This window comes from Cerasicoccus frondis (genome assembly GCA_031296915.1).
Taxonomy (GTDB): domain Bacteria; phylum Verrucomicrobiota; class Verrucomicrobiia; order Opitutales; family Cerasicoccaceae; genus Cerasicoccus; species Cerasicoccus frondis.
Genome location: JAVDPC010000010.1, coordinates 1 through 115,343 on the forward strand (window position 1 = coordinate 1; position 115,343 = coordinate 115,343).

At 52.9% G+C, this 115,343-nt stretch carries 80 protein-coding genes, 1 tRNA gene and 1 pseudogene (1 of these 82 running past the window's edge); 19 read left to right on the forward strand and 63 right to left on the reverse strand.

Translation table 11 applies throughout. From position 1 onward, the window contains the following. Positions 1-74: 74 nt before the first annotated feature. From RBB63_RS09905 to RBB63_RS10045, 29 genes are all read right to left on the reverse strand, one after another. Positions 75-866: a hypothetical protein gene (locus RBB63_RS09905; protein WP_309383680.1), complete on the reverse strand. Its 792-nt coding sequence runs from the start codon at positions 864-866 to the stop codon at positions 75-77. Positions 867-1,030: 164 nt separating this feature from the next. Then, positions 1,031-1,519, reverse strand: a complete 489-nt coding sequence (locus RBB63_RS09910) for a hypothetical protein (RefSeq protein ID WP_309383682.1) — start codon at positions 1,517-1,519, stop codon at positions 1,031-1,033. 32 nt (positions 1,520-1,551) lie between these two features. Then, positions 1,552-4,701: an efflux RND transporter permease subunit gene (locus RBB63_RS09915; RefSeq protein ID WP_309383684.1), complete on the reverse strand. Its 3,150-nt coding sequence runs from the start codon at positions 4,699-4,701 to the stop codon at positions 1,552-1,554. Continuing rightward, positions 4,694-5,860, reverse strand: coding sequence for an efflux RND transporter periplasmic adaptor subunit (locus RBB63_RS09920; protein ID WP_309383685.1), 1,167 nt, complete (start codon positions 5,858-5,860; stop codon positions 4,694-4,696). The genes RBB63_RS09915 and RBB63_RS09920 overlap by 8 nt, the downstream gene beginning before the upstream one ends. Before the next feature lie 34 nt (positions 5,861-5,894). Continuing rightward, positions 5,895-7,214, reverse strand: coding sequence for a TolC family protein (locus tag RBB63_RS09925; protein WP_309383687.1), 1,320 nt, complete (start codon positions 7,212-7,214; stop codon positions 5,895-5,897). Between the two features lie 85 nt (positions 7,215-7,299). After that, a complete protein-coding gene (locus RBB63_RS09930; RefSeq protein ID WP_309383689.1) occupies positions 7,300-7,719 on the reverse strand; it encodes a hypothetical protein in 420 nt (139 codons plus the stop codon). 848 nt (positions 7,720-8,567) lie between these two features. Further along, the gene (locus RBB63_RS09935) at positions 8,568-9,548 is read right to left on the reverse strand and encodes an imm11 family protein (RefSeq protein WP_309383691.1); all 981 of its coding nucleotides are present in this window, start codon (positions 9,546-9,548) and stop codon (positions 8,568-8,570) included. Next, positions 9,545-10,540 (reverse strand): RHS repeat-associated core domain-containing protein, encoded by a 996-nt coding sequence (locus RBB63_RS09940; RefSeq protein WP_309383694.1) that lies wholly within the window; start codon positions 10,538-10,540, stop codon positions 9,545-9,547. The genes RBB63_RS09935 and RBB63_RS09940 overlap by 4 nt, the downstream gene beginning before the upstream one ends. A gap of 346 nt (positions 10,541-10,886) precedes the next feature. Further along, complete coding sequence (locus RBB63_RS09945) at positions 10,887-11,438, reverse strand: hypothetical protein (protein ID WP_309383696.1); 552 nt, start codon at positions 11,436-11,438, stop codon at positions 10,887-10,889. Between the two features lie 74 nt (positions 11,439-11,512). Beyond that, a complete protein-coding gene (locus RBB63_RS09950) occupies positions 11,513-11,947 on the reverse strand; it encodes a hypothetical protein (protein ID WP_309383698.1) in 435 nt (144 codons plus the stop codon). A 10-nt stretch (positions 11,948-11,957) separates the two neighbouring features. After that, a complete protein-coding gene (locus RBB63_RS09955; RefSeq protein WP_309383700.1) occupies positions 11,958-13,001 on the reverse strand; it encodes an RHS repeat-associated core domain-containing protein in 1,044 nt (347 codons plus the stop codon). Positions 13,002-13,354: 353 nt separating this feature from the next. Further along, entirely contained in the window at positions 13,355-13,942 is a 588-nt protein-coding gene (locus tag RBB63_RS09960; protein WP_309383702.1) for a hypothetical protein, read from the reverse strand. A gap of 1 nt (position 13,943) precedes the next feature. Further along, on the reverse strand, positions 13,944-24,485 hold the full coding sequence (locus RBB63_RS09965) for an RHS repeat-associated core domain-containing protein (protein WP_309383704.1): 10,542 nt from the start codon (positions 24,483-24,485) through the stop codon (positions 13,944-13,946). A 109-nt stretch (positions 24,486-24,594) separates the two neighbouring features. Then, positions 24,595-25,476 carry a hypothetical protein gene (locus RBB63_RS09970; protein WP_309383706.1) on the reverse strand — a complete coding sequence of 294 codons (882 nt, stop codon included), beginning with the start codon at positions 25,474-25,476 and terminating at the stop codon, positions 24,595-24,597. After that, positions 25,477-25,905 (reverse strand): hypothetical protein, encoded by a 429-nt coding sequence (locus RBB63_RS09975; RefSeq protein ID WP_309383707.1) that lies wholly within the window; start codon positions 25,903-25,905, stop codon positions 25,477-25,479. A gap of 78 nt (positions 25,906-25,983) precedes the next feature. After that, positions 25,984-26,853, reverse strand: coding sequence for a hypothetical protein (locus RBB63_RS09980; RefSeq protein ID WP_309383709.1), 870 nt, complete (start codon positions 26,851-26,853; stop codon positions 25,984-25,986). Between the two features lie 43 nt (positions 26,854-26,896). After that, complete coding sequence (locus tag RBB63_RS09985; protein WP_309383711.1) at positions 26,897-27,583, reverse strand: hypothetical protein; 687 nt, start codon at positions 27,581-27,583, stop codon at positions 26,897-26,899. A gap of 995 nt (positions 27,584-28,578) precedes the next feature. After that, entirely contained in the window at positions 28,579-29,094 is a 516-nt protein-coding gene (locus RBB63_RS09990; RefSeq protein ID WP_309383713.1) for a hypothetical protein, read from the reverse strand. A 31-nt stretch (positions 29,095-29,125) separates the two neighbouring features. Continuing rightward, positions 29,126-29,602, reverse strand: coding sequence for a hypothetical protein (locus tag RBB63_RS09995; RefSeq protein ID WP_309383715.1), 477 nt, complete (start codon positions 29,600-29,602; stop codon positions 29,126-29,128). A gap of 349 nt (positions 29,603-29,951) precedes the next feature. Next, complete coding sequence (locus tag RBB63_RS10000; protein WP_309383717.1) at positions 29,952-30,419, reverse strand: hypothetical protein; 468 nt, start codon at positions 30,417-30,419, stop codon at positions 29,952-29,954. 18 nt (positions 30,420-30,437) lie between these two features. Then, positions 30,438-31,196 (reverse strand): hypothetical protein, encoded by a 759-nt coding sequence (locus RBB63_RS10005; RefSeq protein WP_309383719.1) that lies wholly within the window; start codon positions 31,194-31,196, stop codon positions 30,438-30,440. After that, a complete protein-coding gene (locus RBB63_RS10010) occupies positions 31,193-31,330 on the reverse strand; it encodes a hypothetical protein (RefSeq protein WP_309383721.1) in 138 nt (45 codons plus the stop codon). Before RBB63_RS10010 ends, RBB63_RS10005 begins: the two co-directional genes overlap by 4 nt. Before the next feature lie 26 nt (positions 31,331-31,356). Beyond that, positions 31,357-32,925 carry an AAA family ATPase gene (locus RBB63_RS10015; RefSeq protein ID WP_309383723.1) on the reverse strand — a complete coding sequence of 523 codons (1,569 nt, stop codon included), beginning with the start codon at positions 32,923-32,925 and terminating at the stop codon, positions 31,357-31,359. 107 nt (positions 32,926-33,032) lie between these two features. Beyond that, on the reverse strand, positions 33,033-34,328 hold the full coding sequence (locus RBB63_RS10020; RefSeq protein WP_309383725.1) for a DUF5131 family protein: 1,296 nt from the start codon (positions 34,326-34,328) through the stop codon (positions 33,033-33,035). Further along, on the reverse strand, positions 34,288-34,905 hold the full coding sequence (locus RBB63_RS10025) for a hypothetical protein (RefSeq protein ID WP_309383727.1): 618 nt from the start codon (positions 34,903-34,905) through the stop codon (positions 34,288-34,290). The genes RBB63_RS10020 and RBB63_RS10025 overlap by 41 nt, the downstream gene beginning before the upstream one ends. 235 nt (positions 34,906-35,140) lie before the next feature. Next, entirely contained in the window at positions 35,141-36,199 is a 1,059-nt protein-coding gene (locus tag RBB63_RS10030; protein ID WP_309383729.1) for a hypothetical protein, read from the reverse strand. Positions 36,200-36,448: 249 nt separating this feature from the next. Beyond that, positions 36,449-37,123 carry a lysozyme inhibitor LprI family protein gene (locus RBB63_RS10035; protein WP_309383731.1) on the reverse strand — a complete coding sequence of 225 codons (675 nt, stop codon included), beginning with the start codon at positions 37,121-37,123 and terminating at the stop codon, positions 36,449-36,451. Positions 37,124-37,145: 22 nt separating this feature from the next. Beyond that, the gene (locus RBB63_RS10040) at positions 37,146-37,547 is read right to left on the reverse strand and encodes a hypothetical protein (RefSeq protein WP_309383733.1); all 402 of its coding nucleotides are present in this window, start codon (positions 37,545-37,547) and stop codon (positions 37,146-37,148) included. A 35-nt stretch (positions 37,548-37,582) separates the two neighbouring features. Beyond that, positions 37,583-38,782, reverse strand: coding sequence for an SEL1-like repeat protein (locus RBB63_RS10045; protein WP_309383735.1), 1,200 nt, complete (start codon positions 38,780-38,782; stop codon positions 37,583-37,585). Between the two features lie 80 nt (positions 38,783-38,862). On the opposite strand from RBB63_RS10045, the gene RBB63_RS23650 reads away from it, so the two are divergent. After that, positions 38,863-39,135 carry a helix-turn-helix domain-containing protein gene (locus RBB63_RS23650; protein ID WP_425503895.1) on the forward strand — a complete coding sequence of 91 codons (273 nt, stop codon included), beginning with the start codon at positions 38,863-38,865 and terminating at the stop codon, positions 39,133-39,135. 751 nt (positions 39,136-39,886) lie between these two features. On the opposite strand, the gene RBB63_RS10050 is transcribed toward RBB63_RS23650, so the two are convergent. From RBB63_RS10050 to RBB63_RS10075, 6 genes are all read right to left on the reverse strand, one after another. Beyond that, positions 39,887-40,033 carry a hypothetical protein gene (locus tag RBB63_RS10050; protein ID WP_309383737.1) on the reverse strand — a complete coding sequence of 49 codons (147 nt, stop codon included), beginning with the start codon at positions 40,031-40,033 and terminating at the stop codon, positions 39,887-39,889. A 314-nt stretch (positions 40,034-40,347) separates the two neighbouring features. After that, entirely contained in the window at positions 40,348-42,585 is a 2,238-nt protein-coding gene (locus tag RBB63_RS10055) for a prolyl oligopeptidase family serine peptidase (protein WP_309383739.1), read from the reverse strand. Between the two features lie 136 nt (positions 42,586-42,721). Next, a complete protein-coding gene (locus tag RBB63_RS10060) occupies positions 42,722-46,507 on the reverse strand; it encodes a hypothetical protein (RefSeq protein ID WP_309383741.1) in 3,786 nt (1,261 codons plus the stop codon). Positions 46,508-46,943: 436 nt separating this feature from the next. After that, positions 46,944-49,121: a glycoside hydrolase family 52 protein gene (locus RBB63_RS10065; RefSeq protein WP_309383743.1), complete on the reverse strand. Its 2,178-nt coding sequence runs from the start codon at positions 49,119-49,121 to the stop codon at positions 46,944-46,946. 130 nt (positions 49,122-49,251) lie between these two features. Continuing rightward, positions 49,252-51,276: a GH92 family glycosyl hydrolase gene (locus RBB63_RS10070; protein WP_309383744.1), complete on the reverse strand. Its 2,025-nt coding sequence runs from the start codon at positions 51,274-51,276 to the stop codon at positions 49,252-49,254. A 54-nt stretch (positions 51,277-51,330) separates the two neighbouring features. Next, a complete protein-coding gene (locus RBB63_RS10075; protein WP_309383746.1) occupies positions 51,331-54,648 on the reverse strand; it encodes a sugar-binding protein in 3,318 nt (1,105 codons plus the stop codon). 878 nt (positions 54,649-55,526) lie between these two features. On the opposite strand from RBB63_RS10075, the gene RBB63_RS10080 reads away from it, so the two are divergent. Continuing rightward, positions 55,527-55,931 carry a hypothetical protein gene (locus tag RBB63_RS10080; protein ID WP_309383749.1) on the forward strand — a complete coding sequence of 135 codons (405 nt, stop codon included), beginning with the start codon at positions 55,527-55,529 and terminating at the stop codon, positions 55,929-55,931. On the opposite strand, the gene RBB63_RS10085 is transcribed toward RBB63_RS10080, so the two are convergent. The 5 genes from RBB63_RS10085 to RBB63_RS10105 form a co-directional block, all read right to left on the reverse strand. Beyond that, positions 55,891-56,592: a hypothetical protein gene (locus RBB63_RS10085; protein WP_309383751.1), complete on the reverse strand. Its 702-nt coding sequence runs from the start codon at positions 56,590-56,592 to the stop codon at positions 55,891-55,893. The genes RBB63_RS10080 and RBB63_RS10085 overlap by 41 nt on opposite strands. A gap of 257 nt (positions 56,593-56,849) precedes the next feature. After that, a complete protein-coding gene (locus RBB63_RS10090) occupies positions 56,850-57,542 on the reverse strand; it encodes a PEP-CTERM sorting domain-containing protein (RefSeq protein WP_309383753.1) in 693 nt (230 codons plus the stop codon). 78 nt (positions 57,543-57,620) lie between these two features. Beyond that, positions 57,621-60,818, reverse strand: coding sequence for a GH39 family glycosyl hydrolase (locus RBB63_RS10095; RefSeq protein WP_309383756.1), 3,198 nt, complete (start codon positions 60,816-60,818; stop codon positions 57,621-57,623). A 195-nt stretch (positions 60,819-61,013) separates the two neighbouring features. Continuing rightward, positions 61,014-62,012, reverse strand: a complete 999-nt coding sequence (locus RBB63_RS10100) for a GntR family transcriptional regulator (RefSeq protein WP_309383758.1) — start codon at positions 62,010-62,012, stop codon at positions 61,014-61,016. A gap of 181 nt (positions 62,013-62,193) precedes the next feature. Beyond that, a complete protein-coding gene (locus RBB63_RS10105; protein ID WP_309383760.1) occupies positions 62,194-66,108 on the reverse strand; it encodes a hypothetical protein in 3,915 nt (1,304 codons plus the stop codon). Positions 66,109-66,685: 577 nt separating this feature from the next. Here RBB63_RS10105 and RBB63_RS10110 point away from each other — a divergent pair. Continuing rightward, complete coding sequence (locus RBB63_RS10110) at positions 66,686-68,941, forward strand: alpha-L-rhamnosidase-related protein (RefSeq protein WP_309383762.1); 2,256 nt, start codon at positions 66,686-66,688, stop codon at positions 68,939-68,941. An 18-nt stretch (positions 68,942-68,959) separates the two neighbouring features. Further along, positions 68,960-70,391, forward strand: a pseudogene (locus tag RBB63_RS10120) (arabinose isomerase). 89 nt (positions 70,392-70,480) lie between these two features. Here RBB63_RS10120 and RBB63_RS10125 read toward each other — a convergent pair. The 5 genes from RBB63_RS10125 to RBB63_RS10145 all read right to left on the reverse strand — a co-directional run bounded on the left by RBB63_RS10125 (position 70,481) and on the right by RBB63_RS10145 (position 76,954). Then, positions 70,481-73,075, reverse strand: a complete 2,595-nt coding sequence (locus RBB63_RS10125) for a PA14 domain-containing protein (protein WP_309383766.1) — start codon at positions 73,073-73,075, stop codon at positions 70,481-70,483. A gap of 993 nt (positions 73,076-74,068) precedes the next feature. Further along, positions 74,069-74,737, reverse strand: a complete 669-nt coding sequence (locus RBB63_RS10130; RefSeq protein ID WP_309383768.1) for a DUF932 domain-containing protein — start codon at positions 74,735-74,737, stop codon at positions 74,069-74,071. A gap of 493 nt (positions 74,738-75,230) precedes the next feature. After that, entirely contained in the window at positions 75,231-75,458 is a 228-nt protein-coding gene (locus RBB63_RS10135) for a hypothetical protein (protein WP_309383770.1), read from the reverse strand. A 216-nt stretch (positions 75,459-75,674) separates the two neighbouring features. Then, on the reverse strand, positions 75,675-76,496 hold the full coding sequence (locus RBB63_RS10140) for a RecB family exonuclease (protein WP_309383772.1): 822 nt from the start codon (positions 76,494-76,496) through the stop codon (positions 75,675-75,677). After that, on the reverse strand, positions 76,493-76,954 hold the full coding sequence (locus RBB63_RS10145; RefSeq protein WP_309383773.1) for a hypothetical protein: 462 nt from the start codon (positions 76,952-76,954) through the stop codon (positions 76,493-76,495). Before RBB63_RS10145 ends, RBB63_RS10140 begins: the two co-directional genes overlap by 4 nt. Before the next feature lie 318 nt (positions 76,955-77,272). Between RBB63_RS10145 and RBB63_RS10150 the strand changes: the two genes are divergently transcribed. After that, positions 77,273-77,689: a helix-turn-helix domain-containing protein gene (locus RBB63_RS10150; RefSeq protein WP_309383775.1), complete on the forward strand. Its 417-nt coding sequence runs from the start codon at positions 77,273-77,275 to the stop codon at positions 77,687-77,689. A gap of 1 nt (position 77,690) precedes the next feature. Here RBB63_RS10150 and RBB63_RS10155 read toward each other — a convergent pair whose 3' ends face one another. From RBB63_RS10155 to corA, 4 genes are all read right to left on the reverse strand, one after another. Beyond that, a complete protein-coding gene (locus RBB63_RS10155; protein WP_309383777.1) occupies positions 77,691-78,983 on the reverse strand; it encodes a hypothetical protein in 1,293 nt (430 codons plus the stop codon). Positions 78,984-79,158: 175 nt separating this feature from the next. Further along, a tRNA-Gly gene (locus tag RBB63_RS10160) sits at positions 79,159-79,233 on the reverse strand. Positions 79,234-79,437: 204 nt separating this feature from the next. Continuing rightward, positions 79,438-80,316: a transporter substrate-binding domain-containing protein gene (locus tag RBB63_RS10165; protein ID WP_309383779.1), complete on the reverse strand. Its 879-nt coding sequence runs from the start codon at positions 80,314-80,316 to the stop codon at positions 79,438-79,440. A gap of 64 nt (positions 80,317-80,380) precedes the next feature. After that, the gene (gene corA / locus RBB63_RS10170; RefSeq protein ID WP_309383781.1) at positions 80,381-81,505 is read right to left on the reverse strand and encodes a magnesium/cobalt transporter CorA; all 1,125 of its coding nucleotides are present in this window, start codon (positions 81,503-81,505) and stop codon (positions 80,381-80,383) included. A gap of 427 nt (positions 81,506-81,932) precedes the next feature. Between corA and RBB63_RS10175 the strand changes: the two genes are divergently transcribed. From RBB63_RS10175 to RBB63_RS10185, 3 genes are all read left to right on the forward strand, one after another. Continuing rightward, entirely contained in the window at positions 81,933-82,382 is a 450-nt protein-coding gene (locus tag RBB63_RS10175) for a hypothetical protein (RefSeq protein ID WP_309383783.1), read from the forward strand. A 175-nt stretch (positions 82,383-82,557) separates the two neighbouring features. After that, the gene (locus tag RBB63_RS10180; protein ID WP_309383785.1) at positions 82,558-82,887 is read left to right on the forward strand and encodes a hypothetical protein; all 330 of its coding nucleotides are present in this window, start codon (positions 82,558-82,560) and stop codon (positions 82,885-82,887) included. Between the two features lie 170 nt (positions 82,888-83,057). Next, complete coding sequence (locus RBB63_RS10185; protein ID WP_309383787.1) at positions 83,058-83,432, forward strand: hypothetical protein; 375 nt, start codon at positions 83,058-83,060, stop codon at positions 83,430-83,432. Positions 83,433-83,502: 70 nt separating this feature from the next. Here the strand turns inward: RBB63_RS10185 and RBB63_RS10190 are convergent, their stop codons facing one another. Next, positions 83,503-83,862 carry a hypothetical protein gene (locus tag RBB63_RS10190; protein ID WP_309383790.1) on the reverse strand — a complete coding sequence of 120 codons (360 nt, stop codon included), beginning with the start codon at positions 83,860-83,862 and terminating at the stop codon, positions 83,503-83,505. A gap of 147 nt (positions 83,863-84,009) precedes the next feature. On the opposite strand from RBB63_RS10190, the gene RBB63_RS10195 reads away from it, so the two are divergent. From RBB63_RS10195 to RBB63_RS10215, 5 genes are all read left to right on the forward strand, one after another. Next, complete coding sequence (locus RBB63_RS10195) at positions 84,010-85,413, forward strand: phage terminase large subunit family protein (RefSeq protein ID WP_309383796.1); 1,404 nt, start codon at positions 84,010-84,012, stop codon at positions 85,411-85,413. A gap of 125 nt (positions 85,414-85,538) precedes the next feature. After that, positions 85,539-86,717, forward strand: a complete 1,179-nt coding sequence (locus tag RBB63_RS10200) for a phage portal protein family protein (protein WP_309383799.1) — start codon at positions 85,539-85,541, stop codon at positions 86,715-86,717. Between the two features lie 81 nt (positions 86,718-86,798). After that, positions 86,799-87,686: a phage protease gene (locus RBB63_RS10205; RefSeq protein WP_309383801.1), complete on the forward strand. Its 888-nt coding sequence runs from the start codon at positions 86,799-86,801 to the stop codon at positions 87,684-87,686. A 62-nt stretch (positions 87,687-87,748) separates the two neighbouring features. Continuing rightward, on the forward strand, positions 87,749-88,285 hold the full coding sequence (locus RBB63_RS10210; protein WP_309383803.1) for a capsid cement protein: 537 nt from the start codon (positions 87,749-87,751) through the stop codon (positions 88,283-88,285). Positions 88,286-88,330: 45 nt separating this feature from the next. Continuing rightward, on the forward strand, positions 88,331-89,254 hold the full coding sequence (locus RBB63_RS10215) for a hypothetical protein (RefSeq protein WP_309383805.1): 924 nt from the start codon (positions 88,331-88,333) through the stop codon (positions 89,252-89,254). Between the two features lie 381 nt (positions 89,255-89,635). Here the strand turns inward: RBB63_RS10215 and menH are convergent, their stop codons facing one another. From menH to RBB63_RS10240, 5 genes are all read right to left on the reverse strand, one after another. Then, a complete protein-coding gene (gene menH, locus RBB63_RS10220; RefSeq protein ID WP_309383807.1) occupies positions 89,636-90,460 on the reverse strand; it encodes a 2-succinyl-6-hydroxy-2,4-cyclohexadiene-1-carboxylate synthase in 825 nt (274 codons plus the stop codon). Between the two features lie 12 nt (positions 90,461-90,472). After that, positions 90,473-90,940: a peptidylprolyl isomerase gene (locus RBB63_RS10225; protein WP_309383809.1), complete on the reverse strand. Its 468-nt coding sequence runs from the start codon at positions 90,938-90,940 to the stop codon at positions 90,473-90,475. Between the two features lie 201 nt (positions 90,941-91,141). Beyond that, a complete protein-coding gene (locus RBB63_RS10230) occupies positions 91,142-91,792 on the reverse strand; it encodes a 3'-5' exonuclease (protein WP_309383811.1) in 651 nt (216 codons plus the stop codon). 32 nt (positions 91,793-91,824) lie between these two features. Beyond that, positions 91,825-92,811 (reverse strand): MBL fold metallo-hydrolase, encoded by a 987-nt coding sequence (locus RBB63_RS10235; protein WP_309383813.1) that lies wholly within the window; start codon positions 92,809-92,811, stop codon positions 91,825-91,827. Positions 92,812-93,001: 190 nt separating this feature from the next. Next, entirely contained in the window at positions 93,002-93,850 is an 849-nt protein-coding gene (locus RBB63_RS10240; RefSeq protein WP_309383815.1) for a glucosamine inositolphosphorylceramide transferase family protein, read from the reverse strand. A gap of 146 nt (positions 93,851-93,996) precedes the next feature. On the opposite strand from RBB63_RS10240, the gene hemF reads away from it, so the two are divergent. The 4 genes from hemF (at position 93,997) to RBB63_RS10260 (ending at position 97,851) form a co-directional block, all read left to right on the forward strand. Further along, the gene (hemF, locus tag RBB63_RS10245) at positions 93,997-94,935 is read left to right on the forward strand and encodes an oxygen-dependent coproporphyrinogen oxidase (RefSeq protein ID WP_309383817.1); all 939 of its coding nucleotides are present in this window, start codon (positions 93,997-93,999) and stop codon (positions 94,933-94,935) included. A 323-nt stretch (positions 94,936-95,258) separates the two neighbouring features. Beyond that, a complete protein-coding gene (gene hemE / locus RBB63_RS10250) occupies positions 95,259-96,293 on the forward strand; it encodes a uroporphyrinogen decarboxylase (protein WP_309383819.1) in 1,035 nt (344 codons plus the stop codon). A 39-nt stretch (positions 96,294-96,332) separates the two neighbouring features. Then, on the forward strand, positions 96,333-96,755 hold the full coding sequence (locus RBB63_RS10255; RefSeq protein WP_309383821.1) for a hypothetical protein: 423 nt from the start codon (positions 96,333-96,335) through the stop codon (positions 96,753-96,755). A 91-nt stretch (positions 96,756-96,846) separates the two neighbouring features. Further along, positions 96,847-97,851 carry a LacI family DNA-binding transcriptional regulator gene (locus RBB63_RS10260; RefSeq protein ID WP_309383823.1) on the forward strand — a complete coding sequence of 335 codons (1,005 nt, stop codon included), beginning with the start codon at positions 96,847-96,849 and terminating at the stop codon, positions 97,849-97,851. Between the two features lie 37 nt (positions 97,852-97,888). On the opposite strand, the gene RBB63_RS10265 is transcribed toward RBB63_RS10260, so the two are convergent. From RBB63_RS10265 to RBB63_RS10280, 4 genes are all read right to left on the reverse strand, one after another. Continuing rightward, complete coding sequence (locus RBB63_RS10265) at positions 97,889-98,491, reverse strand: polysaccharide deacetylase family protein (protein WP_309383825.1); 603 nt, start codon at positions 98,489-98,491, stop codon at positions 97,889-97,891. A 109-nt stretch (positions 98,492-98,600) separates the two neighbouring features. Further along, on the reverse strand, positions 98,601-99,782 hold the full coding sequence (locus tag RBB63_RS10270; protein ID WP_309383827.1) for a hypothetical protein: 1,182 nt from the start codon (positions 99,780-99,782) through the stop codon (positions 98,601-98,603). 87 nt (positions 99,783-99,869) lie between these two features. After that, positions 99,870-100,514 carry a hypothetical protein gene (locus tag RBB63_RS10275; RefSeq protein WP_309383829.1) on the reverse strand — a complete coding sequence of 215 codons (645 nt, stop codon included), beginning with the start codon at positions 100,512-100,514 and terminating at the stop codon, positions 99,870-99,872. Positions 100,515-100,597: 83 nt separating this feature from the next. Beyond that, positions 100,598-104,176 (reverse strand): hypothetical protein, encoded by a 3,579-nt coding sequence (locus tag RBB63_RS10280; protein ID WP_309383831.1) that lies wholly within the window; start codon positions 104,174-104,176, stop codon positions 100,598-100,600. Between the two features lie 546 nt (positions 104,177-104,722). Here RBB63_RS10280 and RBB63_RS10285 point away from each other — a divergent pair. Next, complete coding sequence (locus tag RBB63_RS10285; protein ID WP_309383833.1) at positions 104,723-106,327, forward strand: MFS transporter; 1,605 nt, start codon at positions 104,723-104,725, stop codon at positions 106,325-106,327. A gap of 304 nt (positions 106,328-106,631) precedes the next feature. On the opposite strand, the gene RBB63_RS10290 is transcribed toward RBB63_RS10285, so the two are convergent. From RBB63_RS10290 to RBB63_RS10300, 3 genes are all read right to left on the reverse strand, one after another. Continuing rightward, a complete protein-coding gene (locus tag RBB63_RS10290; RefSeq protein WP_309383835.1) occupies positions 106,632-107,849 on the reverse strand; it encodes a PEP-CTERM sorting domain-containing protein in 1,218 nt (405 codons plus the stop codon). Positions 107,850-108,017: 168 nt separating this feature from the next. After that, the gene (locus RBB63_RS10295; RefSeq protein WP_309383837.1) at positions 108,018-109,088 is read right to left on the reverse strand and encodes a LacI family DNA-binding transcriptional regulator; all 1,071 of its coding nucleotides are present in this window, start codon (positions 109,086-109,088) and stop codon (positions 108,018-108,020) included. Positions 109,089-109,242: 154 nt separating this feature from the next. Continuing rightward, the gene (locus RBB63_RS10300) at positions 109,243-110,274 is read right to left on the reverse strand and encodes a hypothetical protein (RefSeq protein WP_309383841.1); all 1,032 of its coding nucleotides are present in this window, start codon (positions 110,272-110,274) and stop codon (positions 109,243-109,245) included. A gap of 351 nt (positions 110,275-110,625) precedes the next feature. Between RBB63_RS10300 and RBB63_RS10305 the strand changes: the two genes are divergently transcribed. Continuing rightward, on the forward strand, positions 110,626-113,286 hold the full coding sequence (locus RBB63_RS10305) for a glycoside hydrolase family 5 protein (protein ID WP_309383843.1): 2,661 nt from the start codon (positions 110,626-110,628) through the stop codon (positions 113,284-113,286). Between the two features lie 622 nt (positions 113,287-113,908). On the opposite strand, the gene RBB63_RS10310 is transcribed toward RBB63_RS10305, so the two are convergent. After that, a protein-coding gene (locus tag RBB63_RS10310; protein WP_309383845.1) for a glycoside hydrolase family 5 protein crosses the window boundary here: on the reverse strand, positions 113,909-115,343 show its 3' portion. It continues 761 nt past the right edge of the window; 1,435 of the gene's 2,196 nt are visible here — the last part of the coding sequence; the start codon falls outside the window, past its right edge — the gene reads right to left on this strand; the stop codon is at positions 113,909-113,911.

Sequence of the window (115,343 nt, forward strand, 5' to 3'; positions counted from 1 at the left end):
TTCATCCAGCGGGTTGACGGAGAGGCAATACCAAGCCCGGTAGGGACACCGGGCTCCACCTTTTCGAACAGAACCTAAAGCGTTTCCAGCAACGCCTGACAATCCAGTCGCTGATCCCGCAAAGTAGCCAATGGCTGCAAGGCGCGTTGATTCGTAGCTGGCAGCCAGCGCGCCAGAAATTCCAGACGCGGCGTAACCTTCGCGCCCAAGTCCTTCTTGTATTGCTGGATCGATTGCCCGAGATTCCAAAAACGGTAGCCGCTCTGCTGCAGCGTCGCGCCCAAGGCCGCCAATTGCACTTTGCCCAGATTGCGACTGTTCGGCGCGCGGCGATCCAGAAAGCCCGTTAGGCTCGTGTAAACTGCCCCGCACACATAGCCCAATTCACCGCCAATCAGCCGCTGGTCCTCCCCTCGCCACAGCTCCACCGCCATGGCCTGGCAGCCAAGCATCCGCGTCTGCGCGAGCTTTTGCATGAGCCGGGCATAGCGCGGCGTAAGCCATGCGCCGTCGCCATAAGCCCGGCGAATGCCCGCGCTGACGCGATTCGGATTTGCCGAAAAGCGCAAGTGCAGCCCTTGCTTCGCCAGCTCCCCCCGCCTCACCATGCGGGCCACCTTGCGATCGATCTTCAGCTCGGGCCACTCGAGCATCGAGTATTGCTGATGCAGTTGCGCAATGAGCAGCGTAGGCCCCTGGCGCAGTGGGCAGCTGATCGTCAAAAAGCCCGCGCGCGCTAGGCGCGCAAACAACTCGGGCGACCAGTCATTCGTCCAAAAAGACTCCAGCTCCAGATTCGGATAAATCGCCGATTGCAGCACCGGCGCCTCAAGGTATTCCGGCAGTATTTGATAAACGTTGGACACGGTTTCGACGAAGCCTTGGAGTTTCGGGAATCGTCATCAAGTAAGACGCCTCGGCGCGCTCAATCAAGCTATGAATTTCGAGCCCGACAGCCGCACACAACAAGTCATTCTAGAATCGGTAGGCAATGCGGCGCCGAACGGGATGAGCCAACGAGCAATCCCACTCAGTGCCCGCAGATGCACGCGTATTCTTTATATTCGCAGGTCGGGCATTGCGAGAGGTTGATGTTGATGCGCTCCGTGGCCGTCTTGCTCTTGGCGTCGGGCTTCACCCGCAGAATCAGCGGAACGTTGGCGCCGTCGGGCAAAGGTTCGGTCGAAACATAGACTCCGTCTGCATACTCAAAGCTCATGCGCGTTGGTTTGCTGCGGTCGCCGCCGATTGCGGACACCGTGGCGCCTTCGTGAGCCATCGGCTTGTCCGCCTCATCGAGAAACGTCACGCGCACCTTGCGGTCATCCTGCATGAACAACTCAAAATGCGGTTCGGTCGCATGGATGACTTTGCCGCCATTCGGACCAGCCTTGGGCGCCTCGGCAGCGTGTCCATGGTGATCATGCCCCGAGTGATCATGGTCGTGGTCATGCTGAGCATTAACGGCGAGTGCGCCGCCCAAAGCGAGCGCAAGGATGAGGATTTTTTGTTTCATCATAAGTTAGTTTTTATCTGGTTTAATTATTGATTTCACTCACTGGCTCGTGACTCACACCGAATGGATTTTGCCGCAGCTTTTTCATAGAAAGCGTAGAAAATCGATGGCGTGATCAACAGGCCCAGCGCAGTCGAAGTCGCGAGCCCGCCGAGGATCACAATCGCGATTGGGTTAAGGATTTCCTTCCCCGGATCATCCGCCGCCAGCACGAGTGGCAGCAACGCAAGTCCGGCTGAAATCGCAGTCATCAGGATCGGCAGCAAACGCTCCTCGGCGCCGCGCATGGCCAATTCCCGTGAGAAGGGCATGCCCTCCTGCCGCATCAGGTGCAAGTAATGCGCGAGCAGCATGATGTTATTGCGCGCCGCAATGCCGCTCACGGCAATGAAGCCCACCAAAGTCGCGATGCTGATGTTGTTCAAGGTCACGGCGGTAAACAAAATGCCGCCCACGAGCGATACCGGCACGATGCTAAAGACGAGTAATACAAACGCAAAACTCCGAAAGTAACTGTAGAGCAACACGCCGATCACGAGCACCACCAAGAGCGACGAAAACAGAATCGTCCGCTTGGCTTCGGCCTGCGCCTGGTATTCCCCTTCAAACGAGAGAGAATAACCGCTGGGCAGTTCCACCTGCTCACTTACTTTGCGTTGCAAAGTTTCCACCAATTGATTCAGGTCGCTGCTCGTTGGGTTGATCGACACCACGAAGCGCCGCAGCGTATTCTCCCGCAGGATGGTGTTGGGCCCCGTCGCATAACGCAGGTTCGCCACGTAACTCAGCGGGATGCGTTGCCCGCTTTGCGTGTCAATGTACATGCGCTCCAATCGCTCGGGAGACTCGCGCCATTCAATCGGCAAGCGCACGACCAGATCGAACACCTGCTGACCGGAGTAAACTTCCGCCACGGCCTCGCCACCGATAATCGCCGATAGTTGTTGATTGAGCGCGCCGGGTGTCACGCCATAAGCCAGCGCGCGTTGACGGTCCACCTCGATGCGCAATTGCGGGATGGGCGCTTGTTGCTCAATGCGCGCCTCTTCCAGGCCAGGGATACCGCGCGCGATTTCGGCTACTTCCAAGCCGAGCGCCCTCAGCTCTTTCAAGTCGGGCCCATACAGCTTGATTGCAATCTTCGCGGAAACTCCACTCAGCATGTGCCCAATGCGGTCGGCCAACGGCGTACTCATCGCGCTAAACGTGCCGGGGATGCTGCGCATGACGGCGCGCATTTCATCCATAACCTCCGCCCTCGGTCGTTCAAAGTTTTCCATGAACTCGATGTCGAACTCCACCGTGGAAACCGGCACGACGTGGTCGCCATTTTCGGCCCGCCCCACGCGATAGCCCACCGTGCGAATCTCCGGAATCTGCATCAAGAGCTCAGTCGCAACATCCGCAATTTCCGTGGTCTGTTTCAGCGACGTGCCCGGCGACATCGTTGTGGCAATCAACGCGGTTGGCTCGCGAAACGCCGGCAAAAAGTTGCCCGTCATCCGACTCAACGAGAACACCGCAACGGCAATCAGCACACATGTCCCGGCAATCACCAACAACGGCTGCGCCAAAGCAAAACGAAGCGCCGTCGCGCGGAATAGCCCTTTCACCGCACGCTCAATAAGCGTGCCTTCGAGACCACCCTGCCCCGCTTTCGGATTCAGCAAAAACGAACTCAACACCGGTATCACCGTGAGTGAAACCAGAAACGAAGCCGCCATGCTGACAATGGTGGCGATGGCGATCGGTTGAAACAACCGCCCCTCCAATCCCGTCAACGCCATCAACGGCAGGAATACGAGGATGATCAAAATCGTCGCGTAAAAGATCGACGAACGCACCTCCGCCGACGCGCGGGCGATGACTTCCAGCTTCGGCAATGGCGTCGCTTTTCCCGCATTTTCACGCAGACGACGGAAGACGTTTTCCACGTCGACAATCGCGTCGTCCACCACCATGCCGATGGCCACCGCGAGGCCGCCAAGCGTCATCGAATTCACGGACAGTCCCATCCAGTCAAACACCAGCACCGTAATGCCAAGCGAGAGCGGAATCGCCGTCAACGTGATCAACGTGATGCGCAGATTCAGCAGAAACAGCAACAACACCACGGCCACCATGATGGCCCCGTCGCGCAACGCTTCTTCGAGATTGTGAATCGACAGGTTGATAAAATCCGATTGCCGATAAGCAGTCACCAGCTCCACGCCATCGGGCAGCGTTTCCTGCATTTGCGCAATGGCGGTCTCCAACTCCTTGGTCAGGTTCAGCGTGCTGAAGCCAGGCGCTTTGGTCACGCTGAGAATCACACCACGGCGGCTCAGTTCCCCGCCTTCAATATCACGGCTGGCCACGCCGGCGTCACCCCGCATCGGTTGCACATCCCACACCACGGTCGCCACATCGCGCAAGCGAATCGGCCGGTCACCCTCATGGCTCACAACGGTATTGGCGATCTCGTCAAGGTCAGTCGTCATGGCGAGATTGCGCACCATGATTTCCTCGGGGCGCTCGGTTAAAAAGCCGCCCGTCGTATTGCTCACGGCGTCCGCAGCGGCGGCGCGTATCTGCTCGTAACTCACGCCCATGGCCAGCATGCGGTCAGGGCTGGGCTGCACCTGTATCTGCGCAACGCCGCCGCCCATGGCTAATACTTCGGCCACGCCCGGGATCGCCTGTAGGCGACGCGCCACGGTCCAGTCTGCCAACGTGCGCAAGTCGCGCGGCGCCATTTCGTCGGACGTGTCGACTACGCCAACGAGCATGATGTTGCCCATCAGCGAAGCGACCGGCGTCATGTAAGGCGTAACGCCATCGGGCAACTGCTCCTGCACGTTGGCCAGGCGCTCCTGCACAAACTGACGCGCACGATAAATGTCCGTGCCCCACTCAAACTCCACAAACGCCAGCGACAGCCCCACGTCGTTCACCGTGCGCAAACGCGTCACCTGGTTCACGCCCATCAGCGCATTTTCCAGCGGAATCGTCACCAGCGTCTCGACTTCTTCGGGTGAGTAGCCCGGCGCCTCAGTCAGGATCGTCACCGTGGGCTTCGTTAAATCCGGCAAGACCTCCACGGGCAGTTCCAATGTAGTGCGCCAGGCAAAGACCAACACCACAATGGCGGCCACGAGGATGAATACCCGCTGGCCCAGGGAAAAACGTATCAGCCGATCAAGCATCTTTCGCCTCCGACTTCGCTCGCTTTGCATTCCAAAGTAACTGCGCGAAAATCAATGCCAACAGCGTCATAACGCCTGCATAAATCATGAGCGGCAGCGATGGCTTGCCCCCCGGCTGCGCATTGGGGTCGATGCCCGCAGCCCGCAGCGCAGCCTCTTCTTTTTCACGCTGCTTTGCCGCTCGCTGCTCAGGCGTCAATTCGGAGCCGTCCTCATTGTGCTCGTGCCCATGCGCGGCGTCGAGCGCCTCCTTGAGCGACATGCCCGAACCAGAGCCCGCGAAACTCAGCCCATAAGAGCCGTTGGTCACGACTTCATCGCCCGGAAAAAGTCCGCTCAGCACCTCCACCCGCTGCTCATTTTCCTCGCCCAACACCACAGGCGAGCGGATGAACGCATTGGGCAGATCGAAGTCTTTGACAAACACATAGCGATTGCTCGGGTCTCCCTGCACCGCACTGCGCGGCGCCGTGAGGACGAACTCCCGACTCCCGGTGACGATTGAGAACTCCGCGCGCAAGCCCGGGCGCAACAACCCGTCGACATTCTCCACCACAAAGATGCCTTCCACCGTCCCCGCCTTGCGATCTGCGCTGACGCCAAAACGCTCCAGCTTCGCCTCGATCCACTGGTCGCCCAACGCCGGGATGTGGATGCGCGCCGTAGCGCCCACCTTCACCTCTGAAGCCTCCTGCTCAGGGATCTGCGCCACTGCCCAGAATCGCGATTGATCGGAAATATCCATCAACTCCTGCGAAGGCTCCACTGGCTCCCCCAACCGCACATGTGAAGAGACCACCAGCCCCGATTGCGGCGCAAAAAGCTTCACAGTCGGCGGCGGGTCCCCAAGCTGTCGGCTTTCCACTATGGCGACGAGCTGGTCTTTCTCGACCACGTCACCCTCGAAGGCGTTCAGCTCGAGCACCCGCCCCGCAATGCGTGACGACACCACCGAGCGGTTCTCCGGAATTTCCTCGATGCGCCCAATGGCAAAGATCGTCGTTTCAAAAGTCTCCTCGTCCGCGACAACGGTTTCAATCCGCAAGTTTTTCACTCCTGATTCATCCAGGATCACGGTGTTATCCGCGCGACTCTGCGCATGCAGACTTGGCGCCAGCGCCAGTGCGCAGAGAATAATTTCTTGGTAATAAAATTTCATCGTTTTCCTTCTTTGGAAGCCCACAAGCTTTGCATTACAAAGCTTCATCGAACGCCTCCTTTGTATCGGTCACATTAGCCGGAAGATTCTCTCCGGTCTCGTAACGCCACTGCGTTAATATGCCTTGCCGCTCGGCCTCAAGCATTGCGAAATCCACACGCAGTTCGAGCAGTCGCTCCTGCGCGCGAAAGACGGACGTTAAGTCCACTTGCCCCAGCGCGTAAGCGTCCTCCAATTGACTCAAATTGCCGGTCGCCTGATTCATGATGGCGCTTTCGTAGTCTTCGATTTGTTCTTCGACTTCAGAGTATTCATCACGCAACTCCGCAGCTTCGTTCAACAAGCGAAAAGACAGCGCGCCCGCCTCGGCTTGCAATTGACGCTCACGCGCGCGGCGGCTGATCACTTCCCCGCGGTTTTGGTTATGGAGCGGCAGCGGAATGCTCAGGCCGATGCCCAAAAACTGCTCCTTCTCTCCGCCAATGTAGAGGTTGTTTGTCGCAGGATCCTCCAGCGCATTATTGCCCAACCCCTGCTCGTAGAATATCTCCACCGCAATGTCCGCCCAACGTTCCGCCTGAGCCAACGCCGTATGCTCCGTGGCAATGTCCGCCAACTGCATACGCAATTGATAAGCCGGGTGATCCGCCAGATCGCTTTGCTGAAATGCCGGCAGCACGTGCGGCATATCCGTCGATTGCGTATCGACGTCCAACGCCTGTCCAAGCTGGAGCCCCAACTGCTCGCGCAGGTGCACCAGTTGCCCGGTCCGCTCACGCTCTAGTCGCAGCACTTTCTGGTTCAGCGCAGCTTGAGCGACTTTTGCCTGCCCGAGATCCAACGATGACGCTTCGGCGCGGTCGATTTTCTTTTGCAGGAAGTCAGCAAACTTCTGGTTGAGTGCAATCTGCTCACGATACAACGCCAGCTCAGCGTCGATCAGCGTGATGGAGTCGAAAATTTGCTCAACGACATAGGCGACCTTGCGCTCGGCGTCACGAATTTCCAACTCAGCCAATTGCACTTCCAGCGAAGCAATGTTGCGCAGGCGACGCAGCCGGTCTGTCACCGGAAATCGCTGCTCCAGTCCAATGGACCACGCATATTCCCCCTCGTTGCTGAACGCAAAGTCGGACGCCCCGGTCAGGTTCAGCGATGGGTTGCTTAGCGAACCAGCGTCTATCGTCCGCGCCTGAGCCTGATCAACGCTATAACGCGCAGCCTGCAAACCGCGGTTTCCATAGACCGCGCGCTGAACAGCGCTTTCGCGGTTAAAGATAAGGGGAGGAGATGCTTGGGCGTGAAGGGTCGCCGCACACGCAACGGCAAAAATTAAGAAAGTGTAGTTAAACATAAGCCTGAAAGGTTTTCGTCAAACGCCCGCCATCGCAGGACGCATAAACAACCGACAATGTCGGCGTGAAACCAATCAGGCTGATTTATAGATGAAGCACCGTCGTGGGGACGGATACGTGAATACGTGGACTCGCTCCCGGCGGCCCGCGCGTCGGGCAATGCGCCACTTCCACTGCGCTGGGCAATGGCAAGAGTTCGCTCCAATGCACGGCGTCACTCAGGATCGCTCCTGACGCCATCGCCTTGGCCTGGTCGACGCTGAAGTCCAGGTCGAGTCCATCGATTTGCAGGTCTACGCAGGAGGTCTCCGTCTGCGCCCGGCAACAAGGCTCACCTTGCTCACAAGTGGACAACGGCTCGGCATGTTCGCCATTTTCAGCCTCCACTGGCGCATGAAGCGCGCCACCGGCATGCAGGCACAACAACACCGATCCATTCGCCGCCGACAAACAAACGACTGCGGCGAGCAGCAAATAAAACCATGCTGTTAAACGTTGCCTCACACCTTCACAAGATGCCCATCCCCGCCACCATTTCAAGCGAAATTTCCCACCGCGCCCCCTCACTCCCATCGCAACTGCGATGGGAGCGTAACGAAGATCATGCCCAGAAATGCCTTACAGACACTCACCCTGAGGCAATTCAAGCTCTTTGAAACAGATAGTTCGAAACGTAGAATTCAGGCATCCACGCTCATCCTATTTAGATTCTACGTTTGCGCCACTTCGCCTACGCGCCTTTGGCGTGTCGCGGCAGGCCTCCCCTTGGCCAAGGCAACGCTGATTGAATTAACCACGAAGCACACAGAGCCCACCAACGTTCAACATTCTCAAGCCTTTCCCTCAACTTCCAAGCACCGCGCACCTGCTTCGTGCTCTTCGTGTCCTTCGTGGTTAAATCCCACGCCTCGCTGGCCACCGCCGAAAAAGCCTTATGCCTCTTTTTCAAAAAGCCTACTCGGTTGTTTCCCAAAAGCCTTATGCTATGTTGTCGAAAAGCCTTATGCTATGTTACTCTAACAACCGCTCGGTTGTTGCCCCAACACAGCACCGGTTGTTGTTCTAACATAGCCTCGGTTGTTTTGCTAGCACAGCGTAAGGCTTTTCGGCGACCCATTGGCGGCACTCCGAAAGCAAAGCCCCACCCAACTCCGCGTCAATTCCTCGGCGAGACATTGGTAAATGAGTGGGTCAAAAGAGGCGTGAGTAGCTTACCATTGAATCGGGCGATCGCTAGGATGGGATACATCGACAGCGATCAATATTTAGAATCTACGTTCAATCCCATCGACCTCCATTGACCCCATCGACCTCCATCGACCTCCATTGGGAATCCTTCATTTTCGCTTTTCCTAAATTAAAACTACTTCTTTAGCGTCTGCATCGTTAATTGAGCCATAACGTTTTATCACATGAATCTGACCGAACCATGAAAGAGCATCGAACCAAGACCCCAACTTGCTAACTAATGCATCTACGGAAGGAGCACTAATAAACATCCTCAATTCGGACTCCACAAAATCTTTCCCCTCATATTTACCATAAAACATGTCACTCAAAGATTCGACCTTAAGCAACGCGTCTAGCTCATCTTCAAGTCTAGAAAACTGATTTAACTCAGCCTTATTCGGCGTTTTTCCTTTCAGCGGAAAGATAATCGCCAAAGTATTCTTTTTGTAGTTCGTGCCACGCAAGACTTCATCACGAAAAGATTCAGCTCTCCAATCTACCCCTTCGGCTAAAGGCCAAACTTTTTTAAATTTAAATCCATTCAAACCCAATGAGTTTACCGCAGAAACAAATTCACCAGTAACGAAAAGCATCATTGGCATCTCATAAATTCTAAAAATAGATGCATTTTTAAGTTCATCTTTTTTAAAAGAAAAATAAGCGATATCTACAGCAGTAGTTGGTGGGTTACACCAAAACTCGCACCTCGAATGTTCCAAATCCAAGGCATCTCGCACATTCGTAACATTATAAAGGAAGTATTCTCCTCCTGCACTATCCAACTCAAGCATTTCACCGTTTGGAGCCAAAAAAGAATCTAGCGCTTCAGTTGCCCTTTTGCTAAAAACAGGCAATACCATATCTAAGCATGGAAAGTCATTGAAAGGAACTACTCGACCAATGACTTTAGGTTTTTTCCACAAATGAGATAAAAGCGGAACCTTCCACACTCTCTGTTCTTCAGATGCCTCGTAACCAGGCGTAAGATCTTCATCGAGATCATCACGGCCCAGAACTGATTCATATTCCGGAAGGGCAAACCCTTCAAACAACGGATGATCCGTTCTCTTTTCTAGTTCATATATTTCATTGGGAATACTCATTGAAATTCTCCCTTTTCGATTCTCTTCCAAATACTATTTAGCGCTGCCTCTGCCTGCTTTTTCGTCTTAACCCCCCTGAATGCTTGCCCCAAAGCCAAAAAGAACTTATCAGAGTGAGTTCCAGCATGGCCAGCCCCTGCCCAGAAACCATTGATCGCATTATCCCGCATGTTCGAGCCTAAATATACGTCAAATTTCTTTTGAGCTGTCCGAATCGCCTTCTGAACTTCAGCAGATCGCTTTGAGAAGTTGTTAGTTGGAACAATGTGTCCAGCTTGCCAACCTTCTCCTGCAGGTCGAGCGTAACCAGCCTCCTCTAAACTCTTTCGAAGTATTCTAGAATGCTTCCCTGTTGTCTTTGCGGTTCGCTGTCCAAATCTCAGTCCGGGCACATAGATCATTCCACGCGCCTTGCCGCCCCGATTTATAATGGGGTCCACTATCGGCCTAGGAGTAAAGGCCTTTCGTGCTGCGGCGCCCCATCTCCCGCTCATCGCACGGTAGCTCATCTTGCCGACTTTGTAGGTGGCTGCCGCTCCGATGCCAACGCCCGGCGCCATGAAGGTTGCGCGGATGGCGGCGTCGGCGTAGTTGCCCCTCAGGGTGGAAATCACCACATTGAGGCCGTCAGCCACGTTCCCAATCACCGGGACCATGCCAACGTAATCCAAAACATTTTGGAGCTGATCCAAGCCGCTCATTTTCGGCTGCATCCACTCTGGCTCCTTGTGCCAATCGTTGAGCTGCTTAGTCCAGCTGTCCATGAAGCCGGCGCTGCCGAAATCCGGTCCCTGCCACAGGCCCGACATCTGCAAGTCGAAGGTCTGGCGGTTGATGCGGCCGTCGTAGTCGATGCCATTGATCGGGTCGCCGCCGGCGTAGCTGTATAAGTCAGGCGTAGCGGCGTGGCCCAGCGGGTCAGGCGACAGGAAACGGCCCGACTGCGGATCGTAGAAACGCGCGCCCATGGCGAAGTAGCCCGATCCGTGCAAAAAAACGAATCAAAGAACTATCGAAGCCTGACTTCGGGACTGAGGAAAATGGTCGTCAGTCACATAGCAAACTTAGTCGCCCACTCTAGCCCGCTAAAGCACGCCACGTAGGCTCCAACGAGTATCGACGCCGAGGTTCGTAAGTAATTCCACTGGATGGGGAGCGACAGTGTGGCGAAGCGTTCGGAGATAGGCCTTAGGTTGCAGTGCGCGTCCTCTTGGGCTAAGAAGCTGAGTTCGCGTTCAAATATTGGCGCTCCGCATGCAAAGGTTCTGCCATTTGTAATTTCTAGTAATTAAAAACTTCCCCATATCATACTCAAACATTCCGATACGTGATTACTCATCACATGCCATTTAATTTCAAATCGAACCCTCTAAATTTAGCTTCTAAAACCATGTTCCCTAAAAGCTGTGACACATATAGCATGGGCGGATACGACACTTCTCGAGCCAGACACAATGCCCCCATGAAATCAGAATCTTTCAATGCCAAGCTCTCAAAACCCATAACGTAATCCGTTCCATGGATATATGATATATTAGATTTAGAGAAATCAATTCCATCAATTTCAAAGAGAGTATTTAAAACTCTGTAATCATCGATCGCACCGTCAACGCCAACAACTAAGGCTTTGAGAAGCTGAATCTGTCCATCAGTATAATCAACCAACAGCTCGGCCAATCTTTTCGAGATCAAGGGAACAAGCGCTGAATTGGCAAGATCGTCCAATGTAAGCAATTTTGAAATAGAAACATCAAAATCAAACCGTAAGGGAGCAATACTCTCTAAAGCGACTGCTGCCTTTAATTCATGAGGCTCTAATGAGTTTTGATCATTGTACAATCCGATACAATCCTCTGGAAATTTATCAGATATTTCCCAAATGTATGTCATCACTTATAGTTATTGGGCGCCTGGGCGTGAGGGTTCTGCCGTTTCTGATTGCTAGAGGATGGCTCGGACTTCGCTCAGCTAGGAATACGATCTAAGCCTTCACCATCAACCAATAAAGAGGTAAGGTCTTTTGAAATCCAAACAGCATCCTCGGCATCTAAATCACCAAAGCCAGATTTATATATGCCAAATCCCTTTTCACCTTGCATGTAGATGAGCGCTTGCCCTCCCTCATTATCTCCGATCGCTAAGCTCGTAGGGATGTATTTATAGACATCATAAGCTTCTATCATTTCAATAATTCGAAGCGGTCCCCAAATGCGAATGTGAAACTGCCCATCTACGCCAATTTCAACATCGGTCACATCATTTACCAACTCTAGGTATTCTTCAGGTATAATTATCGATGAATACTCCTTTAAGTCATTAATAGAGCCTACACTTGCTGGCTCTTCACTTTGGCCGAGAGAGCACCTTGGATTAAGTTTACTCAAAATTCTAGATTTCATTCTAATGCTTCTAGAGTTTTATTTTTTGATATGGAACGCCAATTTTATCCAACATCTTGTATTGTTGTTCCAAAACCTGCTGAATAACATCGTTACCATAGCCTGCAGCCCGAAAATCGTCTACAATATAACCAAGCTCCTCTTGTAAGCTCGAACTCCATTTTCCTTGGCCAGCAGCAACACGTGCATCTCTTCGGGCTCTTTGAAGATTGGTAATCACGGTGTGAGGATGACCAATCCCTGTTTCCAAAGTAACAGACGGAGCTAATCCTGGGTCATAGTTGTAGTCTTTTAAGTTTTGTTTAGCCCACTCTTGTTGCAATCCATGGTGCGACTGGTACAGCCCTCCATTCGGCCCTCTCCCCTTAGGGCTGGGCATCGAGCTCTTATGTGTTTTGTTGAATACAAGAGGAATCTGTGCTTTAAACCCGGCTCCTCCTCCAAATCTCACTCCTGGCACATTGATCATTCCGCGCGCCTTACCTGTGCGCATTGCGGCGCTAAACTGGTCAGCCATGGGCGTGAAAGCCTTGCGAGCTGTGCCTAGCCCGCTCAGCGCGCGATAGCCCATCTTGCCGAGCTTGTAGGTGGCCGCAGCTCCAATGCCAACGCCCGGCGCCATGAAGGCTGCGCGGATGGCGGCGTCGGCGTAGTTGCCCCTCAGGGTGGAAATCACCACATTGAGGCCATCAGCCACGTTCCCAATCACCGGGACCATGCCAACGTAATCCAAAACATTTTGGAGCTGATCCAAGCCGCTCATTTTCGGCTGCATCCACTCTGGCTCCTTGCGCCAATCGTTGAGCTGCTTAGTCCAGCTGTCCATGAAGCCGACGCTGCCGAAATCCGGTCCCTGCCACAGGCCCGACATCTGCAAGTCGAAGGTCTGGCGGTTGATGCGTCCGTCGTAGTCGATGCCGTTGATCGGGTCGCCGCCGGCGTAGCTGTATAAGTCAGGCGTGGCGGCGTGGCCCAGCGGGTCAGGCGACAGGAAACGGCCCGACTGCGGATCGTAGAAACGCGCGCCCATGGCGAAGTAGCCCGATCCGTGCAAAAAACGAACAAGGAACTATCGAAGCCTGACTTCGGGACTGAGGAAAATGGTCGTCAGTCACATAGCAAACTTAGTCGCCCACTCTAGCCCGCTAAAGCACGCCACGTAGGCTCCAACGAGTATAGACGCCGAGCTTCGCAGATAAAGCTACTTGCTGGGAACGACCGTGTAGCGGGGCGTTCGGAGATAAACCTTATGCTGCAATGCGTTTCCTATTGGGCTAAGGAGCTGAGTTCGCGTTCAAATATTGGCGCCAGGCACGCAAGGGTTCTGCCGTTTGTGATACGCCTAGAAGTATAATGATTAAAAACAGACAGCAACATTGCTCCGCAATCGATAAATGAGATCTACACTTACTCACCTTTGGCGGATATTCCTCTAACCTTCTTTAGCTCCTCATGGATGTCATATTCAGTTTTTGCTAATTCATTGTGCTTTTCATGGAAAAAAGAATCAAGCGACTCCCAAATACCCGAAGGCTTTTTCTGTCCCTTTAGAAAAAGCTTCAGGCTCCCATTCCGATACATAAATAAACCGAAGCTCTCATCAAAGGAAGCAATCCCTCCTCCAATCATGACCCCATCATCAAAGCCAACATACTCTCCAACCCAATAGGTATTTGCAGTAACGAGATCATGCCCATCCGAACGCTCCTGATGCGAATATGTCCCGTATAACTTCAGAGAAAAAAACTTCAGCCCATTGTAGAATCTCAAAATCCTCAAATACGAATCTGGAATATTGCCAGAAACCAAATCCAACCCCTGCTTAGAGGGTGGCCTCCTCAGAAAAATTGAATAGTAGTCAGTTCCAAATTCTGGATTGGGAAATAAACCCATCCCCTCCTCAAGGACAACAACTTCATTTTGAAACTCCGAAAGAACACTTTTTAAATATCCTAAAGACTCCGGTACATTCTCAATTGCTTCAAAATTATTCATATCACTTCTTTTTGGGCCATGGTGCCCGAGTTAATAGTGGCCCTGTTGTTTTGTTCCTCCAATTTCTACTATGTGCAGCAAAATGCTCGGCAGGAGTCAAAAATCTAATATTATCTGCAACTCCTGCAAGTTCTGGATGAGCCGAAACACTATTTATATGATGCCCATGAAATCCCTTCACCTTACCAGTGCTTATAAGTTCTTTTATCTGTGCTGGAGTCCAATTTCTGGTTAATTTGTCTGGAGCGTATTTCGCCAGCAAGGCTTCTTGTCTCCACGCTTCTGCTACAGCTTCAGATCGAATTTTAGCGAGCTCAGGATTGTTCTTCTGCCACTGAATGTAGTCTATTGATTCATCCCAAATACCTCCACCACGGATCTCGACTTTCTTTGCGGTTCGCTGTCCAAATCTCAGTCCGGGCACATAGATCATTCCACGCGCCTTGCCGCCCCGATTTATAATGGGGTCCACTATCGGCCTAGGAGTAAAGGCCTTTCGTGCTGCGGCGCCCCATCTCCCGCTCATCGCACGGTAGCTCATCTTGCCGACTTTGTAGGTGGCTGCCGCTCCGATGCCAACGCCCGGCGCCATGAAGGTTGCGCGGATGGCGGCGTCGGCGTAGTTGCCCCTCAGGGTGGAAATCACCACATTGAGGCCGTCAGCCACGTTCCCAATCACCGGGATCATGCCAACGTAGTCCAAAACATTTTGGAGCTGATCCAAACCGCTCATCTTCGGCTGCATCCACTCTGGCTCCTTGTGCCAATCGTTGAGCTGCTTAGTCCAGCTATCCATGAAGCTGGCGCTGCCGAAATCCGGCCCCTGCCACAGGCCCGACATCTGCAAGTCGAAGGTCTGGCGGTTGATGCGTCCGTCGTAGTCGATGCCGTTGATCGGGTCTCCGCCGGCGTAGCTGTATAAGTCAGGCGTGGCGGCGTGGCCCAGCGGGTCAGGCGACAGGAAACGACCCGACTGCGGATCGTAGAAACGCGCGCCCATGGCGAAGTAGCCGTTGCCCATCGGGGCGCGCCCCTGCCAGTGGAGCGACTCCGCGAATGTCGGCGAGTCCAGCACATAGCCGCCAGCAGACACCTCACCCACCGGACCATAGCCCAGCAGCGAACTCGTTCGCCAGCTCAAGGAATCGTCGGACGCCAACGCCGTGCCCGACGTATTGACATGCGCCACCACGTTGCCAAACCAGTCGTCGATCAGTGGAGTCACCTCGCCACTGCTCGCATCGATCACGGCGACGCGGCCACCGACGCCAGCCGCCAGGCCATAGCCGCTATCGAGGTCGTTGCCATTGAGCAACCAAACTGCTTCATCTGGCTGTGCGCCACTGGTTCGAGTTACGCCAATTGCCAGGAATTCTACTGCCGGATCATACGTCGTCGTGACGTTTGTCATGCTGTAAATGGGCTCCGCAGAGGGGTCGATGACGACTTCCATAATGCAGCGCCCTAAGCCGTCGTAAGTGTAGTAGCCGCTCTTACCGCCAGAGCTCCAGGAATTCATGCGCCCGGTGGCGTCCCACGTGAAGCTCTCGACATCAGCGCCAGTCGTCCTGCTCATCACCCGCCCCTGCTCGTCATAAACGATCGAGGACTCATCGACAGAGTTGTTAACGGTCAACGGCCAGGCGGCGGTTTCAACGACGTTGTCATTCCAAACCGACTCACCCCGCGCTTTCAGGTAATAGGTGTCGCCGCCACTGGCAGTGAGGCCAAACTGCAAGGGATAGCTCCACGAGCCGTCGCCCCGCGCCGGGTAAGGCGACACCACGCCGACTTCGCTGTAGTTCGTTCCGTCCGAAGACAACAACAGCGTGAAGTCCCCCGGGCCAGTTGATGAACCCTCCACCTGATAAGCTTGTGGGCTGGCGAGCGTCTCACCCGTCACACGGGCAAAGCCGTTTAAGCCGCCACTCGACACCTCGCTCAGGATGCTTCCATTGGCATACGACTGGCTGGTGCGCACGCCCAAGCCATCGGCGTCAAAGCCATACTGAAGCGTCACGTGCGCCTTCGACGCTGCATCGGGGCGATATCGCTCCGACAAGAGGCGACGCGTATCCGCATCGTAGGCATACTCGCGGTTCTCGGTTAAATTCGCCCAAGTCAAGCCGCCGCCTGAGCCGCGCGAGACGTTATAGTTCAGCAGCTTCGAGTCTGGCGAATAGCCATTACCGCTCACCGACTCCTGCAACACTGGCGACCCCGCGTAGTGCGTTGTCCGCTGGAGGAGTCGTCCCCGTGCGTCATAGTCGTCGAGCGAAAGTTGCGTCAAGGTGTTGCCGCCGACGCTCAGCTCTTCCGTCAGCGGAAGCCCTTTGTCGTCGTAAGTGTAGTCCACTTGCGCCGATCCAAAGCTAACCCCAGCAAGTTTATTGTCAGCACGATAGGTAAAGCTGGAAAGCGGGTTGGAAACACCGGAAGACAGATCGACCAAGCCAGTCCGACGCCCCGCAAAGTCCCACTCCTGCTGCAAATGGCTGATGGGGGTGCTACTGGCTAAGAAAACGCCTCCGTTCACGATACCTAATTCCACCTTCTCTTCAACTTGCTGCCCGTAGCCATCATAGGCCATGGACACCCGGGAAGGTTTCGAGCCGCCAGGCGACGCTTCACGCACCACTTCGGTCATCCGGTCCAACAAATCATAAGCATAGGTAAGGCTAACGTCCGGGTAGGATGAGGAAACTGCGTCCGAGGTCATGGTTAGCAGTCGGTATTTTTCGTCATATACCGAAGTGTGCGTCACATTCGAGCCGTCGGCGGTTTCGGTCATTTCCTCCAGCATCCCCTTGAAGTCACCTACAGAATAATAGCTGAATTGCTTGGCATTCGTTACCGGGCCGCTGGCGCCGTCCTGGAGCAATTCCCAGTCAAGGCGATTAGCCGAGTCGTAGTTCGCCGACCAGATGAGGTCTCCCGGCATTTGACGCTTAATCAAGTTGCCCCCGGCATCATAATCAAACGTCGTCGTGGAACCATCGGGGCGCGTTTCAGACGCTAACCGATTGCGACTGTCGTAGGTAAACCGCGTCTCCTTTTGGGCCACCGTTCCGTACTCGTCACGCGCGGAGGTCAGGTTACCCGCCTTGTCGTATACGTTGATCGTAAACGTGCCGTCGCTGTTTTTCGAGAGCACGGGATTGCCCAAGGTATCAGTATAAACTTTGACAGAGAGGTCTTGTCCACTGCCACGGGTTGTCTCGACCCAAGCATGATCCGCCGAGTAGCTTTGCTCCACGATGGACTGAGTTACGCTGCCATCCTTCGTAATGCTCGAAATTGGCCGGCCGAGGTAATCTTGCTTTTGCTCAACGGTAATCGAACCCGTAATCTCACGCTCCACATACTCCTGTGTGAGCGAATCATATTCATATTCAAAGGTCGTTGTTTGCTGGGACGACACCAGATTGCCGCCCAGGCTGTAATCCGGCGGCCCAGTAATGCTTACCGGACGCCCTAAACCATCGTAGGCGGAAATGGCTTCAAAGTAATCCACGTTCGCCACTTCACCTGAATCGACATAGCTTCTTGTTTTGATGGCGTTCCCGCGTGCATCGCTCCAAGTGATCACTTTCCCGAGCCGCTCGGTAGTGGAGGAGAAATGCTCGACGGTCACACTCAGCGCCAAGTCATTGTAGGAATAGAGCTCATAGCTGCCATTCTGGTAGTTCGTTTGCTTGGGGCGACCATCCTGATAGTAGACAGTGGAAACTGATTGACCGTCCGGCGCTGTTTCCAGAGTCGGCAAGCCCAGTGAATTGTAGACGACAGACGAACGGCCGCCCAATTCATTGTCCACCTCAGTGGGCTGCCCGCCTGGCTCGTAGGCGACCATCTCAACTTCCGCACCATCCGCATAGACAGTATTGAGCAAACGCCCAATGGCGTCATACTCCATAGTGGTTTCATTACCCAGCGGATCAATGACCTTGGTCAAATTGCCAAAGTGGTCATATTCGTAGTAGGTAATGGCCTGCCCCAGGAAGTCATCCTGCCCTGACACCGGCTGCAGACCGGAGCCATCGTCGAGCGCTTCGGCCCGCCAAACGATTTCTGCAATCAAGCGACCATCGCCGTCATAATCGCGGAACACGAAGTCATCAATGTCTTCACGTGGACCGTCCACCCAGACGACTTCACCGTTGGCGTTGTAATACTGATATTGTCCCAATGCGACAGAGCTATCAGGCGACAGGCGCTCTTCCATCGTAGGACGCCCCATCATATCATAGCGATACTTCGTTACACGCCCTGCAGGGTCGGTCGCTTCATAAAGCTCGCCCTTGGCGTTGTGCTTGAATTCCGAAACCAGGTAGTCGCTACCCGCAACCCACTGCTTTTGAGACTCGAGGAAACCGCGAGCGCTATTGAAGAACATCGTCTCGGAGCGATCCACCGCAGCATTGGCCTGTCCTTCGAAAACAACACGCTTCGTCAAGCCATGGGCCTCATTCACCGAATCGTCCTCGTAGCCGTATAAAAAGCTGGTAGTGGAAATCCGGTAACTGCTGCTCGGCTGTGAATCGTCTGCTGTCGCGGGCGCTGGCACCGCGTATTCATGAACCGCATTCGGCAGATACGCGTATTCGCGCAGGTCGGTCAGCTCACCGACATCCGATATGTCGCGATAGAGCGTGGCTAAATCCTCACCACCCGACTCTAGTGGAAACTCATAGTAGGTGACTTGATTATAATTGTCGCTGGCTTGCCCCGGCGCCGGAGCAATGCTCTTCAACAAGAGATTTCGGGTATTGTAGAAATACTGGGTCACGGCAGTGAGGTCGCCCGACACGCCATTGATTTCGCCCGTATCGGTTGCCGTCGCAACATTCCCATTGGCATCATAAGTGAAGCTGGTCACCAGCCCGCGCTTATCCCGGATGGACTTCACACTGCGTTGATATTCGCCCGCAGCGTAATCCCCGTTCACGTCCGGTTCACACCAAGTGAATGAAACAACGTGGTCGATGTCGGCGTTATCAACCGTGAAGCCTACGGCCAGCGGATCAGCAATGTAGTGCATGAGCCCATCTTTGTGGACATAGGTTGTCCGGTACGGGTTTGCAGGATCACGCGTCAAATCATCAACGTAGGTGACCTCGTATTCGACCGCATTGGCGTCGGTAACGGTGTCGTAGGTAAAGCTGTTTACGGGCTGCAACTGCAGATCAGCCCCGACCGTGCTGTACTGCTTCGTGACACGGCGGTATTTGGGATCCGAGTAATCAACATCCGGCCCAGTGTCGTCGTCATCTTCATCACCCGGATCATAAAGATCGTCGTACTCATTCATCAGCACCCGTCCATCGGGGCGAATCACTTTCGTTAGCAGGTGAGTCGAAGTCGGTTCAATGCTCAGGCCTCTATCGACAGGGCCGTAATCGAAGTAGCGGTCGTCGACGACAATGTCTTGGATAAAATAGGGCTGTGCATAAACATGCTCATGATACAGCCAAGTTGAATTATCATCCGGTGATAGAGTGAAGATCGCCCCGGCACGAGTTTTAGCACTGCTATAGACATCCCCATAGTGTCCATGATTATAACTTCCTCCCGCACTGGCAGGTATGTTGTCTCCATAGTGCAACTCGTTATCGGTATCGAATATGATGCCAGCCTGAGTAACATCACCCGCCAACTGAACATCGAATTCGACCACTCCCGGTGTTGTTGGAACAATCGGGTTCAGAAACTCCAGCGATACCCAAGCCTGAGTATTTGCTGATAGAGTTACTGATTTTGCATCATCTCCCACATTGCAATATCCATCCAGTTCTTTTGGCCAAAGCTCCTCCACATGGTAGCTACCAATGGAATACACATATCGATATGAATTATCTCTGTATAGCGTGGCAATGCTACCTGGATCAAATAAGAGCTCAATTGACTCACCAACGCCCAATCCTTCTGGCCAATACCGCATGTTGCTGACCCGCATCCCGCTTTGATCGCCAACACAGGCAAAATTGATATGCGTTAGCTCGCTGATTTTGTAGAGGTTATTAATATTATCGAGTGCGAACGTAAAATGACGCGTTTCGATATCCGTATACTCGTATTCGTAGCTAATCTCCGAAGCATCCGGACGCGTGACTGAAATTAAGTCCCCCTCGTCGCTGTATTCATAACTGACCTCTCGCCCATCATTGGAACGAACTCGCGTGATTTGGCCGGAGGCCGAGTAGCTGAACGTCAAGAAATTGCCGTTGGAACTAATTATTTGATCGAGATGTCCATAACCAACTGAGGCAGCATCTGACTCATGGTAAGTAAACATCAAGCTGTTGCCAAAGGCGTCCGTCCAAGTTTCGAGCAAGGGATAATTCCAACTGATCTCATCGTCTCCATCGCCAATGCTGAAATCCTCGAATCTAGTTTCATAGATAGCAATAGAGCCATCGGCGCGCTTCAGCGTGTAGCGCTCGCGCGACTCAGTGTCCTCCGTAATGGTCTCGACGCTCAGTTCATTCAGGTAAGGATTCCGCGTCGAACCAATGCTGCCTCCATTGTAATTACTGAGATTCGGATTATCATCGATAGTTGGCCGCCAGAGAACAGGCGATGCGGTGTAATCCTTACGGTAAGCCAGTGTTGATCCATCGAGTTCTGCAATGTAGACCAGCTCATTGCTTTCATCCTGATCGAGCGTGTTCGGGTCGTCCTCCTGCTCCGGAATGCTGATGAAAGGCGTAAAGGCCATCTTCCAGCCAAAACCAAACAAGCCCGGCGCTTCGTTACGGCTTGAGTAATTGCGACGTAGTTGAAGCGACAAGGGTCCCTCCAGCGTTAAATCGACTTCATCCACATAAAGCTCGCCCGTTGTAATGCTGACCGGATCTCCTAGAAAACTATTACTTTGATAGGCGTTAATGAACGAAGACGTCGCCGTATCGAACAAACCCGCCGATACAATGTTGTTCCAGGTATTTTCATAGGTACCTATTGTCGGCGCGCTCAAACCAAGGAATGAGGTTGCGCTTTCCAGATAGTTCACCGACGGTGAACTGAACCAGTTTGTACCAGCATCGATTGAGCTAAAGATAGAACGGGAATTCCACAGGCTCATATTACTACTGACCATGCTAGAGGCGCCACTGGTAAGTGATCCAGCACTGGAACTCAAGCGGTAGCCACTACTCTGCCACCCTAACTGCAGATTATTAAAGTTCGAACTACTGAAAGCGTTCGACTGAAATGCCGTCCCTGCGCCACCATTAGCTTGGTTGGCGATTAAGGCTGAAAAGTTTAATAAACTGCCATCCGCATCTGCGAAGACAAGTAGCCCTCCCATACCATCATAAGCAGGCTCCAATGGGTTTTCTAAGCTCTTAATATTATCTGGTGTGAGATATACATACCCTTCCGCATTTCCTCGAATTACTTTAAGAGAACTCCACATACTACCCGCGTTGTTCTTTAAAGCTGTGTAATTTGTATCGCTATCCTCGGGAAAATTTGAGTCCGAGAAACTATAGAAACCGTCATGATATACTAAAGCCAATGGCTCCTCTAAGCTATCAGGATCTCCATACTGCTCTTGCTCCGATAGATTAGCGGTTCGCAACAATTTTACGGTAGATATCGCATGTCGTTGATCAAAAAAGTCATTGATAACCTGATGTTCATGCGAGCTTGCAGCAGCACCCCAAACAAATAGAAAATCCAGGATTGCGTCGGCTGTTGTTTCAGAGGGAAAAGGAAATATAGAACCATTAAATTCAGTACCGTTAAAAAATGGTCTAGATGCTGAAAAAGGCATATCTACTCCAGGATAGCGCCAGTCATTTCCAGTGTCAGATTCTGGAGTGAATTTCGCAACGCCAACTGCCGCAATGTTCATGCGAACATTGTAAAGATCTGAAATAATTTGCGCATCCCTCATGGTCCGCTCATAGTAGGACATCCCCAAAAGGTATGTAATGTTACCAGCAACCTCCAACTCTGTGGGTTCTTCTTCAGCGAGTTCCATGCGCCAAAAATCGCGGGCGTGAATATCTAGCATTGCTCTGGTCACTCGATCGCGCATGATACAGATAGCGCCGATTGCATCCCGGACAAGTGTCCGCTCTTCTAAGAATATATTCGCGGAATCATATATATACTGAACTTTTGCCTTAATACTATCTGGGCCCTCCACCGCGACAGGAGCTCTAAGGTATTGCTTACCTCGAAAATCATCACTTGCGCCAAAACCACCGGTGCTGATTTCATCATCCAGTACGGAATCAAAGGACGCCAAGTAAATCTCTACCGCATCATTTCTGTTTGGACCGTAATCATAATACACGAATAGACGGCGATTATAGATCTCGCACATGTAGATAGGGCGATCATCACCTCCGACCAAACTACTGCTAATTTCAGTGCCTGATTTTGTGGCCGAAACCTTAACCGTAATAAATCGATCACTATCGCTTCGATAGTCACGAGCGAGATTAACATCTATTGGTGTATCAACGTTATCCTTGTTTCCTATGGCGAATGGACGTGGAAAATCCTCCCAAACCTCATAGCGATTGCGACGGTTAACTACAGTCATCCCCATGTCGTCTATACTCAGTCCATGTGGCTTTAGATACTCTTCAACAAACCGATAGAAGAGGTTTCCAGCCGTATCGTCACCATCTGCACCGATATACTGATTTATCTCAGGATCATTCCGCAGATAGGCCTCAACCCATTCCCGGCCTGAGCGGTAACCCTCGGGCATAAACTGATAAAGATCAAAGCCCTGCTCGATAACCGTATCCTTAATCCAGGGGAACAAATGACGCCAAACACTTGCTTCCTCGTCATAGTAGGCGACCCACGGATAAGCCAAATCTTGAATCACGGACACTCCATCACCGGCCCCCATTTTCTCATCGCCAACAGTCAGCCCCCAAAGCTTCAACTGCAGCATTCTACTCGCCTGATCTGTTGTAAAGCGCATGGCGCCATCTTCCGCTTCGACATAGGCTGCGATATGGCCACTGCGACGTAGGAGATACACCAGCAAGGCACACTGTTCATAGGGAGATCCTTGCTTTTCCAAATAGGCTCCCAAGGCGCCCCTATGGATTGCCTCTGAATGCAAATAAGCTTCCTCCGATTCTCCAAACCGAAAGTAATCAGTGAGCTCGATTTCATTCTGCACGTAAGCCGCCATCGCCAACGGGTCGCCATCCAACGCCTCAACCAATGCATCAAGCTCGGTATGGCGCATTAGCTCAGGACTTTCTCCATCTTGATCAGCGAACAAATCCCCGTCGACATCAGTCCAACTTAAATCCAGCAGATCGTTAGCATCGGTGGTAAGGGCATTGATATTCAACTCGCCTTGCGCTCCGGTTATCCGCTGATCGGGCCCAAGATAGCTATCCGGTGCACGACCATAGACCGGCTTCAACTGGCAATCGAAAATCAAGTCCGCCTCATCATCGGCCGCCTGCGTGACAACAGCCGAGAGCACATTCTCGCCAACAACTAAATGTGGATCCACTGCTGCGTGAATCCAACTCGTTACTTTAGACGAGGGGTAGTAGAGCGATAGGCTGCGATCTGTCACTGTGGCAGTTGCCGGCGCATCACTGGCAGCACCAGCTTGATTAAAGCGAGCAATTTCTTGTCCATTCAAATAGACAATAATTCCATCATCAGCCCGAAGCTCCAGCCATAGGTCCCTGACTTGCTCAAGCTGCGACTCAGTCAGGTTAAACGAACGACGAAAGCAATAGACGCCGTCCATGTTCGACTCCGTCACCGTCGTAACGACATCGGCATGTCCATAGCCTAGAGGCGCTTCACCACTACTCCATGGGCTATCAAAGCCAGCCACCTGCCAATCGTCGTCATCATCATCGGGAACGGGTAATTTATCACTGTATTGCCACTGGTCTTCGGTGGTTCCTGCATCACCGTCTGAAAAAGCGAGCCAGGGAGCATTCTCCACTTCAAAGAAATTCTCTGCCTTCACCGAAGCAAGCAACTTCGCATTAAAGGACATATCGGCGGCGCTCACACTTTGGAGATGCGACTCCACGGCGAGGTAATTGTATCCATCGACCAAATCGGAAGACTCCAGAGTGATCTCAATCCATTCTGGCTCAGTAGCTGGATCCGAACCGCTCGTGGCAACCGTGGTCTCGTCAATGGCGCCCGCAGGCAGTCTATCGCGGTAAATTTCCTCTCCATTTAAATATACGCATAATCCTTCATCGTAGCGCAGCCATAGAGAAGCTGCCTCGACCAATTCAGGCGAGTGAACTGAGAACTGCTTACGCAAATAGGTCGTCACCACGCCTGTAGCGGTTTCCGTCGTCTCATCGCCATCTCCAAAGCCAAAATCTGCGGCGCCAGCCTCCCAGTCCGAGTCATCGTAGGTAACCGTATTCCATTCCACATCGGGCAATGAACCGTCATCCCAATACTGCCACGTGGCGCTGTCTTCAATAACTTCAATTGAGCTTTGCTGATAAGGGATTTGAGCAAAAGCCATAGTGGCGCCGCCAAGCATTCCCAATAAAGTGTATACTACTCTACGCATCGGATATAGGTTTTGTCGTATTAAAAGGTATAAAATATTTTACTTCGCTTTAGAGAGTTCGTTATCAGCTTCTCCAAGCAGAGACGGAAATAAATGCTATGCCTGATCGCTAGTTGAGAGATACGCTATCGATCACGATAGCCAAGGCGCCGACCGTTGCATCAAACGGATCTGCATCGATCGAGTTCGCAACGGTGTCATTATCATGATCGCCAGAGGACGATAAAGCGCTCGGGTCCACGCCGTCGGGCAAGTCAGTGCCATCCAGCGGATTTGATCCGAACCAATACTCTACGAGATTAGTGACGCCATCGCCATCGTCGTCAGCGCCACCGTTCTTGGCAAGCGTGGCAAAGTAATATTGCTCCCACCAGTCCGGCAAACCATCGGCATCTTCATCCAGCGTTGTCCACGTTCGTAAACTCCATGAGAATAAGCTCTTCGCCTGCCCCACCAACACAATACCCAGGTTGTCATCGCTCGAATTTGTTTCCCAAGGGTAAACCATTATGAGAGGATCGGCGCCGACCAAGGCGCTCGGTGCGCTCAAAGGAAGCGGCGTGATGCCATCTGCGGCGTAGATCCAACCAGCTGCATCGGGATCAAAACCGATTTCAGCAAATTTTTCATAATAAAGATGCGCAACATTTTTCAATTGCCCGAGGTTGACCACCGCAAAATTGTCGCCGGCAGTTGGGTTACTTAGCCAAGGAAGCACTAGGCTATCGATGTCCACGCCTGCGCCGCCAATGGACACCAGTTCCACCTCGAGCTCCTCACGGGCCTGAACGGCAATATGCTTTAGTTGCCCGAGCAATAATGGCGAGTAATTACCCGCATCACTCCCCAGTTGTGACTCATCGATGACGCTCTCCGCTGTATTAGCGCTGTACCACCACTCAGGATACTGGCTGGGCCAATTAACCGGCAACTCCGCAACCAATGCGACTGGCAGACAACAAGCAAAAATTTTAAAGTATTGATTATTCATTTACTGATTATCCTCAAAACCTTTAACCGAAGTATGTGGGTTAACGCTGGTCCCGTCAGCCAGCACGATACGCGTCATCACGATTTTTGCTGTAACGGGGACTCCAGCCGCAGAATGTGCATGGGGAACGGCCATCGACAGTTTGACCTCATCATTGGCCGATAAAACCCCGCCCTTGCTCGCCACAGTGCCTACGTCTGGGGCTCCACTTCCGATCAGCCACTGAGCACGCTGGCCAACCACCTTGCCATTCGCATCCTGGAGGAACACCCATGCCCGCGCGCCGACTATCCCCTGTTCAAAATCATTGCGGGCCTTGAGGTTGACTAAGGATTTATTTGACGCCGACTCCAAGTCGTCCACGGCGATCCTGAAATTCGCATGCAGCGAAGAACTGAGAAGCAGAAGGATTAGTACAAAGCGAAGCATAGTGCGAATTTAGATGGATTGGATACAAATCAGTATTCCCCAGAAGCAAAGGAACCAAAGATACGGCGAACTACGAGATTAGTTACCGAAGGCGCCCATCGAAATATCCCCCTGCACCTTGCCAATGATGATGGTTCCGTCCTGAAAAATCGTCATGGCGTTCTGCAAGTCACTCGATCCGGTGCCTATGCCAACTTCAAACACCGGGCCCGGATCAGCGCCTTCACCCTGCCAGTCATCAGGATCAGGCGTATTTCCGCCCTTGGTGACCGCTTCGTTATATTGGCCGATTGCCATGCCACCATACGTACTCGCAGTGGTGTAATAACCAAAAGCACTCGCTAGCTCCCCTTCTACTACAGTATAATGCCCACAGCTGAAGGAGAAAAGAGCGGCTTCACCAAATTCAATACATGATCCTAACCCATAAGTGTAAGCGATCGAATCCATTCTTATCGTATCTCCGATAGCCAAACTCGCGCCACCGTTAATTTCATTAAAAAGTCCGAGCGAGAGACTCATACCGGCAGTTGAGCTTATCTCAGAAAAAGTACCAAGCAATATGGACCATGATCCTTGGTTATCATTACTAACCCCAGCAGTAATGCTAGAACCAAGAACGATAGAGCCCCCAAACTCCACATCGCCATCCGGGTTCAGCGTCATCTGTGGAACGAAATAAGATCCATCATGATAGCCCCATTCCCACACGGCGACGTCTTCGGTATTCATCCATCGGGTTTGGGAAAAGGCGCTGGGCCAAATGCCAGTATCAGTCACGGATTCAAGGTATGTCTGCTCAACTCCTTCTCCGGTTGAGCTACCGTACTCCTCGACAGTCAGCACGCCATTCACTTCCGCATCACCACCTCCTGTGGGGATCAGAGTGGCAAACGCATGTGAGCACGTTATCAGGGCGAACGGAAGGACAGTGGTGATGTGTTTCATGAGATTCGATAGGATTGATTTTTAAAACGATAGTTGAAATTAGCTATTCTGCGCTCTCCCCTGAGACGCCCTCCATGATCAACTCGACAGAAGCACGGTAACTTGCCGAGGACATGAATTCGCGACGTTCACGCGGTGGCAACTCACGGACCTCGCTCAATACTCGCAGGGCATTCCTTAGCTCAGGCGTTGCAGCTTCTTCTGCTAGTCTTGTATGAGACGACGCATCCGACGGTCGGCTCGATCCGGCCTCGCTGCCCTCCGTGGCAGGAGTCAAACTGAAAGCCACCTGGTCGACATCCATCTCGCTGCGCTGGGCGTAGTAAGCACGTCGCTCCCGAGGAGTCATATCCATTGTAGCTATGCGCTTCTCCAGCCCCTCCTTGACGACGGGATCGGCAGTGTGCTCAAGCTGACTTCGCATCATCGCGATCTTACCCCCAGTCCCCATAGACTGACGCTTCAGCTCAGATCGGACAGCAGCGCGCCTTGGATGGCTCTCCTGCCACCGAACCCAAGCCATGCGACGTTGATAAGCATCCATATCACGAATGCTTTCAGCATAAGCCTGCCGCTCTAATATGTATTCCGCGTCACCAAGACCCAGTGATTCAATCAATGGTTGCCGGGCATCAATCGCAACTTGGTCTTTGGAAACATTCTCTGCCTGCACCAATAGAGTTCCCGAAAGATAGATGAAGACTAATAGATTGAGGATATCACGTTTCATTCACGAACGAAACTGTAAGCATCTGTATCACAATACCAGCACAAAATACATTTTTGTTTTATTTCATGACTTCACCCTAACCATTAGGGCAATAGGCAACCGCCAAGCACTAACGGACAAACTTCAGCTTTGAAATTTCTCCACTGGACATCGCGCCTCACAAGGGTTTGTCAGCTTCAAAACCATGTGGGTGGTACAGATGGAACGAATCGCCACCCACACCTGGCCAGCGACGCTCCTTGCTTTGCTTGCCGACCAATATTTCAGCGCTACACGATTAGACATTATCGATTATAGCCAAATCGCGGCGATCCCTGATAAATAAGGCAGTTAATGACACAGCACTTGCCCTTCACCCCTTTGCACGTGGTGCGGGCGGAGGGAATCGAACCCTCATCTCAAGCTTGGGAAGCTTTCGCGCCCCCTTTATTCATAGCCCTATCAGCTTAACCTTACTAGAAAGTTACTAGAAAATCTGATCGTTCTTAGCCAAATAATGGCAATGCTGGATGTTGGGCGTGTTGGCCAGCCTCGCCACCTTGGAATTACTGGAGAGCGGCGGCAAATAGCAGAACACTAGGCTTAGGCTCTAATGAATAAGACTACAGTAATCAGCATTTTGGTCATCTAGCGTCCCTATAGCATCCGTGTAACTCTCATTCTTGACCAAAACAAAATCCATAAATGTCGCTTTTGGTCATTTAAGACACTTATGCCCAGCGATATGTAGATATTCGCATTTGGGCTGAAATCTACCAATTCGCATGAGATCCATTTATTTTAGCGGGCTCCGGGGGTATTACAGTGGATGAAATAGCAGACGCTCTGTGTATTTTGGTCAACAATGCCAGTTATACCCCGCGAAACTACCTCTTTTCCGCTCCTGAATATCCAAGGCCTTTTGTTCGAATTATCATTTCTACAACCACGTACGAATAACCAACACAGAAAAACTCCAGGTTCGCACCTGGAGCTTTCTGTTTTCTTTAAAACGCTTAGTTGCTGATAACATCCTGCGGCTCAAAACTAAATTCAGAATCATAATCTTCAACAGGCGTATCAGCGCCCGGCCTGTTCCAAGACTGATAGTCCTTCAGGGATTTGGCTTTTTGGCGTATATCGAACAGTAACGGCATCCAGCTAATCCTGATCGTCGTACATTTCCTGTGCCCTAGCATAAGCCGGGCAGTACCTAGCTCTTTAATATACCCTTTCTGATATAGAATTTTTAAGTCATGCCTGGGTCTTTCCTTGCAGGAGGTGATCTTCATCCAGTCTTCAGGATACACGGCAAAGAAGTCTACTACCTGGCCTCTTCGAAGTCCCGTTGAGATAACGTATCTGGACTCATCCAACCCGTATTCGACCAAGCAGTTATATATCTGAGCCTGAGACCAAGATTTAGGGATTAACCTCTTGAAAAGATGCATGACAGCTTGATCGCCATAATTGACCTTGGCTTCAACAAGCTGTTCACGAACGCCACGCCTTAATTCACGGTCTGTTAACATGGTATCTTCAAAGCAAAGAAGAAGTGCGCAATTACGCCGCCTTCTCTGCTTCGCTCTCCTCTCTGCGTTGCTCATATACCTTCCTCCGGGCCAAGATCTTATCATACTCCGTGGATAAGCGTTCATAGATCAGCTTCCAGTTTAGCGACATGCGCACACCAGACACCCCGTCCACTTCAACACGGCGCAGCCTCTGGATAAAATGCTTTCGACGTAGCCTTTGGAGCTTTAGGAAGGTGTCCTTGGAGTCTGGATCGATCTTGGCCAATACATCATCCGGAACGAACTGAAATATGTGGGGTTCCCCCTTCGCGGTAGGACGGCCACGAAGCAGGATCACTTCACTCCCTAGACAGTAATCGACCAGTGCATGCAACAAGGCCGCCTTGTCCATGGGACGGGGAAAGATGAAGGTGTAAATGTGGTGCAAGTGATGACTTCCCATGCATCTTGAGAAGTATTTTATCCATTCGCGGAGCTTCTGCTCATAGTTAATTCCGATATTCATAAGTTTATATACAATAAATAGTTATAACTCAAATGTCGATATTATTAACCAAAAAACACAAGGTTTCATAGATTGATTTAAGCGATACCGGTCGGCGAAGGACAATCGACCTCACCTTTCATTCAACGTATTATTCTGACCGTCAAAAACCCGTGAAGGATCTGCCGTCAGGAGTTAGGTCTTCAGGGGATGTGATTCAGACCACGCCCTTCGGCGTGGCTGAACACAGACCCAGTTAAATATGTTATGATGGAAGTATCACTCTTGGCAGTTCTCTGCTCACAGAGCTGTGGATGCCCGTCCATCCGTCTTTATCTCTATAGGGGCTGTGACGGATGGACGGAATATCCTATCCAGGCAGACCTAACCTTTCACGCAGTTCGGCAGCTTGCTCAGGGGTCATTTCACCAGCGTCCTTTAATCCTGAAGGTAATTCGAGTTCTTGGACTTTCTCAAAGTAGGGTTTTAGGAGTCTCATACTCTCGCGTGTCCGCATGACGTTCTCATCACATCCATCTCGGTCACAGAGATATAAAACCCGCTTAAACCCACAGCCAATCAAAGCCTCGACCTGTCCCGGCTTCAGGGTGAGTCCCATCATGCTTACGAAGGGTGGTCCCAAGCGTGCGGCATCAAACACACCCTCAACCAATCCTATGGTCGCACAGTCGGCATCGTGCCTCCAATGTATGGCCGCATCCAACCCCAGCAGCACTCGACTGGTCCGCATACCCGGTGCATTGTAATATTTGCGGTCGAGAATCATATCACGATCACGCCCGATGGTTTCACCCGAATACTGATCGAACACATCCACCTGACCATGCTCGTCCCGCTAAGCTACAGGTAACCATCCCGCACTCACAGCGTCCCAGAAGAACAGAGTATCGCCAACCCAGTTATCGATGCGACGCGCCTGCCAGCCTTGCTGAACACCATACATGTCGGCATGAAAAACCAAGCGCCCCTGTGGCGGTGCACATAAGCCTGATGGCATGCGAGAACGCTTTAACTCTGGATTGGCCTGTTCGCAGTAACCCGCACGAAACTGTTCAACCAACGCAGCAGGTTCAAAACCACGATTACGGACATACACCAGAGCGGGATGATTCGGATATTCAATCTGATCCAGTGGAATCACCTGACCCGCATTCAATGGCACCATGTTACCCCCACCGTCTTCGACCAGACTTTCCCAAAGGTCAAACACACTGAGTCGACGTGACATGGGGTGATGCATCCCGGCACGCTGTTCAATCGGCAGCATACTGAGCAACTCACGTATATCCCACACGCGTCCAGTTTTGACACATCGTGCGGCACGGTCATGACCTTCACGCACATACTTCGAGACATTCACATAGAGATGACGACTGGAGAGTTCCTTGTCGCCATCCTGTTCCAGCATTTCAGGGTCAGCCATGCGCACTTCCACGGTGCCGTCAGGTTTTCTTTGAAGCGCGCATTCTCCATGTAAGGCCACCAGACGGCTCACCACTTCACGTTCAACAGTATTCAGGGCGAACTGATCGAACTGCTGCTGGTAACGTTCAGAAGGCTGTGGTGGAGGGGTTGTAGGGATGGATAAACTCATTCCTCACCTCCTTTCACACGCACACGGACAATAGGCTTACCGGCCACGATACGATCCTCGATGATGATCTGAAAATGCGCACGCTTCTCCAATTTACGGCCTAATGCGCAACTCTCAGAGACGTCCTTGCTCACACGCTTTTTCCTATGTTTACGTTCGATCATGCTGCCACCTCCGGACGTTGGATTTTCTCAAACGTCTCTCTGACGTCCTCTGCAAGTTTGACATGGTCATCAGGGGCTTCGCATAACCAAGCACGTTCTTCGGTCCCCTCACGCAGTTTCATCGTATCCTGCGGATACCAGGTGCGAAAGAGACGACGGGCAGTCGCTTCACTCACCCTCAACTCCCCCATCAGCAATGGGTCCTGAAGACGTTTGATGATTTCGGTCTTGGTCCATTCCCGATTCAGGTCAGGCCCCCATACGGTTTCGAGCTTACGCACTTCCTTCAGACGTATTTCATCCTCTTCACTGCTATCCTTTTCGACAAGTTGGAACATCGTGGTCGTATCATCCCACTGCATATGCAATGCCTCGTCACCCACCAGTGGTTTACGTCGAGTAATTGGGGCCGTGATTCTCGTGGTCTGTGACGTCTCATTTTTACTCAATGCGATCATGGACTCACACTTACGCTCCAGTTGACTCCCCAGATGGCCACGCCCTTTGGAAATATCATTCTGCGATAAACGTGCCCCGGGATTCGCATGGAGCACAGTGAAGATCGTGGTATCAAACTCACTGGCCAGATTGAGAAGAGCCGCAACCTTCTCGTTACTCTCTTCCTCATCATTGACCGAGTGAACCAAGTCGGCGACGCCGTCGATGATTACGGCATATACCGAACCATGACTTTTACTGGCTCGACGCATCGCATGAGCGACCATACTCCACATATCTTCGGTCCGCTCACGTTTCACGTTATACACGAGAAGATTTTCGGGCATCGTATCCATACCGCAACGACGCATCGCAGTATCAATTACGCTACGTCGACAGTCTGCCAGGCTCTGCTCGGTATCGATATAGATGATGGCTCCTCTTCGATTCTCAGCTTCCCAACCCAGATGATTATCACCGGAGATGGCCGCAGCTACAGCACCTGACAGAAGGGCTGTCTTACCTGCCTTACTCTGAGCAACCACATCGACTAGGTTCGCATTGGTGGCCACTTCAACTCCTCCCAAAGTGAAGATGGTTCGACTAACCGGGATCTCGGTCTCAGTCGTCAAGCGGCAGCGATCGAGTATACAATCCAGTTCTTCGGAGGATTTATTTTCCGAAGGCTTCTTATCTTTCGACAAAACTTCGTTACTGTAGCCCTCGCTCTCTAGGAAACGTTGGGTAGTCTCAAAACCTCTGAGACACGCGTGAACATCGGCTGGCATCAAGTAGAGGCCTTGGTGTTGAAGGATACCACCAGTGACCCTCACCGGCTGCTCACCACTCTTCTCCAGGCAAGTATCATCGCCGAGGGCTTCCTTCACGACCCATCCATGTTTTTCAACAAGGAGCTTGATGGTCTGATCCTCGATCAATGGGGCATGGGCATTAAACCGCTGCTCTGCAGGACTCATCTCATTTTCCTTTGGCAGATGGGTATAGCTTCTGACTAATTCATGGAGCGGGATGCTGTTTATATCTTGGGACTCGTTTTCGCGAGTAGTTACATCATCTGGTTCATTTCGGTTCGGATTCGGATTAGAATGACAACTTTGGTCTTTCATTGTTTGATTAATAAAAGGTTTTCGTCCAATGGACTGGGAACGCGCTGGGCGTTAAGGCCCCACGGTGCACGGGCACCGCAGGGCACATGGATTTCAGGGGTGACCGATCAGGCAATAGCCTTTCGGTGATTATCAACGAGTTCGCTGAGTAAACTCCACACGGCTTCTTCATCGCCGTTCTGAAGCATACCTAGAGCTTCGTTCAACTTACCTCGGAGTTTCCCACTCGTCTCGACTTCGATCGCGATGGTGTCATCGGGAACGTCTTCTTCGTCCACTTCTTCGGGTTCAGGATTCGGGACATCGGAAACTTCCTCATCGTCCGGCTCTTCGGTTTCAGGGCCGGGCTCATCACCCCCTTCAGCCTCAACGGGAACGATGGTTACTTCATTCACGAGTTTCTCAAGACGCTTCAGAGAGATCTTTTTCTCGTCTTCATCTTCGAGCTCTTCGGACAACTTCTTAACCACACTTTCGATCTGATCATCATCCAGACGCTTATACTCCCTAAGATGACGTTCCGCACTGGCCTCGGGTAATCCGTGCTTCTTGAGCACAGGGTCGACACGCCTTTTGGTCTTCACCGCTTCAACCAATCGGTCGGCATGCTGGCGGCTCATACCGAGCACTTCATCGCAGAATTCACCGAAGTTTTTATGGGTTTCCCGGTAGAGTTTATCGTCCTTGATTTCAATCAGGGCCGCCCCCACGCTCAGCATGCTCTTCATACCCGTCTTCACGGTATCTCGAAGAACTTCCAATCGCTCTTTCTCTTCATCGCTCAGCTTTATACTTTCAAGTTTCTCTGAAGCAGACTGGTAGACAGGACGGGCTCCGACTTGGTCGACCTTTTCATCCTTCCTATAATCATGGAACTTCTGGGGGAATTCACGGACGCGGTATTCCTCGGCCCACTCATCCCAAGTTCCTCCATGAGGATCTTTGAGCTTCACAAATTCACCATTCTGGTACGGCTTACGGCCGAGCTGCTTAAGGAAGAAGGCGACACCATTCTTTTCGCATTGGGCCCGGATATTATCCACCCACTCCAAATTGAACCCGCGGGTGCATTCTCCACTTCCGGACTCTCCACCCAAAATCAACCAATCGATCCCGGTCAGATCGAGTTTATCGGCTGGCAGGTCTTCCCATAAGGGCTCCACACTCAACCCCCTGATCGAGGCTTTGACTTTTTTCAGGTCGGCCAATCGTTTCAGGTTCGATGGGTCGGCACTGGTCAGGGTCGTCATCGCGCACACGTTATCTGGAAAACCTCCGATACGCTCACTGAATTCGACCATAAGGTGGGGTCTCTTCGTCAACCACAACCAGAGATGACGCTTTCCTTCCTTCGAGGTGAATTCAGGTATCACATTCTCCCTCAAGGAAGTCGAAGTCTTCACTACGACTCAAGGCATCCCCCATATCACTCACGAAGATCATACGGGGCAGCCCTTCCTTCCATGGAGACAGACCATTACTTCGGCCCAACAGATCCGGGTAGGCTGCCGCCTTCTTCATACGGTCTGGATATTTGGTAATATCTTCGAAGTTTGGAGCATACCCGGAGTTGGCCTTTCGATCAGGATTCAACAGGCTATGGCCCTTGTTCATATTTAACTTGGCCGCATAACAGGTGAAATTCTCGGCGATCGTCACACTGGCTTTCTTTTGGCCCTCATCGCCGTAATCTTGGGCGACCCGGTCAAAGAATTCTTGCCTCAGGTGGTATAGGTTGGTGGAGGTAATTTCATTTTTATGGGACTCGGATGGAGTATCGATGGCCTTATAGGCTGTATCGATGAGTTCCGAGTAAATCGTCTTAGCTTGGCCCTTCGGCCAATCGGGAGCCACCTCACTGATGGCTTGATCGAGTTTTAACAGGATGGTGGATGGCTTTGGAAATAGTTCACAGCCGGCGCATCCCATAATCGGATTCACGGTGCTATCGCACCACTGAATCGGGGTAATTGATGACATTGATTATATTGGGTCTTCAATTCGGGGGTGACCAGCCATTCGGACTGGTAGATTGGAAAGGGTAATTTTCATATGAGGGTAGTTTAACACAGGAGGCATCGATTTTTCCATGAATGGAGAGGATCCCTTCCATTCACAGTCTTCCGGGGACGGAACGATGACGGAATGATTAAACATCCCTTATATATAGCAGGATTCGGCTGCTTTTTCTATGAATGGGCCGACCTCGTTTCATTCAGAGGTTTTTCGCTATCGATAATACGCTCTGCCTCATCCTGCGCCTGAAACCACTTCGAGTGCTTCTCTCATCCTGCTGGTAGGAGCGCGGGCGCACTGCATACCCCTTCGCGACTTCAACCTGATACTCCCCCAGCCTTTCGGGCATTTCGTATGTTTCGGGCTGTCCATCAGTAAAGTGAAGAAGCACGTCCCAGACGACTTTGAACCATTCATCCCCATTGGATGCTTCCAGCGGAGTGAGTTCCTGAACACGCTTGAACAAGTCATCAGGCACAGGCATTAAAGGCTCTATGCGAATTCGTGAATTCGGCCTTTCGAGGACCTCAACCCTTCGCAGTCGATCAACGTAGTCCACCAGCTTGGATGTATATGCGTTGATTTCAGTGTCAAAATCCACCACCTCTGCCTTGTGCTTGGAGGCAAGTTTCAGATCATCGACGTACTCACCCACACGCTTTTGTTGATACTTGCGATGGCTCAGCATGACAGGCCATTGATGATTCTTCTCAGCGATCTCCTTCGCTGAGTCTTTGTGATGACGTGAGCTTGCATCAAGCTGACCAGTAAAGGCCGCTGCCAGATCGTGCATAGTATTCAGGTCTGCCTTGTCAGCCGACAAATCCTGCGCAGTCGCACGGGCAGCATACGCCAGCTGTTCTTTTGCACGTGAACGGATATCCGGATCGCTGTCTTTTGCTAGAACTGCGAATGCATGGATGATACCTCTGAGTAGATCAGAACCGGCCTCACAGAATTTCAACTTATGAACTTTCCCATCGTCAGCGCTCATTCCATCTTTTAAGAGCCCGAGAGGATCAAGGTTTCGATGCTGATACAAGCCCTCGGGTATAGGCGGTGTCCGGCACAGTGGCCGAATCTCATCCCAAAACGTGTTGTCAGGTTCCTCGGGATCGAATGCTGGAAATGGGTTATAGCAATTTTCACCATCGAGCCGGTAGGATGGAGGAAGATAATTCAGGTAAGCCTGTCGATCCAACTCCTCCGCTGAAAGGTCCTCAGGTTCCGGTCCAGGTGTTTCTTCCGCGTTATTCATGCAGACATCATCAACTCTGAGATGCTTTCTGCAAGCGCGAGATTTATGAACCCGCAGGTTCAACTTTTACCATTCCATCCGTCATGCCCATATAGGCTCATGTGATGGACGGACGGAAATCTGTCTTTCAATTAAGCAACGCGGTCTGCCCCTCCGAAATGTGAACCATAGTTGACACCAACCAACCACCAACACCCAGACTACGAGTGAAATGTAACCCATGGGTGTCAAAATACCAGAGGCATATACCTAATACCGCCCCCACCTAGCCAGCCCCTTCGCGTAGTCACTCACCAGCTTCAGGTGTTCTTCAGCGTATGCCAGGCTGTAAATACTCCCCTCCTTATCGTTCACAACCCGCAGAGCTTTTAATTGGGCGACGTAAAATGCCTCCCAGCTTGCCTGAGCCTCATTCAGCTCATCAACCTGCCCTGGATACTCATGTCGCAGCCGATTATAGACCCTGTTGATTTCCTGCTTCCATAGTTCAATGACCTTTGACGTCCCAAACACCACAGAAGCCGTTGAGCCCTCGCCGATATACTCTTCACGCAACACGTCCAGTGGGTGTTGCTTTAGGCCACCGATGATTTCGCAGAATTTACCCGTTACAGGGTCCAGTAAGACGACGCCAGCCTCCGGCGCATAGGCGATTTTCAATTCACACCCGGCTTTCCATTTACTTAGATCCTCATACTTCAGGGAATCTGCGTATAGGACTGGGTCATCTAAACCGGCCCCATAGGCAACGCTATCCAGATACACCGTCATGTCATCCAGATCAACGCTACCGCCATCATGAAATGCCCTATACTTACAGGACGCCCTGTAGAGCCACTCAGGCGCTCCGAGGAGGCATTGGGTGAGCAGAATGAAGGAAAGACTGAGAAATGGCTTCATCAACGGTCGTAAAATCACTTTCATGCTATTTGTGGCGACAAAGAAGCTACTGACCTCTTGCGGCCATGACGTATTGCACGACACTAAGGACAGCAAAAAGCCCCGCTAGCATGAGATAGAGAATCCCTTTGCCCTCTCGTCTTTTATATTCGGAAGAGATTGCCCCAAGCTCCCTTTCGATATTTTCCATCTCTCCAGCATAGTCTCGTGTAGAAAAATCATTATCAACGAATGTGGACACGAAGGCATCGATGACTGTCAGTTCGATATTATCCCGATTGAACTGAACGGTCTCCTGAATCTTCTGATGCTGCTGAACCAAGAACGCGCAACGCTCTTCAATTTCGTATTTCCTGTTCTCATTCCAATTCCAGATGAGTAGGAAAATCACGCAGAGTGCAGCCAAGAGCACCGGGTATTTACCAAAAGCTTTCTTCAGTATCTTCATATGACGTACGGATTAATCATTCAACCTGCCCACCCCTAATCCACTCGTTTATATTGAGCGATGAGCTCCCTAGCCTCAGAGATCTGGTCTGCCGCTATTCTCTCACTCACAACGTCGATGATGCCCTGGACCTTCGATTCCCCCTGCGACAGAGCCAAGCTCGCCCATACGAATGATTGAACGTCATCTTGGGGGACTCCATCTCCCGAGAAGTAGGCAAGGCTCAACATGCCCTGCCCCCTAGGATGCCCTTTTTCCGCAGCCAGACGATACAGCTTCGCAGATTCATCATAACTCTTCTCGACGCCATTTCCTTCGTAATACGCCATGCCAAGCGCTACCATTGCCCCCGAATCACCCAGTTCAGCAGCCTGACGAAAATATGTTATGGCACGGGCATAATCAACAGAACCCCCGACACCGGCATAATAGAACGCCCCCAATTCGACAATCGACTCCGTGTCTCCCATATCAGCCCCCACACGATACCACTTGAGCGCCTCGGTATAATCGACATCAACCCCCACCCCGTTGATGTATGCGGACGCAAGGTTTCTGATTGAAGGAAGATGTCCCAACTCCGCAGCACGCCGCAACCACTCTACTGATTCAGCTACATTCCGATCCATACCGATGCCCTGATAACAAGCCGTCACCATACACAGGATTGAATCCAAGTTACCCTGTTGTGCGGACAGGCGGAACCATTCTGTTGCCCGCGTATAATCAGCAGAGACTCCTCGGCCCTCAGTATACATCATACCCAGCGCATATTGAGCATCAGCGTTGCCCTGCTTAGCTGCTTTAAGATACCAATCAAATGCTTCTGCATACCGTGGCCCTTGCCCCATTCTCTCACAGAGGGTCCCCATCATGAACTGGGCTCGCGCATACCCTTGTGATGCAGCCTGGTGGATCAATTCCATTCCTCGCTCAGGGTCGACCTCAACACCATCGCCCATCATGTATAGCACCCCTAACGTTAATTGAGCCTCAGCATTCTCTTGTGCCGCCGCCAGCTTATACCACCCAACCGCCTCAGCAGTATCCTGTGGCATCCCATCCACACCCCGTAAATACGCATCAGCTAGCCTCAATTGCGCTGTGACATCCCCACGAGTAGCATCAGCGCGAATCTCGCTAAGGTTATCAACCAAGGCTTTCTCACCGCATCCGATTAAACAGAAAGCGACAGCAAGACCAGATAGTAACAGGTGTATTCTCTTAAATTTCATAACGGACAACGGTGTGAAAACACAAAACACCCTACGCTCACAAGGTGTCCAGTCAAGCCCCATGAGCGTATGGTGTTCTTGTGGATAACACGATCTCCGAACTAGGCGACAAACTCAGACAATTAAGGGCACGACACGGCCTGACACAGGAGGAATTTGCCCAAGTTGCTGGTATTGGCTACAAGTTCTACCAGGATATCGAGGGAGGTCGCAAAAAGGAGATCTGGGTGTCCACCGTAGAACGTCTTGCCGCAGCCTATGGGTTACGAGCATGGCAATTGCTGGGACCGGATATGCCTGAGGGTTCTGAGGTGGCTCGGAAGGTCGCGAGCAGTAGGGTGCATCGGAGGTGAGTCATATACCATCTTAAATCCCGGATTAGTGTCCTTGCCACTCCAGCGTAAAAAACGACATCACTGCGATGTCATTTCACGAGCGTCACGCCCCCATACTCCTTTTAATTCAAATCCCAGAAAAGCCTCCGACATATGGAACTAAACGATCTTCCTTCTCTGATTGCTATCGTTTCAATAAACCCTCCTACATAATTATTATAATCCGGCGAATTCCAACAGCTAGGTAATATTCGAATTTCGGGTTAGCGTTGGTCAAGCTGCGATTCTTTGTTTGAGGTTGGATGGTGAAAGGAAGTGAAGGGTCTTACGTGGACGTTCGTTGAGTTCGGTTTCGATATGGGCGAGACTAAATCCGACAGTCTCGTCATAATACGACGAATATAACGCAAAGAAACGCTCTAGGGAGTCTTATCTGCCGGTGCTTCGCGTGACGCTTACTCTACTTTCACCAGAATTCTGAATTATGGAACCCACGGGTTCTACTTTCCAATGCCAGCAGTGAGCAGATAGACCTGAGAGATAATTGCCTTCAACTACAGTGAATTAACTACAGGCAGCTCAATTCCATCCAGACTCTCAAAAACCTTAATCAGGTCACAGCGACGTCTATTCATCTCAGCCCTCTGCTTGCTGGTCTCCAAAAAAACAGTGTCTTTGTATGCCACTTCAGCTTCTTGAACTGACCTCCCGGTATATCGGAAAGCGCGGTGAACTACCATCGGTCAATTCCATCGGTTTGCTCTAGCCCTCACTTGATCAGGTTCATTTCAGCCCATCCCGGTGAAAGGAACTCACGCTCATACAGCTTGATAAACACAGCACGACCATCCATCTCTACCAAATAGCCCCGGTAACCATCTCCCTTAATCTCATAATCCAGGGTGCCTTGGTCCAATTAAAAGCGCTTGGATCCACCAATGCTGTTCGAGGGATTACTCAGCAAAACTTCAAAAATAAACTGCCACCTCTCGTACGTCATCACATCCCCCGCAAGTGGCAAGCGAACCAACAAGTAGCCTCGTTTCTGGTATAGGCGGCTATCGCCATAGAAAATCACGTCATCCAGATTGCCATGGGTTCATCATCCTGCCAACCCAGTATTTCATGCCAAGACTTAACGAGGCACTCAAATATCTTCATCTGGGTCTCAGGAGATAGTCCTCCGTGCGAAACCCGAAAGTAATCGGCAGTATACAAAATTTATCTGCTTCATTCAGATACAACTGCTCGATAAAATACTGCTCCGCCACTTGCTAGTGATGGCAATGCCGCCATCATTTCCTCATCCACATCAGTAAAACTGAGTCCATCTAAAGTCTGCCAGCTATCTTGATCTAAAAGATCCATTGTCCACTCGATTCGTATAGATATATTCTCGCTGATAGGATAGTAGGAAAAATATAATGAACTGCCTTCAGCACTGAGACGAGCCCGGAAGTGATCAGTGGGATCGGTCGGGCTAGTGCCCATCAACACTTCAAGCGAATCTGGCCAACCGTCAATATCTGTGTCTTCGATTATTGTAAGAGTCGATACTTCCAGCACTCCTAGATAGCCATAAGCCGAGCCGCTTTCCGGCGAGATCGAGATCGTGACTTGGCCGCTGGAGTCCGGTTGCACATCAGTAATCGTCACGACCGAATTAGAATTCCCCCCACCCTCGGCCGCATCAAGCGTGACCGAAGTTGTCCCAATCGTGTATCGGGTCACCCGATCACTGGAGCCTACAACTCGTGAGGCAAAGAAGGTAAAATCATAGATATCGGTTGGATCCAGACCAGACAGCTGTAGCTCCGCCGTCACCCCGGCATCGACGTACAAGGTGTCCTTGATCGCACTAACCGGATACGCGCCGGTAGTAGAAGTGCTGCCTGATGAATTGATCCCGTTGAACGCCTTCAGAATCGTCAAACTTACGTCGGTGCTATCACCGTCTGCGTCAATACTGTCGGCTATGGTTGTGCCGACAAAAACCGCGCTGATATTATTCCAACCCTCTTCAGTGGTCATGTCTGCACTGGCGCCGAAATCAAAACGAATCGTTTGCGACGAGGAATTCGAGCCCGTGTTGCTGTAACTGACGGTGAGAGTATCGCTTGCAGTATTGTTTGCTGCATCTACAGCCGTAACGGTGATGACATTGCTGCCTTGAGCTAACGGGATGTCGTCAATCGTCCAATCAGTCGTTCCGGCAGCGGTTCCGCTTCCTCCTGCAGAGTTGATCCAACTCACCGAAACGACACCCTTGTTGTCCGTAGCAGTTCCACCCAGACTAATCGTATCGGTCATCGTGACATACGCCGAGCTCACTGTGGGCGAGGTAATGATGACAACGGGAGAAGTCGTGTCGGCGGGCTCTGGTTTGGTTACAATGATCGTGTCACTATAGAATGTGTGCCCGCCCAGGCTGTCCGACCAGCTCTCGCCTGTAGCCACCACGTGCAGCACATGGGGGTTAGGATTATATTGATTGACCGCCTGTGTGTGCGTGAAACTCCAGTTAGCAATAGTGCCAGTGGTCGGCAGCCTTTGGTTATAAGGATCGACCACGGGATAGGTGCCCTTGCGAGCGAGCACGGATTCGATCTCCGGGGCCGCCGAACCTTCGATAGCACAAGTCCCGGAAACCGTCACGTTAGTGGTTGGTGAGTCGTAATCCAGATCGGCAGTCGGATCGGAGATTGTAACCGTTGCAGGGTTATTCGTAGAAGGAGTTCCCCGCACCTGAGAGGCTATCCATGGAATGAGCGGTGGCGTTCGGTAAGCGGCGTTCCATGAGACGTAAGAGTGCCCACCCGTATCATACATCGTTAGGATCGGATGACCGCCAAGTAAACGCGCCTGCTGGACTGTCTGCTCGGAGTTGGCTGGCGTCACAGTGCCATCATCATAAGAATGAAAGAACCACATCGGCAGGTCCACGGCATTGGAAATATCCTCACCCACCGGCGAGAGCGGGACGAAGCACGCGAATAATTCGGGATGGGCATTCGCGGTGCGCAGCGTGGTTCCCCCTCCCCCAGAGAGCCCGGTAATTGTGACTCGGTCTAAATCAATCTTGGTCTGTTCACTGGCAGTCTGAAACTCCTCGGAGAGCAGCGTGATCATGTTCGCGATGGCTTCAACATCGTTGCTGGGCCCATTACGCTGAATCAGCACCAGGAAACAGGGGAAGATCGCTTGGTTCGTTGTCGTTACAAACTCGAACTGCCCCTTGTCAGACATCTGGCCGCTATTGGCTACATTGGGATTCCCATAAACAAACCCCGGCTGCTTCTCTCCATCGCCATGGCAAAAGATAACGAGCGGATGTTTTGTGTCATTGCCTTCATCATAGGCCAGTGGCACAAACACGCGCGCGTTAATCGCGTTTGTGCTGGGGCCATATTGTCGGTAGAGATAGGCGGAATCCGGCCATGGGTTGAGCGCCAAAAGTACACCGGGCAACAGACTCTGCAATAAAACAACCACAAGCAGCTGATACCGCCATGAGATGCATTGGCTAGCAAATCGACGTTGAACGAAGAATCCAGTTTTCATGTTCAATGGGTGGGATTGATAGGGACATTATTTGGGCACATCATCAGGGTTCGATGTGAATGGATTTCAGGCGTGCTGGCCACATATCGAGCGTGATAGCACCATTGACAACCGGAACAGGATCACCTGTTACGGCATCGGTCACCGTGCCCGCTACAGGTAAGTCGATGGTGACTTGCTCCTTCTCCAGGATGCCGGTGTTAATGATCGCAACCCATGTGCCTTGATTGGATGTCGAGATAGAGCGCACAACGACTTCAGCGTCCGATGCGGCGCCCTCTTCGACATCACTGGGCAAGGCTGGCAACGCTAGATAATTTGCGTTGAAATCACGTACGTAGCCAGGGAACCAGCGATTGTAATTATTGGAAGCCAGATAGCCGATGTAGTAAGGATCGCCAAAAGCCACCGCGCGCGCCTCGCCGATCATGCTGTAGGGGCCGGCATAGTTCACATCGGAAACATAGTAGCCAACGATGGAATCGTTATTCACTAGGAACGATTGTTCGTTCAGGCAATAATGTCGGATGGCGGCCAAGCCTGTTCCCATTTCAAAAGAATACCAGGCATCCAGATCGGAGACGGTATAGGGCTGATTAAAGGTATACGTTTGCAGTACGCCATCGTTGTTCAGGTAGTTCTCAGGGTCGGCCCACGGAACGGAGTGTATCCACTCCTCCCAGCCATAGTATCCCTGCCGGCTCAATAAAGCAGTCTTATGAATCTGGTTCGCAAGTGCATCAGTGTATGACATGCTGGAATTGACCAGGCCCACCCAGGCATCGGGATCATCGGTAACGACTCTCGGGTGCGTGCTCAGCCGAGCGCCCGCCTCCAGATAATCCCGCGTCAAGAGAACGACGGCGTCCTGGTTCACATTGGTGCGAAGGTGGTTCGCAAAGTATTGCAAGAAGGCTTTGCGCTTATCCATCCACCATGCGTAGTAGCTTTCCAGCAGTGTGGAGTTGGACTCCAAGTCCATGCGTGAAACAGCTACACCGCCATTCGCTTCGGACGCAAAACGTGCACGGGTAGCATCGCTGAAGCTAATGGGCATATGACTGGGACGAGGTCGAAGCCAGACGCCGGCGAACTCAGTGGCGTGCGTGTTAAACGGCGCCTGGTTATCGAAAAAGTTGCCCAGATTATGCCCGTTGATGGAGCCTGCGGTTACGGGAATCGTCTGGATGACCGGCGTTCCACCATCTTCAATCCAACCGACAATCAAGCCTTCCTGTGCCTCGGTCAGCGGACTGGCGGCCCGAACAGCCAGGTAACGCTGCTGCGGCGTGATCGCATCTTGCGGCGCAAGATTGATGTCTCGCGTCCAAACGGAGCCAGATCCATTTTGTGAATTCGTGATAAAGTTTAATTCGCCTTCCTGAATTGCGCCAGCAGGAACCGTGGAGCCTGAAAATCCAGTTGGACTGCTGTGCCAGTATAGCGCCTGATAAGGCGAAGCAGGGCCCGCACGATAAGGTGTGGAGCGGGTCCAGGTTTGCGTAATCCGGACGTTCTGCCAATTTGCACCGAAGTCGATGTACCCCCATTGATTGGCCGAAGAGTTGTAGATCCATGTAAACGTAGGGTCCACTGGCGTCGGACGATTGCCGTCCTTAATGTCGTCTATCGTGCACTCAAGTACTCGAGCAAAATCCGTGTAAGTATCAGGGTCCGTAATATCCACGTTGAAATTTTCGCACCACGGGATGTTCACGTAGGTATTGCCGCCAGACAATGTTTCTGCCCGCTTCTCTGCACCAAGCCCTGCCGTGCCGCCCGCATACTCGTAATACGGCATGACATCGAGGCCGTAGCCGCCGTCCGTCAGGCGATGCAGGATCTGTTCCCACCGATTATCAAACGAAGGCTTCACATACCAGCTGGCGTATTTCGAACTGTCAAAGCCCTGATTGTGCCCGAACTCCATCAAGTCCTTGCAGAAGGTATTCATCCCGAGGAACTTCATGAGCCGGGCCTTATATTCGTAGAAATCAATGTCATCCGTAACACCAGCAGGCGTATTGTTGATGCAGCTGTCTGACATTTCTTCGCGCCAGAACAAGTGGCGCTTGGGCAGGCCTACGGGCAACTGCACTTGCTGAGTGTAGCTCTCCAATGCAGGGGCCTCATACAGTGCAATGCGCGCTACGGCAGCGCCAGCGGACTTCGGACAATCTTCGTAAGCGTATTGACCGATCATGAGCAAAAACCCGTCTTCAGGAAAATTATCCCGTGGATATTCCGCATCTCGAGGCTGAAGAATGCCCGGGTAGCGATCATGCAAATGAAAGAGTTGCTCCGCAGTCCGATACTCCAGTGATATGCCATATCTCATGGAGTTAGAGTTGCTTTGCTCATACTGCGGATACAGCGCATCCCCCACGGTGGTGCCGGTGTGGAACGTGCGCGTCGTCTCACAACCACGATTCATCACAATGAGATTGCGTGGCTGGTCCTCCGGATATTCAAGGACGAGGATATAGGCCTTACCAGCCTCAAGACTGTTCTCACCCAAACGGTATGCAAAGTAACTTGGGATGCCTCCGCTCACATTGGGCAATACACGGCAACTGCGATCAAGGATCGTTTCGATTTGGCTGACTCCAGCCGAGGACTCAATGACCGGATGCGGATCATTCGGATCGCCGCAAATAACCTCATCCACCAGCGTCAACTGTGATAGGTCAAACGCCGTCACCTCGTCCATTGTGAGTGTGGGCAGTCCGGTGTTTGACCCACCACCACCGTTGCCGCCACCACCGCCACCGGTAGTTTGATAACCGACGAAGGCGATCTCATTGGGCTCGTTGCCTGGCGAGGTTGGCCCCTTCAGCAGCAGGTATCTACCTTGTGGAATGACCGGGGCGCTATTGGCGTCGACGTCGCGCATCCACTGGCCGGAACCGTCATGCGCATTCGTATTGAAATTCAATGTATCCTCCGTGACGCCATCATTGACCGCATCGATGTCATCATCCCACCAGAGTTGATCATACGCGGCCCCCGATCCGGTTCGGTACTGGATATACTTCGTCCAGGTTTCCTGAATCCGCCAGTTCGACCAGTCGGGTCCTAGGTCGATGTAGCTCACCTTATTGGCTCCCTCCCAAGTCACCACAAAAGCATTGTATCCAACGTCCCCACCAACAGGCGCAGTGCCGTTCCAAGTCGGCGGATTCTCCAACGCGCGACCGCCGAAGTTTGAACTGGTTACATTGCCATAGCCAAGTGGCGTCAGGATGTCAGTCGGCGGAATCGTATACTTGTAGCCGACCATCGCAATTTCACTCGGTTCATTGCCCGGACTGGCTGGGCCTTTAAGCATTAAATAACGGTTTTGTGGAATCACCGGCGCTGCAGTCGCATCGACATCCTGCATCCATTGACCAGTGCTATCATGTGCCTGTGTGTTGAAATTTAACGTCGTTTCATTGATACCATCATTGACAGCATCAATATCGTCATCCCACCATAGCTGTGAATAAGCAGCGCCGGAGCCACTACGGAATTGGATATATTTCGTCCATGTTTGCTCAATGCGCCAATCGGCCCAATCAGCGCCTAGGTCGATGTAGCTGATTTTATTCGCGCCTTCCCAAGTAACTGTGAAGGCATTGTAACCAGCGTCGCCTCCGGTGGGAACGACGCCACTCCAGGTTGGCTGAGCATCGAAAGCCGACCCACCAAAATAACTACTCGTTACATTGCCATAGGCAGCAGGTGTTAGTATGTCCGAGTTCGCCTGCACGCCAAACGGGATAAAAGTGAGAGTAGTAATCAAGGCAGGCGCGAGCATGCCAAAGCAACGTATGAGGAGCCTTTTCATAGGGAATAGAGGGGGGGGGATGATGAGGTTTGCGTAAGTAGAGAAAATCGAAGCAGAGCTTCAATTGCACTCGGCTGCAATCGGCTTATCCGGCAATCACAGCTGTAGTTCGTATATCATGTTTCTTTTCTTTTAACTTGCTCTTCATAATTTCATCGAGCGGCCGCATCGATTGAAAAGTGAGAGCGATTCTATCATAATAAGTTGTAAGATCCGGAAACTTCGAAAAGTTATTCAGTCGCAATATGATTGATTCGAAAATAGTTATCAGCGTCCGATAAGTGAGCGCAACTACCAATACCGCGATGCACGGCCGATTCCCGGGATTCTGATATGAAGATACAAACAGGGATGAGCCATTGAGATTATATTCAGCATTAAACACGTAACCAATAGAATACATCACTGGGCAGATAGATGTCTCAGCCGACTTGAATCACGAGAATGCTTCGCTGCCAACACGGCATTCAGTTGTCCACAGCCAGGCGCTCACCCCTCGTGGATAATAACGGCTGCCGCAGCTCTCGCCTGTGTTGCTCATAATTTGGTCGCACATGGCATCCTTACCGCAAGCAGGTAGGCTTTGCCAGGCAGCATGTACGCCGTCTCCCCGCTTGGCCACATCATTGATAATATCAGGGAAGAGCGTTCTGATCACATACTGAGCCAAGGCTATCTTGCTGAACCAAGTGTTATGGCTAGTGCTGCTGATCTTCCAGGCGCCGGTTTCCTGATCGATACAGACACCAGGCTGCAATGATTTCGAGAGATGTGTCTTGAGCATGGAGAGTAATTCTACAAAGCGCCCATCCAAGTCCGTGGCATCGTCGTAACCCAAGAACAAGGGATAGGCAAAGCCTTCGATCGCCGGTAGTATTCGCGAGCGATTTCCCTTCTCAAAAACTGCCGGAAAGAAGCCCGTATCGTGCTCGAATTTTTCGATAATCGAGTTGGCCAGCAGCTTAGAGCTAGTGCGCGCATCGGCAGATGATTGTACATCACCCAAGCGCGCAAAGGCCCGCTCGAGCAATATCCACGCTCCCAGCGTTTTTACCGAAAGGTATAGGTTGTTACGCGCCTGCCCCAAACTGACATCCAAACTATCGTAGGTCGTGATCTCCGCACCCTGCGCGCCACAGCGACTGCTGTCATGCTTTAAAACGCCGTCCCTCAGTGCAGGGTCTGGATGATCCCGTAAGCGCATACTTTCGGTACAGGCCATCAGCGTATCATGCTGCGATTCAAGCCACAAAGAATCATCGGCTTTTTCTGCATAGCAAGTTGCGCATAGCACCCAATTGAGCAATTGCTCCATCGTCATGTGACTGAAACATCCCTCCAGCCCAACGCATTCATAACTCGAAGTGTGTGGCGGCGAGAAGTTATTCATTACCCCCATGTCGTGCGTGAAGGAAATGCCGCCAGCCACATATCGCTCAGAACCAACAGGCCCCACGCGGATCGTGTCCCTGTAGGCATAACGCTTTGCAAACAAGTCCAAAGTATCCCGCACCGCCCATGGGTGCCAGTGCATCTCAAAGAAGAGATGATCCACCGTGAGGTCGAAGGTATTGATCATACGGTATTCACCTTCATTGACAATCCAGAGCGGCCCATCATTGGTCCACATTAGTTGCGTACTGCCGTAGTAGCTGTGGATTGCCTGCGCCAAGAGAAACTGCTGATCAGCATCCAGCCCGGATTCCTTCAACTCCTGATCCCGTGCTGCAGCAATTTCTTGGCGCCGTGTAAAATTGGATGCACCCTCAAGCAGCACATCACCTAGGTCGCTAAAGAACCTCGTGTAAGCATAGATCGACTCAATACCGGCCGTAATCTCGCCATCCTGGTAGAAGCCCAATGTGATCGGGAACGCCACCTTTTCCCCAACAGACACGCGAAAGATCAATGCCGCATCGCCACCGATCAGATGCAGACCACGGCTATCCATAATCTTCGGATTAAAAATATCAAAACCCTGACGCATTTCCGCCGGCGCATCCGTAGCATAGCCAAACTGATTGCCGATGGCGAAACCCGTTAAAGCGATTCCCGCATCATTCAGTGGCCTTTGCGGATGATCCTTGCTGCCGATGCCAAACATCAACTCAACCACGTAGTCGCCGCATCGATTGTCATACTCAATCATGGCCGAAATTGATGGCGCCAAGTATCGCCGCGCTTCTTCGCGCGTCATATGCCGCGGGTCAGGCACGCGCTCGTAGGGCGTGAGGATACTGAAAGTAAAGCGCTCGCAATCAGCACGCCACGCATCACTGGCCGCGCGCAGCGTGCGCTTAAAATCCCGCTCATCGATCAGTCGATAAGGATGCTCAGTATTTCCCTGCGCTACATTAAACTGATCAGTATAATTACTCACGGCAGACTGCGGCGCTTCGAAGAATGGCAGCATTTGCCACTGAGAGACAACACCCTCTGCATCGGCGCCTTCCTCCGCTCTAAGCACCCGATACCCGACATAGACGTTTTGCTTCACTTGCTCGGGACGACACAGCGACTGTCCGAACCCGCCAGATTGCCGAATCAACCCAACATTAAAAGATGCAAATGCGCCAAATGGCGCATGCTGTGAATGATAGTTCTGATAAATCATAAATCTACAATCGGTCCAATTGGAAGAAGAAAGCGAATGACTTGAAAATACGTTGTGTTGCCCTCATACACGGTCAAGGTTTCGCCCCTTTACCGGCAGCTCTTCTGGTATGAGCATTCTCACCGGAGCCTTAGCGCTGATTCAGCAAATCAGCATGCTCAACTAAGCAAGAGCCTGCAGCACTGCTTTGCCCATGATGCAATTGGATTGGCTTTGCGGCAACGGGGTTATGTATCGTCGCGGCTGGCATAAGGGGATCGATGCGGACGTAATCCGATCGCCCTGGACAATACGGATAGAGCCCTAGACTCGACAGCACATACCAAGAAGACATTTCGCCGTTATCCTCATCTCCAGGAAAATGATCTGATCCGTAGAGCTCCGTTAAAACGCGATGCACCCAGTGCTGTGTTTTCTCGGGCTGGCCCATCAAGGCATACAAATATAAGTAGGCATGAACCGGTTGATTGGAATGCGCATATTGACCAAAGCCAGCCAGCGCCATTTCCGTCATCTCGTGGATCTCCATGTCATAAGAGCCAACCGAGAAACGCGGCGCGATGCTTAGCATCTCATCCAATTTGGCGCAAAGCGCATCATGGCCGCCAAATAGTTCCGCGAGACCGCGCGGATCATGCGGCACGTGAAACGTCCATTGCCAAGGTCCGCCTTCGATGTAAGGTCCGCCCCACTCATACGGATCAAACGAGGCGCTCCACGCTCCATCCGCATTTCGCCCACGCATGAATCCAAAATCGGAGTCAAAGACGCGACGGTAATTCTGTGAACGCTGCAATAGGTGCTCAGCTTTTTCAGGGTGGTTCAAATGCGCCGCCACTTTCGATACACAATAATCATTATAGCAAAAGTCCAACGTGCTCGCGACTGCATAGGGATAACGGTCTGCGGGCAGATAGCCCAATTGATCATAGACCTCCAGCCCGTCTCTCCCATACATGCCAGTGCTGTTTCCGGTACTAGTATTTTTCCAGATGTACTGGAACGCTTCCTCCACTGGCCAGTTGGTGACGCCCTTGGCGACTGCATCGGCGACAACCGCGTCAAAGTGAGTTCCGATCATGCAATTACGCAATTTGTAGGTCGGCCAGCGCGGCGCCCAATCGACGTCACGGCAAAGATTCAACCATCCATTCAGAATGTCCGTCAACTTATCGGGATAAACCAGCGCAAGCAGTGGATAAACGGTGCGAAAGACATCCCAAAATCCACTATCTGTACACAGCGGACCAGTATCGATAGAGCCACTAAACGGGCTGTAGTGAATGCGACGCTCTTGCTCATCGTATTCATCCAGCATGCGCGGAAAGAGCAAGGCGCGATACAAGCACGAATAGAACGTCTTGCATTGATCCTCATCTACCGGTTCTATTTCGATGCGTCCCAGATAGCGGTTCCATTCATCAGCAGACTCTGCGGCAATCTGATCTCTCGCCTTATCCGCTAATTCGCGTTCGTAATTGATGACGGCCTGCGCGATGCTGATGAACGATCCGGACAGATCCAGTTCAACGCGCTCGACATCATCGGCAAACTCCAACACGCCGCCATCGTTCAAGCGGTGAAAATGCACGGGGTCTGGATCAGCAATTCCCAGCAAATGCAATACATAGCCTGCAGGCAAAGTGGCGTCAGATTCTTTGCATATAAACTTAAGCGCGCGATGTTCCCCTACCGTTTCCAACGCGCAATGATGATCTTCCGAAGCCGAAATCTTGAGTTTGATGCGCTCACTCTTATTTCGCTTGATGCAGAGCCTCGCACCACGCCTAGTCGGAACAAGCTCAAACTCCAGGCCATAACGCAGCAACGTAGCCTGCATCATGTGAGGCATGAGCGTTGCCTGATCGATCGCCCAACTCGACGCTAACTCTGAGACGCTTGCTTGCATGCTTCCATGAAATGGCGTCAGCAGCATCGTGGCATAATCGCCGATCCATGGGCTGGGCTGATGCGTCAGCCGAATGCCTTGCAGCTTGACGTGCGTTGGATGAAAATACCACGGACCTACCGCAGTCTGCAGCGTCCAGTGATGCATTCCCCACGGCAACGCTGCAATCGGTAACGTGTTCCCCTGCGAATAATCGAACGTCGATGCGGTCCCCTGCAGGACATTGACATAATCAAGCGGCTTCATGGTTTGGAATAGTTCAGTTGAATATGCTACTGGCTACATGATCGCTGTGGCCCCTCACTCACCAAGGATCAGCTTACCCCAGCGACTGGGATCAGCGCGGTACTGGTCCATATTGTATGGCCAATAAACAACGCGGCCACCGGTATTATCGGCAATTTTCAAGCGAAAGAGCGCCCCAATTTCCTGCCCCGAAGTCGGGTTAAATCCTGGAAGCTCACTCCACGGCAAGCGCATCACGAGGCGGTAGCCATTTTCTTTGGCCGACGAGACTCCCGCCACTTCAAGATCGTGCCCGAGCGTAACCGTTTTCTGCGTGCTCTGCTTCCAGCGCCCCACGTAGACATCCTTGTCCTTCACTTGCGGCATGATCCAAAAATGCCGGTCTTCCTCATCCCACACCTGGGAGCCAGTCTCCATATTGGAATTTAGCATCACTTCCAACACATCCTGCAAACTCCAAAATGCTTCGGGATTGTCCGCGTAAGCGGTCGACTCATCAACATCCATACCGATGAGCAGGCCCTCGCGATCCCAGGCAAGATAGATCGCCGCTTTCCCAACACCACTGGAATTACCCAACATCCAATCGGGGATGCGGCTCTTGCTTGGCCAATGATCGAAAGGCAACTTCACCAAATCGCCCTCCGCCTGCGCAACCTTCCAAGCTGGTGGGATCAGGCTAGTCCGTTGCATCACTTCATTATTTGATATGAAAGTGATTTCTGCAGGAGTATTGCCAATATCGGAAACTTGCCAGTCAACAGTTGCGCGAATGGTGGCTTTCTCTCCCGATGCTAATTGAAGCACCTCTCCTTCCTCATCGAATTCAATACGCCAATTCACAGGCGCCGTATATTCCAAGGCGCCTTCCAAACTGCTTCGTGATTTGTTCTTTAACGTAATGTCGACTGCGCAGGAACCGGTCTGATTACTCAATCCTGAAGCACTGAGCTCTATGGCGCTTTGCAAAAGCACCTTCATAGGAATAGACTTAATTACATCATCTCCTTCGCGGATCACCACATTCGTGGAATAAAGACCCAACTCTGCAGTACGTGGGATCGTAAACTCATACTGCAGCACGCGTTCTTCACCGACGCCAACATTGAATTCCAACGGCGTCTTTGGCGCAATCCATGCAGAAGGCACATCAACACTAAAGTTGCCCTTGATGGTGCCCTTGCGGTTATTTTTGATTTTCAAACTAACTGTAATTTCATCGCCTAAACTGGCCGTCGGCACATAGTTCGAAACTAGCTCATACGCAGTCTGTTGATACCAGCGGCTGGATTCGCTGATGCCGACAGCATACACCGGCGCCTCCGAGAGCGTAATGTTAGAGGCCGACACGGGGTTAGCCAAAAAACCATAAACCCTTTCCGTATCAAAGCTCACCTTCTTCGCGCTGCTATCGCCATGGATAAGAAACAAGCTGGCTACCAAATCATCCCCCTGCCGAAAAACATATCCCCACGTTCCTTCGCCTGCATGGATCATGCCCACATACTCTGGATTAGGCAATAGATGGGTGATAGCTGCCGTGCTGCAATAGACGAGCTTAGGCTCAAGCTGCCAGGTAAAGAGTCCACAGCCGTCAAAGAAGTTATTCGCCTTATCATTATCGATGTCGTAAAACCAAAAGCCCTTTGTCACGCCCGCGGCTTTCAGCAGCATGAAACACCGTTGAAAATACCACGCCTGCTGCTCAGGGCTCACCACATAGCCAGCACGCGTATCCCAGCCGAATTCAGATAAATATGTCTGCTTGCCAGACTTCTCTGCCAATCGAACCAGTGCACGCAATTGATCAAGGAATAGTGCAGTCGTCCCAGACTCATCACCCGCCGTATTCCGGTTCAATAAATTGACTTCAGGTGGATCAATGCCCGTGTAGTGATGAAAACTCAAAACATCGACTTTATCGAGAGCGCCACTTTCAATGAATGCTTCAGTCCGCTCAGGGAAGAGCCCCGCATCACCGTTATTCACAAATTGAATGTCTCCGTCGCTAACTACATCGATCATTTTTCCCGTGACCTCATGAAAGCGCTTGTAGTTCTCCCAGTTGATGGCCTCTTCGAGCTCAAAATTCCCGTGCGTAATCAAGTCATACTCATTGTCCATTTCCCAATGTCGGATTTCTGGAAAGCTGCCAAGTATGCGCGCAACATTTGCCCGCCATTCTGCATCTGGTCCATACGGTTTGCCCTCTTCAGGCGGCTGGATACTTTTGCAAAATGCCGCCAACAATCGAGACTCCGGGCGCTGTTGATACTCAGCCAGCAAACCATGCATATTAGGCCATTTGGAGTAACCTCCTTGTTCGTCGCGCGACTGCTGGAACCAGCCGTAAGAAAAAGAATAATCCCTGAACCAGTGAATGCCCGCCTCCAAGAAGGCGTCGAGCATCGTTTTGCGCGCCACCATAATGTTGATGCCATACGGCGATTCATCAATCTCCTCAGGGGATAGTTTCAATGGCTTCGGAATCACGGCGAAAGGCAACTGTGTGCGTAGATTCTGTTCACCTACAACCGTGGAGGTTTCAAGCAAGTATAACCCATATCCTGGAGCCACAAATTGGATCGGATGCGATACAGAATCTTTCAAAGACAGCGTGGCGTGATCCTGCACCAATGCCTTGCCAGTATAGTCACTAATACGCCAATTCAATTGGCAAGGTGCAGCTTCTGTAGACCAATTTAGAATACGCGTCGAAAATTCTGTGTAGAATGCTGTAAATATGCCTGACGGTTGAGCAGGGCTCAAGTTCATCGACAGCAGTCCACTAGCGCCTAAGTGAACATCCGAAGTTGCATACAGATCGCTAAAATAAAATGGCGCCTCGCTAGGATGGCCTTGCTCATCATAATTACTGAATACCAATTGTCGCACTGCTAAACCAGCTGGCCAATCAGATGGAATTTCAAATGAGAATTCCTTCCAGGCATCAGTGATTTGCTGACCTGAAATGTAGAAGGTAAAATCTTTTCCTTCGTTGTTCTTTTTCACACCGCCTTCCCCTTCAAACAGTATCTTCACAGGGAAGCTACCATCCAAAGGCGAGCGAATCCAAAGAGACACGCGCCTCACAGCACCTGGGATTTCAGCACGGTTTTTCGGCTCCAAACTGGCATACTGAAAAGTTGAGGCAAAGCACACATTGACTGCCATTGGCGTAATTCGATGACCATTTGGTAGCGTCTCTGGCTGCCCATCTCGAATAGAAATCTCCGCCGTATTATATCCGGACTCACTCATTGCCGCCGAAGATAAAATAGCACCAACGCCCGACACAGTTTCTGCATGCAAGATAGGCAAGAGAAGCAATGTCGCACCGAATATAAAAAGCTGAACAATACGATTAAGCATGGAGCAAGATGAGGTCATAGAGTATGGCAATCCTTAGATTGTTGGGGTTTTGGAAATAATGACTTCGAGCCTTAAAGACATCCAAGAAGATCTCAGTTAGAAGTTACTACAGAGTAAATTATGGTCAGCTCAAGCCCTGTAGACGCATGAAATGTCAAACTGATATGCCCATTGCTCGATTAGCAGCATACAGGTGTCACGTCAGTCAACCACACCAATACCGTTCCTGCCGAGTGGATCTTCAATCCCTTCCATAAAGCCTACTACCAATCAATCGGCAAGCTGGAGGTTTAAAGTGATGAAAAGCAAAACTAACTTGAGTAAACCTTGCGTGGGCCTAGGGCCTCAACGGTCCCAGCTGTCGAGTGCGCAAGCTCGTAATCGCAGATTGTCTCTTAGTTGAGCCTTGCCTCCTACTCACCGCACTGGGCATGGGATCGTCCGCCTTCATGCTCACCTTGGCTGGCCTGTTTGTGCTCATACTGTTGGGTGGCGTCGCGGCCAGGAGCACGTTCTACCGCACACTTTTTTACACGCCCCCCTTCACTTCGGGCGTCGCCACTTTCATACTTTGGAAAAAGCTCTATAGCCCACACACAGTTCCAATCAACCAGGCGTTAACGCCACTATTGGATGGCTTGAATGCAATTATTCTCAGCCTAACCGAGCCGTTCTGTGAAGTGATGCACTGGGCGCTCCTGCTTATGGTCATTGTTTTATTTAGCTGGAGTTGTCGTAGGCTTATAAGGTCTGGATCGATGGCAAGGTAGGCGCAATAACCCTTTGGGGCAGTTTTTTTCCTGGCAGCTACTCCTCTTATTTGTTCACTGTTCTGGCTGGCTAGCACATTGTCTACAATAGTGATTAGCTTTTGCCTGATGGCGCCTTTCGCATGCATTGCGCTCATCGCAGCTTCAGCAACACGTCAGGAAAAGCCTACACTTTGCAACGGTTTTGGCAGTAGCTTCATGTTGTATGCCGGCATTGTGGTCGTCGCATTTACATTCATTGGCTTTTCGCAGATTTCGGAAAACCTTTATGCAGTGGCCTCCACCGCTGGAGGACTTGAGCCGCCACAATGGCTCACTGATTACCATTGGGCCAAACCCGCTCTGATCATCATGGGGCTGTGGGCCGCTAACCGACGGAGCGGCCGAGGGATAGTCGAGCTTGCAGAGGCCATCCAACCTAATGATCACTTTGCTCGCCTTGGCTTTTTCTTTTCGGGTACAGATTCAAACACTACTGTGCTAAATTTATATCCGACAGAATGCGGAAATTAATCGGCCCAGTATCCCTGGACTTCGACTCTGAAATGAGGATGAGGTAGCGATAATTCTCTACATGCATCCAACGATTATAATATATCGGCGCTAAGCCATCCTCCTCTCGCACAACAAAAGCAACCTGATACTCAAGTGTTCTCTCGAAAGGGCCTTTGAGAGCATCCAACGTACGCGGATTAAGCGCTATTTTATTGGAGCCCAATTGAGCAATCATATCCTTATCTGTAAGATTTAGAAACCGATAACTTCCTACTGGAAATGCTTCAAAGCTGTCTTCTACCACAAATATCCTATAGTCATCGGCCTGCTTGAAAAATATAAATAATGGCTCGACAAGCGAAGAGTTAACCCTGACTTGAGCAACTGGAACAAATTGGATATCTGCAGAAGGATTGGAGCTTTTGCGATAAAAGATAATTGGGTTATTGCCCCGATAATCTACAAGCTTCGAGCGCTGCATTGTGTGAATTTGCAGAGGCATCATCTCTCCACCTGAAAGAACAAATAGCTCCTCCTGAATAGGCTTATCCCAGCTAATGCTGGTAAACTTCACCCGAATAGACTCAGAAGAGTCTTCGGCAAGCAACATGCTTGCAAATGCAGCCTGTAGGAGTACAAGAAAAAAGGCATTTCTTATAATAATCTTAGAGCATTCCATATCTCAGATAACATGTGTATATTTTCAGTTACTATTGACTATAGTTAACTTTAAAAACACTTCCTTAAGCAACCGTTTAAACACCAGAATAAGCGACGTCAACATACCCATATAAAAGTATTACCACCGACGCTACTACACTCGATCAACTCGAGCTGATAAGCGCAAAAACCTGAGCAAATAAATGGGGAGCCCCCTGCTCCGATTGGAACACTCCCCATTCATTTTCAGATCCTAAAAGAGCAAACGTAACGCGCTCAATTAGCTGTGCTCTTACGCTTACTACGACGCAGTGCACCAAGCCCTAAGATGGCAGCACCAAACAAAAGCGTATACGTTGCTGGCTCAGGAATCGCTGCGGTGATAATCGCCAACTCTGTCACGCGTCCAGCCTCAAAGCCATTACTGCCGGTTCCGAGGATCAAATATCTGTGCGAGGGTGTTACCGGAGTTGAATACTCAAAATCCTGAAACCAAGTTACGCCAGAACCCGTATTTGGAGCATCAACACTCGTAGCCGTGCCAAAGTTAAAATCAGCAGGGTTGATATCCTCAAAGGTGCCAACCGCTCCTTTTGTTTGACTCTGACTATCGGACCAAAACAGCGTTCCAAATGATGTTGCCGGATCAGGGAGAGTGGAGAACTTTCTGTAGGCGGTCCAGAGTTCAATAATTTCAACACTGGCAAAGTCAGCCCCAAAATCAATATATGCAAAGCCATTGGAGAAATTCCCAATGCTCCCATTTGATCCCAAGCTAAAACCGTCCGGCGAGGTCGCTGGTACGATACTGGGCGAAGTAGCAAGATCACTGAGGGTCGGCTGCGCATCAAAGGCGACACTGAATTGAAGAAAAGTAAGATCACCCCATGAAGCCGGGGTGAAAACTTGCTGAGCGTGGAGAGACGTCGCAAGTAGCAACGCTCCGACAGATAACGATATCTTAGTCATAACAATACATTATTTAGGGGTGACGTATTTTTAATGTGCGAACCTTCCGCACGTTAAATTTAAGAAATTGCTTTTTATTCAAAGACTCGCACTAGGATTTGTTTCGATGAGCGATAGCCAGTAAATTTGCGCATAGCCCTTAGACAAAGAAATTTCAACTGGCTCATTTCCGACTTGGACATCCACTACGAAAAGGTCGTCACTCTTTGAATATTGCTTTGTTAAATTAGTCCCGACCAATCCCGAAATTTCGATGGTTGATGCCTCACCTATAGGAACACACCTGATGGTCAGTTCGTAGCGACCTGGCTCAGCGCGGAATAAAAACTTTGAATCAGGAAGCAACTTCACCGAATCCGAATCCAATGGATCAGGAATCCATTTATAGTCAGAATTACTCCGATTGCTGTCTGCATGCGAAAACCCATATCGATCATTCGTATGAAAAAGTGTATCTGCAACGACAGGACTGAATGGCCGGTATGCTCCCATCTGAATCGAACCAGCACCATTATCACCAAAATCAAACAGATATGTGCGCAACTGGCTCAATCTTTCTTCCTCGCGGGTAACTTGTTGAGCAAACGCACGCCCTTGCGCAAACCACTCCTTGACCGCATCGCGATCTATGCATTTGAAATATGTGGGAAAAATCGTGAGTGGGAAATCTGCTCCTATTTCCTGTTTTAACACATGCCCAAATGCATCAATGACCTCCCCTTCACCTAATTCGGAGCCAAGCCGAACCTCGCCCTCAATCGCCCAGGCAGCAATCACTGGCTCCCCGGCCACCACCGCGCCATAGCAACGGGCATTCTCATCGTCATGGGGCAGACGAATAAAAAACTCCGCCCCATCCATCACACGAATCAAAGTGGCATAAGTTAAAAAAGCTGGACGCACCGCGAAATCATTATCCAACATGCCACTCGATAAATACAGCGATGGAGTGGATCCCTTTTCGCGGTAAACCAACACCTTATCGATGCCATATCCGAGCGTCGTCAGAATATTACGCGGCGTAAAAGCCGCGTGCTTCCGATAACTAACCGCATGCGGGCCACCAGTGTCATAGCCCGTTTCCGTCATCCAGATTTCCAGCCCAGGCTTATAGAGTTTCTTCCAGCCGATCAATGCCTTGAGATTGTCTTCAAAAGTCATGAGTCCTTTCGTCGACCCATCCCTCTGAATATTGGTGTTAACCGTGGCAATCTCAGGCGCAATTGGGCCAGTATAGTGGTGCACACTCAAGACATCGATATAATCCAGAGGCGTGGTACCATCATCATGGACATAGGTGCGAAATTGGTCCACCAGGCTCAACTCGGTTCCAGCCAAACCGCCATTGGCCACCCGTGCAGTCGGATCGGCACGCTTGACCGCCTTGGCGCCCAAAACGAACATTTTCATGTATTCATCCATTGATCCAACCCAATGTCCCCAAGCTGGCGCATCCAGATTCGGCTCATTCCAAAGCTCATAAGTATTCATCCACCCGAGGCCGGACACCTTATCTTCAGTCAAGAGCACATCCTCCGGATGCTTACGACTTCCATAGCGCGCTACTGTCTGAAAGACAAACTCCGCATACTTTTGATAATCCTGCGGTGGGTAGTGGAGTACATTTTTCTCCTGTCCACGTCCGGTCGATTCAACTTCTGGAGTTTCGAAAAGATATGGCAGTACTGAAATCCCAACATCGCGATATGACTTGACGTAATTATCCACATTGACACGCCAAGGGGTAACCTTCCCGGTGAAATTATATTTTGAATCGCCTAAATAAACCATTGGCCACTTGAGGTTTTCAAAGCGCATCCACCCGATCCCCAACTCGCGATTAATGCCCGCGAGCTCAGTGAGCGAACCATTCAAACCAAAGGGCGAATTCGGCGATATTGATTCTAAAGGCGCTGGCAAGACCAACAAGTTCCCCCAGTCTATCCAGCGCACTTCCGCATCGGCATTCATTATGGACACCAAATAGCATCCAGATTTGAGAGGTTGCTTCGTTGACAGAGTCACAATTTTAAAGCTTCCCGCCGGAATGGTAGCACGAATTGAACCTGCATCCGTAGCCTTACCAATCTGAGGAAATTCGAGAGGCTCATCCGCGACGCCATTATAGACAGCTATCTCATACGGAAGCCGAAGCGCCTCCATTTTCTCACCATTGCGATGATAGCGTATCCGCAGCATGCTAGCCTCGACAGGCTCATTGGCATGAATAAAAAACTCACCCCAACGGCCATGCCAATCCATATCCGCGAAGCCATCAATAGGCATGTAGTTTACACCATCGACAGAAGCCTCAATATCTGCGTTGAACACCCAATTTGCATCGCTAGCATATATCCGTAGCGTCTCCACTTTTATGGCTTCACCGAAATCGATGAATTGCGTGGCTTCAGTAAGATTAGCCCCCCACTTAAAGCTGTAGTTCGTAGAGTGGTCGCCGTCAGTCAATGTGCCTTCGCTAACGTTTTCTAGGCCATTCATCGTCCATGAACGCTTACCACTAGCCTGATCAATACCTAGGTCGCCCAGTGGAGCTGGCGGAGCCAAAAGCCGACTATCCAGTTGCATCTCGTAATTAAGTACTAGATCATAAGGCTCATCTGTATAATTACTGACTACAACTTGGCCGAATGCCTGGCTACCAAATTCCACGGCGGCTTGTAGTCCTAGATCAAACTTCAACGCTCTGCTATCATCTACATCGATTAGCGTTGCAACAAGGCAATTAATTTCAAGCTCTACCTCACCAGCATCCTCTGTAAACCATACAACGTTTACTCGCTTAAGTGGCACATCAAGCTGTCCATTTTTATTTTCTTGTGCATACGCTGGAACAAATTTCGCCTCTTTTATATCAAAACTTAGAACCTCCCATTCATCCGAAATAACTGGCAACATTGAAAAGAGCACTTCACCTTCCGCATCGGTTATCTGAACTCCGATTCGCTTAACATTTTGTAGTGAGCGAGCGTTAAATCTAAGAGCCGAAATGCCTTCCGGAACCTTTGCATTGACCGTCAAATCCCCTTTGGCGCCACCAAAGTTCGAGTAACCACTCAGTTGGAGGCAGCCAACATGAAAATCCTCAGGACCACCTTCGACCGCATCTACGCTAAGGCCTTCAATCTGCCACGCCGCAGTTTTAATATCGCTGACTCGATTCAGACTACTTAGCAGTACAGATTGCGATGCTGAACAGACTTGAACGAGCCACGCACCAATTATGATAAGAGTATAAAACTGACAATTTCTCTTCATATTAGGAAGACTTTATAAGACATCAGGCGATAGGAGATACACTCAGCAATGATTAACAAAGATAGCCTCATGCAGCAAACGTGTGCAAGCTTAGCCGAGCGCCTGCAGGTCAAACTGGTATGAAGATAGCAAACCCCGAGCGAACATGTGCCGCATGGCAACTTAGACAACACGCAAACTAAACAACAGGGCCTCTCAAGCAGGGCTCTCGTTCATCCAACGTCGCGCCCCGGTCAAAGAAACATTGAGCACATGCTGAGTGGCAACAGATGAATCACCCATACTACGCTTTCGATAGATGCGTACTGCCTCATCTATCAACTGGTCCCAAGGATAAACTAAGTTCGTCACATTGCAATCGAGCGACTCATTCGTGTAGCAAAATCCAATATGCGGCATCTGTCCATTCAACGCTCTGGCATTTGATATAGTTGCCCAGTCGGTAGTTGAAAACACTGCATCGGCCTCCAACTTCCATAGATCCTTGGCTGTTGTAAAGTAGGCAGCATGATCCCATGAATCGACCTCTCGGACTAAAGCGTCAGGAAACACACTTAAAAATCCGTTGAGAATATCTCTAATGTCTACAGACGCCAGAGGACCACAGAGGATGAGCGGCTTTTCAATGTCTTTACGTAACTTCATCAGCTCGCCAGCAGTTCGCCCGGCAGATTCAAAATTCAAGCGAATGCTATCCGTAAAAACTGAGCACAACCCTGAATCAGGGACTTGGTCAATCAACAAACTGTAGTGCAAATCTGAATAGATTTTTCGCAGGTCAAAGCGATTTGCCCAAATTATCGCAAAACGATCCGGCACATACTCACAAAAGCTATCACTGATTCTGACTTCGTAATCAATCCCTTCCCGCTCCAAACGTTCAATGAGACGCTGCTTAAAAATCCAACCGTAGCTGAATTCCACGTGAGATGCCGGATGTAAATACACAGCAACCCCAATTGGTGGTCGTTGCTCAGACGCAACATAAGTTCCTGAGGCAGGCGTTCGGTGAATATATCCCTCCTGGCAAAGCTCTGTTATCAGTCGGTGCGCAGTCTGATAGCTAATATTGAACTGCTTAGCCAACTCCCGGTTCGAGAAAAACCAATTGCCTGGGCGACGACGTCCATTTTGAACCCGCTGAACGAGCTCTTCCTTAATTTCAATTATACGCTGACTTCGTTTTCCAGCCATATCGTAACAAAAAAACTTTCGAATTATTGCTTTTAGAGCGCGTCAGAAACAAAAAACAGGCCCAAGCACTAATAAACTGAATAAACGAGTCTTGGCCTGTAGCCAAGCAATTAGCGATCCATCTAGTGAATTAAGTTTTCAGCTAAAATGTAAACGCCGTCAGCACTCAATGTGGCGAAATCTAGATTTCAGTTTCATTCAACCAACGAAATCCAATTAGAATGAATCGACGTCCGAACATCTGGTTCGTCGGAGACAAGTTACCCGCATCAGACCAAGCCTCGTTTTCGTCAGCAACGATGTACTCTGGCAGTCGCTGCACAATGGCCTCACACCAGGCCTTGGTCGTCGTTCCGTCGAAAGCATTGCCGGACTCACCATATGCTCGAATAAGAAAAGTATCCGATCGAACTGAGATGTACGGAGCTAGAGGCGTTAATACATCGGCTTGAGTCAGCCAGCCAGGCACACCGGCCGTGGTTATATCCAGCACATTCTTTTGATATAATTTTGAGTCAACAAAGCTGCCATAGGCATCGACTCCTCGCTCACTCACTTTTTCATTGATGCCAGCTGCTTCAATTGCAGCAGAGATTGCGCCTTGCAAGCGCTGTGCTTCATCCAATGAACCTGGGCGACGGTTTACAAAGTCGGCCAAACTAAGAAATGGACCACGTGCTTTTACTTGCTCAACCATTTGCTCTGCCAAATCGTCGATTTGCTCCATAGTCAAACCATGTGGCGATTTCCAATCGTCAATGGGGTTTGAGGCATCGCGAATCTCAGCATTAGGGAGCATGAAGCGTGAAAACAAGGCATCTTCATTTGTAGCTTTCTGCATCACATCTCCCTCAATGTATTCATAGTCACGTCCAAAGTTAGACGACAGAAATGCCTTCCATGCCTTGACTGAAGTTGAATTGACATTAAACCCGCCCTCTACAGCCCAATTTGCCGCTGTCTTCAAATATCCATTACTGGCTTTCAGATCATCACCCAGCGTAGCTAGATCCGAACCTCCCATGTATGTAAAACGACCATTCGGAAGCTTAATATTCTCAAATGTGGAACTTGTGAGGCTATCGATGCGCTTGGCCACCGAATCCTCACCGGGCCCGGGCGCCAGACTCGAGAAGAAGTAAGAATCAAAGAGCGCGTCATTTAGCAAATAGGAGGAATCGACAATAGTTGAAGTATTATACCATGGTTTTTTGCTCCAGCTCTCACTGAGCTCCAAATTGTCGTTGGCGACAAAGAGGTTCGCGCGCGAATTGCCAATTGCGTTCCGAGGCTCATAACAACTCAGAGAAGTATTCACATGTTGCAGGGAACCCAATGACCACAACGAGGCCGTCGGAACCTCTTCAAGCACCACGGTATCAGATCCAGGCTTCGCCCCGCCGAATGAGCTATTGGAATAACTATAGCCAAATAATGTATTTGCGATAGTGCCCACAGAAAGCTCTGGCTTTAGAAAGTTCAAGCTTGGCTCACCATTCAACGAGTGAACGAACAACTGATACCGACCTGGCACCGTAAAGCCACTGTGATTTGTCAAACCGAGGATTCCAAATGGATTCATTTGCCCGAGGAGTTCCAGCGGAATGCCATCATCTGGGTTCGTGGAAGCGGTTGAATACGCTGGATTCAAGCGAATCTCGATCGCCATGAACGGATACCTTTGATTTGGTGAAGCTGCAACTTGTATAGGACTTATCGTCTGCCCACTGATCGAATTAAATTCTGCGTGCGGTGAGAGGCCACTGGGCCGCTTGTAAGTACCCGCCTGACCACGAATTAAAAAGTCCTCGCTGTTGATGTTGCCACCACTCGCAATGCTACTTTTTCCAAGCAAAGCATCATCCAATAGGAAATCGTACCACTTGAAACTAAAAACGTCATCATTGACTTTGTTGCCAAATCGATCACCCCAGAAAATATCATTAATCGTTACCGAGCTATCCAGTGGAATGTTATCTGTTTCGATACCTCCATTACGCGGCGTGCGGTGCACCGTATCCAAAGTACGATAGAAGACCAATCCTCCTGTCGGATTCCAACCAGGCTCAAGAAAAAATGCCTCGCGGTGTGTAATAACATCGCCTACTTGCACTGGTGCAGTCTGCTGGGGAGTGAACAGCTTTAGCTCTCCCGGCTTCAGAACGACGGGGTCCGCGCCGTCGGGCGCATTGCCAATTAAAAAGTCGATATTGTCACGGAAGTCACCCAACGTCTTACCCTCTGCATCTGTTGCAGGCGTGGCGTCGTTCAGCATGTCACCCAAACTTGCAACAAACCCACGATCAACTGTTTCCTCTCCAACTGCTTCCTGCCATGAAAAGTCAAAATATACCGTAGGATTCTCCATACTGACTTTGTAGGCATTGAATGCAAGTGGCACATTGTAGGGATTCCATACAACCGCAACTGGCTGAACCATAAACGTCATTGCACTAGCGTCGCCAAAAGGCTCTATCTCAAACTTCCACTCCCCATCCACTATTGGATTGTCAGATTCATCGCGAGCAATTTTGCCCAGCGTTTCCGCTGGCGTAACTTGAGCCAGACTAAAAATATAGAACATCCTAACCACAACCGGCGCAACTTCATGACGTGTTAACCTTGGGATTTGTTCTGGCTGATTCCCATTCAACCAGGCATCACCCAGTTTAGAAACCGTACTAACAGTATTGTTTAAATCGCCAATATTCGAACCCTTGGCTTCCTCATACATACTTACTAGAGTCCGCTTAAAACCCTGCAACCTCAGATCAGAATCCTTATTGTGATCAATAGTGTTTGGGCGATATGGCCGCGCATGAAATTCATCTCCTACCGAGTAGTGTTTACTAAGACGATAATAATCCCTGACGTAATCCCAAGTCGGTCCACGCACGAAAGCATTATCCCCAATGCTCGAAATATAATATTTATACAAGTAGCTAACCGTACCCTGTGTAAACTCATCAGTATAGTCAGCAGCAGCATCATTAGGGGGATTATCGCTGCGATCCAAATCCGGTTTTCCAGCATACGGACTTGCACTAAAATCTTGGTCAGAGAGTTCAAACAAAAGACTCAAGTCTTTCTTCATTCCGCCATGCTTAACATCTACCTGCAAAAGCTTCGTATTAACACCCAAGTCGTGAAAATAGCCAGGCATTGCAGCACGCCAGTCACCGCTTGGATCTGCCAGTATGGCATCCGAGTACAGAGAGATTCGCTGAATGCCTTTAGCCATTTCCTCGTCCTCGAGATTGTAATCTTCAAGGCCATCAATGGTCTGAAGCCCAACCCTTTCAGGAGCCATCAGACTATACCGACTCCCCTCGAACTCGGTCGCAAAAGCTTGCTCTTTCCCACTTGCAGGCTTCTCCAAATACCGATCGTCGACTAAATTAATTGGCGCCTTCTGTCCTTCGTCCGAAATCCAATAAGCATAGTTTCCTTTGACTCCGAGAGATAAGTCTCCTCCAACGTCAACTAATGGTGCATAAACAAAACCTTCCTTATTAGACAATCCAACTGAACCCTCGCTCAATAAACACACATACCCCGAGGGAGCCTCACCATTTTCCCCCGGCGTCAATTTACCACCTGTTAAGACGCCTTGCTCGTCATCAAAGCCAGAAACTAACCAGCCTAAATGCTCTGCATTCGGATTCTGCACCCACTTCAGCGCGGACTCGTTCGGTGTTGCCTCTGTCGGGCTCAAAGCTTTCCCTGAAGCATCCCACACTCCCTGCCAATAACGCCTTGGATCATCAGCATCTAATGCATATGCACTGGCGTCGCTAGGTTCACGCAGAAAAGATGCAGGGGCTGAAACACGCTGATCAGGCCCCATTTTCCTTTGTAACTGTCCCAACGCCACCGACAGCCCTAAGAGAGCATTTTGTCGCGCCACTTCACGATCTTGTTGGAGGCCTGTCGTAGAAATCTGCAGTCTAACCGTTAAGGACAAACTCAAGATCAGGCCAACCATGAAACTCATGCAGAGCAGTGCAACGATAAGGGCAAATCCCTTTCTCACACCAGATTCTTCGCTCGGCGACAGCTTACTGCCTATCGTCCACGATTTAAGGAAATTTTGCATAGGGAGGGGTACTTATAAGCTCGGCGTAAAAAATGAATTACATCAGCCCCAAATATAGAATTTAACCAAGCCAATTCAATCGCAATCTCCATAAGAGCACCGACAAACCGATATGACGATTAGTGAAGCGTAGAAGTTCATCACTTACTTAGCCAACATTACATTTGGGCATATTAATTTCCGCACATAGCAAATCAATGATTCGTATGATGTGCATATCAGATTTCAGCCGAAGAAGTCAAAATGGGCTGGTGAATTTCGATAATCCTACAACCGTTAATTAATCTCATAACGATGCGAGCCTCCCGCCAAAACCAATGTCGCGTGGCAATACCACCAAGCCTAGCATCACTCATAAAATTCGATTTCAACTGCAGAGCGCACACTCACAAAGGCACATCTCACTTCCCCGATCCTACAGCATTACATGAAAGTAGAACGAGTCATCCCACAGAGCCTCCGACACCCCGGGTGGTCAAACATGAGTGCAGATCATCCCGCAGAACAAGCGTCATGGATTTGGATAGACCAGGAAACTGATCCTAAATGGTCACTAGTTTCTTTTCGACTCAAGATAGTGTCACTCCAGACCGAAACAATTGTCTTCCACATATCTGCGGATCAACGCTTTCAGTTGAAAATTAACGGCAAACATGCGGCTCTGGGCCCTGACCGATCAGACGTCCACCATTGGTCGATTGCCAGTTATAGGGTAGAATTACCCATGGGATGCCATGAATTCGAAGCTTTGGTCTGGTGGCTGCCTGAAGATCTCGCCCCAATGGCTCAAGTAACGCACTGCCCAGGCTTTCTCTTAGCAGGCGAAGGCGAGTGGGCTGAGCGAATGAATACCGGCATCGCAAACTGGGAGGCCTGCGACCTATCTAAAGCCATTCACTGCAGTAGCCCCTCTTTGACAGGCTACCTCGTCGTCGGCCCAGAATTTCAGTTTGCTATGCCGGAGTGGCGTAAAGACTACGGTAGCGATTCGATAAAGATCGTTCGCCCTCCACTCTCTCCCGAAAAATTTGGCACACGCGCGCCAGGCTGGCGAATCCAGCCCACTGCCATGCTTGAGCAAGATTTCGCATGGCATGCATGTGGGCGTATCGCGGCCTTTCGCGACTGCTTTTCGGATGAATCCATCACTGCGAGTGATACCATAGAGCATGGAACACAAAGGCTACAATGGGACAGCCTCCTAAAGCATAGATCACCCCTGCAGATAGCTCCGCATCAGTCGATTGATCTAATCATCGATTGCGAAAATTATGTATGTGGATACCCAAGCGCTCAGGTAGAATACGGGCAGGGGAGCGAAATAGAAATTCAATGGGCAGAAAGTCTATACGAAGCCGAGCATGCAAGTAAAATCACGGAAAGCACTTCAAAGGGTCACCGCGATAAAGTCATCCGAAAGTCATTTATCGGCCTAGGAGATCGCTGGAAGCTTTGCGGCGCAAAGCAAAATCTACCCGCATTGTGGTGGCGCTCAGGCCGCTATCTCCGCGTCCGCATTCAAACCAGTGACGAAGCACTGCACATCCATGCGTTTGGCATACACCGCACGGGCTATCCCTTCTCGGAAAACGGAAAGTTTAGCTGCGACAATCAAGCGCTGATCAACTCTTGGCCTATGCTAATCGCCGGCTTACGCAATTGCGCGCACGAACAATGGATCGACTGCCCATACTATGAGCAGCTGTCTTACGTTGGAGACAACGTTTGCGAACTTGCATTCTATTGCGTAAGCCGCGATGCCTCTCTTTCAAAGCGCTGCCTTGAGCTGTTTGATTGGTCACGCCACGATGGCGGATGGGTTGCCGAACGCTACCCCTCAGCACACCGGCAGGATTCCTTTACCTACTCGCTACTCTACCCTCGCTTGCTTCGCGACCATGCTTATTGGCGCAGGGATCCAGCATTTATGCGCGACCGCCTGCCCGGGCTGCGAGCGCTCATTGCTGAGTGCTTACAATGGGTGCAAGACGACGGCCTCGTTGGCCAAGTGCCGGGATGGTCCTTCATTGACTGGGTTGGCAGTTGGGAGAATGGTTGCGGACCTGGTGTTGCGGAAGGAGATTCATCCTTGGTCAACCTTCACTTACTCTTTTCCTTGAAAGACTATGCGGACATCGAGCAAGCTTATGGAGCCCCGGCATTAGCCGAGTATGCACGGTTATTAGTCCAGAGAACCGGGCAAGCCATCAAGGAGAGATACTGGCGCCACGAAACGAAACTCCTCGCCGATGACAGCTCTGGCGGACATTTCAGCGAACATGCACAAACATGGGCTCTCCTGGCTGGGATACTCACTGACTCCGAGAAAAACGACTGCTTACACACGTGGCTTGAGCGACAGGACGAACTCGCGCCCATGTCCATCTATTTTTCATATTATGGACTGGACGCCTTGTATCATATGGGCGCAGATGTAGAGTTTTACCGACGTTTGAGTTTCTGGGAAAATTTGCCGCAACTTGGATTTACGACAACACCAGAAAGGCCCGAACCCTCGCGCTCAGACTGTCATGGCTGGGGCGCACATCCCATCTACCACGCATTTTCCAGCATGGCTGGCATTCGTCCGACATCTCCGGAATTCAAGCATATACGCATCGCCCCCATGCCTGGAACGATGAACCATATCCACTTATCCATGCCTCATCCAGATGGATGCATACGCTTCGATTGGTCGCGCAATGAAGATGAAGAAACCTATCACATCGAAATTCCTGCTGGCACAACGGCGACTTGGGAGCGCAATGGCGAAACTATCCACTTCGATCACACACTGACGGGGAAGACTTCCCCTGCTACACTAGTCGATTAACCAATCGTGCTTCAAAAGATGAAATCCAACGACACACTGAAAGTCGGGCTTTTTGGCATTGGCCTTGATACCTACTGGCCGTAATTCACGGGGCTCAAAGAGCGGCTTGAAGGATATCAGGTTATCGTCAATTCCAAGCTGACAAGCTTAGGCTGCGACGTCCTTGATTTAAAAATAATAGATAGCGTTGAGTCAGCGCACATCGCAGCGGATCGCTTCCGCACTACAGACATCGACATACTGTTCTTGTTCGTCACCACCTATGCCCTCTCTTCCACCGTGCTGCCAATTGCTCAGCGCACGGATGTGCCGATCATCATACTCAACCTCCAGCCAGTTCCGCAACTCGACTATCAAGCGTTCCGTGAACTCAATGATCGCGGCGCGATGACCGGCGTCTGCGCTAGAGCACTGTCAGGCGTGCAGCATTCCGGAGATAATCGGCGTCTTCAACAGAGCCCGCATCGACTATGAACTCATTACCGGCTACCTGGAAGAGGATGCAGTATGGCGCGAAGCGGAAGACTGGATTGACGCAGCCAAGATCCAAAAAGGCCTGCAGAAATGCCGGGTGGGCGCCCTCGGCCACTACTATTGCGGCATGCTCGACGTTTATAGTGACATGACGCAACTCTCCAGTAATTTCGGGGTGCATTTTGAACTATTAGAAATGTGCGAGCTGCACAGCCTTCGCAATGCCACCACTGAGGAGGAAACCAAAAATGAGATTGCTCGCTTCCACGAGGCATTTGAAGTTGCGGAAGAATGCTCAACCAGTGAATTGGAACGGGCCGCCAAAACTTCCAGCGCCCTTCATAAGCTGGTTCATGCGCATCGCCTCAATGCGATGGCTTACTACTACGAAGGTCAGCCTGGAAGCGACTATGAGAACATCGTTACTTCCGTCATCGCGGGCAACACGCTGCTTACCGGAGCCGGAGTGCCTGTTGCTGGCGAGTATGAATTAAAAAATGTTCTCAGCATGAAGATACTCGACCTGCTTGGCGCAGGCGGTTCCTTCTCCGAACTCTACCTAATCGACTTCGTCGACGACGTTGTCTACCTAGGCCACGATGGCCCGGCTCACTTCGCAATCGCAGACGCTAAAGTCGGGCTGGTTCCACTGCCCGTTTATCATGGCAAGCCGGGTAACGGTCTCTCCATACAAATGACGGTCAAGCATGGTCCCGTTACGCTGCTATCCATTGTTCAGCGGCAGGACGGCTCAATATTCCTACTCATAGCAGAAGGCGAATCCACCGCGGGTCCCGTTCTACCAATTGGCAACACCAATAGCCGCTATCAATTTTCAATTGGAGCAAAAAATTTCATCAATGAATGGTCGAAAGCCGGCCCCGCGCATCACTGTGCAATCGGCAGAGGCCACCTTGCCCAAAAGTTGACCAAGCTCGCATCGCTATTGAAGATCGATGCCGTCCAAGTATGTTAATTGATAGGCGGCGATGGAAACCCCTGACCACCTGCCGATAATAGCTTCATACAGTCAGGGAATAATAGCGCGCACCTCGCCAATAAAGCTTATTGGCCATTTAAATAAAAGGCAGTATCCGGGATCGGCTGCTTGCTGATTCCCGGGCCTTCGTAAGATGCAGTGAGGACTTCGTAGCCGCCCGCCTCCAAGTACTGCAGGCTGAAATCATGAAAGCCGCTGCCCAAGTTGACAGAGCCCGAATATTCACGCTCGGAGTGCAAGCCACCGTTATCGACGATTAGCTGACCATCGATATACAAGCGGCTCCCATCGTCCGAGTTTACGTAAAACGTATAGTCGCCCGGTTCCTCGATCTGCAACAGCGCATTAAATTCAAACAGAAAGTAGTCGTCAGAGTTTCGCTCTCCCAGCGAAATATTCTGCAGATAGCCTTGCTTGATAGGCGTCAGCATATCGAAATTCGGCATCTGGCTATAAACGCCTTCATAATAAGCAAATGCGACTCCATTCTGCAGCAATTCATGATCGGTCGATAGCGCTATCCGATAAAAGCGAGGACCAGACTCATTGCCCGCAAATTGAATGGTCACTTCGACAGGATCGTGCCCCGATTCTGAGACCACAAATGACTGCGCGTCAACCAACTCGCATGGCTCTCCCTGAATACTTCGCGCAACGACATCCCAGCTACCTGGCTCGAGCGTAGTGCTAGTCTCAATGTCGTAATTGATATCAATCATCGAAGGGTCCCGGGCGAAGCAAAAGATAACTTCCGGACCACCCTTCATGAACTGCCCACTACGCTGGCTCGACGCCAACCCACCAAATGTGAAGTCGAGCAAGTTCCCCCTGCCATTCCCATCAGGATCGGCGTCATTGCCACTAATCGAAAGATCAAGCAGCTCCTCTTGAGTGAACCTAGCCTGCCGCCAAGTTAAATAAGGATTTGCTGGATAGGTGAAATTTAGGGTGACCGCATCTGTGCTGGTCAACACGCCGTCACTGACCGCCAATTGCAATACGTATGCGCCTGGCATATTAGTCGTAAAATGCGGATCAATTTCATCGGCTTGCTCTAACTCCGGCAGCGCATTCTCAGGATGTGATTGAATACTCCAATAAATGCTTAAACTATGACCAAGCGGAAGACCATCATCATACAGAGATCCTTTTAACACATAATTACCGTAGCTATCATCATCCAAGAGAATTGACACATCATCACCAGCATCGATGACAGGCGCCTTGTTGACGACCTGCAACTCTTCAGGTGGGACCGTCCATACACGCATGCCTTTCAAAATGCTGTTAGGTGTAACCTCTACCCCAGTGACCTTGACCGGACTTCCATTGGGCAAAAGCGAAGCTAGGCATGATCCGTTACTCCACCCGCCTTTCAACGCATTGGAGTAAATCTCTTGGGTCTCTCCATTCTCGAGCGTGAGCAGCACCTCAAACTGTTGCCCTGCTGTGGACGAGCCGGAGTGCATCAATTGAACGCCCGCTAGCCACACCGCCTCATCGAATGTTTGTTTCTCCACAGCGCCTTCGTAAGCAATGGTCGGCGTTGGCTTGGGCGGCGCGCTCCCTGGCTCGCCTATCAGCGGGGTGGTTATCCATACCGTAGAGCCACTTCGATAGAGCAGACCTCCATCTGGCGCAGGCAAATTCGTAGTGGGGCTAATGCCATCAATTCGAATCGTCAGTCGACTACCTGGCGCATCATCAGGCAGGGAAACTTGCAGTAAGTTTTTATCAACCAGCAAGGTAGCCACTTGCGCCGCATTCACATACGAAACCACGTCGCCTACCGGCGCACTCCAGAGATTGTCCTGACCGCTCGCACCATAATTACTTTCAATATAATCCAATCTACTCACCCACCGTGAATGATTATCACTGCCAGCGGGTGAAATCCCATGCGTAAAATCAATTTGTAAATATCCCGGCGTCACTTCGTCTGGATTAACCAAGCTGTAGGTAATGCCCCCGCCACCAGACCCGACCCAGTAACCATCATCAAGATAGGCTCTACTCAAATCTAAGTAGTTCATATCTGGCACGTATAAGTGTCGCTCCGCAGAACCACCAACACGACTCGCCGAAAGCATACCGAACTCATTCAAGTAATCTTGATAGCCCATGTATCCGTTGGGATAAACAAAGTGCACTGGCGCTCGGCCGCCTCCAAAGTCATGAGCAAGAACTGTTTGGCTCCAGTATAAATCCTCTCGAATTTCTTCTTCTGTCAATATCTCTGGCGGCTCCCAAGTGCGACCTCGGTGGAAATAGCTGTGATTAGCGACACCCCACCCTGCATCAAGGGTATCTTGAAGTGTTTCAGGGTTTAAGTAAGTGGAATTGGCGCCAAGCACATACACATATACAGCGGCAGTCCCAACAAATGAATGGCGGTTTCCACCGGACACACCAGGCGGCGCATCGGTGTATTCATAGCCTGCTAGCAGCCCCTCTGCGAGGCTTGCAATCAGCGATGGCGTATCATCGATCTCGACTGTGTAGGCCCATTTTTTATCATAAAGGAGTGGCGTGATCTCAGCATCAGGCGTTGACGTCAGATTCCATTGATAAGTCCAATCTGAAGCGCCACAGCACGAAGCCGCAGACACGGCAATCAAGCTAACAATAGAAGAAACTTTGGAGGTAATAGGTATACTCATCGGGGCAATTTTCAAACAAGCTGCACACAAGAAAAAGATTGATGCAAACTAGATCCCCCATCCTCATACCAGATTGGCAAAAATCCATACAGCATGCAAAGCGCTAAGGTTTCCTTCCACTCTACTAGTATAGAAAATTTACTGAGATTACACCCCGACAGACGAGACACGGGAGGTTTGGAATTGAATCTATATTCCAGTAAATATTGACGAGCCTCCCCTTACCCTTGCTCATCTACGAGTCAAACGAATGGCAAATAAATGGCGCCTAGGTGGTGACTTTCCGTATGTTGACCTAAAAAGCACCAGTCCTTGAAGCATGATATTTTTTTACTTACCAGCCGAAAACAGTAGTCATAGCAAGACAATCAACGATCCCAGTTCGCAATAAACCGCGAACATCAATGTGCATGCTATCAGCCTCGAGCAGAATTCTGCAACGCCCATGGAATAAGTGCAGCCCTATACAATCAGGTAAAGGTGAATTCCAAGATCCCGTTTGCTGAAAGGGTTTAGTTCAAATCCTCAATCAATAGGTGTCTACCAAAGACCAATATCTCAAACATCGCTTGAGTTCTGAAGACGTCGTTGCCTGCTTCAAGCGAATCCTCCTGTTCGAAGCCAACCAAAGTATCTGCCTTAGGTAGATCAATAAAACGAGGTGGAGTCAGTAAGACCGTTTACTGACTTACAATTTCATTAGCCACGCAGAGACTGATCCGCAGATAAATGTTTCTACGTCCATACTCTTCCATCGCTTGGCTACTACACCTCAACACATATTCCAATACGTATCCCGCAATCCATTTATACAAGGCCTATTCGTCGTTAGCTGGTCGCAAATCGAAACGGAATAGTGTTATGATTTGCTGGCCAAATGGGGATAGGGTCACCATCGATCTATAGACCTCCCAGCTAAAGAAAAGCGCCCCTTACGGCAGCGCTTCTCCGCAATAACTGTAAACCATTGGTTGACACCCATGGGTTACACTTTCAGTTCAGCCCTACCTCGCGGTCGAGCAACTGATGTAGTCGTCGTGTCCGGTCAGGCAGCAAGTCCAGTCGTCCCTTAAACACCTCGGTAAAAGCGTTCTGTAGGCTCCAGACGTTCTTTGCCTCGAACACCCGATGCGAGGGGTGACGCCATTCGCTCAAGACCTTAGGGATATAGCTGTTGGCCATTACACCCTGGTCCACCGAGCGCACGATCAAGTCATGGGCTTGTGTATCGCTGATCTCAGCATGCTGATAACGCTCAGCACGCAGGTCATGCTGATCCCAGTATCGCTTCAGTCCACCCACGGCATCACCAGCGAGACGAGGTAAGTCCTGAAGGATGCGCGGTGTATGCTTTCGAGCGAGTTGGATCTCACCCGAAAAACAAAGATTGTCGCAAACTTGTACCTGGCTCCCTGCAACGATGCCTGCCGAGAAACGCATGTCATGGGAGTTACGGACACCGACTACGTAACGGTATTCCGCGCCTGAGTTATTGGAAGCAATCTCCAGCAGACCGAAGTAACGCGCATCATCATGCGTCAGACCATGGGCTTGATTCACGACGACGAAACCACGTTCCAATAATGCACGCTCCACGACTTGCAGGAGCAGCATATGCGGGATGGGCCTCCAGGTTGAGGTTGCCTGTGGTGTTGGTGACAAGGCCAAGTGTCCGCGAGTAACAGCACTGGCTCCACAGTGAAGTATGAGGTTGCACCGTTTAGACTGCGGTGGTGCGACCGGTTCAAGAATTTCGGTAATCATGTTATTGAGTTGGTTGATGTTGAATGGATACGAAAAAAGCGCCCCGAGATAAGGACGCTTGGATGGTGTAAAACCTACGAAAAACGACGTGTTTTCGTAGGTTTGAGATTATCGACAATCAGCCCTAAGGCTGGTGAATAAAACGCTTCCGCGTCATCGGTTCCGTAACCGTATATGGGATACCCAATCGCTATTTATGGAACCAACAGGATCAGCAGTGAAGCAGGCCATTCAGAAAATGACGCCCACTGCCCCACAGACGACACGTCCCGCCCAAGGCGCGCATGAAATGACAAAACGCCTATATGTTACTATATAGAAGAAATGTAGTTTCACGCCGCACTTCAGGAAGGCATCCCAGTTCAGGACGCATCTGTCTCCCAGTGGACGCTCAGCGATAATACTCGCCCCGTGCATCACGATCTCCTCCAAACGGAGAGCGTCGGATTGCACCCACGGCATAGCCGATACTGGCAATCAGCATAGCCGCCGAGACGAACAGAAAGGGTGAGAGCGTTTCCCTGCTCTCTTGGACTGCCCCGACCGCAATCGGTCCCATGAAGGTGCCGACCGTGTAGCAAGACAGCCCAACCATAATGAGCTTAACGATTAGACTCATGGATAGTTCTCCGTTTAATGTTAGCGGTGTGAACCAGGCTTGCAGCCCAGATCGCGGAACAGGTTACTGAACAGCCCCCAATCCAATACAACGCATTGGCCAAGGGCTGGAATGATGGTGACTCTATCGGTGCAGGTGGCGGTGTAGGCGGTTGGTCATTATCCATCAAGGCCCACCCTGCCCCCAAACCAATCAGTGTGATGATGACTGCCTGGATCATTGAGCGCTCCCTTTCCACTTGGAGCATTCTGAACGAAAGCTACACCACCCACAGTGCATCCCGGTTTGAGGATGGAACCGTTCGTGGTAGATGCCGTCCATCGCTGCGAGAGCAATATCCAACACACGTTCCTTCTCACGTTCAGTGGCAGGCTTCATACGATGCACAATCACCTTGGGCTTCTTGGTCTTCACCAGGAACACCAGCTCACGACCTTGAACCTCTTGGTTCGTCGCCGACTCGATCAGCATCTGGTAGAGCGTCATCTGTAGCTCATGCTGGAACGCTTCAAGTTCAACGTCCGGCGTGCTCGCGCAGGTCTTGTAGTCAACTGGCACATGGCCAGCACGCACCAAGTCGATGTAACCCAACACAGGGCTGGGCAACACAGGCAAGTCTTCCTCAAGCTGCACCTCAACTCCCAATGGGATCTCAGGCATCCGCGCATGGTCTGAGTCGATATACGCATCGACCACGCGTGCGCCCTTATCCTGGCTCTCCTGACGCGAACCATCATCAGGGTATACCGCAGCTTCTTCAGGCGCGTTGAAGGCCAAGGAATAGGCTTCCTGCACGGTCTGACGATCATGGTTCTCACCACGCCAACGAGCACGGTGAAAGTATTGCAGCGCGGCATGGACTGACTTGCCCAAGTGCAAACTCCGAGACACCGGTTCCTTCAGCAGCAATACCTTCTTGAACCAAAACTTGAGCGGGCACGTCAGGTAGAGTTTGATCGTGCTTGCTGAAATATGGTCCAGCAGCCCATCACAGGTTGGGCCATGCCCATTGCCTGAAGTATCAATGGCCTGAATCATGACCGCGCCTTTCCTTTCGCCGAGCCATACGTGCTGATCAATTCCTCGATCAGCCCGGACGCCTGCATCTTGTTTAAGTTCTCCAGCGATGTGCGGAAGCGCGAACGGGCCAAGTCATCTACCTTGGCCTGCTCAATGCCATGCTCACGCATCAGACGCTCAATAAGGGCCTTTTGCTTGGGAGAGCAGGCCCAACCCAAGTCAACGCGTGCAGGACGCTCAGCAGGCTCCTGACGCCGTTCAGACTGCGGCTGTGATTCCGTAACCCCAGGCAAGAACCCAGTCGCCTGGATGTCACGGTCCACCGCTTCCTGCAACTGACGATACAACGCCGATGATGCACGCTCCACCTGCGAGAGGTCATTGAGTTCCGTGCGTACAGTAATCGAATACTGGTGAGAGGAATACTGAGGCAGTCCCAGCTTCTTCGAGTAATTTGCTTCGAGGACTATCGCCATCGTAAGCCTCCTTTCTCTTGCTGACCGAAAAATAAAAAACGCCCATCAAAAACAACCATAATCGATTTAATCATCAGGCCTACAGGTCGAATTTCAACCCCCCTTCACACGAAACCGACAGTGAAGTTAACTTCTTTCTTTACCGTAAGTCTGCCCCTTACTCCAGAAACGCCGCTGCTATTTGACGATCTTGACCACTAATATGACCATGGGCATAGCCTATATGGAGCACCACGCGCTTTCCATCGGACTAAAGAGCTCCAAATTGGAAGCGAAATAGGCTTTCCGGCTACAGACAAAAGCTCATACTTATCCGCAATGGCAGCCCAGAACTTCACTCCACCTTACCCGTTCGAGCACCGAAATAGCCCTGAAGATTTGCTAGCCTACAACGAGGCCGTCGAAAATGATAATGTAAGAGACCTGCTAAGAAGATGGGCCGAAGAAGATGAACAAGATGAAGCCCTCCTGAAAAGGCAGCATCAAGAAGACGCGGAAAAGGAAGCGACAAAATCCAAGATGGAAAAGCTCCTAGAAGCTACCGAGTCCATAAAAAACGCTTCCAGCCTCAACAGCAAGACCTGGATGACAAAGAGTGAAGCGGCTAAGTATCTTGGCGTATCCGAACGCACAATCGATCGCAAAAGAGAAACCGGTTCACTGAGAGCGAGCTTGGTCGAAGGCACGAGCACTTTCAGATTCAAGAAAACCGACCTGGACGAGCTGATGTCGTAGCTCAAGCCATGCGCTTTAGGCGCTTCCGAACCGCTGCCTCTGACACACCAAGCATTTCAGCAACTGCGACTTTCGATGAAGCGCCTACCATCTGCTTTAGCTGAACATCATCAGGCCAGTTAGTTGCAGCCGCATATTTATTATCCGGCTTCTGTGGCGGTAATTTTGCTTTCGGTGGAAGAATCTTAAAATACGCTTCACCTCGCGCTCGTTCCTCCAAACCAGCATAATGCGTAAGTAGCAAGCTATCGGAATTGCGATGCCCTGTCCACTTCCTCACCTGCCCAGCTTCATACACTGCATAGGCATAGGTCGCAAAGGTATGACGAGCAGCCGAATTAAAACCTAACACCTTGGCCAGTTCATACAAACGCTTACGACGCGGCACGTAATTCACCGCATCTACGACTCCATCAAACTCAACCGCCTCCAACCATTTCCATAGAGTATCCGGTAGCCCCTCAAGCAATCGAGCCAAAGGCTTCCCAGCACGCTTACGTTTTGCGACTTCACCACGGACATTGATTCGGCGGTCCCCAAAAAGAAAATCGCGTTTTTCTAGCCGGGCTATTTCCGAAGGTCTTAACCCTGCGAAAAATCCAAGCGCCAGGAATGGTATCAGGGCAGTGTCAGTGCTTGCCGCTTGCTTCATCACATCTCGAACTTTCTCCAAGGGCATATGCTCAGGCACATCATAAACCTCGGGCAATGCATCTACCACCTCAATAGGATTCACATTCAAGTAGCGGTTCTCTCTTCGCGTGCACCATTTGAAGAACGACTTCAATGTCCTCAGATGGTTATTACGCGTAACCGCTTCCTCATACTGATCCAAGTATTTTTCAACCTTACTGATTGAGATATTCGACAAAAGCTCTTCTCCGAATTGATCGGAGAACTTGCGCAGTTGATGCGATTTATTGCTCTGAGTTGATGCTGCAAAACTGTCCCACTGTCGCGACGACTTATAAGCTACAACAACATCCTTCAGCGGCGAGCGTCCTGATACTGGATTATGCTCCAACCAGAACGAAACGACGTCTCGTAAATCGACACCGCCAGCCAACTGTTTCGCCTCTCGATACTCAGCAATCTGGATCAGCGTCAGCGTTGCATCGGTTCCTGTCGTAGCATATTGAGCACGTTGCTGCTTCTGCCATGCTTCTGCCGCTCCCTTAGTTTCAAAGGTGTTTTGTATGCCCCGGTATTTTCGATTTCCGGACGCGTCAAACTCGCTAGTCGCGATCTGCAACCGGCATTGCCACTTACCAGAAGCCTTACGAGTAATTGCCACAGGTCGATAGTGAAACAATGCCCAAACACCGTCAAGGCGACGTTACTAGATGTTACTAGATTTTTTGACGGATGAGGTCAAATCGAGTCTAATTTGGCATTTTAATGAGATAGTCAATCTCAACAATCCAAGCGCCACAAATCACATATCCCATTCATATGCAGGACTTTGCACTTGGTGCGGGCGGAGGGAATCGAACCCTCATCTCAAGCTTGGGAAGCTCACATACTAGCCGTTGTACTACGCCCGCTCTCGCACTGCAAAGTCACATACTTGCTTCAAACCGAAAACATTGTAAAGCAAATGTATTAGAGCACTTTTCATCTAGAAAGTAATCATACCCAGAATAGCCCGAGGAGGTCCAATGGGCATTGCGCGTCAAGGCGCCACTCGCCGCCGAGAACCTCCCAACTGCCGCATACCCTACTTTGCATCGCAAAGTCACGCGGCAGGCTTAACGCGCACCGCCTTGAAAACGATCCGGGTTGTGGACTTCGGGCTTGGTTCGCTCAGGCGCGGGCGCCGCTTGTTGCGCCGGACGCGACGCCGGGCGCCCGACAAATGGCACCCAAAGCTCCAGCATTTTGGCCAGCTCGCCATTGCTTTGCAAATTCCGCAGGAAAGCCTCCGCAGCGAGCTTCATCTCCGGATTGGTTTTGCTCACGCCCCAAGCAATGTATTCGTTCGTCAACACCGTCGCCAACGGGCTCAGCCCCGATCCGCCATCTTCCGAGGCCAGCCACCAAACCGTTGGCGCATCGTAAACGACCATGCCCAGATCGCCATTGGATAAATCAACCGCCGCATCCTGAATGTTATCATAGGACACCCGCTCGGCATAGAGGAAATTTTCGCGCACCAGGAAGTCGCCCGTGGTGCCTTCTTCCACACCCACGCGCACCTGGGTGTATTTCAGCGCCATCGTCGTTGGGTAGCGGGAGACATCGCCCACGCGCACCAGCGGCATTTGGCCGGTCGCCAGGTAAGGCGTCACAAAGTTAATGCGCACCGCGCGCAGCTCCGTCGCCGTCATGCCGGACATGATGATGTCGATCTTCCCCTCAACGAGCGCCGGGATCAACTCGTCCCAATCCATCACCACAAAATTCAACGGCACGCCAAGATCGGTGGCGAATGCCCGCGCGAAGTCAGCCTCCAGCCCCGCCACCCGTTTTTCCTTCACAAAGATCAACGGCGGCTGCACCGGGTTAATCCCCACGCGCAATTCACCCGTCGGCAAAAACTTGGGCGCAGTTGGCAGCTCTTGCGCATGCGCTGGCAGCAGCACGCAGCAAATGGCGACGATCAGAAGGCAGTAAATGCGGTTTGCCATAAAGCGCCATTGTCCCCGCCAACCACGGCAACGGCAAGCGGTTTTTACACCGCTGTCGCGCAAATCATATCCAGCGCTTCTTGCGGAAATAAACCAGGAACGCCGCGAAGATCGCAAACATGAAGCCCAGGCACATCAGGTAGCCATACTTCCAGTAAAGCTCCGGCATGTTCCACTTGCTGACTTCATGGTCGAAGTTCATGCCATAAACGCCGGCAATGAACGTCAGCGGCAAAAACAGCGTGGCGATGATCGTCAGCACCTTCATGACCTCGTTGGTCCGGTGCTCCTGCTCCAGGTGATAAAACTCCTGCATGGTTTGCAGGATAATCCGGCTGTGGTCCAGGCGGTCCACCGCCCGGCGCGCGGAGTCCGCCAAGTCGCGAAAATAAAATCGATCCGCCTCCGCCAGCAACGGATGGTCCAGCAGCTCGATGCGGTTCGCATTATCACGGATCGGCAGCAGGATGCGCATCAGCGCCAGCACCGCGCGCTTCTTGCGGTAGATGGTTTCGATGTTAAAACCCGGATCATGCGGACTGCGTTTCTTGCGCGGCGGCAAGTCGGGCTCCTCGATCATGTCCTGCTCCATCGCAACGATGTCGTCCTCCACCTCGTCGACGATGGACAGCAGAAAGTCATTCTTCACATCCAGCAGCGCAAACATCAGGTAACTGTGCCCACGGCTGCGGATCCGCGCGCTGGCCTTGCGGATGCGGCGCGCCACCGGCTCGAACAATTCCTCGCCGCTTTCCTGCACACTGAGCAGAAAATTGTCGCCCAGGTAAAGCGCCACCTGCTCCATGTAAATCGCGCGCTCCTCCTGCTTGAAGAGCCCGGCCTTGGTCAGCACAAAAAGATCGTCATCAAACTCGTCGACTTTCGGCCGCCCCTCGGTGTTGAGCAAGTCCTCGATCGCCAGCGGATGCACCCCCAGCTTCGTCGCCAGGTTCGTGATGAGCGCCTGGTCGCCCACGCCGCGGATGTGTATCCAGTTGATTGCGTGCTGCCCCATCGTCTCCGTCAGCTCATCTACCGAGCAATTGAGCTTTTCGACGAAATCCGTCTCGCAATACGACATCAGCCGCAGCTCCGTGTCCGGGCAAATCTCGCTCTCCAATGGGACCACTTCGCCCGGCGGCAGGCCAATGCCGTGATGAAATACTGTTTCCCGGGTCACGATGCGCATTTTTTTAAAAAAAATTATTTTCGGGCCGATTCCAAGCCCCCGTTTTGTTGATTTTTGGCGCCGCTTACCACGAGTGAAAGCCACTCACTATTAGTCACTAATACTGAGAGCTAGTCAGTGGCGCCAAAAATCCCCCCGAACTCAGAAAAAGTGGCCAACTGAGCCAACTGAAGCAACTGAGCCAACTGAGCCAACTGAGCCATTCACAGCCTGAAAAAACTTTGATATTATACACACATCGTCAGGGGCGAACGGGCAGACCAGCCATTCAAAACCAGGCAAACTCCTCGCACAGTCACCCTTCACCTAAAACGCCATCCACGAATACGCCCGGTCTGCCCGTTCGCCTCTGACGCCAACTCTGCAACACAAAGTAACCTCCACACTTCAACACATCCACACCTCAACACCTCAACACCCAAAAAAAATGAATCCAGCATTCCCAGCCGAACTCATCACCCTCGTGGGCTCCTCGCTCATGGGCGGCGTGATGAAAATGTGGGCCATGTCCAACGCCGCCCGTCGCGAAGAACGCCTGCTCGCCATGCAGGCGCTCAACCAACAGGCCGGTCACATCGACAGCGCCCGACGCTACTCCAACCCGGGCTTCCAATGGACGCGCCGCGTCATCGCACTCACGTGCGTTTTCTCCGTCATCGCCCTGCCGAAGATCATCGCCATCTGGCGCCCTGACATCCTCATGCAGGTCGGTTACCCGGAGATTGAAGAAGGCTTTTGGTTCTTCACCAACGACGTGGAAAAAATCCACTGGAAGGAAGTCCGCGGCCTCACGATCACCCCGCTCGACACGCATTTGCTGAGCGCCATCGTCGGCCTTTACTTCGGCGGCTCCCTCGCCGGCCACAACCGGTTCTAACACGATGTAAGGTGAGTAAGGTGGGTAGTGTGAGTAAGGTGCATAAGGTTATTCCGAAAGATAACAACTGCCCCCACACCAACACTACCCCACCTTACAAACCTTACTCACACTACCCACCTCACTCACATTACCCACCTTACTCACCCTATCAACCTTACCCACCTTACCAAAAATGAACACCCATCCTGAATTCCTCGGCTCCATGGTCCTCGCCGGCGCCACGCTACTCGGCGGCCTGCTGGTCATCATGCGCCTGCGTGAACACTTTGCAGAGCGCCCGGACCCCAAGCTCACCTACGCCACCCAGGCGCAGCTCCAGCAGTTGCGCAAGGAAGTGGCCGCCCATCAACGCGACCAGAAAACCGACCACGTCGACACCCATCGACTCATTCGCCAAAACGCCGAGCACATCGCCGCCCTCATCGCGCAGTCCAAAATCTACAATCAGCGCATAACTGAGTTCGACGCCAAGTTCGACCACCTCCACCAACGCCAACGTTAACTTTGCGCTACAAAGTTACCCGCTAACTCCCGCCACCCCCAACGTCCCAACACACCCCGGCGCCGCAAACCCACGCGGCGCCGGGCGGGGCCCCCGCATGCCCAAAACTCAACCTCCCAACCTCCAAACCTCCAAACTTCCAAACGTTCAAACCTTCAAACCTCCCAACCATGAACACCCACCAAACCCAACTCCGCGACGCCCGTCGCAAGATTGAAGACATCCTCGAAACCGCCTGCCCTGGGCACAACATGGCCGAGGCCTCGCTCGCCGTCGCCTGGGAGTCGCTGTTCCGCCTCATGTGCGAAGACAGCTGCCTCGAACTATCCGAGCTCAACACCGTGTCCGCCGTCATCCATAAGCTCGTCGGCGCCTTCACTCAGCTCAAATCGCTGGAGATCAAAGTCCGCGACGCCGACATGAAGCAGACCGAGTTCGACCTCAAGCGCGCCCAACTCGAAAACGCCTTCCGCCTCGCCACGCAACCCAACGGCCTCACCCCCGAGTCACTCCGTGAAATCGAGCAAAAGCTCAACCTCCTCTAACGCCACGTACCACTCGTCGACTCTCAACAACCTCCACACATCCCAACCTCCACACCTCAACACCATGCCATCAATTACTATTAAAATCTATCCGATTCAGCTTCTGCACAAACTGCTCATAAAAGGCATTGCCGGTGCGCAGCGTTTTCTCCGGCACGTCGAGCGTGTCCCACTCGGCGCCGCTCACGAGATTCAGGATCGCCACCTTTCCTTCATAGGTATCCAGCCGCCACAGGTCACCTTCGGCTGACACCAGAAAAACGTAGCGCCCACCCTGCTGCTGAATCAGCCGATCCAGCTTCGTGTTCAGCGACTCAATATTCGTCGCGCCGCTCGTCTTCTTCGACTGCGCCTGCGCTGTGCCCATCAGACCAACCAAAAGGGCGATCATCACGATCCCCATCCGCCAATGAAAAATGTGTGTGTTCATGAACCCACAATGCCACGCCCCCTCCCCGCTGTCAACCACCCCCACTCCCAAAAACACCTCACCCACACTACTCACACTACTCACACTACCCACCTTACCAACATTACCCACCTTACTCACCTTACCCACTTCCTAAACATCATTAAAATGTCCTTCTTCCTCCCATATCAACAACGCTGGATCGATGACCCTGCGCCTTTCAAAATCATGGAAAAGTCGCGCCAGGTCGGCATCTCCTGGGCCAGCGCTTACGCCTGTGTTCGCCGCGCCGCGCAGAGTGGTCAGCGCCTGGACACGTGGGTCAGCTCCCGCGACGCCATCCAGGCGCAGTTGTTCCTCGAAGACTGCCGCGCCTTCGCCGACACCCTCAACCTCGCCGCCACGTCGCTCGACTCCCCACTCCTCCCCGACAAGCACGCCGCCAACTCACAAACGCTGCGCTTCGCCGCCGGCCCCCGCATCCATTCGCTCACCAGCAACCCCGACGCCCAGGCCGGCAAACGCGGCGCCCGCGTGCTCGACGAGTTTGCCCTCCATCGCAACCCGCGCCAGCTCTACTCCATCGCGGCGCCCGGCCTTACCTGGGGCGGCCAGTTGGAGATCATTTCCACACACCGCGGTGCGCAAAACTATTTCAATGAACTCATCAACGAAGCCCGTCACGGCGGCAACCCCAAAGGCGCCTCCCTTCACCGCGTCACCCTTGAGGACGCACTCGCACAAGGCTTTCTCGCCAAGCTCAAAACCAAGCTTCCCGCCCACGACCCGCGCCAGCAAATGGACGCTGCCGATTACTTTAACTTTGTGCGGCAAAGTTGCGCCGACGAGGAAACCTTTCTCCAGGAGTATTGCTGCCAACCCGCCGACGACTCCAGTGCGTTCCTCCCCTGGGACCTCATCGCCAACGCCGAATACGCAGAACACGAACCTTGGGAGCTCGATCTGCGCACCCATCGCCTGCTCTCCCCCACCCCTTCAAAAATCCACACTCCGCATTCCGCACTCCGCAACGACTCCACACTCTACCTGGGCGTCGACATCGGGCGCGATCACGACTTGTCCGTCTTCTGGCTCGTCGAATCCATCGCCGATCAAACTTTGTCTCGCAAAGTAATCTGCCTTCGCGACACGCCTTTCGCCGAACAAGAGGCCACGCTCGACGACCTCATGCGCCTCCCCGGCCTCCGCCGCGCCTGCATCGACCAGACTGGCCTCGGTCGCCAGTTCGTCGAGCGCGCCCGCGAGCGCTATGGCCGCTACCGCATCGAGGGCGTCACCTTCACGCCCGCATTAAAAGAGGCCCTCGCCTACCCGCTCCGCAGCGCCCTCGAAGAACGACGCGTCAAAATCCCCCACTGCAAAGACATCCGCGCCGACCTGCGCGCCATCAAGAAAGAAGCCACCAGCGCCGGCCACATCCGCTTCTCCGCCGACCGCGGCCCCAGCGGCCACGCCGACCGTTTTTGGGCGCTCGCCCTCGCCCTGCATGCGTCCACCAAAGCCAAGCCCCGCCCCCACCTTCAAACCATCAACATCTCACGCCCTTACTAACTCTGCATCGCAAAGCAAGTAACCACGCTCACACAGCAGCTTGTCTAGAGACAGCGCCCTACCTTTCCCAACCAACCGCCAACTAACCTAAAACTTAACACCTAATTCCTAAAACCAAATCTACCATGAAAACAACCACCGCCATCCATCCTAACCGCCTGCGTCGCTCCCGGCGCGCGGCGTTCAATCCCGTCCGCAATCTCACGCCCGAGAGCCTCACCCGGCAGCTCGACTCGTTTCACGCCGGATCGCTCGCCGAGGCCGCCCGCTTGTGGGAAGTCATCGAGCAGCGCGACGACATCGTCAAATCCGTCGCCACCAAACGCAAGAAGGCGCCCGCTCGCTTCGGCTGGGACATCATTGCCGAGGACAACTCGCCGCAAGCTTTGCGTCACAAAGCTTCGCTCGAACACTTCTACCAAAACGTCGAAGCCATGAGCGCAGTCGACCAAAACGAACGCGGCGGCATGGGCCTGCTCATCCGCCAAATGATGGACGCCATCGGCAAGCGTTACGCCGTCCACGAAATCGTCTGGCGCCCCCGGACCGGCGCCGAGGCGTCGCTCAGCGCGAGCTTCCGCTTCGTCCCGCTGTGGTTCTTTGAAAACCGCACCGGCGCACTGCGTCTCCTGCCCAACGACGCCGCCCTGGAAGGCCAAAGCCTGCGCGACGGCGAGTGGCTCATCACCACGGGCGATGGCCTCATGGAGGCGACCAGCGTGGCCTACCTCTTCAAGCACCTCCCCCTCCGCGACTGGCTCGTCTACTGCGAGCGCAACGGCATGCCCGGCGTCCGCGGCGTGACCGACGCCACACCCGGCAGCGCCGAGTGGGATGAAGCGCTCGACGCCGTCCAGCAGTTTGGCACGGACTTCCGCGCCCTCATGTCGAGTGGCACGGAGATCGAAGTCGTCGACCTCACCCACGGCAACAGCCTCCCCTACCCCGCCCTCATCGAACGCATGGATAAAGCCATCGCCACGCTTTGGCGAGGCTCGCCGATGGGCACCATCCAGGACAGCGGCGCGGGCATCAGCCTCATGGGAAAAGAGACGGCGCTCATCGAACGCGAGGACGTCACGCACCTGTCAGAAATCCTTCACGGGCAAGTCGACCGCTGGGTCACACAATACCTCTTCGGCGAAGCCCCCCGCGCCCGCATCCAGATCCGCCACAAGGACGCCGGACCATCGATCGATGAAGTTGACGAAACCCGCGAAGTCATCGCTGAAGCATTGCCCAAGGCGTTCGCTGGTTTCTTCCAGCGCTTTTTCCAACCGCAAACTTTGCAAGACAAAGCTTAATCACTCAACACGGCGGCGATGACAGCGCACCTGTCTCCAGTTTCCAACATCAACACCTCCCCACCTCAACACATCAACACCATGAACTCCCTCCAAACATCCACCGGTCTCGCTAACGAGATCCCCTCCGTCACGCAGCGCAGCAGCGCCTGGCTCCGCCTCGCCGAGTATGGCGACTGGCCCCACAGCCAGGGCCTGCAACGCTTTAGCCGCTCATCCGCCGAGCAACTCGCCAAGCACTTCAAGTCCTTGCGCGGACGCCTCGCCCGCAAGTTCGGCGGTCTCCCGGTCTACATTGGCCACCCGGACGACGAACACTTTGCAGGACAAAGTGGCCACGCTGACACCCGCGCCTATGCGTGGATCGAGGCGCTCGACGCCCGCCCGGACGGCCTCTACGTCCTCCCCCGCTGGTCCGACGCTGGCCAAAACCTGCTCCGCAACGCGTTCTATAAATTCCTCTCGCCGCGCTGGGCGATGAAGCCACTGGGCGACGGCGTTTTCGAGCCCGTTCGCCTGATCTCCGTCGGCCTAACCAACCAGCCCAACATCCCGGGTGACGCCATTGCCAACGAAGCAAGCGTCGACGAGGCCTCCCCCTCCCTCCAGCAAAACGAAGACGCCGACTGGACCAATGTCCTCGCCAATGAACGCCAGGAGCGCATCGCCGTCATCCTCGACAACGCAGTCATCACCGGCGTCATCGCGCCCAATGAACGCCAACGCTGGCAGGCAGGTTTGACCGCAGACTTCGAGCATGGCCTCAGCGAATTGAAGACGCGCCGCCCTGCGCTGAAGACCGCAGCCTGCACGATGGACCTCCCCCTCCGCCAAGCCAGCAACGCGAGCCGCAGCTTTCTGGACCACGTCAACGAGCGCATCGCGCAAACCGGCGAGCCCTTCGCCACGGCATGGAAAGCCGTCAAACAGGAGCGCCCGGAGCTCTTTGCAGAACTCAATACTTTCTAACGCAAAGCAGCTCTGTGCTGCAAAGCGTTTAACCCAAAAAACCAAAATAGAAATACAAAACCATGAATAAACTAAACCACATCCTCCGCGCCCTCTTCAGCCCGCGCCCGGCCTTTGCGAATGTCGCAGCCGGCGTCCACGAAGGCGGCATCACGAAAACGCTCGGCGAAGACGTCGCCACCCGTCACCTGCTCGGCGCTCTGATTGGATCCGAGGTGATCATCAACCATTCGGACACCATGCCGCAAGGCGTGATCACCGACTCGGGTGAGCAAGACGACATCGTCAATGTTGCGTTGCTCGCCACCAGCCCCAGCACGCTGCTCATGGTCGCCAGCGAAGCGTTTGCCATCGGCGTTCCGGTTTACGCGGACGACGACGGCAAGGTGCGGAACCAGCCGAACTCCGCTGGCGAATGCTACCAGGTCGGCTATGCCGTGGGCACTGCAAGCGCCGATGGCGACCTGCTGGAAGTCGCACCGCATGCGCCGCTCAAGGTGTCGATCATCAGCGCCTTCACCGGCGCCGCCACCACGGACATCGCAGCACTCGGCGCCGCACTTGGCGATGCCCCAGACAAAGTGATCGTCCTCTCCTAACCCTCCCTCCCCCTCAACTAAAACACATCCAAATACACAAACATTATGACCACACCCGCCATCAATGAAATCCACGCGGCTAACGAAAGCCGCTTTAACGCCGCGCACTTCAGCGAAGCCCTGACCGCGTTTACCGTCGGCTGGAAAGACCCGGAGAACCTTGCCGCGCTGCTCGACTTTGTCGCGCCAAGCGTGCCGGTTGGCCGCCGTTTCGAGTTCCAGAAGGCGGACAACGCCGAGGCGTTTTTCTCTGAGACCGATGACATCCGCGCAATCGGCAGCGCCTTCAAGCGCGTCGAATACACGGGCGAAATCGTCCAGGCAAAAACGCTCAACAAGGGCCTGACGATTCGCGTCGACCACGACGAGATCACCACCGACGACTGGGAAGAACGCACCGTGCAAATCCTGCTCCAGCGCCTGTGGCGCAACGAGCTGCGCCGCGCAATCTCCGCACTCGACACCGCGTCAACCAACGCCGCCAAAGTGTGGGACGACGCAAGCAACCCCGACGGCGACTTGCGCGCCATGCTCATTGCCGCAGCCGACGAATCCGGCGTGCGCCCGAACCGACTCATCCTTGGCGAAGGCGCGTGGGACCTCCGCGCGAGCGCTTACGAAAGCCAGGACAACGCCGGCGCCAATGCCGGTGCGAGCTACACACTCGACCAACTGGCCAAGAAGCTCTTCCTCGAAGACGCCCGCGTGTTCTCCTCACGCTATCAAAGCACGGCTTCGGCCAAGAGCGCCATCGTCGGCAACGCGGTTTACGCGTTCTTCGGACAGCAAGCGCTGAGCAAGGACGAGCCATCGAACCTGAAGCGCTTCGTCACCCCGACCGAAGGCGGCGACTTCCGCGTGTATCGTGAAGATCACGCGAAGTACACCGACATCACCGTGGAGCACTACAGCTCCGTGATCGCCACCAGCGATCTCGGCGTGCGCAAGCTCAGCGTTTCCGCCGCGTAGCGACGGAAACAAATGACGAATGATGAAACCCGAATGAAGAACAACGACTAAACAAAACGTGTTGCCGAGTTGACCATCGTGCGCGCGGGCCGTCCGATCCGGCCCGCGCCCACCCCCAGCGTCCCGCTGGACCGTCGGATGCATTGCATCCGGATTTGCACATGGTGCAAATGGCGACTCCAACGTAGAGCGGCTTCCACGAAAGCGACGATGACGAAACATCGCCCTCCAGCCAAACGATCAAGATGGGCCAACAGCATTAACTTTGCAGTGGAGAGTTACTTTGCATCGCAAAGCATTTTACATCCCAACAATCAATGACGGCAAAAAGCAAAGCGGCAAGATGCCGCTTCTATGAAAGCCCCCCTCATGAGAAAACACTTAATCCGCCAAATGCGACACAAACTTGAGCAAGACTTTCAGGAATTCATCCGGGGCTTCGAGATGGGCGCAGTGGCCGACCTTGGGGATGATCGCCACCTGCGGCGCGGGCAGCTTCGGCTCCATTCTGCGGGCGAGACTGCAGAATTTATCGTCGAACGCGCCTGCCGTGATGAGGCAGGGCAGCGTCATGTCCATCAGGTGGTCCCAGAGCGAGGGCAAGCGCCCAGTGCTAACGGCGAGCATGGCGGCCGCAAGTTGCTTGGGGTCATTGCGACGCCGACGTTCACGCAGCGGCTCCAAAATTTCGACCGGTATGTTGTCCTGACTTTGAATAATCGGCAAGGCCTGCCAAGCCACGAGGAATTCATCAATAGACTGCTCCGCCATGCGCTCGGCCAAATCCTCGTCGTTCACCAAACGGTCGAGTCGGCGACTCGGATCTGCAATGCCGGGCGTGGCGCCCACGGTGACCAGCGCGCGCCATTTCGCGGAGTTGCGCGCGACAGCGTGGAGGGCGACCCTCCCCCCCATGGAGTAGCCGAGGAGGATCGGCGCCTGATTCGTCTCCGCGACGATGCGACGGCGCGCGGCCTCCACCGCATCGAGGAAATTCTCCAGCGTCAGGCTTTGCGGGTCACGCACGAAAGTGTTGCCGTGGCCGGGCAAGTTGAGCGCCCACCAATCGAGCGCGTGACGGGAGCGACCGGCGAGCCAGACAAAGTCCTCGGCGTCGCCGGTGAAACCGTGAAGCGCCAAAAGCGGCGGCCTCCCCGGCGAATCCCATCGCTGAAGGCCGGTTGCAGTCTGAAGCGATCCGGCCATGTGCGCTCCGTGCTACTTAACGGAAGCTTTGACGATGTATTGCTTGTCGACGGGCTTGTCGCGGGCGTCGCAGCGGGAGTTTTCGATTTTGGTGACGACGTCCATGCCGGAGGTCACCTTGCCAAAAATGGTGTGCTTCATGTGGAGCCAGGCGCAGGGCATGGTGGTGATGAAGAACTGCGAACCGTTGGTGCCGGGGCCAGCGTTGGCCATGGCGAGGAGGCCGGGTTGGTCGAACTTGACGCCGGGGTCGCACTCGTCCTCAAACTTGCCGCCCCAGAGGGATTCGCCGCCCATGCCAGTGCCGGTCGGGTCGCCGCCCTGCAGCATGAATTCCTTGATCACGCGGTGGAAAATAATGCCGTCGTAGTAGCCCTTGTTGATGAGGCCGACGAAGTTTTCAACGGTCTTGGGAGCGATGTCGGGCATCAGCTCAATTTCAATGGTTCCCTGGTTCGTTTCGAGGATTGCGGTAGACATATTGTGTGTGGGATTTGTGAGGGTTGCGGGTTATTTAGTTCTTTGAAAATTTAGATAATGAAGAATGCGAAATTATGAATGAAGAAAGGCTGACGCAATGCCGAAGCGCGGGTTTTAAGCAACCGCCCACCAAAGAATGCCTGCACAACATTACGCCAAATTCGCTTTCCTCATTCCGATTTCAGCATTCATCATTCCTGATCAGCCTTCCTGCTCCTGCTCGGCCTTGCGGACGAGCATGTAGAGGCGGCGGCTCATCCAGGCGTCGGTGGCGGCGTAGACGATCTGCTTGTGGTTGAGCGTGCGGCGGGCCCAGTTGGACACCTGCGCGCTCTTGGAAATGCGGAGCCCCAGGAACATGCCGATCAGGCTGCGCAGGCCGGTCTTTTCAATGCCCAGGCGGCGGCTGATCTCACTGATCTCGACAAAGCCCGCAGGCTTATATTTGTCAATGGCCTGCAAGCGCTTGATGTCGTCACGCAGGGCAACGCCGACCTTGTGCACATCGGGATTCTCCAGCAACGGGAACAGCGGCTTGAGCCCGCCAATGCGCTTCACCTGAAAGAGGTACGCCTCGTAATTGGTGGCGAACTGGACAATCGACGGGTCGTAGTTCTCCCCCTTGCGGAAGGCCGGGCGCGACTCGGTGTCAAAGCCCAGGACTTCGACCTTGAGCAATTTCTCTACGGCGAGGCGCGCCGCCGCTGGGGTGGTTATCAAGTGAATCGCGCCCTCAAAGCGTCCCAAAGGCAGGCGGTTGATTTCCTCCTTGGTGATGTTGAGCGCAATCGGCAACGGCTCCAGAGCGGAGGCCGTAGCGGAACTATGTTTATTGGATGATCGTGGTGTCAAAACAGGAAGTGCGTCTAAGTCAGATGGTCGGCCTAGAGGTGGAGTTCGAGGCCGTCGTAGCAGAGCAGTATTTCTTCTGGGTACTGCGCGTGTCCAAGCTGGTCAGCGGATTCCTGGTGGTAGATGCTGCGGTACATGATGGTATTGCGAAGGAAATCATCGAGCTGCCAGTCGGTATTGATCGGCTCGTGATGGAATATCGCCAGTCGTTTGGCGCAAGCGCGGGCGGTCAACTCCACCCCCATGACATTGCTGGAGTGTCCCCAGCTGGCCTTGGTGAAGGTGGCGTCCGCCATGGTGTATTGGGCGTCGAAAATGACGAGGTCGGCGTCGCGGAAAAAGTCCACAAACGGGTAATCCTCCTCGTAGGCGTCGTGCGTGTGCTCGGAATCGGTCGAGAAAACCGCGACCTTGCCACCCTTTTTAAAGCGGTAGCCATAGGACTTGCCCGGGTGGTTTTGCTCGATGGTGTCGATCTCGAAACCTTCCACGCTGTAGGGCGTGAGCGGCGGCTGGACGTCGAACTCGATGTCCGCAGCCATGGCGTCGAACGGCACTGGAAACTCCGGGCCCGCCATCTGGCGGCGCAGCGCTTCCTCACACTTTTCGTGGTAGGTGTGGAAAATGATCTTGTTGCCCGGGATGTAGGCGGGCACGAAAAACGGAAAGCCCTGGATGTGGTCCCAGTGCAGGTGCGTCATGAAAATGTGGTAGGTGCTGGGCTGCTTGGCCTCACCCGTGGTCATGAGCTTATGGCCGAGGTCGCGAATGCCGGACCCGGCGTCACAGATGATGTAAGCGCCGCCTGGGTTATCGAACTGGATGCAAGACGTGTTGGTGCCGTAGGTCGAGCGCACGGCAAAAGGCAATTTGCCATCAATAAACGCATTGATCTTCTCTTCGCTGGACAGATCCTGCCCCTGCGCCGATTCGAGAGCCCGAAAAATCTTCTCGCGCACCATAGGCGCGGTCATCGGCGCGGGCAGCGAACCCTGTGTTCCCCAGAAGCGGATTTTCATGACTAAATTTTAAGTTCGGGAGAAGACCCTAATGCCTGTAACATGGCAAGCTCTTAGCAAATGGCGATCATAAATTAATGACATTCAGCCGTTTCCATGGATTTATTAACGATTTTTTTACAGCAATTTAAGGTTCTTTGAAATTCAGCTCATCGCCGTTTGATCCTCACTGGGAAGCAGTTAGGCCTCCTCACCCTGGCCAGATCGGCGCCGCTGCGTCGCCCAGCAGCCAATCGCCCGCCCGATTAAAGGTGTGGGTGGCGAACAGCGAACGGTCGTCAAACTTCGGCAAATACGCCTTGAGCTCGCGCTCCCGGTATTGGGTCTCCGAAAGCTTTTCGACCTGCATCAGGCGGACCGCGAAGCCATAACACTGCAGGCAGTCCTGCGCCGGACGGATCAATTGCCCCTCGTGCTCAAACAGACGACCCGCCGGGCGGGCGCAAGCCTGCTCAACGATCACCGGGTTCTGCGGGTGCGGCGTCCATTGGTCCGACAAGGGCGAATCCGCGCTCCACAAGCTGAGACGGCCCGAGGCGTTGCCGCCGGGCGTTGCCGGCCCCCCCCCAAACAGCCACCAGCGGCCATCGCGCTCCCAAAAGGTTGCATCCACCACCTCAATGTCGCGCATGAGCGTCTTCTCGTGGACCCATTTGCCCGGCCACTCGACGCAGCGATAGAGGTCGACCGTGCGGTTGGCGCGGGACTCCGGGACCAGCCACCACTCCCCCCCATGCGCAAAGACGTTGGGATACGACAGGTGGTAATCACGCTCCAAAATGACAGTCAACGGCCCAGGCGCGCCCTGCTCATCCAACTCGAAAACGGCCAGACGCCCCTTTTTCGGGTGGTGAATCACCTCTTCGATAAACACCCAGCAGCGACCGTCACGCACGACGGGAAACGGGTCCGCCCAGGAACGCCCTTTCGGGGGCAGGAGCATGCCCAGCGACGCGAAATCCTCCGGCAACCCCGCGCCCACCTTCCCCGCGAGCAAGCGCCATTGCTTGCCCGGGAGCAGTCGTTTCCAAAATGACATGCCAGCCGACTATGCCGCCCTACCGCCACTTGGCGAGGCTTTCATTCCCCCCACACAAACACCTCCCCACCTCCGCACCTCCACACCTGACCCACCTTACCTTTTTCCTTTTTCCTTTAATCTTTTTCCTTTAACCATTTCCTTCCATGCAACCCGACCCTGACGCCGTCTGCGCCTTCCTGCGCGACTACCAGAACTCCCTGTCCACCGTGCTGGAGGGCTTTGCGCCGCATCAGCCGTTTAAAGTGGATACGTGGGAGCGGGCCGAGGGCGGCGGCGGCGAATCGCGTGTGCTGGCCGATGGCGACATTTTTGAAAAGGCGGGCGTGAATTTCTCCGACGTGCGCGGCAAATCCCTCCCCCCCTCGGCCACGGCGCACCGCCCTCAACTGGCGGGCCGCAGCTTCCGCGCGATGGGCGTGAGCGTCGTCATCCACCCACGCAACCCCTATGCGCCGACGAGCCACGCCAATGTCCGTTTTTTCATCGCGGAAAAGGAAGGCGAACCAGCGGTGTGGTGGTTCGGCGGCGGCTTCGACCTGACCCCCTACTACGGCTTTGTCGAGGACGCCCAATCCTGGCACCAAACCGCACGGCGCGCCTGCCAGCCCTATGGCGTCGATATTTACCCGCGCTTCAAGCAGTGGTGCGACGAGTATTTCTACCTGAAGCACCGCGACGAGGCGCGCGGCGTCGGCGGCCTGTTTTTCGACGACTTCAACGAGCATAGCTTCGCGCATTCGTTCAGCTTCATGCAAGCGGTCGCCGAGGCCTACCCGGCAGCCTACGTCCCCATTGTCGAACGGCGCAAAGAGAGCAACTTCGGCATGCGCGAGCGTCAATGGCAGCTCTACCGTCGGGGCCGCTACGTGGAGTTTAACCTGCTCTATGATCGCGGCACGACCTTTGGCCTGCAAAGCGGCGGGCGCACGGAGTCGATTTTAATGTCCCTCCCCCCCCTGGTCCGCTGGGAGTATGATTACCACCCCGAGGCCGGCAGCCGCGAAGCCGCCTTGGCGGACTTCATCAAGCCGCGCGACTGGGTCGGCGCCGACGGCGAACCCCTGGAGATCGACCTGGATTAGCAAAGGTGACGCGGCCAGCGAGGCGTGTTGTTTTAGCCACGGATGAACGCGGATGAAACACGGATGCCAGCGAGACGTGGTTTTAAAACAGGAAGATCGGGAAGAACGGGAAGGGAGAACGTACGACAGGAAGATCGCGCAGTCCGCTAAGCCAGCAAGCCGTCTGTGTATTTAAGTCCAAAGTTCAACCTCAACTTCCCGTTCTTCCCGATCTTCCTGTTTAAATATATTCGCGTCCATTCGCGTCATTGCTTCGCCATCTTCACTCTGTTACGTCGTAGTTTCTAAAATTCCGCATTCCGCATTCCGCACTCCGCATTCCAATGACTTCCAAAGAACGATTCCTCGCCGCCGCCCATTGTCAGCCAGTTGACCGCCCGCCCATCTGGATCATGCGCCAGGCTGGCCGTTACCTGCCCGAGTACCGCAAGCTCAAGGAGCAGTACGACTTCGTGACAATGGTCAAAACGCCCGACCTGGCCGCTGAGGTGACGCTCCAGCCGCTGCGCCGGTTTGCGCTCGATGCGGCCATCGTTTTTTCAGACATCCTCATCGTGCCCGAGGCGCTGGGGCAGCCTTACCATTTCCGCGATCAGGGCGGGATCGGCATGGACTTCGCCCTCGAAACTCCAGCCGACATCGCCAAGCTCGCCGACGCCACCGCCGTCGAAGAAAAGCTGACCTACATTGCCGACGCCCTGAAACTCGTCGACGCCGAGGTCGGCTCCGAGAAGGCCGTGCTCGGGTTTGCCGGTTCTCCGTGGACCCTCGCGTGCTACATGGTCGAGGGCGGCAGCTCCAAGGACTTTACGAAGATTAAGTCGCTCTTTTATCAGGACCGCAAAACGTTCGACCAGCTCATGACCAAGCTGGCCAGCGCCTGCGCCGCCCTGCTCAAGATGCAACTCGCGGCGGGCGCGGATTGCGTGCAGCTGTTTGACAGCTGGGCCAGCGCTTGCGCGGGGACCGACTACCACGACATGTCCCTGCGCTGGATCCGCCAGATCATCAACGAGCTGCCCGAGGGCGCGCCGATCATCCTCTTTGCCAAAGGCATGGCGCACCACGTGGACACCCTGGCCGCCAGCGGCGCCAAGGTGCTCGGGATGGACTGGACCGTCAACCTGCCCGAAATGCGCGAGCGCGCCCCGGACCACATCGCGCTTCAAGGCAACCTCGACCCAACCTTGCTCAGCACCACGCCCGCCATCGTCCAAAAGGCGGCGGACGAATTACTCAGCGGCATGAACCACGCGCGCGGCCACATCGTCAACCTCGGCCACGGCATCCTCCCCAGCGCCCACATTGAGTGCGTCGAAACGCTGGTCAACGCCGTCGTCGCCTCCGCAAACAAATAGGCGATTGCCCCCAGCCTGCGTTTCGGTAAGCATCGCATCATGCGAACCTTGCTGATCACCTTACTGCTCTTTCTCAGTCTGCCCGCCATCGCGATTCCGCCCGCCCACCGCAAGCATCCGCCAACGATGCCAACGGAGTCACGGCTCGTCGGGCATTGGCACAGCACCTCGCTCAGTGGCGACGCCATTGGGCTCGCCGTGGATAATATTGTGGTGGAGTTTCGCGCGGACAAGCGGTTCAAAGCCACGGCCAACCTCAACATCGGCGGCCCGTCCACTTTCCAGGGAAAATACGCCGCCAAGCGGCAAAAGCTCACCCTGCAAACGGAGTCCAACGGCGACATCGACTGCGTGGTCACCTTCCATGGTCCGCGCAAATTGACGCTTAACGCGCCAGCCAAGGGCGTCACTGCGGAGTTTACTCGCGGATCAGCGCCGTCGTCATCCGGGAGTTGGTTTTGAGTAAATGAGGTCCGAAATAGCCTGATTAACTGGTTAAATCATTTGCTTTGACACCTTTGCCGATGTCAGGAATTAACAATAGGGATCAACCATGGCCTCCCTGAAAGAAATTGCGAAGGACGTCGGCGTATCCCACGCATTGGTGTCCCGAGTGTTAAGCAACCGCATGGGCACGACCCGCGTCAGCGAGAAAACCCGCCAGAAGATTCTGGATCGCGCCAAGGAGCTTAACTATACCCCCAACCCCCTGGCAGTAGCCTTGAAGCGCGGACGCAAAGGCGCCGTCGGCGTGTTCCTGCACGCAGTAGGCGTCCCTGGCAGTGAGCTGTCGCAAGACTTCATGCACGCCGCCGCCTGGGAGCTCTCCAGCAAGGGCTACAACCTGTGGATGCAGTTTTTCAATAAGAAGGAAGAGTTCATCGCCGCCTGCAACGAGCAACTGCTCAGCAAAGTCGACGGCCTCATCCTTGCGGGCATGAGCCACGGCGAAATCATTGATAACGTGCAGGAGATCGAGAAGCGCGGCTTGCCGGTCGTCTTCTCCTGCCATGGCGACATGGAGCAATACGGCGTCACCAATTACCAGGTGGACTCCGAGATGCAGGCCTACCTGACGACCAAGCACCTCCTAGAGATCGGCTGCCAGCGGGTGGCGCATTTCATGAATGTGCCGATCCGCTACCAAGGCTACCTGCGCGCCCATGAGGAACTCGGCGTAAAACCGGATGAAAAGCTCGTCGTGAAAGCCGTGGGCTACAAGTGCAACAACGGCGTCGCCTGCACCGAGGAGCTGCTGAAGCGCAAAACGCCTTTTGACGCGATCGCCACTCAGTCCGACGGCCAAGCCGCCGGCGTCTACCATTGGTATGCGCTCCAAGGGATTCCACGCCGGGAATGGCCGCTGGTCACCGGCATTGACGACTCTCCCATTGCACGGGACTGCAGCATCGTGCCGCTCACCAGCGCCACGGCGGAAATGGACCGCTGCGCGCACCTGGCCGTAACCGCCCTGCACAACAAGCTCGAGGACATTCCCGTCAAGGCCCAACAAGTCGCCCCCAAACTAGTCATCCGCGAGTCTACCCAACGCGTTTAAAGCACCCCGCCTGCGCTTGCCCTGGCGCGCAATCAGTCTAGCGCGCACTCGCCAGCAGCTCGCTGACCGTGACCAACTGCAAGCCCTTGGCCTTGAAGCGGCGGATCATTTCCGGCATGGCGGTGAGCGTCTTGGCTTGCCAGGTGTGCAGGATGAATATGTCGCCGGCCTCGACGCCTTCGGTGGTCTTTTCAATGATGTGCTCCACGGTCACGCTCGGCGTCCAGTCCGATGCGCCTTTGCCCATAATTGCTGGCAAACCGAGCTCGGCCAACACGGTCCAAACATCGTCACTGTGCTCACCGAACGGGGCGCGAAACACCTTGGGCGCCACGCCAAACACCTCTTGAAACACCCGCGAACATTCCGTCAGTTGGGCGCGCACTTCGTCCAAGCTCAGCTCTGGCAGGTGGGGGTGCGACATGGAGTGGTTGCCAATTTCGTGCCCCGCAGCGAAGACCGCTTTGGCCAGCTCCGGCTCCGCCAGAACGTTGTTGCCCAAGTCAAAAAAGGTGGCCCGGCAATCGTGCGCGTCAAAGAGCTCGATCCATTGCCGACTGGTCTCGATGATCGGACCGTCGTCAAAGGTCAGACAGATGTAGGGTTGGTCGGTTTCGACACGGTATATGGGGGCGGACATAAGGCGTAGTTAGCTGCAATGCCAAATGCCCGCAACGCCATTTTTGCGATTCACAAGTGGGTAGCCGACGCGTTCTGGTTCCTTGAAAATACAGCGTCCACGCGCTGCGTTAAAAACCGCGGCGTGCGTTATCCAACTCGGCGCAAGCGGCGTTTAAGTCGTCATGCACTCGGCTGACCCAGGATGTGCCCCAGTATAAGTTGCAACTGGTCTCGGCGCGGAGCAGCCGCCAGTGGGCTTCGCCCAGGTGGTAATCCACATGCTCGGGGTTGCGCGGGGTGCTGTCCTGTCGCTGCGCTTTTACGAAGTGCAAGGCGCTGCTGATTTCATGAATGCGCGCCAGGGCGTCCTTTTGATCCTGCGTGCCAGTCCACTGGGTAAAGTCGTCGCCAAAGTGCATTTCGGTGTTCCAGGCGCCGGTTTTCACCTTCACCTTGCCGCCAACGCCATACTGGCTAATGTAGTCTTCGATGTAAGTGGGAACCACTTCACCCTTGAGACGCGCGCGGTTCAAAAACGGCTGGTAAAACGCATGCCAGAAATTGGACTCCGCCGTGTAGTTGCGGAACCAGCCGCCGTTATCGCCATCGGAAGCGGTCGTGACGAGCGGCTCGAAATCGCAGAACTTCGTGCGCTCCTTGACCTCGTGGTCAAACCAGTCCGGGTCCATGCCGGAAAGTTGCGCATTGGATAGCTCACGCTCGCGCGGGATGACGATTATTTCCTCGCCCTGGTATTCGGCAACGTGCGGCCGATAACGCAACTCCTGCCAAGACATCTCACCCTCGGCAGGCTCCAGGTAAACATCGTCCACCAACACGTAGCGATAGCCCATTCGCTTGAGCAGAGGAATCAGCTCTTCGGTGAAGCCCATTTCCGGCGGCCAAAAACCGCCAAAGTCTTCACGCCAGAATAAGTGCTGGGCCTGACCTTTCCAGCGGCGAAGCTGCTCGTCCCAGTCTTCTTTCGGGATCAACGGCAAAACCGGATGATAAAAACCGGTGCCCAGAATCTCGAACAATTTGGTGTTCTGAAGCTGCCACAACAAGTCGCCGACTTTAACGACGCCGTAGACTTTTTCCTGAAACTCTGGCGAAGACAACGTCTCCAGCAACGTGCCGGAAAGCGAGAGGTGCACACGGGCTACATCTTCATAGCCCCAAAGTGCGCGGGGCATCCGATCCATGGCGAAGAGGATCTCCTTAACTTCCCACGGGTTCGTTTCGAGCAGGTCGTCGAGGTTATGCGGGGGTTGATGAAAGTTGAGAACAAGGGCGTGATGTACGGGCATGAGGAGTTAACTGATGCCTCAGGTAATCGTCTGATAAGCAACAGCGCAACCCGATTTTAAACAAACCGTCACAGCCCGTCGTCGAGATCAGCTTCGCGAAGCATCTTCGACAAACGTAAGCCAAAAATGCCCGGGCTTCGGTTCACCGAATTCCATGATCTCCTGGTCGGTGTAAGTGTGCCGCATGCCGGTGGGCGAGTAGACGATCACTGCGGTCATCGCTTGCCCAGGGCGCAGGGCGATAACGCCATCGTAGATTAACCGCCAACCTTCCACCGTTTTTTCGCCAATCTTGGCCACAACTCGATTACGGCTGTCAGGATTCAATTGAACGAGCGTCGACTTGCCAGGAGCGATCTGCTCCAAATTCTCGCCAATCAAAACTGCGGTGTCCGTGACCCCAAGGTTGTAGAGTTGGACGGTTTGCGGTTCGCGAACGCTGGTGCTGTTTTCTAAAAATGTCGCTTGGTAATTGCTGGAGTTCGGGCCTGAAGGCTTTACCACCACAAGCGCGGACACGCCAGACATGGGAGCCCGTAAATTCAGGATCGGGGATTTCGACGCATTCTTTCGACCGCTGTCTGCCCTGAGTATTTTCAACTGCTGCCCGTACTCCACCTTGACCGGACGGCTGATGGCATAAGGCGCACCGCTTAGTCTGAGCGTTTTCTCACCCTCATCCAAAAAATAAGCGCCATACGATTCATCCATGAAGAGAAACCGAAGCGTCATGGTTGTTTCTGGAGCGGCAGCCATTGCATAGCTTCCCAACAAGCTCCAGACCCCCAGCAAAAAATATGTTTTATAAGTTCTCATTAAATTTCATCTGGCTTCAGCCAGCGGAAAGATACAATTTCATAGCGGCGCCCAAGCCTTTGGTTCACTGGGTCCGTCGCATCTTCGTAGGGTTCATTGCCACCAACTCCGTCGGTGGGGCGCACGTAATCCGGCATGCGCTGAACGATGGCCTCACACCATGCCTCCGCTTCCACTTGGCCAGAAATCGGGCTGGTCACATTCCCATAGGAACGAATGCGGAAGGTATCCGAGCGAACCGTCATGTATTGCCCTAAAGATGACAGCACATCCGCCTGTAAAAGGTAGCCGGGGAATCCCGCCACCGCGCTGTTCATTCGAAAATCTGAGTCCGCAATCAGTTCAACGGGACTCGCGCTGCTTTTTTCGTCAAAGGGCGCCTGCAAGTGTGACTCCAGATTGACTACGGCATCGAGCGCAGATTGCAGTGCGCCACTGACGCCCAAATCGTTGGGGTCATTGTTTGCCTCAGCCAAACGGCGGTTTACGAAATCCGACATCGAGGTAAAGGGTCCCCGCAGCCTCACCTGGCGCACCATTTCCTCCGCCAGGGCATCCACCTCGGCGGGACTCAAGTTACGAAAGCCGTTCCAAGAATTTTCGGAAAGTGCGCTTTCCGCGCCAGACGCTCCACCGAGCGCCTCGAAAGTCCGGGAAAAAGGAGCCGTTAAATTCGTCTCATTCGTTTCAGATCCGATCGGGACATTGCGCAAGCTGGAGAACAAAGCCTTCCATGCTTCCTTCGACGTAGAGTTCACGTTGAAGGCGCCATCGGAAAGCAGATTCACGGCAGCCATACGGCTATTGGCCGCATTCGCGGAATCACCGTCCCCACGGAAATTTTGCACGTCCGCCAAGCTGACTTGATCCGTGTCGCGAAACGGACGATAGCGCTGATTCACCAGCAGCTCATTACCTAAATCCACTGTTCCGCTAGCGGGAAAAGTGGAAAAGTAAAAGCGATCCCAAAGCACGTCATTCCAGAGGTAACTTCCATCATAATGATAGCCGGAATAGAAAAGCGCATCGAACAAACGATCACGCTTCACTCGCAGGTGAGCGTATGAATTGGAGAGTGGATAATTCATCTGCCAGGACTGCACGATGGTCGCAGCCTTGGTGTTGGCGCCGTAACTGGAACTGCCCCAGTAACTACGGTCCGTGAGCGCAGAAGTGTTGAAATGCTGAAACTGTCCCAGCGAAGTCATGGGCACGTCTTGGCGCGGAATGTCGTAAAGGTAATTATAAAAGCCGATATCCGTCCCCGCGACAGAACTGGGAGTCACCGTGGGAGTTTCAATTGCTCCGGTGTGCAGCGCGCCCCAACGCACTTGTTGCCAATCCGAATCCTCTTTCCACAAAAGATTGGCGCCAAACAGATCGGAGTTACCCACCTCGCCTTTCTTCGTCAAAGTCCGCGCCCATTCCAGTGGATGAGTCTGACTGGTATAGCCACTCGGACTAATGATCGGTGCGCGGTAATTCAATTGATAAAACATCGACTGCTGCAACGTGCTGTCGTTGATGTCATAAATGCTAAAGCCAATGCCACCGCCATCGCGGTGGCCCGCATTCTCTGGGTAAACCAGGAAGAGCTGGCTCTTATCGCTGGAGCTCGTCGGCTTGCTCACCAAATACTGGACGAGCTTTTTATCGCCATCTGAAGCATTGTAATCCAGGTATAACCGGGCTTCGACACGCGCGCTTGAACAAAACAAAGCTGCATATTCGTAGCGGTCCACAATCTTCTTTCCCGTATTCATACGAACGCAATTCAGCAGATCGTATTCATTCGTCATCACGAGCGAATGGCTTTTCTGACCAGAGGTGCTGGTGGGTAAATTAGATGTCGAGCTGAGTGTATAGACTCGAGCTTCGCCCGGCTGCAATCCATTGGCATCGCGAATGGTCAACACTGCGCTGCCCATGCCTGCTCCCGTTACCGAGTAGGCTTCGTCCTTATCCGTGAAAGAGCTATGCAGCAGTATCTTCTCCCCGATTTTATCTCCATTTTCATCGTAAAGGTCTTCAACCTCTTGAGCGATCACTTCAGGATTGTAGGGATCGAGCGGATAGTCGGGATCATCTTTATCGCCCCCCTGACAGAGACGTAAAGATGGCTTGGAAAAAGAGTAGGTATAATCAGCCGGCGCCAATGGCACAGCGTAGGGATTTGCGAGAACCACTAACGGCCGCGTTTCGACCCAGATGACGCCATCGGCATCGAAATCCAAATTGTAGAATACTTTTGCCTGGGTAACGATTGGCGCGAGGCCATGCTCCAAGGGCGTGTTCACCCTCGGCGTTGCTTGCCCGGCGTTGTTCCAAACACCGGCAGGCACATCTGTTTCGAGATTACTCATGTTGTGGAAGCTCCACAGTTGCTCCCAAGTCGGCGTAAAGGCGAGGATGCCAGGCGCCTCATCGAAATCATAATTGGCCCCGGCAACGTTTTCTGGCAATTCCACCAAGGGCGTTACGTCTTCAGTCAGCACGCGGTTGTTGGTGGCCGCTGGCGCAACAGGCACATCATAAACCTGGTTGAGCGCTTCGCGGAAAGAAGCCAGGTCGGGTTGGCCTAGGATGTATGAAAGATCGCGCTTCAGGCCGCCATGTTTGACGTCGGCCAGAACGCCGCGCGAGTGCGTCGTGATGTCGTGGAATCGAACATCGAGCGCCTGTATGTAGTCATCGTTCGGATTGAGCAATGCCAGCTGATGCTCGTTGGTCACGTCGGCATAGCGCTCGTTGTTGGGCTCGTAAAAGGTGTCCAGGCCAAGGTCGTCCTCGGCCAGTGAATCATTGGCGGTCATTGCCTCTATGCCCATACGCTGAGCCGAAGCCAAGCGTTTCATCGGGGCAACGTCATCAGTAGAGTCGTGATATTCGTCAACCAGGTCCACGCGCGCTTTCACGCCTTCGTCGCCGACCCACCAGGCATAATTTCCGCTTTCGAGTCCTTGATCATCTATCACCGGCACCAAGGGTGCAGTGACTGCGCGCAGCGTGTTGGTCGCATTGTTCGCCGGGCTGATCAGCAGCTTGTGATCATTGCCATTGCCATCGCGGAGTGTGTCCTGCGGAGCAGTGTTAGCGCTCAATCCGACAACCGCGGATTCCGGGTCCAGCGAAATGCCGATTTCGCCACCGCTCACCAACCACGCCTGACGCTCAGGCTCAGCGTTGAAAGCGATGGGGTCGTTGGGGTCGAATTCCGTTTCGTTGGCGTTGAGCCAAACACCCGTCCATTGCGGATTACGCGAGGCGCCCCAATAATCAAGAATCTCGCCATAGGTCATCTCGTCATCAGACGCTGGCGTCACCAGGTCGGCCTTAGCAGTTACTCGCTGGTCTGGGCCAGAATGTTTCTGCAGTTCACTGAGGGCGACCATCATGCCAAGGTAGGCATTTTGCCGGGCTTCCATGCCCTGATCGATGTGCTGGGTGCTCATCACTTCCACTCGCGTGACGGTGGCGAGCGACATCAGCAGCAGGAATAAAAACGCCATCAGCACCAACGCAACAACCACGGCGAATCCGCGGGTTTCAGGGCTGATCGCTTTGCGATGTGTCTTCATGATAAAATAGAAAATGAACGGCGCCAATGCAAAGGTCGGGGTTGGCTGTCAGGGGACAGCGGGGGGGCAACCACGCTTAAAGTAAAGCGGTCAATGCATTAACGGTCTAAATCGGGGTGTAATTAAGATTGAGGTTGGGTTGTAAGTGGTTCCAAGCGGAGGAAGGTAAGATGCCTAAGTGTGGGAAATGCGAGCCGCGCAATCAACACCTCCCCTACGCAATAAGTTGCGTGGCCGTGATTTAACACGCTCCCAAGCCCACGAAGACAGCAATTTGGCGGACGCAACAAATTGCGCGCAGCCCGGATTGTTCTTTTTCGAGGCTTTGATTGAAAAGGGTCTTTCAGCATTCGCTGACCAAGTAACGATCTTTGACGCAAACAGTGCATCAGCTGTTTTATATTTTAGGGATTAAGCGCAAAAAGTTCCAGCTCGAACGGCTTGTGACTCTCTAAGGGGGAAGTGGTCCGGCGCAACGCGTCGGGCCACTTGTATTTCCGCCCTGCCCCCCACCCCTTCGAGGACTTTTCGCAACTTCGCCTCACCATGAAATTCAAGTTCCCCAAATCCGCTCTCACCCAGATACCCGAGAAAGACCGCATCCCCTTTCCTCAAAAGCTCGCCTTCGGCTTGGGACAAAACACCGAGTATGTGGCCAGCACCCTGATGACCAGCACGCTGTGGATGCCGTTCTTCAATATCGGCTTGGGCATTAGCCCGCTGATCCTCGGCTTCATCCTAATGATCATGCGCGCGTGGGACGCCATCTCCGATCCACTGGTCGGCAACCTGTCGGACAATACCCGCACGCGCTGGGGCCGCCGTCGCCCCTACATCCTCATTGCCTCCATTACAACAGCGCTCATCTATCCCTTCGTCTGGCATGTGCCCGGCGACATCATCAGCGGCGACTCACCGCTCGTATCCTGGGTCGATTGGCTACCGTTCATCGACCAATTCGAGCTGACCGCCAAAGACAAAGCCGCCGCCGTTTACTTAACGCTCATCGGGCTGCTCTACTTCACCAGCTTCACCTGCTGGTCGATGCCTTACTATGGCCTCCAACTTGAGCTTACCCCCAACTACGATGAACGCACACGCCTCACCGTGGTCATGACATTCGTTGGCAAAGTCACCTCCCTGATTACTGGCTGGTCATTCGTGGTGATCGTGTTCGTCGGCGCAGTGGCCAAGAGTGACTTTACCGAAATCGAAAACAAACCTCAATGGGTGCAGGATTTCGCCAGCTGGCTTAACCCGATGCTAAGCGGCTTTGGTGAGCATTTCGCCGACGATAAACCAATCGTCGTAGGCATGAAAATCCTCTGCTTCGTCTTTGCCGGACTGATCATCCTTCTTGGGGCACTGCCCGCGCTCTTCGTCAAGGAGCGATACTACAACGCAGAAGCCAAAACACAGAAGTCAGACCCGTTCTTTAAAAGCGTCAAAGAGTCCTTCGCCTGCAAGCCGTTGTGGTCCCTTATTTTTGCCTCATTTTTTCTCGTGATGGGCTACACCTCGATCAGCGGCCTGGGCTCCTACGTCAACATCTACTACGTGTGCGGCGGCGACATGATTCAGGCGGGCACGATCACCGGCATCAAGGGCACCATCATCTCCTTTACCGGCATTGCCCTGCTTCCGTTTTTTACCTGGCTGGGTGAAAAGTATGACAAACGCATGGCTGTCGTCGCCATGCTGTGCACCTGCATCTTCGGGCATTTGCTGAACTATGTGCTGATGACGCCAGCGATGCCGTACCTGCAAATTGTTTCCGGCTTTTTTGAAGCCAGCGCAATCAGCGCAGTTTGGCTATTCCTACCCTCAATGAAAGCTGATGTCGCCGACTATGATGAGTTGACCACACACCGGCGACGCGAAGGCTCAATCAACGCCTTCTACTCGTGGTTCATCAAAACTTCTCTCACGCTCTCGATGGGCATCAGCGGCGCCGTGCTGGCTTACTCCGGCTACAACTCAGAGCTGCCAGTTCAGCCCGACGCGGTGATCAATAAGATGTTCGTGCTCTACTTGATCTTGCCCGCAATCATGTGGGCCATCGCCCTGCTTGCGATCTGGTTCTACCCACTGACGCGTCAACGCTCGGACGAGATTCGCCAAACGCTGGAAGCACGTCGCGGGTTCATGTAAGCCAGCTTCATATCGGTAACAGAAGTCCGGTAATCAAAGCTTCCATCCAATGGCAGATGACGAAGCCCACTACTACCTTCAGCCAAATTGCCCTGCTCCATCGCCAACCCAAATGAAAGCACATGCCCGTGAGGCTCTTCGCTGAGCGAGACATGAACGGGCTCGAGAATCAATCCTCAGCCCCTCTCAACACAACCCCAAAGCTCGAATCCTTCCTGCGCGACTTGACTCTGCCCAACCATTAAAAAAAGCCCCTGCGCGTTCGACGCGCAGGGGCTTTAAAGTCGATATAAGAGAATTATCTTTAGCTGCGACGGCGGCGGATCACGACAAGCCCCGTAGCCAACACGCCAAGCATGATGGCATAAGCGCCGGGCTCAGGAATCATCGTGTAAGTCAGCATACCTGTTGACTCGTTGAAGACCAAACCGCTGTCGATGTCATAGGACCAGACTCCGTCAGAATCCGTGAAGCTGGCGATGTTGAATGTGCCGCCAAAAGTTTCATTGAGAGCATCGACGTCGACGATCAACCAACTGTTGCCTTCGCTTAGATCAGCGCCATCCAGGTTAAAGCTGAATGTGCCATTAATGTTCGTCGTGGTGTTGTTGCCATCACCAAGCAGCGAGTTGTTCTCGCCATCGCCCAAAATAGTAAACTCGATGGAGGAACTATCACTCAGAGTAAAACTGCCAGTACCACCTGAGATGATATCGATTTGACCATCAATTGAGCCGTCGAATGTGGCTGTCTTGTTGTCGCCGCCAATCTTAAGACTGGAGCCAGCCACACCGGTCAGATGACCACCACCTTGGAATTGGCTTACCGTCTGGTTGATCGCTGTCGCAAACTCAACCGTACCACCAGTATTGATCGTGAGGTTACGCTTGGTCCCGTCGAATGCATTGCCTGTTAGGCGCAGCGTGCCGGTGTTATTAACGGTGGCGTTTTTTAGCTTCGCTCCAGCTGTGCCGGTGTAAACAACCGTTCCTTCATCAACCGATAAAATCGCGTCAAGTCGATTAAAGGTCGCGGTGCCGGAGCCCGTCTTGGACATGTTGCTTCCGCCGATTATCGCATTGGCGAACAACGTTCCTTCCACGTTAAAATTGGAGTTAAAATTACCTTGTGTATTAATGGTCGCACTCGCTCCACTGTTCACCGTGATATTCAGGTAACCATTCGCAGCAGAGTTGTCCAGAATGCCGTCAGTCAGCGTTACAGCACCGTTTTTAAACGTGAGAGTGTTGGCCAGTTGAGTCCCAGTAATGGTTACGGCGGCAGTGTCCGCATCTGACCCGGCAGAGAAGATCACATCGGCGCCCGCAGAGTAGACTGAAGTGGCAATGTCGCCATCGGCGCTCGTTGACCAGTTCGTAATGGTGTCATCCCAGGTTCCGTCAGCTGGGTTGCCTGCGCCTTCAGTGGCGCCATTGGTGTCCCAATAAAGTGTTTGCGCAGTTAGGGTTCCACCGAATGCCAGGAATACGCCGGCATAAACAATATTTTTGGATAACTTCATGGTGAGGTCTTCTTTAGGTAACGGTTGGCTTGAGGGGTTAGAATTTCGAGGTATTGAAATTATGTTAGAAAAATAAGCTTTCGCAGAAATTTCCACAAGATGCCCCGTTCGCAACTAGTTGCGCAATGAGGTAAGACTCGCCCCAAACAACTCCTGCTCGGCTTGCGTTTAGGCCCGGGTAAGACTGGCGCCCGCTTTCCAAACTCCCTCAACCATGGTGGTCAGGGGCACTTCCGGCACCCCGCGCTCACCTCGCTGAATCGCGCCAATCATCATATCCATCGCCGAAGCGCCGACGTGGCGCGCGCGCTGATCGATGCCAGCCACTTCCGGATGCTCTTCTTCCCAATTGAGCGTGGCGAAATCCACATCGCCAGGCACGCTAAAGCCTGCGCTTTCCAACTCATGCTTAACGATGAGGTTGTCACTAATGACGACATCTAACTTGTTACGACGACACCACTCAGGCGCATCGCGAAGCGTTTCATCATTAAATAAATAATGCATGACGCTGAAGTCGCGCTTTTTGCCCTGCACTGACTCCATGCGCCGGTTTTCCGCCACCAAGGCGCCCGAAAACCACAACTCATCCACCCGACGACTGGTTTCTGAAAACAAACACAAACCAACACGCTTATAACCCAAGTCATGCAGTTGACGCAACGACTCCTGAATGCCGTGAAAATGGTGTGGCGCGCTGCGATGAATATTCGGTTTCAAAAAAGAATAACCAACCGTGATGGAACTAAAAAGACTCCAATCCATATCGATGTGTTGACGCACTTCCTGGATCGGCGCCACAAACAACCCGAGTATGCCACGACTGTAGAGTATCTTGCTTAAACGCGCCCCAGTCATGCCGGTTTCGCCCAACCAAAAGTGCTCCAGCTTATATCCCATCTCTTCCAGCCGGGCTTGCGCGCCCGCGTGGCAACGTTGATAAAAGGGATTGTCCCGCCACTCGTCACGCGTGGAAAAATTCGACAAGTAAGCAATCGTCGTGATGTCCGATTCGCGGTGTCGGCCGCGACGACGCGAGGCAAACGCCGACAAAAGCGGATCGGGCCGGTAACCCAAAGACTCAGCAACCTGCTTAATACGATTGCGCGTTTTCTCCGGAATCTGCGGATTCGAATTCAACGCGCGACACACCGTAGAAGAAGACACGCCCGCCTTGTCGGCAATGTCCTTCATCGTGACGCGTGCCGTGGGGCTTTGACTGGGCTCGGTAACACTCACGTTTTCTAAAAGTAAAGTTGAGTCATGGCCAATCAGCAAGTGGAAACTTATTGCATAAACCGCAAAACACAGACCTGCCAAAAAAGGAAAAAAGCGCCAAGTCACCCCGCTGCAATGCAAGCTAGCAACTTATCACGAAATCAGGCAGAAGCGGCTAGGCCGTAGTCAATGTGCACTCACGAATGGCGTGGTAAGAAAGCTTTGGCTGGCCATTCTGGTCCAACAGCCCCCAAGCAGTCTCCGCCGGGCAGCCCTCATCCTTGCATTGCCAGCAGTGCGTTGCGTCGCGCCAGTTGTAGTAAATCGCGCCAACCACGTACGCCTTCGACTGAAATATCTTCATGGCCTCACGCAAATAATCTGCCTGTGCCTGCTGGCTATGCTCCCCGCGCCAGGAAAATTTCCATTTCTTAATGTCACACGGATAATGCCCGGCTGCGGCCTCTTCCTCAGTCATGACACCGCCTTCCGAAGCATAGCCAAACTCCATGATAAAAATTGGCTTACCGGTTAGCGCGTAGAAGCCTTCCAGGTATTCGTCCCAACTATCGGGGCCGCCTGCGCGCCAACTGCCCGGGTAACTGTCAAAGCCTGCAAAATCGACGGGCAAAGATTCATCTCCATAAATGCCATGCGCCAACGCTAACCCTTCTGAAGCTTCGGTGTTCCCATCGACGATGCCTGGCATGTCCGGGAACAGGGTAATATTGATGCCCACCTTGAGGTGCGGCGCTTCTTCCTTCATCGCAATGATGCCAGCCTTGAGAAACTCGATCGACTGCTTCATATCCAGCTTGTCGCGAAAGATCCAAATATCGAGTTCATTGGCCACCTGCCACCAGGTGATCAAGTCGCCAAACTCTTTGGCAAAAAATCGGCTAACCTTATCATATGCGTCTAAGTACTCCGGACTGCCCGGCTCAATGCCCGTCTTGGACAACTCGCGCGGCCCTGGCGTGATGCCAATGATTTCAAAGCCCGCCGCCCGCAACTCACGCAGTCGCTTGCTGGCCTGGTCAAATGCCTCGGGTTGCTCACGTCCCTCCACAAAGGCAGCGGCGTCGAACTGGAAATCTCCAAAGCGCAGCCAGCTGATGCCGACCTCCTTCATCAAATTGAAATCACGGTCGGTCAACTCTGTGTAGCGGGCAGCGACGCCCATCATAAAATCAGTCGGGTTTTGCATAATCAATAAAAGCAAACGATTAAAGGATCTGCCTCGCGGCGCATCAGACACTCTGCAACAGCAGCCCGAATTGCAGCAATGCATGCGATGCGCAATTAGTTGCGCTCCACGTCCTGTGAAGCCCACTGCGCAATCACGACAACCAGTCGGCAATCAATTGCGCGGCGAACCAGTTGAACGTCCTTGAAAGAATGCGTTGGCTGTGGGGCGACCCCAACCCCATTCGCTACTTTATCCACAGGGATTTTTTACCCGACACCCCGACTCTCTATGCACCCACAGGCGCGCCTGTGCCAGCATACCACAGCGGCTTCTCCAGGACGCCGCATCTCCCAAACCCAATAACTACCTATGATCCATAGAAAGCACCCCACCCTGCCTACTTTGGCAGTTGTCGGTTTTCTGATCATCCCGATCAGCAGCTACGCCGATATAACCTTGGAAAATTGGTCCTCCTCCCCCTGGTCTCTGACGGGCGGCGATACGGGCTTCTCCGCAACCCTGACTGACCCTGTCTACAATGGCGGAACCAGCGCGGAATTCGCCTTTGGCGACCCGAAGCGCAGCGTCGACGTTAGCACACCCAGCGCGCCCGATGACTCCGCCGCCACCGCCTCCGTGTTCGGCGTCGAAGGCACCGGCTTCGGTGTTTACGAAAGCACCGTAGGCCGCTTTGATCGCGGTGAAAGCTTCACGCTACAAGCCGACCACGCCTTTCAGCTCAACGGCATTCGCTGGGCCGAATACCAGGGCGACGAAGCCATCCACATCAGTTGGACCAGCAGTGGCGCCGCCATGAGCCAAGTCTTTGATTTCGATACCGGCTCATTTTACACGACGACTAATTTCACAAACTTGACAGTCGATGCAGATACCACCGTCACCTTTACCAATGTGAGCGACACCTCAGCCGGGGCCACCGGTCGCCTGCGCATCAATCAGATTTACGCAGAGTTAATCGATGGCCCAACCGAGCTGGAAGTCGGCGACACGCATCGGCTGGAAAGCTGGAGCAGCGCACCCTGGAGCCTGACCTCGGGCCAGACGGCTTTCTCCGCAACGATTACCGACTCAACGCTTGGCGGCGTGCTGGTGTCGTTTCTCGATCCAATCAATGGAGTCGACATCACGGACCCGAGTTCGCCCGGCTTTGGCAGCGCCAGCAACTCAACGTTCGGCGTTGAAGGCACAGGCTTCGGCGTGGCCGATTCGACGACTGGTCGCTTTGACCGTGGCGAGAGTTTTGTCATCGAGGCCGCCCAACCCTTTGCATTGCAAAGCATTCGCTGGGCCGAATACAGCGGCGACGAAAGCGTTCACTTTGCATGGCAAAGTAACGGTGTGTCGATGAGCGCCGTGGTGGATATGCCTGCAGGATCTTTCTACACCGAAGTGGAGCTAGACGGCATAGTCGCCGACGCCAACACCGCACTGGAAATCACCAACGTCAGCGATAGCAGCGCCTATGCGAATGGTCGCTTACGCGTCAACTATGTCGACATTGCATTCCTATCCGCCGCGACTCCCCCGCCCTTGCCGGACAACAACGGGGCCACCACGCTGCTCATGCACTGGACCGACTGGCCATGGAACGGCGTGGGTGGTGATACAGTTCTCGACGGCGCACTCTGGGCCCCAGAAAACGGCGGCTTCGATATCGACTTCACCTTTCTCGCCTATGACAACGTGGATGTCTCAACCCCCAGCGCACCGGACTTCACCAACGCGACCGCCAGCTTCTTCGGTTTTGAAGCAACTGGCTTCGGCGTCGGTGAAACTACCGTTGGTCGTTTTGACATTAGCGAAAGCATCAGCATGACTGCCGATCATGCACTACAACTAGACACCATTCGCTGGCGGGAAGTTCAGGGCGACGAACAGGTCCACATCTCATGGATCGCTGAAGGAGTCACCCAAAGCATGGTCCTCGATATCACCACCGGCACGACAGACCTGACGGATCTCATCGCCGACGCCAACACCGCCGTCGTCCTGACCAACGTGAGCCCCAGCACATCGTCACTCAATGGGCGCCTACGTATCCAGGACATCAAAGCGCACCCAGTTTACTCCAGCGCGCCAAGCTATGATCACACCGGCCCAGACGGCTTTACACAATTGATGGGCGTGAATTTGGCCGGGGCTGAGTTCGGCGGGTTTGCCTTCTGGCAAGATGATCCGGACGAGTGGGACTACTACCACAGCAAAAACCTCGACCTAATTCGTATCCCCTTCAAGTGGGAGCGCATTCAGCCTACGCTTTATGGCACGGTGGACTTCACCGACCTCGATACCGTTGTTGCCCTCGCACACGCACGCGGCATGAAGGTAGTCCTCGACATGCACAACTACGCGCGTCGCGACGGCTACATAATTGGCTCAACCCAGATGCCCAACGCCGCCTTCGCCGACGTCTGGGAGAAGATTGCTGATCATTATAAAAACGAAACCGCAATCTACGGCTACGGCATTATGAACGAGCCCCACGGCACCGGTGGTCTCTGGCCTGCCGCCGCCCAAGCCGCAGCCGATGGCATTCGCAATGTCGACACGAACACCTGGATCATCGTGGGCGGTGAAAACTACAGCAGCGCCTCCACCTGGCGCACCAGCAATCCGAACCTCGACGTCGTCGACGCCTACGGCAAAACGATGTATGAAGCGCATATCTACTTCGACCAAAGTTATCCCGCCGGCGATGGCAGCTATGCCTCGTTCGACAGTGAAAACCCGGCCGATGATCGCGGCGTCCGCCTCGTGCATCCGTTCCTGCTCTGGTTACAGGAGAAAGGCTATCGCGGCTTCATCGGCGAGTATGGCGTTCCCAACAACGACGTTCGCTGGAACACGTTGCTCGGCGAATTTATGGCGCACATCAGCGCCTACGGCGTGAGTGGCACTTATTGGGCTGGTGGCCAAAATTGGGGCAGCTACCCACTCGACATCTCGCCCACGAACAATTACTCGACCGACTCCATCCCAATGGATGTCATTGAGGACTACACGTTCTAAAGGTTAACGCTAACAGCACTTTCCGAAGGCCGTCATCACTCAGATGGCGGCCTTTTTATGCAGGCGATAAAAGCAGCAGCGAATGCTTTCTGGAGTGCATCCGTCCTCTGGCGCTCTGTTGAGTTCAGCTAACTTCATAGAAGGATGCTCCAGTGCCGTTGCGCTTCATTGCATCGTGCTGACTGCCGACTAAAAGGCGTCGGAGATCTAGAGCACTTTTCATCTAGATTGGCCGATCAGGCCGCAGTGATTTTTCGTGTCCAGCAAGGCGGCTTGAGCGTCGCAGGCTGGAAGCCTGTGAGCGAAAAGCCAACAACGCTGGCGCGGAAAAGCACTCGGTTTTGGGCTTGGGGCCAGATTGGAAGTTCGCGGCGTTGGCATTTCAATCACGGGCTTCCTGCCCGCTCAATCAAAGCCGCCTTGCGCTGCATCCAATCTCTACCCCACCTGACTCGCCAATATAGATGAAAAGTGCTCTAGCGCACCGAATAGAGCATACTAACGCAGGCCGACGGACTGATACTTTGCGTTGCAAAGCTAACTGATTACTCTGCAAAGCAAAGCGCCTCGCAATGAATACGAGGCGCTCTTTTTTCTGCAGTCTGTTATGCAGCGAATGCAGCTAGCGCAGTCGCTTCATATCAAATTGTTTCCCTGCTAACGCCTCCTTAGCTGGCTCTCCCCAAAATGGCGTCGGAGTGTAGTCCCAATCCACCAGCATGCGCGGCGTGGCGTATGGGTGGAAACACCAGCCGGTCCAATTGATCTTATACTTCTGAATGAAGCCCAGCATATCGGGCACAAAAGTTTCCGGGTCTTCCTGAATGTCATGCGGAATGAAATCCATTTTCTTGGGATCCGCGCCAACTTCGCCCAGGAAAATCGGATGCTTTTCAGCGACTTCCATCACCTTCTCTTTCCAACCCTTGTGCCAGTTGTAGGTGTGCCAGGAATACATGATGCCATTGCCATCGCGATCATCGAGCGCATAGCCGTTCACTATCCCCGAGAGGTCGTTGCACCACTCTACGCCACCGGCGATGACGATGTTTTTCGCACCAGTTGAACGAACCGCATCCACAAGGCCTTGCATACCAATGGACTCAAAGCCCTGATTCTTCTTCTTTTCATCAGCAGTCAGAAAAGCGGACTCATCCTTGCCTTCCTTCGTACCGACCCAGCCGCCATTACGCCAGATTTCCCAGGAAATTCCATGCGGTTCATTCATTACATCAAAGAGAACCGCCGGATGATCTTTATACAGTTCGGCAAATTCCTTCCAGAAATCCGCATGCACTTGCTTTGGCGCGCGATAACGGTGCAGGTCGATCACGATGTAGGCGCCACGGTTGGCTGCGAGGGTGATCATCTTATCAATGATGGCGCGGTACCCGGCGCCGCCGTCTTTTTGGTAAGCGCTCTCACCCCACCAGAATTCCTCCTTCATGGGCACACGGACACAATTCGCGTGCCACTCGTCAATGGCGACGACCAGCGACTTTACTGGCTGCTCATCCATGGGAAGCGTTTCCAAACCACCGGCATTCACACCCTGCAGCCAAACTTCGTTGCCATCGGGATCGTGCAGGCGATTGCCCACGACCTTAAGCATCTTCGGCCACTTGCTTGGGTTCGGCTCTTCCGGCGCCACATACTTGGCAGCCTGCTGGCGAGCGCGCGCTTCCTGCCGGGCGATAATTGGCGCCGAGTCGGTTGGCTTAAGCACCATGTTATCCAATTCGAACGTGCCAGCCTTCACATTGAACAAAGTCGTCATCATGATGAGCGTAGCCGCATCCTCAGGCACCATAAAGCTGATCGTTTTATCCATCCAACCGTTGGTGTCTTTCTGCGTGTAAGAGGGAGATGGCTTGCCGGAAAGCTTTTTTCCACTGGCGTCCTTCCACTCCATCATAATGCGTGCGTCAAACCACGGCTTCTCGCCTTTCTTTAGACCAGTCACGCGCTGCGACCAACTAAGTTGAAGCGCATCTACGCCAGCGGGAATATCCACCTCCCGGTAGTCCATAACCATCTCGCCCGGTTCTGTGCTTACG

Excerpts from the sequence above, each read along its gene's own strand:
- hemE (WP_309383819.1), top strand. The coding sequence starts at position 95,259 with ATGACTTCCAAAGAACGATTCCTCGCCGCCGCCCATTGTCAGCCAGTT.
- RBB63_RS10235 (WP_309383813.1), bottom strand. The coding sequence starts at position 92,811 with ATGAAAATCCGCTTCTGGGGAACACAGGGTTCGCTGCCCGCGCCGATG.
- RBB63_RS10290 (WP_309383835.1), bottom strand. The coding sequence starts at position 107,849 with ATGAAGTTATCCAAAAATATTGTTTATGCCGGCGTATTCCTGGCATTC.
- RBB63_RS10225 (WP_309383809.1), bottom strand. The coding sequence starts at position 90,940 with ATGTCTACCGCAATCCTCGAAACGAACCAGGGAACCATTGAAATTGAG.
- RBB63_RS10015 (WP_309383723.1), bottom strand. The coding sequence starts at position 32,925 with ATGAAAGACCAAAGTTGTCATTCTAATCCGAATCCGAACCGAAATGAA.
- RBB63_RS10205 (WP_309383801.1), top strand. The coding sequence starts at position 86,799 with ATGAACTCCCTCCAAACATCCACCGGTCTCGCTAACGAGATCCCCTCC.
- RBB63_RS10060 (WP_309383741.1), bottom strand. The coding sequence starts at position 46,507 with ATGAAAAGGCTCCTCATACGTTGCTTTGGCATGCTCGCGCCTGCCTTG.
- RBB63_RS09980 (WP_309383709.1), bottom strand. The coding sequence starts at position 26,853 with ATGAAACACATCACCACTGTCCTTCCGTTCGCCCTGATAACGTGCTCA.
- RBB63_RS09945 (WP_309383696.1), bottom strand. The coding sequence starts at position 11,438 with ATGACATACATTTGGGAAATATCTGATAAATTTCCAGAGGATTGTATC.
- RBB63_RS10025 (WP_309383727.1), bottom strand. The coding sequence starts at position 34,905 with ATGTCATCAATTACCCCGATTCAGTGGTGCGATAGCACCGTGAATCCG.
- RBB63_RS10125 (WP_309383766.1), bottom strand. The coding sequence starts at position 73,075 with ATGAGTATACCTATTACCTCCAAAGTTTCTTCTATTGTTAGCTTGATT.
- RBB63_RS09950 (WP_309383698.1), bottom strand. The coding sequence starts at position 11,947 with ATGAAATCTAGAATTTTGAGTAAACTTAATCCAAGGTGCTCTCTCGGC.
- RBB63_RS09920 (WP_309383685.1), bottom strand. The coding sequence starts at position 5,860 with ATGAAATTTTATTACCAAGAAATTATTCTCTGCGCACTGGCGCTGGCG.
- RBB63_RS10150 (WP_309383775.1), top strand. The coding sequence starts at position 77,273 with ATGGCAGCCCAGAACTTCACTCCACCTTACCCGTTCGAGCACCGAAAT.
- RBB63_RS09935 (WP_309383691.1), bottom strand. The coding sequence starts at position 9,548 with ATGAGTATTCCCAATGAAATATATGAACTAGAAAAGAGAACGGATCAT.
- RBB63_RS10180 (WP_309383785.1), top strand. The coding sequence starts at position 82,558 with ATGAACACCCATCCTGAATTCCTCGGCTCCATGGTCCTCGCCGGCGCC.
- RBB63_RS10030 (WP_309383729.1), bottom strand. The coding sequence starts at position 36,199 with ATGAATAACGCGGAAGAAACACCTGGACCGGAACCTGAGGACCTTTCA.
- RBB63_RS10005 (WP_309383719.1), bottom strand. The coding sequence starts at position 31,196 with ATGAGTTTATCCATCCCTACAACCCCTCCACCACAGCCTTCTGAACGT.
- RBB63_RS10075 (WP_309383746.1), bottom strand. The coding sequence starts at position 54,648 with ATGCTTAATCGTATTGTTCAGCTTTTTATATTCGGTGCGACATTGCTT.
- RBB63_RS09975 (WP_309383707.1), bottom strand. The coding sequence starts at position 25,905 with ATGCTTCGCTTTGTACTAATCCTTCTGCTTCTCAGTTCTTCGCTGCAT.
- menH (WP_309383807.1), bottom strand. The coding sequence starts at position 90,460 with ATGGCCGGATCGCTTCAGACTGCAACCGGCCTTCAGCGATGGGATTCG.
- RBB63_RS10035 (WP_309383731.1), bottom strand. The coding sequence starts at position 37,123 with ATGAAAGTGATTTTACGACCGTTGATGAAGCCATTTCTCAGTCTTTCC.
- RBB63_RS10275 (WP_309383829.1), bottom strand. The coding sequence starts at position 100,514 with ATGACGCTTCGGTTTCTCTTCATGGATGAATCGTATGGCGCTTATTTT.
- RBB63_RS10210 (WP_309383803.1), top strand. The coding sequence starts at position 87,749 with ATGAATAAACTAAACCACATCCTCCGCGCCCTCTTCAGCCCGCGCCCG.
- RBB63_RS09985 (WP_309383711.1), bottom strand. The coding sequence starts at position 27,583 with ATGAAACGTGATATCCTCAATCTATTAGTCTTCATCTATCTTTCGGGA.
- RBB63_RS09925 (WP_309383687.1), bottom strand. The coding sequence starts at position 7,214 with ATGTTTAACTACACTTTCTTAATTTTTGCCGTTGCGTGTGCGGCGACC.
- RBB63_RS10190 (WP_309383790.1), bottom strand. The coding sequence starts at position 83,862 with ATGAACACACACATTTTTCATTGGCGGATGGGGATCGTGATGATCGCC.
- RBB63_RS10260 (WP_309383823.1), top strand. The coding sequence starts at position 96,847 with ATGGCCTCCCTGAAAGAAATTGCGAAGGACGTCGGCGTATCCCACGCA.
- RBB63_RS10105 (WP_309383760.1), bottom strand. The coding sequence starts at position 66,108 with ATGCAAAATTTCCTTAAATCGTGGACGATAGGCAGTAAGCTGTCGCCG.
- RBB63_RS10100 (WP_309383758.1), bottom strand. The coding sequence starts at position 62,012 with ATGGCTGGAAAACGAAGTCAGCGTATAATTGAAATTAAGGAAGAGCTC.
- RBB63_RS10240 (WP_309383815.1), bottom strand. The coding sequence starts at position 93,850 with ATGTCATTTTGGAAACGACTGCTCCCGGGCAAGCAATGGCGCTTGCTC.
- RBB63_RS10085 (WP_309383751.1), bottom strand. The coding sequence starts at position 56,592 with ATGGAATGCTCTAAGATTATTATAAGAAATGCCTTTTTTCTTGTACTC.
- RBB63_RS10195 (WP_309383796.1), top strand. The coding sequence starts at position 84,010 with ATGTCCTTCTTCCTCCCATATCAACAACGCTGGATCGATGACCCTGCG.
- RBB63_RS10090 (WP_309383753.1), bottom strand. The coding sequence starts at position 57,542 with ATGACTAAGATATCGTTATCTGTCGGAGCGTTGCTACTTGCGACGTCT.
- RBB63_RS10070 (WP_309383744.1), bottom strand. The coding sequence starts at position 51,276 with ATGAAGCCGCTTGATTATGTCAATGTCCTGCAGGGGACCGCATCGACG.
- RBB63_RS09990 (WP_309383713.1), bottom strand. The coding sequence starts at position 29,094 with ATGTTAACAGACCGTGAATTAAGGCGTGGCGTTCGTGAACAGCTTGTT.
- RBB63_RS10270 (WP_309383827.1), bottom strand. The coding sequence starts at position 99,782 with ATGCCCGTACATCACGCCCTTGTTCTCAACTTTCATCAACCCCCGCAT.
- RBB63_RS10285 (WP_309383833.1), top strand. The coding sequence starts at position 104,723 with ATGAAATTCAAGTTCCCCAAATCCGCTCTCACCCAGATACCCGAGAAA.
- RBB63_RS10140 (WP_309383772.1), bottom strand. The coding sequence starts at position 76,496 with ATGATTCAGGCCATTGATACTTCAGGCAATGGGCATGGCCCAACCTGT.
- RBB63_RS09960 (WP_309383702.1), bottom strand. The coding sequence starts at position 13,942 with ATGAATAATTTTGAAGCAATTGAGAATGTACCGGAGTCTTTAGGATAT.
- RBB63_RS10165 (WP_309383779.1), bottom strand. The coding sequence starts at position 80,316 with ATGGCAAACCGCATTTACTGCCTTCTGATCGTCGCCATTTGCTGCGTG.
- RBB63_RS10135 (WP_309383770.1), bottom strand. The coding sequence starts at position 75,458 with ATGAGTCTAATCGTTAAGCTCATTATGGTTGGGCTGTCTTGCTACACG.
- RBB63_RS10255 (WP_309383821.1), top strand. The coding sequence starts at position 96,333 with ATGCGAACCTTGCTGATCACCTTACTGCTCTTTCTCAGTCTGCCCGCC.
- RBB63_RS09995 (WP_309383715.1), bottom strand. The coding sequence starts at position 29,602 with ATGAATATCGGAATTAACTATGAGCAGAAGCTCCGCGAATGGATAAAA.
- hemF (WP_309383817.1), top strand. The coding sequence starts at position 93,997 with ATGCAACCCGACCCTGACGCCGTCTGCGCCTTCCTGCGCGACTACCAG.
- RBB63_RS10265 (WP_309383825.1), bottom strand. The coding sequence starts at position 98,491 with ATGTCCGCCCCCATATACCGTGTCGAAACCGACCAACCCTACATCTGT.
- RBB63_RS10280 (WP_309383831.1), bottom strand. The coding sequence starts at position 104,176 with ATGAAGACACATCGCAAAGCGATCAGCCCTGAAACCCGCGGATTCGCC.
- RBB63_RS09965 (WP_309383704.1), bottom strand. The coding sequence starts at position 24,485 with ATGCGTAGAGTAGTATACACTTTATTGGGAATGCTTGGCGGCGCCACT.
- RBB63_RS10175 (WP_309383783.1), top strand. The coding sequence starts at position 81,933 with ATGAATCCAGCATTCCCAGCCGAACTCATCACCCTCGTGGGCTCCTCG.
- RBB63_RS09970 (WP_309383706.1), bottom strand. The coding sequence starts at position 25,476 with ATGAATAATCAATACTTTAAAATTTTTGCTTGTTGTCTGCCAGTCGCA.
- RBB63_RS10040 (WP_309383733.1), bottom strand. The coding sequence starts at position 37,547 with ATGAAGATACTGAAGAAAGCTTTTGGTAAATACCCGGTGCTCTTGGCT.
- RBB63_RS10185 (WP_309383787.1), top strand. The coding sequence starts at position 83,058 with ATGAACACCCACCAAACCCAACTCCGCGACGCCCGTCGCAAGATTGAA.
- RBB63_RS09915 (WP_309383684.1), bottom strand. The coding sequence starts at position 4,701 with ATGCTTGATCGGCTGATACGTTTTTCCCTGGGCCAGCGGGTATTCATC.
- RBB63_RS10065 (WP_309383743.1), bottom strand. The coding sequence starts at position 49,121 with ATGATTTATCAGAACTATCATTCACAGCATGCGCCATTTGGCGCATTT.
- RBB63_RS10300 (WP_309383841.1), bottom strand. The coding sequence starts at position 110,274 with ATGCAAAACCCGACTGATTTTATGATGGGCGTCGCTGCCCGCTACACA.
- RBB63_RS10305 (WP_309383843.1), top strand. The coding sequence starts at position 110,626 with ATGATCCATAGAAAGCACCCCACCCTGCCTACTTTGGCAGTTGTCGGT.
- RBB63_RS10215 (WP_309383805.1), top strand. The coding sequence starts at position 88,331 with ATGACCACACCCGCCATCAATGAAATCCACGCGGCTAACGAAAGCCGC.
- RBB63_RS10200 (WP_309383799.1), top strand. The coding sequence starts at position 85,539 with ATGAAAACAACCACCGCCATCCATCCTAACCGCCTGCGTCGCTCCCGG.
- RBB63_RS10095 (WP_309383756.1), bottom strand. The coding sequence starts at position 60,818 with ATGAAGAGAAATTGTCAGTTTTATACTCTTATCATAATTGGTGCGTGG.
- RBB63_RS09910 (WP_309383682.1), bottom strand. The coding sequence starts at position 1,519 with ATGATGAAACAAAAAATCCTCATCCTTGCGCTCGCTTTGGGCGGCGCA.
- corA (WP_309383781.1), bottom strand. The coding sequence starts at position 81,505 with ATGCGCATCGTGACCCGGGAAACAGTATTTCATCACGGCATTGGCCTG.
- RBB63_RS10045 (WP_309383735.1), bottom strand. The coding sequence starts at position 38,782 with ATGAAATTTAAGAGAATACACCTGTTACTATCTGGTCTTGCTGTCGCT.
- RBB63_RS10145 (WP_309383773.1), bottom strand. The coding sequence starts at position 76,954 with ATGGCGATAGTCCTCGAAGCAAATTACTCGAAGAAGCTGGGACTGCCT.
- RBB63_RS10080 (WP_309383749.1), top strand. The coding sequence starts at position 55,527 with ATGGCGCCTTTCGCATGCATTGCGCTCATCGCAGCTTCAGCAACACGT.